At 34.8% G+C, this 115,343-nt stretch carries 93 protein-coding genes and 1 tRNA gene (1 of these 94 running past the window's edge); 56 read left to right on the top strand and 38 right to left on the bottom strand.

All coding sequences use genetic code 11. The features are described 5' to 3' along the window. Positions 1-816, top strand: partial view of a gliding motility protein GldN gene (gene gldN, locus K7G79_RS02240; protein WP_223548743.1) — the 3' portion only. The gene continues 75 nt to the left of window position 1, outside the view; only the last 816 of its 891 coding nucleotides appear in the window; the start codon falls outside the window, past its left edge; its stop codon occupies positions 814-816. 105 nt (positions 817-921) lie between these two features. Then, positions 922-1,965: an FAD-binding oxidoreductase gene (locus K7G79_RS02235; protein WP_223548741.1), complete on the top strand. Its 1,044-nt coding sequence runs from the start codon at positions 922-924 to the stop codon at positions 1,963-1,965. A gap of 98 nt (positions 1,966-2,063) precedes the next feature. On the opposite strand, the gene K7G79_RS02230 is transcribed toward K7G79_RS02235, so the two are convergent. Further along, entirely contained in the window at positions 2,064-2,447 is a 384-nt protein-coding gene (locus K7G79_RS02230; protein WP_223549029.1) for a DUF983 domain-containing protein, read from the bottom strand. Between the two features lie 120 nt (positions 2,448-2,567). Here K7G79_RS02230 and K7G79_RS02225 point away from each other — a divergent pair, with 120 nt between their 5' ends. From K7G79_RS02225 to K7G79_RS02210, 4 genes are all read left to right on the top strand, one after another. After that, the gene (locus K7G79_RS02225; RefSeq protein ID WP_223548739.1) at positions 2,568-4,478 is read left to right on the top strand and encodes an ABC-F family ATP-binding cassette domain-containing protein; all 1,911 of its coding nucleotides are present in this window, start codon (positions 2,568-2,570) and stop codon (positions 4,476-4,478) included. Between the two features lie 96 nt (positions 4,479-4,574). Beyond that, positions 4,575-5,414 (top strand): Two component regulator three Y domain protein, encoded by an 840-nt coding sequence (locus K7G79_RS02220; RefSeq protein ID WP_223548737.1) that lies wholly within the window; start codon positions 4,575-4,577, stop codon positions 5,412-5,414. Positions 5,415-5,500: 86 nt separating this feature from the next. Then, entirely contained in the window at positions 5,501-5,683 is a 183-nt protein-coding gene (locus K7G79_RS02215; protein ID WP_223548735.1) for a CPXCG motif-containing cysteine-rich protein, read from the top strand. A gap of 60 nt (positions 5,684-5,743) precedes the next feature. Further along, positions 5,744-5,816: transfer RNA gene (locus K7G79_RS02210), tRNA-Met, on the top strand. A gap of 164 nt (positions 5,817-5,980) precedes the next feature. On the opposite strand, the gene K7G79_RS02205 is transcribed toward K7G79_RS02210, so the two are convergent. After that, on the bottom strand, positions 5,981-6,823 hold the full coding sequence (locus K7G79_RS02205) for an AraC family transcriptional regulator (RefSeq protein ID WP_223548733.1): 843 nt from the start codon (positions 6,821-6,823) through the stop codon (positions 5,981-5,983). A gap of 138 nt (positions 6,824-6,961) precedes the next feature. Between K7G79_RS02205 and K7G79_RS02200 the strand changes: the two genes are divergently transcribed. The 5 genes from K7G79_RS02200 to K7G79_RS02180 all read left to right on the top strand — a co-directional run bounded on the left by K7G79_RS02200 (position 6,962) and on the right by K7G79_RS02180 (position 13,094). After that, complete coding sequence (locus K7G79_RS02200) at positions 6,962-7,885, top strand: dihydrodipicolinate synthase family protein (RefSeq protein ID WP_223548732.1); 924 nt, start codon at positions 6,962-6,964, stop codon at positions 7,883-7,885. 163 nt (positions 7,886-8,048) lie between these two features. Further along, on the top strand, positions 8,049-9,572 hold the full coding sequence (locus tag K7G79_RS02195) for an aldehyde dehydrogenase (NADP(+)) (protein ID WP_223548730.1): 1,524 nt from the start codon (positions 8,049-8,051) through the stop codon (positions 9,570-9,572). Positions 9,573-9,582: 10 nt separating this feature from the next. Next, positions 9,583-10,593 (top strand): 4-hydroxyproline epimerase, encoded by a 1,011-nt coding sequence (locus K7G79_RS02190; RefSeq protein ID WP_223548728.1) that lies wholly within the window; start codon positions 9,583-9,585, stop codon positions 10,591-10,593. Between the two features lie 11 nt (positions 10,594-10,604). Continuing rightward, positions 10,605-11,852, top strand: coding sequence for an FAD-binding oxidoreductase (locus tag K7G79_RS02185; protein WP_223548726.1), 1,248 nt, complete (start codon positions 10,605-10,607; stop codon positions 11,850-11,852). 27 nt (positions 11,853-11,879) lie between these two features. Beyond that, entirely contained in the window at positions 11,880-13,094 is a 1,215-nt protein-coding gene (locus tag K7G79_RS02180) for a Xaa-Pro peptidase family protein (protein WP_223548724.1), read from the top strand. 17 nt (positions 13,095-13,111) lie between these two features. Here K7G79_RS02180 and K7G79_RS02175 read toward each other — a convergent pair whose 3' ends face one another. Further along, entirely contained in the window at positions 13,112-17,206 is a 4,095-nt protein-coding gene (locus K7G79_RS02175) for an ATP-binding protein (protein ID WP_223548722.1), read from the bottom strand. 366 nt (positions 17,207-17,572) lie between these two features. Here K7G79_RS02175 and K7G79_RS02170 point away from each other — a divergent pair, with 366 nt between their 5' ends. The 11 genes from K7G79_RS02170 to K7G79_RS02120 all read left to right on the top strand — a co-directional run bounded on the left by K7G79_RS02170 (position 17,573) and on the right by K7G79_RS02120 (position 40,907). Beyond that, positions 17,573-18,925, top strand: a complete 1,353-nt coding sequence (locus K7G79_RS02170; protein WP_223548720.1) for a Gfo/Idh/MocA family protein — start codon at positions 17,573-17,575, stop codon at positions 18,923-18,925. A 50-nt stretch (positions 18,926-18,975) separates the two neighbouring features. After that, positions 18,976-22,209: a TonB-dependent receptor gene (locus tag K7G79_RS02165; RefSeq protein ID WP_223548718.1), complete on the top strand. Its 3,234-nt coding sequence runs from the start codon at positions 18,976-18,978 to the stop codon at positions 22,207-22,209. A gap of 11 nt (positions 22,210-22,220) precedes the next feature. Next, complete coding sequence (locus K7G79_RS02160; RefSeq protein WP_223548716.1) at positions 22,221-24,032, top strand: RagB/SusD family nutrient uptake outer membrane protein; 1,812 nt, start codon at positions 22,221-22,223, stop codon at positions 24,030-24,032. 64 nt (positions 24,033-24,096) lie between these two features. Next, positions 24,097-25,080: a LamG-like jellyroll fold domain-containing protein gene (locus tag K7G79_RS02155; RefSeq protein ID WP_223548714.1), complete on the top strand. Its 984-nt coding sequence runs from the start codon at positions 24,097-24,099 to the stop codon at positions 25,078-25,080. Between the two features lie 451 nt (positions 25,081-25,531). Continuing rightward, positions 25,532-27,133 carry an arylsulfatase gene (locus K7G79_RS02150; RefSeq protein ID WP_223548712.1) on the top strand — a complete coding sequence of 534 codons (1,602 nt, stop codon included), beginning with the start codon at positions 25,532-25,534 and terminating at the stop codon, positions 27,131-27,133. A gap of 390 nt (positions 27,134-27,523) precedes the next feature. Next, positions 27,524-29,383, top strand: coding sequence for a LamG-like jellyroll fold domain-containing protein (locus K7G79_RS02145; protein ID WP_223548710.1), 1,860 nt, complete (start codon positions 27,524-27,526; stop codon positions 29,381-29,383). A 375-nt stretch (positions 29,384-29,758) separates the two neighbouring features. After that, positions 29,759-34,456, top strand: a complete 4,698-nt coding sequence (locus tag K7G79_RS02140) for a PKD domain-containing protein (protein ID WP_223548708.1) — start codon at positions 29,759-29,761, stop codon at positions 34,454-34,456. Further along, positions 34,453-35,154, top strand: a complete 702-nt coding sequence (locus tag K7G79_RS02135; RefSeq protein WP_223548706.1) for a hypothetical protein — start codon at positions 34,453-34,455, stop codon at positions 35,152-35,154. The genes K7G79_RS02140 and K7G79_RS02135 overlap by 4 nt, the downstream gene beginning before the upstream one ends. A gap of 75 nt (positions 35,155-35,229) precedes the next feature. Then, positions 35,230-36,855, top strand: a complete 1,626-nt coding sequence (locus K7G79_RS02130; protein ID WP_223548704.1) for a DUF3472 domain-containing protein — start codon at positions 35,230-35,232, stop codon at positions 36,853-36,855. A gap of 41 nt (positions 36,856-36,896) precedes the next feature. Continuing rightward, on the top strand, positions 36,897-38,282 hold the full coding sequence (locus tag K7G79_RS02125; RefSeq protein WP_223548703.1) for a sulfatase: 1,386 nt from the start codon (positions 36,897-36,899) through the stop codon (positions 38,280-38,282). 21 nt (positions 38,283-38,303) lie between these two features. Continuing rightward, complete coding sequence (locus K7G79_RS02120; RefSeq protein ID WP_223548701.1) at positions 38,304-40,907, top strand: alkaline phosphatase D family protein; 2,604 nt, start codon at positions 38,304-38,306, stop codon at positions 40,905-40,907. A gap of 1 nt (position 40,908) precedes the next feature. On the opposite strand, the gene K7G79_RS02115 is transcribed toward K7G79_RS02120, so the two are convergent. Next, the gene (locus K7G79_RS02115) at positions 40,909-41,370 is read right to left on the bottom strand and encodes an Lrp/AsnC family transcriptional regulator (RefSeq protein WP_223548699.1); all 462 of its coding nucleotides are present in this window, start codon (positions 41,368-41,370) and stop codon (positions 40,909-40,911) included. A gap of 171 nt (positions 41,371-41,541) precedes the next feature. Between K7G79_RS02115 and K7G79_RS02110 the strand changes: the two genes are divergently transcribed. From K7G79_RS02110 to K7G79_RS02100, 3 genes are all read left to right on the top strand, one after another. After that, the gene (locus tag K7G79_RS02110; protein ID WP_223548697.1) at positions 41,542-42,495 is read left to right on the top strand and encodes an NAD-dependent epimerase/dehydratase family protein; all 954 of its coding nucleotides are present in this window, start codon (positions 41,542-41,544) and stop codon (positions 42,493-42,495) included. An 11-nt stretch (positions 42,496-42,506) separates the two neighbouring features. Further along, entirely contained in the window at positions 42,507-43,700 is a 1,194-nt protein-coding gene (gene kbl / locus K7G79_RS02105) for a glycine C-acetyltransferase (protein WP_223548696.1), read from the top strand. Between the two features lie 135 nt (positions 43,701-43,835). Further along, positions 43,836-44,471 carry a sugar-binding protein gene (locus tag K7G79_RS02100; RefSeq protein WP_223548695.1) on the top strand — a complete coding sequence of 212 codons (636 nt, stop codon included), beginning with the start codon at positions 43,836-43,838 and terminating at the stop codon, positions 44,469-44,471. A gap of 16 nt (positions 44,472-44,487) precedes the next feature. Here K7G79_RS02100 and K7G79_RS02095 read toward each other — a convergent pair whose 3' ends face one another. Further along, complete coding sequence (locus K7G79_RS02095; protein ID WP_223548693.1) at positions 44,488-45,534, bottom strand: LacI family DNA-binding transcriptional regulator; 1,047 nt, start codon at positions 45,532-45,534, stop codon at positions 44,488-44,490. Between the two features lie 258 nt (positions 45,535-45,792). Here K7G79_RS02095 and K7G79_RS02090 point away from each other — a divergent pair, with 258 nt between their 5' ends. Genes K7G79_RS02090 through nagB form a run of 4 tightly spaced genes read left to right on the top strand, consistent with a single transcriptional unit; the run spans position 45,793 to position 51,146 of the window. After that, positions 45,793-46,695: a sugar phosphate nucleotidyltransferase gene (locus tag K7G79_RS02090; RefSeq protein ID WP_223548692.1), complete on the top strand. Its 903-nt coding sequence runs from the start codon at positions 45,793-45,795 to the stop codon at positions 46,693-46,695. Position 46,696: 1 nt separating this feature from the next. Beyond that, entirely contained in the window at positions 46,697-47,761 is a 1,065-nt protein-coding gene (locus tag K7G79_RS02085) for a phosphotransferase enzyme family protein (RefSeq protein ID WP_223548690.1), read from the top strand. A 49-nt stretch (positions 47,762-47,810) separates the two neighbouring features. Continuing rightward, positions 47,811-49,178 (top strand): sugar MFS transporter, encoded by a 1,368-nt coding sequence (locus K7G79_RS02080; protein ID WP_223548689.1) that lies wholly within the window; start codon positions 47,811-47,813, stop codon positions 49,176-49,178. 39 nt (positions 49,179-49,217) lie between these two features. After that, positions 49,218-51,146: a glucosamine-6-phosphate deaminase gene (gene nagB, locus K7G79_RS02075; protein WP_223548687.1), complete on the top strand. Its 1,929-nt coding sequence runs from the start codon at positions 49,218-49,220 to the stop codon at positions 51,144-51,146. Between the two features lie 188 nt (positions 51,147-51,334). Here nagB and K7G79_RS02070 read toward each other — a convergent pair whose 3' ends face one another. Together K7G79_RS02070 and hutH are read right to left on the bottom strand one after the other, a co-directional pair. Then, complete coding sequence (locus K7G79_RS02070; protein WP_223548685.1) at positions 51,335-53,332, bottom strand: urocanate hydratase; 1,998 nt, start codon at positions 53,330-53,332, stop codon at positions 51,335-51,337. 3 nt (positions 53,333-53,335) lie between these two features. Then, a complete protein-coding gene (gene hutH, locus K7G79_RS02065) occupies positions 53,336-54,835 on the bottom strand; it encodes a histidine ammonia-lyase (RefSeq protein WP_223548683.1) in 1,500 nt (499 codons plus the stop codon). An 80-nt stretch (positions 54,836-54,915) separates the two neighbouring features. Here hutH and K7G79_RS02060 point away from each other — a divergent pair, with 80 nt between their 5' ends. The 3 genes from K7G79_RS02060 (at position 54,916) to era (ending at position 57,646) form a co-directional block, all read left to right on the top strand. Further along, positions 54,916-55,806 (top strand): LysR family transcriptional regulator, encoded by an 891-nt coding sequence (locus K7G79_RS02060; RefSeq protein WP_223548682.1) that lies wholly within the window; start codon positions 54,916-54,918, stop codon positions 55,804-55,806. A 60-nt stretch (positions 55,807-55,866) separates the two neighbouring features. Continuing rightward, a complete protein-coding gene (locus tag K7G79_RS02055) occupies positions 55,867-56,595 on the top strand; it encodes an FKBP-type peptidyl-prolyl cis-trans isomerase (RefSeq protein ID WP_223548680.1) in 729 nt (242 codons plus the stop codon). A gap of 169 nt (positions 56,596-56,764) precedes the next feature. Then, complete coding sequence (gene era, locus K7G79_RS02050) at positions 56,765-57,646, top strand: GTPase Era (RefSeq protein WP_223548678.1); 882 nt, start codon at positions 56,765-56,767, stop codon at positions 57,644-57,646. A gap of 9 nt (positions 57,647-57,655) precedes the next feature. Here the strand turns inward: era and K7G79_RS02045 are convergent, their stop codons facing one another. Continuing rightward, positions 57,656-58,159 (bottom strand): GTP-binding protein, encoded by a 504-nt coding sequence (locus tag K7G79_RS02045; RefSeq protein ID WP_223548676.1) that lies wholly within the window; start codon positions 58,157-58,159, stop codon positions 57,656-57,658. Positions 58,160-58,235: 76 nt separating this feature from the next. Between K7G79_RS02045 and der the strand changes: the two genes are divergently transcribed. From der to K7G79_RS02015, 6 genes are all read left to right on the top strand, one after another. Further along, positions 58,236-59,540 (top strand): ribosome biogenesis GTPase Der, encoded by a 1,305-nt coding sequence (gene der, locus K7G79_RS02040; protein ID WP_223548674.1) that lies wholly within the window; start codon positions 58,236-58,238, stop codon positions 59,538-59,540. Between the two features lie 127 nt (positions 59,541-59,667). Next, positions 59,668-60,150: a gluconokinase gene (locus tag K7G79_RS02035; protein ID WP_223548672.1), complete on the top strand. Its 483-nt coding sequence runs from the start codon at positions 59,668-59,670 to the stop codon at positions 60,148-60,150. Next, positions 60,143-61,546 carry an NADP-dependent phosphogluconate dehydrogenase gene (gene gndA / locus K7G79_RS02030; protein ID WP_223548670.1) on the top strand — a complete coding sequence of 468 codons (1,404 nt, stop codon included), beginning with the start codon at positions 60,143-60,145 and terminating at the stop codon, positions 61,544-61,546. Before K7G79_RS02035 ends, gndA begins: the two co-directional genes overlap by 8 nt. Continuing rightward, complete coding sequence (locus K7G79_RS02025; protein WP_223548668.1) at positions 61,543-62,886, top strand: GntP family permease; 1,344 nt, start codon at positions 61,543-61,545, stop codon at positions 62,884-62,886. The genes gndA and K7G79_RS02025 overlap by 4 nt, the downstream gene beginning before the upstream one ends. 371 nt (positions 62,887-63,257) lie before the next feature. Beyond that, positions 63,258-66,005, top strand: a complete 2,748-nt coding sequence (locus K7G79_RS02020; protein ID WP_223548666.1) for an outer membrane beta-barrel protein — start codon at positions 63,258-63,260, stop codon at positions 66,003-66,005. A 292-nt stretch (positions 66,006-66,297) separates the two neighbouring features. After that, a complete protein-coding gene (locus K7G79_RS02015; protein WP_370634178.1) occupies positions 66,298-69,000 on the top strand; it encodes an outer membrane beta-barrel protein in 2,703 nt (900 codons plus the stop codon). Positions 69,001-69,033: 33 nt separating this feature from the next. Here K7G79_RS02015 and K7G79_RS02010 read toward each other — a convergent pair whose 3' ends face one another. From K7G79_RS02010 to K7G79_RS01990, 5 genes are all read right to left on the bottom strand, one after another. Then, positions 69,034-69,885, bottom strand: a complete 852-nt coding sequence (locus K7G79_RS02010; protein ID WP_223548662.1) for a YgcG family protein — start codon at positions 69,883-69,885, stop codon at positions 69,034-69,036. A gap of 7 nt (positions 69,886-69,892) precedes the next feature. Next, entirely contained in the window at positions 69,893-70,330 is a 438-nt protein-coding gene (locus K7G79_RS02005) for a TPM domain-containing protein (RefSeq protein ID WP_223548660.1), read from the bottom strand. A 5-nt stretch (positions 70,331-70,335) separates the two neighbouring features. Next, positions 70,336-70,932 (bottom strand): LemA family protein, encoded by a 597-nt coding sequence (locus tag K7G79_RS02000; protein ID WP_223548658.1) that lies wholly within the window; start codon positions 70,930-70,932, stop codon positions 70,336-70,338. Between the two features lie 63 nt (positions 70,933-70,995). Continuing rightward, complete coding sequence (locus tag K7G79_RS01995) at positions 70,996-71,325, bottom strand: MerR family transcriptional regulator (RefSeq protein ID WP_223548657.1); 330 nt, start codon at positions 71,323-71,325, stop codon at positions 70,996-70,998. Continuing rightward, positions 71,325-72,296 carry a M23 family metallopeptidase gene (locus K7G79_RS01990; protein WP_223548655.1) on the bottom strand — a complete coding sequence of 324 codons (972 nt, stop codon included), beginning with the start codon at positions 72,294-72,296 and terminating at the stop codon, positions 71,325-71,327. The genes K7G79_RS01995 and K7G79_RS01990 overlap by 1 nt, the downstream gene beginning before the upstream one ends. 180 nt (positions 72,297-72,476) lie before the next feature. On the opposite strand from K7G79_RS01990, the gene alaS reads away from it, so the two are divergent. Then, the gene (gene alaS / locus K7G79_RS01985; protein WP_223548653.1) at positions 72,477-75,089 is read left to right on the top strand and encodes an alanine--tRNA ligase; all 2,613 of its coding nucleotides are present in this window, start codon (positions 72,477-72,479) and stop codon (positions 75,087-75,089) included. 126 nt (positions 75,090-75,215) lie between these two features. Next, positions 75,216-76,181, top strand: a complete 966-nt coding sequence (locus tag K7G79_RS01980; RefSeq protein WP_223548651.1) for a GSCFA domain-containing protein — start codon at positions 75,216-75,218, stop codon at positions 76,179-76,181. A 337-nt stretch (positions 76,182-76,518) separates the two neighbouring features. Here K7G79_RS01980 and K7G79_RS01975 read toward each other — a convergent pair whose 3' ends face one another. Further along, the gene (locus tag K7G79_RS01975) at positions 76,519-76,824 is read right to left on the bottom strand and encodes a rhodanese-like domain-containing protein (RefSeq protein WP_223548649.1); all 306 of its coding nucleotides are present in this window, start codon (positions 76,822-76,824) and stop codon (positions 76,519-76,521) included. A gap of 104 nt (positions 76,825-76,928) precedes the next feature. On the opposite strand from K7G79_RS01975, the gene K7G79_RS01970 reads away from it, so the two are divergent. After that, positions 76,929-77,678 carry an enoyl-CoA hydratase/isomerase family protein gene (locus K7G79_RS01970; RefSeq protein WP_223548648.1) on the top strand — a complete coding sequence of 250 codons (750 nt, stop codon included), beginning with the start codon at positions 76,929-76,931 and terminating at the stop codon, positions 77,676-77,678. Positions 77,679-77,778: 100 nt separating this feature from the next. Here K7G79_RS01970 and K7G79_RS01965 read toward each other — a convergent pair whose 3' ends face one another. The 4 genes from K7G79_RS01965 to K7G79_RS01950 all read right to left on the bottom strand — a co-directional run bounded on the left by K7G79_RS01965 (position 77,779) and on the right by K7G79_RS01950 (position 81,269). Continuing rightward, on the bottom strand, positions 77,779-78,366 hold the full coding sequence (locus tag K7G79_RS01965; RefSeq protein ID WP_223548646.1) for a hypothetical protein: 588 nt from the start codon (positions 78,364-78,366) through the stop codon (positions 77,779-77,781). A gap of 35 nt (positions 78,367-78,401) precedes the next feature. Beyond that, complete coding sequence (locus tag K7G79_RS01960) at positions 78,402-80,162, bottom strand: aromatic amino acid hydroxylase (protein WP_223548644.1); 1,761 nt, start codon at positions 80,160-80,162, stop codon at positions 78,402-78,404. Between the two features lie 206 nt (positions 80,163-80,368). Then, a complete protein-coding gene (locus K7G79_RS01955) occupies positions 80,369-80,935 on the bottom strand; it encodes a DUF4136 domain-containing protein (RefSeq protein ID WP_223548642.1) in 567 nt (188 codons plus the stop codon). A gap of 157 nt (positions 80,936-81,092) precedes the next feature. Beyond that, positions 81,093-81,269: a DUF5522 domain-containing protein gene (locus tag K7G79_RS01950; protein ID WP_223548640.1), complete on the bottom strand. Its 177-nt coding sequence runs from the start codon at positions 81,267-81,269 to the stop codon at positions 81,093-81,095. A 216-nt stretch (positions 81,270-81,485) separates the two neighbouring features. Between K7G79_RS01950 and K7G79_RS01945 the strand changes: the two genes are divergently transcribed. The 3 genes from K7G79_RS01945 to hemL are packed head-to-tail and all read left to right on the top strand — an operon-like array spanning position 81,486 to position 84,498. After that, positions 81,486-82,397 (top strand): 1-aminocyclopropane-1-carboxylate deaminase/D-cysteine desulfhydrase, encoded by a 912-nt coding sequence (locus tag K7G79_RS01945; protein WP_223548638.1) that lies wholly within the window; start codon positions 81,486-81,488, stop codon positions 82,395-82,397. Next, complete coding sequence (locus tag K7G79_RS01940) at positions 82,398-83,204, top strand: glucosaminidase domain-containing protein (RefSeq protein WP_223548636.1); 807 nt, start codon at positions 82,398-82,400, stop codon at positions 83,202-83,204. 7 nt (positions 83,205-83,211) lie between these two features. Next, on the top strand, positions 83,212-84,498 hold the full coding sequence (gene hemL / locus K7G79_RS01935; protein WP_223548634.1) for a glutamate-1-semialdehyde 2,1-aminomutase: 1,287 nt from the start codon (positions 83,212-83,214) through the stop codon (positions 84,496-84,498). Between the two features lie 73 nt (positions 84,499-84,571). On the opposite strand, the gene K7G79_RS01930 is transcribed toward hemL, so the two are convergent. From K7G79_RS01930 to K7G79_RS01920, 3 genes are all read right to left on the bottom strand, one after another. Then, a complete protein-coding gene (locus tag K7G79_RS01930; protein ID WP_223548632.1) occupies positions 84,572-85,036 on the bottom strand; it encodes a hypothetical protein in 465 nt (154 codons plus the stop codon). Positions 85,037-85,149: 113 nt separating this feature from the next. Beyond that, positions 85,150-86,367: a hypothetical protein gene (locus tag K7G79_RS01925; RefSeq protein ID WP_223548630.1), complete on the bottom strand. Its 1,218-nt coding sequence runs from the start codon at positions 86,365-86,367 to the stop codon at positions 85,150-85,152. Between the two features lie 11 nt (positions 86,368-86,378). Continuing rightward, on the bottom strand, positions 86,379-87,887 hold the full coding sequence (locus K7G79_RS01920; protein WP_223548628.1) for a hypothetical protein: 1,509 nt from the start codon (positions 87,885-87,887) through the stop codon (positions 86,379-86,381). 451 nt (positions 87,888-88,338) lie between these two features. On the opposite strand from K7G79_RS01920, the gene K7G79_RS01915 reads away from it, so the two are divergent. The 7 genes from K7G79_RS01915 (at position 88,339) to K7G79_RS01885 (ending at position 94,010) form a co-directional block, all read left to right on the top strand. Then, the gene (locus K7G79_RS01915) at positions 88,339-88,806 is read left to right on the top strand and encodes a hypothetical protein (protein ID WP_223548626.1); all 468 of its coding nucleotides are present in this window, start codon (positions 88,339-88,341) and stop codon (positions 88,804-88,806) included. Positions 88,807-88,837: 31 nt separating this feature from the next. After that, positions 88,838-89,317 carry a hypothetical protein gene (locus tag K7G79_RS01910; protein WP_223548624.1) on the top strand — a complete coding sequence of 160 codons (480 nt, stop codon included), beginning with the start codon at positions 88,838-88,840 and terminating at the stop codon, positions 89,315-89,317. A 37-nt stretch (positions 89,318-89,354) separates the two neighbouring features. Further along, a complete protein-coding gene (locus K7G79_RS01905; protein ID WP_223548622.1) occupies positions 89,355-90,101 on the top strand; it encodes a ceramidase domain-containing protein in 747 nt (248 codons plus the stop codon). Between the two features lie 126 nt (positions 90,102-90,227). Then, positions 90,228-91,523: a DUF2157 domain-containing protein gene (locus K7G79_RS01900; protein WP_223548620.1), complete on the top strand. Its 1,296-nt coding sequence runs from the start codon at positions 90,228-90,230 to the stop codon at positions 91,521-91,523. A gap of 4 nt (positions 91,524-91,527) precedes the next feature. Next, positions 91,528-92,097: a GDYXXLXY domain-containing protein gene (locus K7G79_RS01895; RefSeq protein ID WP_223548619.1), complete on the top strand. Its 570-nt coding sequence runs from the start codon at positions 91,528-91,530 to the stop codon at positions 92,095-92,097. A gap of 250 nt (positions 92,098-92,347) precedes the next feature. Further along, complete coding sequence (locus K7G79_RS01890) at positions 92,348-93,220, top strand: alpha/beta hydrolase (RefSeq protein ID WP_223548617.1); 873 nt, start codon at positions 92,348-92,350, stop codon at positions 93,218-93,220. A 40-nt stretch (positions 93,221-93,260) separates the two neighbouring features. Further along, positions 93,261-94,010 (top strand): alpha/beta hydrolase, encoded by a 750-nt coding sequence (locus tag K7G79_RS01885; protein WP_223548615.1) that lies wholly within the window; start codon positions 93,261-93,263, stop codon positions 94,008-94,010. A gap of 257 nt (positions 94,011-94,267) precedes the next feature. On the opposite strand, the gene K7G79_RS01880 is transcribed toward K7G79_RS01885, so the two are convergent. The 4 genes from K7G79_RS01880 to K7G79_RS01865 form a co-directional block, all read right to left on the bottom strand. Then, the gene (locus K7G79_RS01880) at positions 94,268-95,707 is read right to left on the bottom strand and encodes a glycoside hydrolase family 125 protein (protein ID WP_223548613.1); all 1,440 of its coding nucleotides are present in this window, start codon (positions 95,705-95,707) and stop codon (positions 94,268-94,270) included. Between the two features lie 277 nt (positions 95,708-95,984). After that, positions 95,985-96,245, bottom strand: coding sequence for a hypothetical protein (locus K7G79_RS01875; protein ID WP_223548611.1), 261 nt, complete (start codon positions 96,243-96,245; stop codon positions 95,985-95,987). Between the two features lie 134 nt (positions 96,246-96,379). After that, a complete protein-coding gene (locus tag K7G79_RS01870; RefSeq protein ID WP_223548609.1) occupies positions 96,380-97,672 on the bottom strand; it encodes a TlpA disulfide reductase family protein in 1,293 nt (430 codons plus the stop codon). Further along, positions 97,647-98,759, bottom strand: a complete 1,113-nt coding sequence (locus K7G79_RS01865) for an ATP-grasp domain-containing protein (protein WP_223548607.1) — start codon at positions 98,757-98,759, stop codon at positions 97,647-97,649. The genes K7G79_RS01870 and K7G79_RS01865 overlap by 26 nt, the downstream gene beginning before the upstream one ends. A gap of 761 nt (positions 98,760-99,520) precedes the next feature. Between K7G79_RS01865 and K7G79_RS01860 the strand changes: the two genes are divergently transcribed. Then, the gene (locus K7G79_RS01860) at positions 99,521-100,072 is read left to right on the top strand and encodes an ester cyclase (protein ID WP_223548605.1); all 552 of its coding nucleotides are present in this window, start codon (positions 99,521-99,523) and stop codon (positions 100,070-100,072) included. A gap of 76 nt (positions 100,073-100,148) precedes the next feature. Here the strand turns inward: K7G79_RS01860 and K7G79_RS01855 are convergent, their stop codons facing one another. The 5 genes from K7G79_RS01855 to K7G79_RS01835 all read right to left on the bottom strand — a co-directional run bounded on the left by K7G79_RS01855 (position 100,149) and on the right by K7G79_RS01835 (position 106,503). Next, complete coding sequence (locus K7G79_RS01855; protein ID WP_223548603.1) at positions 100,149-100,775, bottom strand: hypothetical protein; 627 nt, start codon at positions 100,773-100,775, stop codon at positions 100,149-100,151. A gap of 181 nt (positions 100,776-100,956) precedes the next feature. Beyond that, positions 100,957-102,822, bottom strand: coding sequence for a helix-turn-helix domain-containing protein (locus tag K7G79_RS01850; RefSeq protein WP_223548601.1), 1,866 nt, complete (start codon positions 102,820-102,822; stop codon positions 100,957-100,959). Between the two features lie 250 nt (positions 102,823-103,072). After that, entirely contained in the window at positions 103,073-104,764 is a 1,692-nt protein-coding gene (lysS, locus tag K7G79_RS01845) for a lysine--tRNA ligase (protein WP_223548599.1), read from the bottom strand. 130 nt (positions 104,765-104,894) lie between these two features. Next, positions 104,895-105,332, bottom strand: a complete 438-nt coding sequence (locus K7G79_RS01840; RefSeq protein ID WP_223548597.1) for a DUF1573 domain-containing protein — start codon at positions 105,330-105,332, stop codon at positions 104,895-104,897. 112 nt (positions 105,333-105,444) lie between these two features. Further along, positions 105,445-106,503 (bottom strand): helix-turn-helix transcriptional regulator, encoded by a 1,059-nt coding sequence (locus tag K7G79_RS01835; protein WP_223548595.1) that lies wholly within the window; start codon positions 106,501-106,503, stop codon positions 105,445-105,447. 131 nt (positions 106,504-106,634) lie between these two features. On the opposite strand from K7G79_RS01835, the gene K7G79_RS01830 reads away from it, so the two are divergent. Both K7G79_RS01830 and lipB read left to right on the top strand, forming a co-directional pair. Beyond that, positions 106,635-106,793: a YqaE/Pmp3 family membrane protein gene (locus tag K7G79_RS01830; protein WP_223548593.1), complete on the top strand. Its 159-nt coding sequence runs from the start codon at positions 106,635-106,637 to the stop codon at positions 106,791-106,793. 92 nt (positions 106,794-106,885) lie between these two features. After that, positions 106,886-107,593: a lipoyl(octanoyl) transferase LipB gene (gene lipB, locus K7G79_RS01825; RefSeq protein WP_223548590.1), complete on the top strand. Its 708-nt coding sequence runs from the start codon at positions 106,886-106,888 to the stop codon at positions 107,591-107,593. A 7-nt stretch (positions 107,594-107,600) separates the two neighbouring features. Here the strand turns inward: lipB and K7G79_RS01820 are convergent, their stop codons facing one another. From K7G79_RS01820 to rsfS, 6 genes are all read right to left on the bottom strand, one after another. Then, the gene (locus K7G79_RS01820; protein WP_223548588.1) at positions 107,601-107,867 is read right to left on the bottom strand and encodes an acyl-CoA-binding protein; all 267 of its coding nucleotides are present in this window, start codon (positions 107,865-107,867) and stop codon (positions 107,601-107,603) included. Next, positions 107,860-108,516: a phosphatidylserine decarboxylase family protein gene (locus K7G79_RS01815; protein ID WP_223548586.1), complete on the bottom strand. Its 657-nt coding sequence runs from the start codon at positions 108,514-108,516 to the stop codon at positions 107,860-107,862. The genes K7G79_RS01820 and K7G79_RS01815 overlap by 8 nt, the downstream gene beginning before the upstream one ends. Continuing rightward, on the bottom strand, positions 108,506-109,327 hold the full coding sequence (locus K7G79_RS01810; RefSeq protein WP_223548584.1) for a phosphatidate cytidylyltransferase: 822 nt from the start codon (positions 109,325-109,327) through the stop codon (positions 108,506-108,508). The genes K7G79_RS01815 and K7G79_RS01810 overlap by 11 nt, the downstream gene beginning before the upstream one ends. Position 109,328: 1 nt before the next feature. Beyond that, complete coding sequence (locus K7G79_RS01805) at positions 109,329-109,940, bottom strand: LUD domain-containing protein (protein WP_223548583.1); 612 nt, start codon at positions 109,938-109,940, stop codon at positions 109,329-109,331. A 117-nt stretch (positions 109,941-110,057) separates the two neighbouring features. Continuing rightward, a complete protein-coding gene (gene ftsH, locus K7G79_RS01800) occupies positions 110,058-112,007 on the bottom strand; it encodes an ATP-dependent zinc metalloprotease FtsH (RefSeq protein WP_223548581.1) in 1,950 nt (649 codons plus the stop codon). A 3-nt stretch (positions 112,008-112,010) separates the two neighbouring features. Beyond that, positions 112,011-112,382, bottom strand: a complete 372-nt coding sequence (gene rsfS, locus K7G79_RS01795; RefSeq protein WP_223548579.1) for a ribosome silencing factor — start codon at positions 112,380-112,382, stop codon at positions 112,011-112,013. Between the two features lie 94 nt (positions 112,383-112,476). Between rsfS and K7G79_RS01790 the strand changes: the two genes are divergently transcribed. Next, positions 112,477-113,205 carry a biotin--[acetyl-CoA-carboxylase] ligase gene (locus tag K7G79_RS01790; protein WP_223548577.1) on the top strand — a complete coding sequence of 243 codons (729 nt, stop codon included), beginning with the start codon at positions 112,477-112,479 and terminating at the stop codon, positions 113,203-113,205. A 53-nt stretch (positions 113,206-113,258) separates the two neighbouring features. Here the strand turns inward: K7G79_RS01790 and K7G79_RS01785 are convergent, their stop codons facing one another. Continuing rightward, positions 113,259-113,654, bottom strand: coding sequence for an SRPBCC family protein (locus K7G79_RS01785; RefSeq protein WP_223548575.1), 396 nt, complete (start codon positions 113,652-113,654; stop codon positions 113,259-113,261). A 70-nt stretch (positions 113,655-113,724) separates the two neighbouring features. Further along, the gene (gene pyrE, locus K7G79_RS01780) at positions 113,725-114,369 is read right to left on the bottom strand and encodes an orotate phosphoribosyltransferase (protein ID WP_223548573.1); all 645 of its coding nucleotides are present in this window, start codon (positions 114,367-114,369) and stop codon (positions 113,725-113,727) included. A gap of 129 nt (positions 114,370-114,498) precedes the next feature. On the opposite strand from pyrE, the gene K7G79_RS01775 reads away from it, so the two are divergent. Beyond that, entirely contained in the window at positions 114,499-115,080 is a 582-nt protein-coding gene (locus K7G79_RS01775; RefSeq protein WP_223548571.1) for an NUDIX hydrolase, read from the top strand. Positions 115,081-115,343: the final 263 nt, after the last annotated feature.

The following is a 115,343-nucleotide window of genomic DNA, read 5'->3' as shown; positions in this document are numbered from 1 at the left end:
TTAAATGCGAAATCTCCAGAAGAAATAGGTGTAAGAACAGAAGCACAAAAAGCCATTGATAATGACGAACCGTTAGCTTACGGCTATGTTGACGATAGGGACATCCTGTATTCATCATTGGTTTGGGAAAAAATCGTTCTAGATGAGCGTGTTAATTTCCCATTGTATTACCCTATTGATACCAATAATATTGGTAAAGATAGACGCTCATTGTACGATGTGCTTATGAAAAATATCAAAAATGGGAACATAAAAAACATTTATGATGATTCCTATTTTAACACAAAGCGAACGTTAAAAGATATTGAAGCGGCATTGAAAAAAGTGGATACTACAGAGTTAGGTATTGAGCAATTAAATGCAGGTGAAGAATTGTCAGCAGAATATATAGATACATACGAGATCTCAGCTGCCGATATTAAAGAGTACCGAATTAAAGGACTTTGGTATTTCGATAAACGTCAATCGGAAATGAAATACCGTTTGTTGGGTATCGCCCCTGTAGCTCCCGATGTGAATTTTATTCATGATGAAAACCCTGATTTAGTGGAGTTGTTTTGGGTGTTTTTCCCAGATGCCAGGGAAGTGTTGCATGAAGCGAAGTCCTTTAATAATGAAAACAGTTCCATGCCGTTCTCTTTTGACCATATATTAAACTCAAGACGTTTTAATGCCATCATTTATGCTGAGGAAAATGTTCAGGGTGATAGAAAGGTTAATGAATACATTGCACAAAATGCATTAATGCAATTATTGGAATCTGAAAGAATTAAAACCCAAATAAGGGATTTCGAACTCGATATGTGGACTTACTAAGTTGCACAAGGTTATACTAATAGAATTTACGCCCACTTTTAAGTGGGCGTTTTTTTATCTCAAACTTTAAGCCCGAAACTTGGAATTTAGAATTATCTTCGCCTAATGAAAGTTGATTATATTGTTGTAGGTATTGGCTTGGCAGGTATTGGCTTTTGTGAACAGTTAAGGGCCAATAACAAAACTTTTGTGGTTTTTGATGACCAGTCCCAAAGATCTTCTATTGTTGCTGGAGGATTGTATAATCCTGTAGTGCTAAAACGGTTTACTCCAGTTTGGAAAAGTGACGAACAGTTGCTTTTAGCTTCTAGTCTTTATAGCAATCTCGAAAAACGACTAAAAGTTAAATTGGACTATAAAATCCCTGTTTATAGAAAGTTTACTTCGTTTGAGGAACAGAACGATTGGTATACAGCTTCCGATAAACCACAGCTTACTAAATATCTGTCTACGTCCTTAATTAGAAATAATAATAATGCTGTTAATGCGCCTTATGGTTTTGGAGAAGTAAAATATACAGGTAGAATAGCTGTAAAAAAAATGGTGAAGGCCTATAAACATGAGCTCAATCAAGAAGGAAGGCTTATTGAAAGCGAGTTTAAGCATAGCATGCTTCATGTGATCAATAGCGATGTAACTTATAATCATATAAAAGCAAAGAACATTGTTTTTACGGAAGGCTATAATATGAGCAAAAATCCTTTTTTCACGGATTTACCCTTATTACCAACAAAGGGCGAGCTGTTAACCATTCACGCCCCTGATTTAGAGATAGATTATGTATTAAAAGGTCCTGTGTTTTTGATCCCATTGAAGCACCATAACTATTTGGTGGGAGCTACTTATGGTTGGGGAGATACATCTAATACCATAAGTGAATCGGCAAAAATTGAACTATCAGATAAATTAAAAACACTTATTAATTGCCCGTTTGAAGTGGTCGATCAAGTTGCAGGGGTTCGTCCTACAGTAAAGGATCGACGGCCGTTGGTAGGAAGACATGCAACTCATGGTAACCTATATGTGTTTAACGGATTAGGTACTAGAGGTGTAATGATTGCTCCTTATGTGGCCAAACAACTGTTTGAATATATTGAATTCAATACACCTTTGGATAAGGATATCGATATAAAGCGATTTGATGATTAAAGTTTGTAGCGATTAGAGCCATTCTTGCCAGTGACAGAGGGTTGGGTGTTGAGCTTATCGAAATGCTCGAAGTCACCGTAAACATATCACAAAGAAAATCATTTCTTGGCCAATGACTTATCGTAATGCATAAAAAAGTTTATCCATATGTTTCTGGAAATCCTAATAATGATGGGCAGAAATACCACCAAGGTAGCAACAATGCTAGTGAAAACGATATTGATACCTGCATTAAAAACGAAAAAGGAAATTACAAAGGCAGCAGTAGCAAAAGCAATACCAACGGCATAACTCACATACATAGAGCCATAAAAAAAGGAAGGTTCAATTTTATATTTTGTGCTACAGTTACAGCAAGTTTCATGCATGTCTAGAATCTCTGAAAGTATATAAGGATTTTTATTCTTAAACATTGATTCTTCGTGACACTTTGGGCATGTGCCTGTTAAGATGCTGTATAATTTATTCCCTTTTTTAAACATAATATTTATGTACTTTTGCAAACGCATTTTATAGATTAGAGACTAAGAAAAATCAAATCTAAAACTGATAGCAAAAATAAGTTTTTACAATAAGGGCTTAGTAATAAAAGTTACATTTCTATGATTAATATCCATAATTTATCAATTTCATTTCAAGGTGAATACCTATTCGAAGATATTACCTTTAAATTGGGTAATGGTGATCGTGTTGGACTTATTGGTAAAAATGGAGCAGGCAAATCAACCATGTTAAAGATTTTGTCTCGTGAAATGGAGCCAGATACAGGACAAATAGCTACCGATAAAGCACTTAAAATTGGGTTTTTAAAACAGGATATTGATTTTGATTATGGAAGAACTGTTTTAGAGGAATCCTATGAAGCGTTTATCGAAATAAAGCAAATAGAGTCTAAACTAGATCATATTAACACCCAGTTGGCTGAACGTACCGATTATGAGAGTGAAGGATACCATCAGCTAATGGTAGATATTAATGAACTACAACATCAATATGAAATTTTAGGAGGTTACGATTACCAAGGTAATACCGAGAAGATTCTACAAGGCCTGGGGTTTAAGCGTGATGATTTTAATAAGCTTACCGATACCTTTTCAGGTGGGTGGCGCATGCGTATTGAGTTGGCTAAATTGCTTTTACAGAATAATGATATTTTATTGTTGGATGAACCTACAAACCATCTGGATATTGAATCCATAATTTGGTTGGAAGGATTTTTAAAAAACTATTCAGGAGCTGTCGTTATTGTGTCACATGATAAAATGTTTTTGGATACTGTAACCAACAGAACAATCGAGATTTCATTAGGCCGTATTTACGATTATCCCAAACCCTATTCAAAGTATTTGGTTTTGCGTGAAGAACTTAGGACACAGCAGCTCGCTTCACAAAAGAATCAACAAAAACAGATTGAGCAGACAGAAAGGCTTATTGAAAAATTTAGGGCAAAAGCATCCAAAGCAACTATGGCACAATCACTTATAAAAAAATTGGATAAGATTGAGCGTATTGAAGTTGATGAAGATGATAATAGTGTGATGACTTTAAATTTTCCTGTTTCTGTAACACCTGGTAAAGTCGTCGTTGAAGCAGAGCATGTTTCAAAAAATTATGGTGAAAATCAAGTGCTTAAAAACGTTAGTTTACTTATTGATCGTGATAGTAAAACGGCTTTTGTGGGGCAAAATGGACAGGGAAAATCAACTTTGGCCAAAATTATAGTTGGCGAAATTAAGCACCAAGGATATTTAAAATTGGGGCATAATGTGCAGTTAGGCTATTTTGCCCAAAATCAAGCAGAGTATTTAGACGGAAACAAGACTGTTTTAGATACTATGATCGATGCGTCTAACGAAAGTAACCGGAGTAGGGTTAGGGATATTTTGGGCTCGTTTTTGTTTCGAGGCGATGAGGTTGAAAAATATGTAAGGGTACTTTCTGGAGGGGAACGTAACCGGTTGGCATTGGCCAAATTATTGTTGCAGCCGTTCAATGTGCTTATAATGGATGAGCCTACGAATCATTTAGATATAAAATCCAAGAACGTTCTTAAAGAAGCATTAAAACGTTTTCAAGGAACTTTGATTGTAGTGTCTCACGACCGTGATTTTCTTCAAGGATTGACCAATAAGGTTTATGAGTTCAAAGATCAAAGAATAAAAGAATATTTAGGTGATATAGACTATTATTTGGAGGCACGTAATGTTGAAAGTTTGCGGGAGGTAGAAAAACGAACGGTAGTTAAAGAAGTTCCGAAGGAAAAAAAGCAACAGTCGTATGAAGAACAAAAGCGCTTAAAGTCACTAAATAACAAATTGAGTGGGGTAGAATCTAAAATTAGTCAACTGGAAAAGGACATTAAAGCCATCGATTTGGAGCTTGAAATCAATTATGAAGCAATCACTTCACAACCAAATTTCTTCGATAATTATCAAACAATGAAAACCAATTTGCAGGAATTAATGCAGAAATGGGAGGACATTCAACTGGAAATCGAGCAGTTCGTCGATTAGTAAGTGTTAAAATTTAGCGCATTTTATCGAATAAAATAGAATTTAGTCTGTTTGCAGGTTATCTTCGTATGAGAATTAATCCCAAATTTATTCGACATGAAGACCTTAAAGCTAACCATTGCCTGCTTATTTGTTTCTTTTTACACATTTGCAAGCATTTTACAAACCGAAAAAGAAGCCCTTATAGCGCTCTACAATGCTACTAATGGTAGCAAATGGAATACCTCTTGGGATATGGAAGCCTCGATAGATACTTGGTATGGTGTTAAAGTAGAGGATGATAAAGTGGTAGAGTTAAACTTACATTTTAACAACCTTCAGGGAACCATACCTCAAGAAATAGGAAAATTAACTGCCTTGAAAAAAATAAATTTTGGTTTCAATAAATTAAGTGGAACTATTCCATCTACAATTAGTAACTTAAAAGAATTAACAACTTTAGAACTTTTTATGAATAATTTGGAAGGTAATATTCCAAATGAATTGGGCGAGTTGGAAAAATTAGAATCCTTACACTTGTATAGCAATAAGTTATCTGGTAATATTCCTGAATCCCTTATGGGATTGACAAACTTAAAGGAATTATTGTTAGGAAGCAATTTTTTAACCGGAACTATTCCAAATCAAATATATGCCTTATCTAGTTTAGAAAAATTGAGTCTTATAGATAATAAGTTGGAAGGAGAAATTCCTGTTGAAATCGCCCAATTAAGCAATTTACAAGAGCTAGTATTATCGAGTAATGGGTTTACAGGAAACTTTCCTATGGAATTGGTTAACTTAACGAATTTAAATACCATCATGGTAAGTGATAACAATTTAAACCAAGATATTACTACAATATCCAATAGAACAGGAAGTACACCACCTGATTTGTTATTCTTGGAATTGCAGAGTCAAAATGCTACAGCGACTATGGATATTGAAAAAGAATAATATAGTTTTTTAAGTAAATTAGTTTTAGTTAGTTAAAAAAAGGGAAAACAATCTAAGTTATTTTCCCTTTTTTTAATTTTATAACTATGATTGAACACTATTTTACTTGTCCTTATTGCTGGCAATCTATCTCTATGTTTTTAGATAGCTCAATTAAAAAACAATCTTATGTAGAAGATTGTGAAGTATGTTGTAACCCCATAAAAATTTCATTTGAATTTTTGAATTCGGAACTTCTAGAGTTTCAGGCAAATAGTATAGGGCAATAAATATTTTAGTAATTTCCTATTGTATAAACTAAAAAGGATTGTATATTTGCTCTCCAATATCGCGGGATAGAGCAGTAGGTAGCTCGTCGGGCTCATAACCCGAAGGTCACTGGTTCGAGTCCAGTTCCCGCTACTAAACAAGACTGGTCGGCAATTTTGCCGACCTTTTTTATTTTAGAATTCTCATAATCTATTGATATATTTGATATTAAAGAAAATATGCTGTTCACTTCTTTGGTTCGATATTGACGATTTTGCGGATCAATGACTATGCCTGATGGGTGTATTTATCTTTGTTTAATTAGTTTTTCTAAACATTGAAGGTGACTTGTGCTTAAGCGATTTAAATTGCCTATTAAAGTTAGAGAGATTATTATAGCCACTAAGTTCTGCAATTTCAATAACTGGCATTTCTTTATGCTTTAACAGAAGCTTGCTGGCATGCTCTATTCGTAATTCAGTTAAAAAAGCTACGTAGGTTTTGTTGGTGCGTTTTTTAAAATATTTACAAAATGCATTTTTGGTCATGTTGGCCACAGATGCTATTGTACTCAGAGAAATATCCGTTTCAAAATGGTTCATGGTATATTCAAAAACATCGCGGAGGCGTTTCCCTTCATTATCCGTAAATTTTTTGTTATACACATAGGATGATAAACTTATGTAATTGGCTTTAGTAGCTATTTTTAATAATTGTAATAAAGTAATCAGTTTGTCTAACTTAGAGGTTTTGTTAAGGTTCAAAAACAAATTGGTAATGATTTTTTTGTGGGATGTAATTTTAAATCCTTGTTTGGATCGTCTGAAAAAAGGTCGAACTTCTTTCAATTCTTCCAACTCAAAAAATTGATTGCCAAATGAATGCCTTGTAAAAAAAAGAGTAAACATATGCGAACTTGGGGATGAATCTGTGTCGCTTTTAAAAACATGTGGCAAATTACTGCCTATAACCAGAATATCTCCTTTGGAATAGTAGTTAACACTATCTCCAACAATTAAAGTGCCTTCACCTTCAAAAATTAAGCTTATTTGGATTTCTTCATGTTGATGCAGTTTATCATAAAACGCTATATCAAGGTCTTCCTGAAAAACAATAACGTTTTGTTCAGGTTTTGGAATTTTAAAAGGTAATACTTTCATAACGTAATATTGGTTAAATAATATTCAATATATAATATTGATTATAAATATAGGATAATATAATATTATATATGGATAATTATATATTAATTGTAACAACTATTTAACGGTAATTTTGATTGTCAAAAAAATATAACTATGAGTATTCAATGGAAAGGTGTTATGCCCGCAATTACAACACAGTTTACGGTAAATGATGTGTTGGATTTAGAACTATTTAAAGTAAATCTTAAAGCACAATTAGATGCTGGGGTTCATGGTATTGTATTGGGAGGTACACTTGGTGAAGCCAGTACGCTTACAGATCAAGAAAGACGTATTCTTACTAGGGAAACGGTAGCTTTTGTTGAAGGTAGAGTTCCTGTTTTAATGAATATTGCAGAGCAGACCACTAAAGCGGCTATTGCTTTAGCTAAAACGGCTGAAGAAGATGGGGCAGCTGGATTAATGATGTTGCCGCCCATGCGTTATAAAGCAAGTGATGAGGAGGTGGTGGAGTATTTTATGTCAGTTGCTAACAGTACATCATTACCAATCATGATTTACAACAATCCAATAGACTACAAAATTGAAGTGACTTTAGATATGTTTTCCCAGTTGTTAGAGGCATGTCCTAATATTCAGGCGGTTAAGGAATCCACAAGGGATACCACAAACATTACCAGAATAAAGAATAGGTTTGGAGACAGGTTGGCAATCATGACCGGTGTAGATACATTGGCATTGGAAAGTTTAGTACTTGGTGCCGATGGTTGGGTAGCAGGATTGGTTGATGCTTTTCCAGCCGAGACTGTAGCTATTTATGAATTGCAAAAAGTAGGAAGAATAAAAGAAGCATTAGAAATTTACAGGTGGTTTATGCCGCTGTTGGAATTAGATATAAGTCCTAAATTAGTACAGTACATAAAAATGGCATCGGTATATACGGGTATTGGGGCAGAATATGTGAGGGCGCCAAGATTAGTTTTGTCTGGTCAGGAACGCAAGGATATCATCAAAATTATTGAAGATGCTATTACGGTGAGACCAATTTTGCCCGATTATAAAAGTTTAAATAATTAGGGGTTAACACGTCACACAAGGCTGGCATAAGGAACTCGCTTTTTTTGTTCAAGATGGTTATTTTAAGTATATTTTAACCATTTAAAAGAACAAAAAGAACTCAAATATTAGACTGAGTTAAACCTTGTTAAAAGGTCACAATTCCTAACACAAAAATAAAAAGATGATAACAGGAAAAAATTATATAGGAAACAAGCTTTCGGCAGAGGGCAATATTACCCATCGCACTATAAATCCAAAGCTCAATATAGAAAATTCAACACCTTTTTTTGAAGCTACAGGTAAAGAACTTGACAAAGCAGTTGCATTAGCTTGGGATGCGTTTAAGGTATATAGAAAAATTCCTGGTGTTCGTAGGGCAGCATTTTTAAATGCCATAGCCGATGAAATTTTAGCGTTGGACCAAGGGTTGATTAATGTTTATACATCGGAATCTGGTTTGCCCGAAGGGCGTGCTATTGGAGAACGTGCAAGAACAGTATTTCAATTGCGTTCTTTTGCCAATTTAGTGTCTAATGAAGACTGGAGGGAAAATACTATAGATGAAGCCATTCCAGATAGGCAGCCACTGCCTAAAGAAGATTTGCGAAGAACTTTAATCCCTTTAGGTCCTGTAGTTGTGTTTGCGGCCAGTAATTTTCCTCTGGCCTATTCAACAGCAGGAGGTGATACGGCCAGTGCTTTGGCGGCTGGCTGTCCGGTAATAGTAAAGGCTCATGCGATGCACTCGGGTACAGCAGAGCTGGTAGCATCGGCTATTATTAAGGCTGCGGAAAAAACAGGTATGCCCAATGGCGTGTTTTCAAACATTATGGGGCGTGGTAGAACCGTTGGTACGGCTTTAGTAAAACATCCAAAAATTAAAGCTGTTGGCTTTACAGGAAGTATTTCAGGTGGTCGTGCTTTATTCGATCTAGCATCACAACGGGAAGAACCCATTCCTGTATTTGCAGAAATGGGAAGTATTAACCCAGTGGTTGTTACTTCAAAAGCAATCAATAAAAGATTAGCTGAAATAGCTAACAACTATGCGGCTTCCATTACTTTAGGAACGGGTCAATTTTGTACCAATCCAGGATTGATTCTAACTATTGAAAGCGAAAAAACACAAGAGTTTATTAAGGTTCTGGCAGAAAAAACTATTGCCATTGAAGCACAATGTATGTTGCATCCTAACATTAAAAAAGGCTTTATTGAAAATGGAAATAGTGTAACTTCCCAACCAGGAGTTGAAGTGGTTGGACAATTGAAAGGTGATTTAGAACCTAATTATGCTGCAACATTGGTAGCTACCGTTTCAGGCGCCAATTTTTTAGCAAACCCAAGGACGAGTCAGGAAGTTTTTGGACCTTTCTCCTTAGTGGTTCGATGTAAGAATGAAGCAGAGTTATTAGAGGTTATTGATGGTCTTGAAGGTCAATTAACAGCGACGATAATAGCAGAGGAAGAGGAATATGGGGATTTACACGATTTGGTAGATGCGCTTGAAAATAGGGTAGGAAGAATTATTTTTAATGGTGTGCCTACAGGTGTAGAAGTTTGTCCATCAATGCAGCACGGCGGACCATATCCAGCATCGACCGATTCCAGATTTACTGCAGTAGGAACGAATGCCATTAAACGATGGGTTAGGCCTGTTAGTTATCAATCTTTTCCAAAAGAGCTATTGCCATTGGCATTACAGTAATGATTTATAAATGAGTAAAAGTACGTTTGTTTGTATAGATGCCCATACCTGTGGTAACCCTGTTAGACTTATAAAGGAAGGAGGGCCATTGCTTATAGGTAAAACCATGAGCGAAAAGCGTCAACACTTTTTAAGGGAATACGATTGGATTCGCAAAGGATTAATGTTTGAGCCCCGAGGTCATGATATGATGAGTGGCAGTATTTTATATCCGCCACATAATCCAGAGAACGATTTTTCAATTTTATTTATTGAAACTTCAGGTTGCTTGCCTATGTGTGGTCATGGTACCATAGGATCAGTTACTATTGCTGTTGAAGAAGGTTTGATAAACCCAAAAACACCTGGTAAAATTAAAATGGAAGCCCCAGCTGGTTTGATAGAGGTTGAATATCAACAAACAGGAGGTAAAGTAGATTGGGTAAAACTGATAAATGTTAAGAGTTTTTTGGCTGCTGAAGGTTTAACCGTTGAATGCCCAAAGTTAGGTGAAATAGTTTTCGATGTGTCTTATGGTGGGAACTATTACGCTATAGTTGAACCACAAGAAAATTTTGAAGGTGTTCATGCGTTTTCGGCTTCAAAAATCATTCAGTATTCTCAAATTGTTAGACAGCGTATAAATGAAAAATATCCTAATTTGTTCATTCATCCTGAAAATGAAACGATTCGTGATGTAAGCCACATGCTATGGACTGGAAACCCAATAGACCCAATGTCCTCTGGTAGAAATGCAGTTTTTTATGGGGATAAGGCTATCGACAGAAGCCCGTGTGGTACGGGTACATCAGCAAGATTAGCACAATTGCACGCTAAAGGACTGTTAAAACAAGGTGAGCCATTTATCCATGAAAGTTTTATAGGTAGCAAGTTTATTGGTTGTATTGAAGAAGAAACTACCTTAGATGGCAAACCAGCCATTGTACCAAGTATTAAAGGTTGGGCTAAAATTTATGGACATAATACGATTACCATAGATAGCGAAGACGATCCTTACGCTTTCGGATTTCAAGTCATTTAATCTATGAATTTATGAGTAAAAAGGTTCTTGTTATAGGAGGAGGTATTATAGGGCTGTGTTCGGCCTATTACCTGAATCAAGAAGGGTGTGACGTAACGGTTGTCGACCAAACCAATATGGACTCGGGAGCATCACATGTTAATGCTGGGTATATAACCCCAAGTCATTTTATTTCGCTTGCTGCTCCTGGAATCATTACCAAAGGCATTAAATGGATGTTTAATTCTGCCAGTCCACTTTATGTAAAACCAAGACTGGATTTAGAATTCTTTAAATGGGCTTTAAATTTTAAAAGATCTGCTACTAAAGAAAAAGTAGAAGCTTCTATTCCCATTTTAAGGGATTTTAGTTTATTAAGTAGAGATTTATATAAAGATTTAAAGCAGTCGGATACATTTAAATTTCATTTCGAACGAAAAGGGTTATTAATGTGTTATAAAACCGATAAAGTTGGAGAAGAGGAATGGGAAGTTGGCAAACGTGGTATACAGGAAGGTTTTGGAGTTAAGCACTTATCTAAACAGGAAGTAGATGTTCTTGAGCCTCATGTCAATATGGATATAAAAGGAGCTGTGTATTACGACTGTGATGCACATATGACCCCAAACAATTTTATGCAAGAAATGATGTTGCATTTGAAAACTAAGGGTGTGACATTTTTTAAAAATGAAAAAGTAAAGGATATTGAAGTTTCTAATAGCGTTATTAAAAGTGTAATAACAGATAAACAGAACTTAAAAGCAGATGAGGTTGTTTTGGCAGCTGGTAGTTGGAGTTCCTTAATGACCAAAAAACTTGGGTTAAATATACCTTTACAGGCAGGAAAGGGGTATAGAATTGATGTTGAAAAGAAAACGGGAATATGCTATCCTGCAATTTTATGTGAAGCTAGGGCGGCAGTAACACCAATGGAGGGATTTACCCGTTTTGCGGGTACCATGGAGCTTAGTGGAATTAATCATGATATTAACCCAAAGCGCGTTGAAGCCATTGCTAAAGCAGTCCAAAGTTATTATAGGGGTTTAAATATTAGTAATGAAGATAAAAATGCAGCTCAATGTGGCTTGAGACCTTGTACACCAGATGGATTGCCTTATATTGGTAAATCATCAAGATGTAGTAATTTAACCATTGCTGCAGGTCATGCCATGATGGGATGGAGTCTAGGTCCTGCTACAGGAAAACTGGTTTCTGAAGTAATTTTAGATAAAAAGTTGACTCTAAAAATACAACCCTTTAGTCCAGATAGAAAATTTTAAGGAAACGACTAATTAACTTAATTAAACATGCAAACCTACGGTATTGGAGGTTCAACTATAGAGGAGGAATTAAATAAAATATCACCTAAATCCCAGTTTGTATCTCCAATTCAAAAAGAGGAGTATCTGTCTCGTATTAAAAAGGTGGTTGGATTAATGAGGACTAATCATGTGCCTGCATTATATGTGAATGCAGGAACCAATTTAACCTATTTTACAGGTACAACATGGAGTCCAAGTGAACGTATGGTTGGAGCTCTAATTTTTTTAGATGGCTCTGTACATTATATTGCTCCAAAGTTTGAAAAGGGAACTATTTTAGACTTTATGGTTGTAGAAGGCGAAGTTCACTGTTGGGAAGAACATGAGAATCCTTATCATTTATTTACAACTGTTTTAACATTAAAGAATATTAATAATGGAGAAATTTATGTAGATGAAACCACCCCTTTTTTTATAACCAATGGTATTTTAGAAATAACGACATCCTATAGATTAATTAATGCTAGAGCCATTGTAGAACCGTGCCGCATGCAAAAGTCTAAGGCTGAAATAGCCATTATGCAATTGGCAATGGATATTACCCTTGAAGTCCATAAAGCTGCAGCCAGAATTATGCGTGTTGGAATAACCCAAAAAGAGGTTGTAGATTTTATACATGAAGCCCATAAACGTTATGGTATAGTATCTGGTTCTTATTTTTGTATTGTTTTGTTTGGAGCAGATACGTCTTTTCCGCATGGTGTTAGGTCGCCTAAGCCCCTTGAAGCAAATGATATTATTTTAGTTGATACTGGGTGTGTGCTAGAGGGTTATATTTCAGATATTACCCGAACCTATACATTTGCTAATCCAACGAAAGAGCAGATAAAAATTTGGAATATTGAAAAAGAAGCACAATTGGCGGCGTTTAATAGTGCACAATTGGGTAATACTTGTGGTGCAGTCGATAAAGCTGCAAGAGAAATAATAAGCTCATACGGCTTAGGGCCTAATTATGAACTACCAGGATTACCACATAGAACAGGCCATGGTATTGGTTTGGATATTCATGAATACCCCTATATTGTTAAAGATAATAATGAGGTTTTAAAATCGGGCATGTGCTTTAGTAACGAACCCATGATTTGTGTTCCCAATGGCTTTGGTATTCGATTAGAGGATCATATCTACATGACAGAAGAGGGACCGCAGTGGTTTACAGGGCCAGCACATACAATTAATAACCCTTTTGGTATTTAGGTTTTAAAACAAACGAGTTAGTTGTGATATTGGATGTTATACTTTTCAGCTAACTTGTTCCAGTCGGTATTTTTGCTTTCGCGTTTAAAAGTGGCAGGGGGAATACCAAATTCTTCTTTAAAACTTTTGGTGAAATATTTAGCATCTTTATAACCTACCATATAGGCCGCTTCAGAAATATTGTATCCATTTTGACTTATTAACAGAGCGGCTTTTCTTAATCTTAAGGATTTTACCAAATCGATTAGCGTTTTGCCTGTAATCTCTTGATATTTTCTATAGATAACAGAATAACTCATGTTAAATATCTTGGTTAAATCTTCCAGTTTAAAGTCGGGGTTCTCTAATTGTTTATTGATTTCGTTTACCAGTTTCTCCAAGAATATATCACCTTTTGAGGGTTTTGCAATATGTTCTGGACTGCTAATTAAATCCATTTTGTATTTAGAGATTGCTTTTTCTTTTGCTTTAAGTATATTGGTTACTTTTAATTGGAGCTCATAAAAGTTGAACGGTTTTTTTATGTATTCTACTGCACCAGTTTGTAAGCCCTTTATCTTATTTGTAGCCGAATTTTTAGCAGTTAAAATAATGATTGGAATATGGGCGGTCACTTTTTTCTTTTGAAGTAGTTTGCACATTTCTAGACCATCAATAACAGGCATCATAATGTCACTAATGATTAAGTCTGGAATGTGTTTTTCTGCCAATTCGATGCCTTCTTTGCCATTTGCAGCAATAAGCAAGTGATAAGCATTAGATAAAACATCTCGCAAAAACATTTGCATTTCAATGTTGTCTTCTACGATTAGCAATGTATATTTTTTATCAGTTTCAACATTTGTTTTTATGTTGAAATTTGTCTCTAAGTCTTCAAATTCCTCCTCAATAGAATCGGAAATAATGTTCGAATTTTCAACAAATATCTTTTCATCTTCGGTAAAGATGTTCTCTTTGGTTGAAAGCTTAACAGAAAAACAAGTACCGTTTTCTGGTGATGATTTCACATCTATCTCACCTTTATGTAATGTGATAAGTTCTTTAGTAAGCGCAAGCCCAATACCAATACCCTTGCTGTGTTTTCCTAAGTCCGATTGATAAAAAAGTTTAAAAATATCCTGAAGTTCTTCCTTAGGAATGCCAGGACCAGAATCCCTAACCGAAATATTGACCGACTCCTTAGTTTTATCTAAACTCACTTTAAGGGAAATTGTTCCTTCTTTTGGGGTAAACTTAAAGGCATTGGATAGTAAATTGTAAATGACATGTTCAATTTTGTCACTATCGTACCAAATATTAATATCAGTTTCTGGGTATTGTTGGATAAAATGGATGTCTTTAAATCGGGCTTGTTCGTTAAAGGATAGGGCAATTCTTTTTAAATCTTTAATTAAATTGTTTTTTGAGGCATAGATACGTAGCTTGCCAAGCTCTTTATTCCTAACAGTCATTAACTCCATGGCTATTCGCGACAATCTATTGGCGTTATTGTCGATCATTAATAGCCTTTTGTATAAAAGTTTATTACCATTATCGCTAGCCCTTTTCAACATATCCGAAATGGGGCCTAAAATAAGGGTTAATGGTGTTTGTATTTCGTGCGACATCTTTGCGAAAAAATTCATTTTAAGCGCATATAGTTCCTTTTCTTTATTGTTTTGCCAGGTTTCTTTAATCAGCCTACTTTTTAAACGAAACCATACCCAAAAGCCGTAAATTAGTAATAGGCCAATTAAAAAATATAGAAGGTATGCCCATGAAGTGTACCACCAAGGTGGTTTTATTGAAATATTTAATGATATGGGCTCAATGTTCCATTCGTCCTTTTTAGTTCCTGCTTTCACCTGGAAGGTATAATTTCCATAGGGGATGTTTGTGTAGGTTGCTGTTCGTTCTTCTCTTGGAGTAATCCATTCGTTGTCAAACCCGTTTAGCCTATAGGCATAATGATAATCGGTATTTATTAAGTTCCCCAAGGCTGAAAATTGAAATGAAAAAGAAGATTGGTTATAATTTAATTTAAGATCTTTAACATATTCAACACCATAATGGACTTGCTCAGGTATAATATTGTTGGCAGGTTTATTAAGAATTTCAATATCGTTTAAATAAAGCTTGGCTTCCGTGTCATTTTTTTTAATTTCTGAGGGCAAGAAGGCATTAACGCCATGATCACCACCAAAATATAAAAAACCATCATTATCTTTAAAGTCACTCCTTCTTGAAAAAGTGGTATTGTGAAAGCCATCAATCTGATAAAAAGATTTAAGCTCATTTGATTTTAAGTTAAAATGGTGCACTCCATTTTTACTGCTTAACCATAAATTGTTTGAATCCTCTATTAAAACCGATGAAATAAAAATGCCATTCAAATAGCTGTTATTGGCGAAAGATTCAAAAGTATTACTGTTTATGTTATACTTGATAAGTATTCCAGATGCGGCTAAAATCCATAAATGACCATTAAAATCAGGTTTTAAGGAATGTATGTTGTAATTTCTTAAATCTTCTGGATTGGCTATGAAATAGTTGTGTTTAGTAAAATAGGACTCTTTTAAATCCTGTGCATCTTCATTAAGTTTATAAAGTTTATTAGGGTTTAAACCTAACCAAATATTACCATGTTCATCTTCGTTAATCCCCATACAGGTGGTTCCAAATAAACCTTTGTCATTATAATTAAAAGAAGCTAATAATTCATGCTTGTCATTGAACACATTGAAAGCCCCTCCAAAAGCTGCCCAAATTCTATTTTTTGAATCTTTAAAAACAGTCTGTACATCTGGAGAAGAGGTGTTATTTGGTTCTATTTTTTTGAAACTATTTAAGGAAGGGTTGTATACCCATAATCCATTTTGGTAGGTTCCAAGCCAAATGTTACCGTTTTGGTCTTCGGCCATGGATTGAATGTAACGCCCTTCAAAAAAATTATTATTCTTGTTGGAAGGCTTATATTGAATTTTATGACCGCTAGGAAGAACTTTATTGAGGCCTTTTCCATCCGTACCAATATAAATTATTCCATTAGAAGCTTTTAAAACCGATAAAACCTTTGTAGAACCTTCATTTTTTAATCCATTATAGTATTTTATTTTGTTTGTATTCTTTGGCAGGATATTAATAACACCTTGCTTTGCAATAGCCCAAATGTTATTTTTTGAATCTTCAGTAATGTTAGTAATGGTATTGTCACTTATTGAAAATCTATCATTCTCTTGATGTTTATAAACCGAAAGTTTATCATTATTTGTGTTAATACTGTAGAGGCCATCTCCATCAGTCCCTGCCCATATAACACCAGAACTATCACAAAAAATAGAAATAAACATGTGGTGTTTCGATGCTCCGTTATTTATTTCAACATCGTATTGTTTTAACATATCTATTTTAGGATCATAACAAAAAAGACCTTCCAGTTCAGTGGCAATCCATAAACGCCCCAACTTGTCATTAGTAATGTAAACATTCTGCTGGTTTCTGGTTTCAAGTCCTTCATATAGTTCAAGAGTATGGGTTATAGTTGAATAATTATAGATATTTCCTGTTTGTGTACTTACCCATAATTTGTCGGGGCTTGTTAAAGCAATAGTATTTATAGTTTGTTTGGTATCATTAATTTGAGGTAAAGTAAATATGGGTTCTATAGCATCATTTTTAAAAGTGTATTTAAAAAGGTCACCTTCAACCGAACCCAACCAAACGTTATCTTCTATTGGGTTTATAGATGTGATTTGAGTATAGTTGTCATTTTTTTTAATATGTTCCTTAAATGAGATTTTTTCACCAGAGGTAGTAACCATCATCAGTTCACCTCTAAATGAAGAGATCCAAAGATTTTTGTGGCGATCTTTAGCTAAAATAAAATTCTGATCTCTTGTAAAATCACTTCCAAAAATGGAGGATAAGGGCTTACGAATAAAGTCATAGCCATTATATTTGTATATTCCATTTCCTCCTATAAAAAGCATGTACCCCAAGTGGTCTTCAGCTAACTGAAGAGATCCTCCAAAGGCCTTATCCAGCTTAATAAAGTTCGACTCAACTTGTGCTAGGGCTATAGAAATAAAATTAAATAGGAATAAAAAGCAAAAAGGCTTTATGTACTTTCTCATTATTTAATTAATGGTTCTTAATACGATTTAATCTAAAGAATTCCTCGACGTTCTACGTCGGGGTAGTTTATTATCAAATTTAATGTTTTTCACAGTCAAAAAAAAGAAAAGCTATTGAATTAAAGGAATTATAAAAAGGGTTGTTTTTATAGAGGATGAAGTAATTGGGCATAAAAAACAAGAAGGGGGTAAATTAGTCAAAAATGGTGTGTGAATTAATCAATTTGTTGTTTTTGAGTGATTTACAGGTTGTTTTAGGTAAAAAAATCGACGTTTATTTCTCTAAAACATCAGCATATTTGTAACATGGCATAAGGTTATGTTAAAACAACAACAATGAATATCTTTAATTGGAAAATATTTTAAATGAACAATAGGAGAAACTTTATAAAGAAAACAGCCATTGCTGGAGTCGGTCTTGCAGCACTACCAAATCTCACCTTTGGTATAGGTCATGGTAAGGATACGCTTAAGTTGGCTTTTATAGGAGTTGGCTTAAGAGGCACCAACCACCTTAATAATGCATTAAACAGGAGTGATGTATTGATAACAGCCATATGTGATATAGATCCCAATAGAATATCTTTAGCCTTGGATAAAATATCAAAGGCGGGAAAATCTAAACCCCAGGTTTTTGGTGCCAACGAGTATGATTATAAAAACTTGTTGGCTTTAAAGGAAGTAGATGCCGTAATAATTTCTACACCTTGGTTATGGCACACGCGTATGGCTAAAGATGCTATGTTGGCAGGTAAATATACAGGACTGGAAGTATCGGCTGCCAATACCTTGGAGGAATGTTGGGATTTGGTAAACACACACGAGCAAACAGGAACACATTTAATGTTGTTGGAAAATGTAAACTATCGTAGAGATGTATTGGCGGTATTAAATATGGTAAAACAAAATGTGTTTGGCGAATTGCTTCATTTTAGATGTGGTTATCAACACGATTTACGTTTTGTAATGCTTAATGATGGTAAAACGGCCTACGGAAAAGGTGTTGAGTTTGGCGAGAAAGGAATTTCAGAATCCGTTTGGAGAACACAACATTCGGTGCTTAGAAATGCCGATGTGTACCCAACCCATGGCGTGGGACCTATAGCGGCAATGTGCGATATTAACCGTGGAAATCGCTTTGTGTCGTTAACGTCACATGCCACAAAAAGTAGGGGGATGCATAATTATATTGTTGAGCATGGCGGAGAAAATCATCCAAATGCAAAAGTAAACTTTAAAATGGGAGATGTTATTACGTCAACTATAGAAACAGCCAACGGAGAAACCATTATTGTTACCCATGATGTACACCTGCCAAGGCCTTATTCATTAGGTTTTAGGGTTCAGGGCACAAAGGGGCTATGGGAAAAGGATGGAGACAGAATACATGTAGAAGGCATTTCTAAACCTCACCGATGGGATGATTCTAAAGCTTGGTTGGAAAAATACGATCATCCACTTTGGCAAAAATATGGCGAACATGCCACAGGTGCAGGTCATGGCGGCATGGACTTTTTTGTATTGCAAGCTTTTGTAGAATCTGCAAAACAAAATATCGCCCCTCCAATGGATGCTTACGATGCTGCTGCATGGAGTGCTATTACTCCATTATCAGAACTATCCATAGAAAACAATGGCGAACCACAGGACTTCCCAGATTTTACAAGGGGCATGTGGGTAAAGAAGAAGCCTTATAACTGGATTAAAGACAGCTATTAAATAAACTAAATAACTAAATTCAATATGAAAACTAAATCAATCTTTTAATTATGAGAAAACTACTAACTTTAAAACTTTTAGGAATTTTGTTGGTACTTACCTGTTCTATGCAGGCCCAGCAAAAAACTGTTGAAGGTACGGTTACCGACGAAACTGGATTTCCTCTGGCAGGAGCTACAGTGGCTGTTAAAGGGACGACAACCGGTGCCTCGGCAGACTTCGACGGGAAATATTCAGTAAGTGTAAGCGAGAACGCTGTTCTTGTGGTGTCTTATGTAGGATATATAACCCAAGAGATCTCTGTGGCAGGGAGAACAAGCATTAACATTAACTTACAGGAAGATGTGTCCAAACTGGACGAGGTGGTCGTGGTAGGTTTTGGTACGCAGAAAAAAGATAACGTTACTGGTGCGAACTCGTTTGTGAAAATGGAAGAAATAATTGCAGACAGACCAATTACAAATGCTGCAGAAGCATTGCAAGGGGTGGCTGCTGGTTTACAGGTTACGGTAGGTTCTGGGCAACCAGGTTCTGAGGGCGTAGGGTTTAGGATACGTGGTGATAACCCACTTAGTTCCAATGCTAATCCTTTAGTTCTTATTAACAATGTTGAGGGAAGTCTTAACGATATAAACCCTCAGGATATTGAATCAATTTCTGTGTTGAAAGATGCGTCAGCATCTTCTATTTATGGTGCACGTGCTGCTTTTGGTGTAATTCTAGTTACCACCAAAACAGGAAAAAGAAATCAAAAAGTAAAGTTCGATTATAATGTAACAACCAGTATTTCTAAACCATCAGATTTACCCGAAAAAGCAACAACAAAGCAATTTGTTCAGTCATTAAACTTTTGGGGAGTAAATAGTTATTTTGCGGGTCAAAATGTGAGTGATTGGTTAGGTTATATCAATCAGTATGAAACAAATCCAAGTGCCCTTAATTTAGTGAAGGATCCTGTAACTGGTGAAACTTACCCAATCCACTATGATGGTGGACAGTATTATCCATTGGCAGATACAGACAACTTTGGGGATTTTATTGATGCTTTTGGGTATTCAACCATCCATAACTTTTCTGTAAGTGGGGGTAGCGAGAAAATAGCCTATCGTTTAAATACAGGGTATAGCTACCAAGATGGTGTTATGATAACTGATAAGGATTCCTTTAAAAAATATAATGTTAATGCTTACATATCAGCAGATATAGCAGATAATCTTGTATCAACAAGTAATATATTATTTAGGTCAAGTATTCAATCCCGGCCTAATGCGCGTTATGCCGATGCTGTGCAGGCACGTATGTTCGATGTTTCAACGGGATATTTTGATGATGGTTCTGGCGTTTTACCATTTGGCTCTCCTGCTAATAAGGTAAGATTTAGTACACCTGGTAGAACCGAGGACGATAACTTAAGATTGTTCCAAAAATTAGATTGGACACCTGTTAAAAATTTAACTTTTACAGGCGAATATACATTTGAAAAGAATTATATTACAAACCGTAATATTAACAATGGGCAGCGTTATTACAGTACCTTTAGGTTTAATCCCGAAACTTCGGTTGCCAATGCACAAAGTAATACCTCGATATCCAGAAACCAGACAAATAGAATATACAATGCACTTAACTTGTATGCTAATTATAATTGGTCTTTAGGTAGCAATCACAATTTCAAATTATTGGCTGGTTTAAATAGGGAATATGAAAGAAGGGATTTTTTCTCCGCTAGCGCTAGAGACTTAATAGATCCTTTGGTAACACCAACGTTGAATCTTCCTTTTGATGATACTAATGTGCAAGTGTCTGATAATTTTAATGATTGGGCTGTTGTAGGGTATTTTTCCAGATTTAATTACAACTATAAAGAAAAGTACTTTATTGAAGCTAATGTTCGTTACGATGGATCATCTCGTTTTGCCGATGGCGATCGTTATGTATGGCTGCCTTCAGGTTCTGTGGGATGGAATGTGTCTAAGGAGTCGTTTATGGACAATATAGATTTTATATCTTTATTAAAATTTAGAGCTTCTTATGGTGTTATTGGTAACCAAGCCCATCCAGATTTTTATCCTACTATTCCAGGATATGAAGATTATACAACGCGTTGGACAAATTTAGACACGGAACAGCGTTTTTTAAGTTTTCATCCAGCACAGTTAATTAGTGGTGGTTTTACTTGGGAAAATGTAGTATCAAAAAATATAGGTTTAGACTTTGGGTTGTTTAAAAACCGTTTAAATGGATCTTTCGATTATTATATTAGGGATACAGAGGATATCTTAGGGCCTGGCGCACAATTGCCATCGGTATTAGGAGCTTTGCCTCCTGAACAAAATGCAAGGGATTTAAGAACCGAAGGTTGGGAAGTAGAATTAGGTTGGAAAGATAAAATAGGAAACTTAACTTATGGACTAAACATCAATCTGTTTGACAACCAAACTGAAGTAACTCGCTTTGATAATGCTTCTAAAAACTTATCCGATTTTTATGAAGGATTAGTAATAGGGGATATTTGGGGCTATGTAACCGATGGGTATTATACTGCTGATGATTTTGTGGCAGGTACCTTAAATGCCGATTTGTCTGGAGACAACAGGCAGTTAAAAGATGGTGTAGTATTTATTGAAAATGCACCTACACCATACCCGGGTGATATTAAATATAAGGATTTGGATGGTGATGGTGTAATTACTTCGGGTAATAATACTGCAGACTATGAACTGGATGACAATGGCAATATTATTTCAGATACAGGGCCTGGTGATAGAAAAATTATAGGTAATAACCGTAAGCGCTACCAGTTTGGTGTTAATGGTTTTGCAAAGTACAAAGGTTTTGATTTTTCATTTGTACTTAGCGGAGTTGCTAAAGAAGATGGCTGGAGAAACTCAGATTTAATATGGCCATACCCATCGGTATTTGATAATATCTATAAGCATCAATTAGATTATTGGACGCCAGATAACCAAGATGCCTATTATCCAAGGGTACATGGAAATGCAGCGGCAGGCAATGGCGATAGCAATTATGGTCGTAGTAGACGGGTGCAAACTAAGTATTTGCAGGATGAAAGCTATTTGAAAATTCAAAATATTACATTCGGCTATAGTTTGCCTAGCGACTTCCTTAATCGACTGAAAATTAATAAATTTAGAGTGTTTGTTTCAGGAAATAACTTGTTTACATTCGATAATTTGCCAAAAGGTTTAGATCCAGACCAAGGTTCAAATGGGGTATATCCTATTATGCGTCAATTCTCAGCTGGTTTAAATCTATCATTCTAAAAAAAGAAATTATGAAAAATTTAAAACACATTTCACTTATACTAATAGCTTTTGTTACAGTATTCTCTTGTGACGATGACTTCTTAGATAGAGCACCAAAAGACGAACTATCTAAAGCTACAATTTTTAGTAGTTACAATAATATTAAATTGTATGCTTGGGGATTTTATGATTATATTGAGGATTTTCCACGATCTACTTCTTGGGCAGCAACGCGCGATTTACAGGGCGATTTAATGCAAAATGGAGGTTCGTCGGTGAATCCAAATTATTTAGACCAGAATTATGATGTGCCAACTACAGATGGTAGGTATACTACAAGTAATAGTAACGATAGGCCTGTAGGACCTTATGCGAAAATTAGGCGTGTTAATATTATGTTGGATGTGCTTTCCGAGTCTCCAATTTCAGAAAGTGAAAAGGCTCACTGGAGAGGTGTAGGTCTGTTTTTTAGGGCTTATGTGTATTTTGATATGTTACAAGCTTTTGGTGGAGTGCCATGGATTGAAAACGACATTAACGATCAAAGTGAAGACGAGTTATATAAGCCAAGAGATTCCAGAGATACTGTGGCTGCCAATATATTAAGAGATCTTAATGAGGCTATAACTAGTATTAACGAAAATGGAGATGGGCCAAATACCATTACTCCAGATGTGGCTAGAGCTTTATTGGCAAGGTTTGCTTTATTTGAAGGGACTTGGCGTAAATACCACCCTGGCTTTAGCGACGCTACAACTTATTTACAGGCCGCCAGCGATGCTTCTACTTATTTGGTAAATAAGTATCCTACCATTATGAGCAACTACGATGCCGTATATAACTCATTAGATTTAGGCGGCCAACCAGGTATTTTATTGTATAAGCATTATGCAATTGACGAATTAACGCATTGGGTAAGTACAGATACACGTTCAACAAACAATAAATACGATATTACCAGAAAGGGAATCGACAAATTTTTAACTAAAAATGGATTGCCAATTTATAATGCTGGCAATAGTCAATTTTTAGGAGATAAAGACCATTATGCCGAGTTTAGGAACCGTGATACGCGTATTTTAACCATGACACCACCCCCTTATAGAGTAGTTGGTAATGGTACACAAGATTGGACTCCCACTGGTAATCCGGCCGATGCCGAGTGGTTTGGTAAAGTGGCCGCAGTTACTGGAGGATACCCGCTTAAAGAATTACCGGATAGAAACTGGTCTGGTCGCGTAACAGACCAGGTGCCAAATTTTGACCGTCTAACGCCTACACAAACGGGTAATGGCTATCGTTTTTGGAAAATTTATAATGACCATAATGATAGGGTGTCTTCAGCAGATATCAATGACCAGCCAATGTTCAGGATGGGTGAGGTTTATTTGATTAATGCCGAAGCAAAATTTGAATTGGGACAGTTTAATCAAACGGTGGCCGATGCAACTATCAATAAGTTAAGAGCAAGAGGTGGTGTGGCCCCTATGAATGTAGGTGCCATAACTGCAGACTGGGACCCGATGCGTGACCAAAGTGTAGATCCAGTATTATGGGAAATCCGCAGAGAACGTGCTGTGGAGTTAATGGGAGATGGTTTTAGACGTGAAGATCTACGCCGTTGGAAAAAAATGGATTATGCTACAGAGGTAAAATTAGGACGATGGATTAACCAATCGGATTATGCGGTGAATATATCCATTCAAAATAATGCGTCCTCTGGCTATGTACAGTTAATTCCTTTAGCGCCACCAGCATTCCCAGACCATTATTACTTGTTCCCACTTCCAAGTGATGAGTTGCTTTTAAATCCAAATTTAGAACAAAACCCAGGCTGGTAATAGAATATCTCATCTGGGTTTTACCCAGGTGAGTTTCAAAATTTAACTAAAAAAAAATATCAAAATGAAGTTATTTAAAATATATTCCATATTAGCCATAGGAACATTTATGGCTTTAAATGTGACCTCGTGTGATAAGCTGGACGATAGTTTTGCTTTAGATAAAATGGGTAATCCAGACTTAGCGCCTTCAGCAGATTTTACAGCATCGGCAACATCAATTTTTCAGTTTGAAAGCATAAATTTTGCGCCAACAGAAATAAATGAAGGCGATTTATATTCTTGGACCTTTACTGGGGGTAGCCCTAGTAGTAGTTCTGATCCTAGCGTAACAGTTAAGTATTCGGTAAGGGGAACCTATCAAGTGTCGCTTAAAATTAGAAACGAATTTGGAGCTAATGAGGTTGTTAAAGAGGGCTTTATTACCGTTGAAGGTGAGCCTTTAGATCCTGCGGTTCGTGTACGTTTCAACTTTGAACAGAATTTGTTTGAGGAATATTCTGAAGCCCCTGGTATTTATGGAGGAACTCCGGCCTATGAAGCTGGTAAGGTAAACGATTTTGCTTTTGCTTTCGATGGTAGTAATAGTATCACCGTTCCTGGTTATACTGGGGTTAATGGTACGGCAGATAGAACTGTGGCCGTTTGGATAAAAAGTGCTGCATCTAAAAATTCTTGTGTAGTGCATTGGGGGGCAAGTGCTCTTGGAAGCCGTGCAACTTTTAGAATGACTCCAGCAAAAATACGTTTTGAGTATTCAGGTGGCGGTATTACAGGAGCTACTACTATAAATGATGAACAATGGCACCATGTAGCCTACACCATCAAGGATAATTTTGTAACGATTTATGTAGATGGGAATGTAGACGCTACACATGCTGCTAATTCTTGGTTTGTCAATACTGGAGGTACGGGTAATGCAGGTGAAACTGAGGTTGAAGTTGGTTCGCAACTTGGTGCAAACTTCTATTCAGGAGCCATGGATAACGTGCTAATTTATGACCGTGCCTTAACTGCAGAAGAAATTGCAACATTGGCAGGACTATAATAATTTTTATTTTAACGAAGAGCCATAGGTTTTCGTTGCTATTTAAAATATGTATTTGAGTTAGTAGCCTAAAAAGATGTTTGTCAAATTACCAAGGTAAGGCGATAAACATCTTTTTAATTATCTATTATACCTACCATATTTACTAAAAACACCCCCCTTATTTACTTAAAAAAATAGTAAGTTAGCATTTAGTACATGACAAAAAATAATTAAAAAATTAAAGCACTGTTTAATAGTTGCTTATGTTTTTAATACGTCTGTTTAAAAAGTAAACGCAATGTCATATTGAGCTTGTCGAAATATTTTTAACTTACTGATAATCAATATCGGTTTCGGCAGGCTCAACCTGACAAATCAAATTATAATGACTTTTTAAACAAATTCATTAGTGCATAAATTAATTTTTGTCATGTACTTAAAAGTTAGCAAGCATAAATCACTTAATTTAATGAATAATAAAAGACAACTTGTAATAGCAGCCTTAGCACTTAGCATTATATTGGTTTTTAGTGTGTCCTGTAAGCAAAAAGAAAATAAACCTGAAGTACAAACACCAGAAAAACCAAATATCATTTACATCTTGGCAGACGATTTGGGTTATGCCGAAATTGGGGCTTACGGTCAGGAAAAAATAGAAACACCCAATATTGATGCCTTGGCCAAATCTGGGATGCTATTTACTCAACATTACACAGGAGCGCCTGTGTGTGCTCCAGCGCGTACATCACTTATGACGGGTATGCACATGGGACATGCACCAGTTAGGGGGAATGACGAATGGGGAAGCCGAGGCGATGTTTGGAGCTATGTGAAAATGGCTCAAGATTCTACCCTTGAAGGCCAAGCGCCCTTAGGCGCAGATGTGGTTATCTTGCCTAGTTTGCTCAAAAAGGCAGGTTACACCAATGGCATGTTTGGTAAATGGGGTCTCGGGGCACCACATACCGAATCCATTCCCACTAAAATGGGCTTCGATTATTTCTTTGGCTATAACTGCCAGCGTCAAGCACATACCTATAACCCATTGCATTTATATGAAAATGAAATACGCTATCATTTGGCAAACGATACGGTACCACCGGGAGCTAAATTGAAGGAGGGCGAAGATCCTTACGATAAAGCGTCGTATGCGAGATATAATCAGCCTTTTTACTCCCCAAAAGTATCGTTTGAGAAAATGATAGCATTTGTAGATCGTGCAAAGGACGAGCCTTTCTTTTTATATTGGGCAACGCCTATACCTCATGCAGCATTACAGGCGCCTAAGCAATGGGTAGATTATTATGTGAAGAAATTCGGAGACGAAGAACCTTACGATGCAGTGTATAACAAGGAAACCCATAACGGCGGTTATTTCCCGGTGCGTTATCCACATGCTACCTATGCGGCCATGGTGTCCTATTTCGATGAAAATATAGGAAAGCTTATCGCGCACTTAAAAGAAATTGGAGAGTACGAAAACACCTTAATTATTTTCTCATCCGATAATGGGCCAACTTATAACGGTGGTAGCGATTCACCTTGGTTCGATAGTGCCAAACCATTTAAAAGCGAATATGGTAGAGGCAAAGGCTTTGTGTATGAAGGCGGTATTCGTGTGCCTATGATTGCTTCGTGGCCAGGCCGTATTGTGCCAGGAACTACAACCGATCATATCTCGGCATTTTGGGATGTGATGCCAACATTGTGTGAGGTGGCACAGGTAGAAACGCCTAGTAATACTGATGGTATTAGTTTTCTTAACACGCTTACACAAGAAGGAAAACAACGAGAGCATGATTACATGTATTGGGAATTTCCAGAGTATAATGGACAAGTTGCTGTTCGCATGGGTAAGTGGAAAATGGTCTGGAAGAATATTAAAAAGAACAATACACATATTGAACTCTATAATTTGGAAGAGGATATTGCCGAGCAAAACGATATTTCTGAAACATACCCAGAACTCATCGTGAAATTCAAGGAAATCATCAAAAAAGAACACCATACGCCAGTAAATAAAAGGTTTATAATGCCCACACTGGAGGAGTTGACTAAATCTGAATTATAAATTCAAAACAAAAACCAGAAGAACAAAAGCCCCGATAGGTTAAGCCCTATGGTGGCTTTTGTGTTTGTATAATAGTTTTTTTAGTATGTTATTCACAAAAAATGTTATTTTGACGAATCAATAATTATACTACTTTTTTATAAACCTTCATAAAAGTATTGCTCCAAAAACTCCTCATTTTATTACGTTTTTTTATCCCTTTCAAAGTAAAAGAAGTCCTGCTTTAAAGATTAAAGTAGATATAGCATCCTCTTATACATTGTTTTTGTTTTTTTATCTGTATAATAAGGTTTTCGAAAATATTTCCCCTGTTTTCAACGAAAAAATAACCCTATTTTTCCTGTTCTCTCAGTAATTTTAACAAACTAACTGATTTTAAAATTGAGAAATATGAAAACAAAATTACTTTTATTATTAGTCTTATTTACAGGTACAATGGTATTTGGGCAAACTCTAGAAGCAAAATATGAGTTTGCTACCAATGGAGATTTAACAGACGCCTCGGGTAATGGAAGAACACTAACAAAAGTAGGGAGTACTCTTAAAACTTTTGCAACAGACAACTTTGGTAATGTAGAAAGTGCTTTCGACGCCCAAGATGTTACAGGCGAATACTTGGTGGCTACAGGTTATAAAGGTGTTGGTGGTGATGGTGCTAGAACAGTGGCAGCTTGGATAAAACTAAGAGCTGGAGCAAATAGAAGAACTATTGCATCATGGGGCATTAATGAATCGGGGCAAATGTTTAATGTTATGGTAGAATTAGGAAAAATTCGTATTGAAGCTGGTAGCTCGAGTATTTTAAGCTCCCATGTTATACCTAATGGATCATGGCACCATGTAGCCGTAACCTTCGACCCAACTGATGATGGAGGTAAATTATCATCCTGTAAAATGTATATTGATGGAGTATTACAGGACATTGGAGGCTCTTTTAATGCGTCAACTACAATTATTAATACTAATGTAGCAACCCACGATGTTCGTATAGGTGAAGCTGTTTATGGTACAACCCATTTTTATAGAGGGGTATTAAATGATGTGGCTATATATTCTGGGGCATTGTCACAAGCCCAAGTTGCAGCTCTGGCTGAAGCAGATTTATCGGGTACACCTTCTGTAGATTTTATGGCCGATGTTACGTCTGCTAATATAGGAGAAGATATTACTTTCGATAGTAGTGCAACAACAAATAATCCTACTGTATGGGTGTGGGACTTTGGTGGAGGTGATGCGTCTGGAAATACTTATGACCAAAACCCGGTAGTGTCTTATGGAACACCAGGAACGTATACAATTACCTTAATAGCTAGAAATGCAAGTGGTGAAGGAGTGTTAACCAAAACGAATTACATTACCATCACAGGGAATGTTAATTATTTAAAAGCACAATATAATTTTGATGGTGATTTAACCGATAATTCGGGTGAAACGGGTACATTAGTAGAAACTGGATTTTCAGCCATGTACGAGAATGATAATGAGTCTAATCCAAATGCGGCTATAACATTACCTTCTGTAGATGGGCATTCTTTGGCAAGTTCAGGAAACTTTATTGTTACAGGAAATTCTCCCAGAACTGTAACCGCTTGGATTAAAACAAATTTTAATGAGTATCAGGGTATTGTATCTATGGGAGCATCAGGTACAAGAGAAAAGTATTCTGTGGTAATAGACGATTCTGGAAGGTTGCGCACTGAGGTATCAGGAGCAGGCCATAATGGAGCTGTTGACATAGCAGATGACACTTGGCATCATATAGCTTCGGTTTATGATGGTTCTGGAAAAAATGAATTATATGTTGATGGTTCCATAATAGCAACATCTACAGGGTTTGGCACTTTAATTACAGCAGAAGCACCTCTGTATGTGGGTACTGAAAATTTTGATGTTGCTGCTAGAAGTTTTAAAGGTGCTCTAGACGATGTGCGTGTTTATTCACGGGCATTGACTTCTAGTGAAATTACAAGTGTATATAATAGACAAAGTCTTTCTGTAGCTTCAAATTTAGAAATTCAAGATATTAGTTTGTTTCCAACAAAAGTATCAGAATATTTAACTGTCAGAACTAAAACACACATGACTCTAAAGGTTTCGGTTTATAATATGTTAGGAGGTTTGGTTAGTAAGATTCCCCATACTGCTTCAAATGAAGTAAAAGTCGATATGTCTACCCTAGCTACAGGTTTATATATAGTAAAAGTAAGATCTGGGTTGCAATTTTCAACGTTCAAAGTAATTAAGCAATAGGTTTATTGTAAAGTGTTTTATGGTTAATAGCAATGTTCCTAAAAATCCAGTATCATGGTTTGTCCATTAATACTGGGTTTTTTTGAATATTTTGAAAGCACTTTAATAAATGATAAATTCTGTTTACCGTTTCTTCTAAAGTTAAAGAAAACATATCAGGTCAGTCTATAATATCTGCGTTGTTTAAGGTTATGTTTAAAAGGAAATGCTCGTAAAAGATAAAAAAATAGACTTTAGTTGAAGATGATTAAAATCGGATAAATAATTTTATCTACCCTAAAAGCCGATTTAGTCTCCCAAAACATACAAGGTCATTTGGTAAATTGCCAAGTAATTAGGCGTTCAAATGACATGCAAAACAATAAAAATAAACACATGAGAAAGTCAATTCAGGCAATTGTAACAATGCTTTTGCTTTTAGGTTCATTTCAATTACAAGCACAGAAATACAAGGAAATGATGAATGATCCCAATTATAATGTTTATGATGTTATTAAAGAAGGGAACAAATATTTTGAAAGTAAAGACAAAGGAAAAGGCTCTGGTTATAAACAATTCCAACGATGGATTATTGCTAATGAGGATGTTTTTTATCCATCGGGAGACAGGACCCAGGTCGACCCTAGGTTAACCTATTACTTGGGAAAGTCAAAGCATGATTTAGAGGCGAGTTTGAAAAGTTCGGCAGGAAAAATAGTTATAGACCCTATAACCGAAAGCCAATGGAATGAAATAGGGCCTTTTGTAGAACTAAAAGAGCCCTTTAGTGATAAGCGAAATGGTAACGGCAGGGTAGATGCGATTTGGGTCGATCCGGATAATGAAGATAGAATTTACATTGGTTGCCGTGGTGGAGGGCTTTGGATAACGACCGATGGAGGAAATAATTGGACGCCTAAAACAGACGACTTAGGAATAACCGGTATTTGGAGTATCGCGGTAAATCCGAACGACCATAACGAAATTTATATATCAACCAATGTAGGCGGCAGTGGAAATTATAGTATTGGTATTTTTAAATCTACCGATGGAGGAAATACATGGAGCCCTACAGGTTACGCTTTAGATGTGGTATCTACTTTTACTAGGGTTCATAAGTTGTTGATGAGCCCTGAAAACACCAATATTATTTTTGCAGGAACATCTTCGGGGCTTTTAAGGTCTTCAGATGGTTTTCAAACTTATACGACAGTATTGTCTGGTAATATTACAGACTTAGAATTTAAACCAGGAGATGCTAGCATAGTTTATGCAACTGATAGTTCAAGTAAATTCCTATATAGGTCGACAAATTCTGGGCAGGCCTTTTCCGCAACTACAGCTTCGGGGTCAGACCCTCAAGTAGCAGTTTCTCCTGCTGCTCCAAATAATGTATACTTTGCAGGTGACAATGTTAGTCTTAAGTCGGTCGATAACGGTATCACGTTTGTTTCAGGAGGCTCACCAGATGGAGCAATGGGACAATATGGAGGTTTTGCGGTTTCTGATACCGATCCGAATTTAATTATAAATGGAAGTTTGGATACCTACAGATCTATTAATGGAGGAATAAGTTTTTCCAAAGTTACTAATTGGATCTATACTCAGTCTACTGGGGTTGGTGGTAATTTTGTACATGCCGATAATAGGGAAATAGAAGTGGTTAACGGTACTATTTATATGGGTACCGATGGCTGGCTGGTTAAAAGTACCGATGGTGGGCTGAACTATGATGTTTTGACCTATACCGTAGGAAACCATGAAATCTACCAACATGGTATGGGGGTATCGCAATCTGATGATAATACCCTCGTGGTAGGCGTCCAGGATAATGGAACGAGTATATGGTATGATGGTGTTTGGCACCATTGGAAAGGCGGTGATGGTGGAACGAGTATGATTGATGCCCAAGACCATAACATTATTTATGGATCACTCTATAATGGCGATTTTAAACGTACCGATAATGGAGGTTTTACCTCTGGTCGTGTCGATTTAGGCGATACCAAACCAGGAAGTTTACCACCATTAATTCAACATCCAACTGATTCAGCTATTCTTTTTTTAGGCGAAGGTAGCGGACAAATATGGAAGTCCAACAATCGTGGTAACAGTTGGGAGACACTTGCCAATTTAGGTGTAAACGATGTGATTGATGAAATGGCTATTTCACCTTCTAATCCGGATTATATTTACGCTTCAATTAAGGCAAGGATTTGGAAAACCACTGATGGTGGTGCCAATTGGGTTGAAATTAGTTCGGGTTTGCCAAACCGAGTAATCAAGGGCATTGCTGTCGATTACGATGACCCTAACCAAGTGGCACTTTGTTTTACGGGTTATGGTGCATTTGAGAAGGCCTACAAAACAGATAATGGAGGAACAACTTGGTCAAACATATCTAATGGATTGCCTAATTTAACCACTTCAGACATTGTTTACGACAATACAAGTCATAATGCACTTTATATTGCCACAGACATTGGAGTATATTATATTGATGACACTTTGACCCAATGGCAATCATTTGGATTGGGATTACCCAATGTAGTAGTTAATGATCTTGAAATACAACATAATACCCAAAGATTATATGCCGCTACTTGGGGACGTGGGGTGTGGAGTGCTGAGTTGGTAGGTATAGAGGAACCGCCCACGAGTAATTTTGGATCAGATGCCCAAACTATTTTTGAAGGCGAAACCATTAACTTTCAAAATCAATCCATAGGATTTCCAAATTCATGGAGTTGGACTTTTGAAGGCGGGACACCAGCAACAAGCACCGACGAAAACCCAAGTGTAACTTATATGAATCCAGGGGTTTATAAGGTTATACTTATGGTGACAAACGATTTTGGAACGGATACCAAAACAGTTGAAGGTTATATTACGGTCAATCAAGCCATAGCACCTGTAGCGAATTTCATAGCAGACACCCAAACTGTTTTTCAAGGTAATTTTGTAAATTTTGAAGATACATCAACCAATTTGCCTTCCTCTTGGAGTTGGATTTTTGAAGGTGGTACTCCAACTACAAGTACCGAACAAAACCCAATGGTTACTTATAATGCCATTGGAACATACAAAGTAACATTAACAGCAACAAATCAGTTTGGATCCAATACTAAAGAAGTAACCAATTATATCACAGTCACAGAAAATCAAGGAACTGGACCTTTGCAAGCACAATTTAATTTTCAAAATAACTTAATTGATGATTCAACATATAAAAGAGACCTCGTTGTACAAGGTACAGGTGATGCAATTTACGTTGACGACCATTTTGGTAACCCTAATAGTGCCTATCAGAAACAATCAGGGCATTATTTAGAGAATACCTATACGGGTGTTGGTGGAACGGGAGAACGAACGGTTACAGCATGGATAAAAACAACTACGGCGGGATCCAGAAAAACAGTTGTGTCCTGGGGAGAAAACATATCTGGAAACATGTGGAATGTTATGGTAGAGAATGGTAATATACGGGTGGAAGGAGGTTCTTGTAATGTGCAGAATGACGATAGTTCAGTAACAAGGTTGGATAATGATATATGGAGGCATATTGCGGTTACTTATGACGCAACGGATGGTGTAACAATGAATTCTATAAAATTGTATATAGATGGGCAATATTATGCTAATCAACCTGATAGTGGCGATTCATTTAATTCTGAAGCAACCATTATAAACACCAGTACGGCAACTAATCTAAGGATTGGAAGTGCAGCTTACAATGGTAGTTACGATTGGATAGGGGAATTGGACGATATAAGGGTGTATTCAAAAGCGTTGACCTTAGAGGAGATTGTAGAAGTTATGAATGAAGCTCCCAATATGTCACCTATTGCAAATTTTGTTGCAGATAATACCAGTATATATGTTGGTGAATCTGTTTCTTTTACCGACACCTCATTGGGTTCTCCAACAGCATGGTCATGGACTTTTACAGGAGGATCTCCCTCATCAAGTAATGAACAGTCACCACAAGTTACTTATAATGTAGAAGGAACTTATGAAGTGTCTTTGGCCGTTACCAATGAATTTGGAACTGATACAAAAACAATTACCGATTATATTGCTGTAACTGTACAACCACCTCCTGTGGCAGATTTTACAGCTAACCTTACTGAAGTTTACGAAGGGGGTCAGGTTAGCTTTTCTGATGTGTCAACAGAAGGACCAACACAATGGGAATGGACTTTTGAAGGTGGTACACCATCAACCAGTACAGAGGAAGATCCATTGGTCACTTATAATACCGAGGGATTGTACAAGGTGATTTTAACAGTAACGAATCCAAAGGGATCCGATACAAAAGAAGTTGCAGATTATATCTTAGTTAAAAAAGCTGTTGACGTCATTTTAGACCAAAACAATTATTCGGTCTCTGTTACCAGCGAGACCTGTAGAAATAGTAATAATGGCAAAGTCAATATTACGGCCTTGGTAGATTACCCTTACACAGCTGTAATAACGAGTACGGGTTTTGATAATACGGTTACATTTGATGTGAGCAATCCCTTAGTTCTAGAAAACTTGTCTGCGGGAACCTATACCATATGTATAACCATAGCAGATGCACCGGATTATGAACAGTGTTTTACGGTACAGGTCGATGAGCCGGAAAATTTGAATGTCTTTTCAAAAGTATCAGATAATAAGGATGCCGTAACATTAGACCTTTCTGGATCACAAACGTATAATATTTATTTAAATGGTGAAATTACGTCTACCACAAGTAGTCGTGTGACCTTGAATTTGGAAGCTGGGAAATTCAATGTTTTAAAGGTGTTTACCGATAAAACATGTCAGGGTATTTATGAAGAGGTATTTGACTTTAGAGGAGAAACTTATTTTTATCCCAACCCTGCCAAAAATATATTAAATGTTGCTTTAAGTGAAACCTTTCAAAAAAGTAAGAATGTAACAATATCCATTTTTAACATAACAGGGGGGGTGGTTTACAACAAAGAAGTTGAAGCAAAACAAGATAGATTGTTAAAAATAGTGTTGGAAGGATTCCCAAAAGGGGCCTATCTCGTTCATGTTGTAAGTGAAGATGAATCTAAAATTCATAAAATGATTAAACTATGAGAAAAAATTTAATATACATGTTTTTAGGCTTGATTTTGTTTAATTGTAGTGGGGGAAGTAATGAAGAAGTAAGGGAAGTAGTAAAGCCTAAGAAGCCTACGGCAGCAAGTTTGGTCTTTCCTGAACAGAATTCAGAATGCACCGAAGGTACAAATGTCACCTCATCCGAAAGTACGATAACCTTTGAATGGAATGCCGGGAATGATACGGATTCGTATGTCTTGACTTTAAAGAATTTGCTGTCCGGGGTAACTACAACACATAATACCAATAACACGGAGATTAGTTTAACCTTATTGCGAGCAACCCCATATTCATGGTTCGTTACCTCAAAATCCAATTCCGTAACAGATACGGCAACTAGTGCTACTTGGAAGTTTTATAATGCAGGTGAGGGGGTGGTGTCCTATGCACCATTTCCAGCAGTTGCAGTTAGTCCAACTAATGGAGAAAGTATTGCGGCAACAACAAAGGTGACTTTAGAATGGTCTGGAAGTGATGTAGATAATGATATTGCACATTACGATGTGTATTTTGGTGAAGGGGAAACATTAAGTTTATTAGCAGACGATGAAACGGGTACAAATGTTTCAAATGTGTCTGTAGAATCTGGTAAAAAATATAAATGGTATGTGGTGACGACAGATAATTTATACAATACTTCAAATTCAGAACAATTTACCTTTAATGTCGAGTAAGAGGGGTTTTATTTTAAAATATTGATAACTAAAAAATATATATTGTTCTTTTGTGGCATCTTATTATTAAATTTTTTGCTCTCATGTTCTAATAGTAAAGAAACATTCTATACGTTAAATGAACAACATGAAACGGAGTCTAAATCACTTGTTTTTACACCTAATGAGAGTTTTTTTTCACCCGTGGGGACATTAACTGCCAACCTTAAAGATAAAACATCCGGAAACGAATATAATAAGTATGAGAATTATGACTACATCTATAATTGGCACGTTTTAACTGACACTATTGTTTTTGGAGTGGATATAAAAACCCAAGGGGATTTAACCATTCAGCCTGAAATGGGTATAGCTTCAAATCAAGTAGGGTCTAAGATGCTCATATATTTAGATGATGTTAGTAAAGAAATAACCCTTACGGCTACAGGTTCGGAAAGTACTTATGTTATTCAAAAAGGTGTTACGTTCGAAAATGTTTCGGTAGGATTTCATTTAATTAAATTGAAATTAAAGACATTATTAACACCAAATGAGGGAGTAGGTCACTTTAGTAATTTGCATTTAAGTGGCACTGCGGTAAAAAACTCAACAAACGTAATGCGTCGGTATCGAGCTAAAGCTGTACATTGTAAATGGGGTATAGAAGCATCTGATGCCCCAATTGAAATTAGCGTCCACGAACTTACAATTGCTACCAAAAATGTGAGTTTCTATCAACCCATTACCACGCCATTCGGCTATACAGGATCTACTTGGAATAAGGATTCACAGACCTTTGGCGGTTATAATTTTTCACTTTGGTCCTATGGGGCTAATGATCCAGCGCCACCTTTCTATCAAGAAAGCCATTTAATTGCAGTGGGGCCAGATTTGGAATTTGGGTCTTATGGGCATGAGGGTACTGGTGTTAAGCCTAGAGGGCCACATCCGTATATAGATGTTAATCGAAACATACAAATAATAGCTGTACGTATGTTACCAGGTGAGATTTATGACACCTATTGGAGTTATTATTTAGACCCTATAAGTGAGCATTGGAAGTTGTATGGTTGTGGTAAAAAATACAATAAAACAGGTGAAATAAAATACTTGACTACAGGCGCTTTTGTTGAGGTGCCTGGCGGAGCCCATAAAGTTAGAAGCGGCCATGAAATTTGTGAATCACATTATCGAGGCTGGCAAATGGACACAGTTGGTAATTGGCATACCATTACTAAAATGATAGGAACAACAGCTGAAAACAATTTAAGTGCTAGGGATTGGAAAATAGTAGATAGTAGGTTTGCTATGGAAATGGGCGGCTGGGGCGAAGTAGGTAAACCAAAAGAAACACTAGTTTTAAATGATATAGGAGAATTGCCCTATTATCTTCAAGGGGATTATGTGCAAGAATTATATAAAATGCCGGCTAGCTTTGAGAATCAAGGGGTTTGTGAAATTTCGAAAAATACGGCAAAAATAAAAATAAGTGTTTCTAATTTAGGAACCAATGCTCGGGCCTATTTGTTTTATGGTGTTACCGAAGGACTTACAAAAGAAGCCTTTTGGGAAAAAAATAAAGCCTTCCCCATCGATTTAGGGGAGACTACTGTTATGTTAGAAAATTTAACACCTGAAACCAAGTATTTTTATAGAATTAAAATCATAAACGATGAAGGAATCACATGGTCATTTAATACCAATGAGTTTACAACAAATTAAATTTTAAGATGTATCAAACACCTAATTATAAAATAAAGTACATGGTACTATTGGTTGTTGCCTCTACTTTGTTTTCATGTTTTTCAAAGCAGATAAAACATGAAAGAAAACCTAATATATTATTTATTTTGGTAGACGATTTGGGGTGGAGTGATACGGGCTTTATGGGAAGTCCCGTATACGAAACACCTAATCTGGATAAATTAGCGATACAGAGTGTTGTGTTTTCAAATGGTTATGCGCCCGCTGCAAACTGTGCGCCAAGTAGGGCTTGTATTCTAACGGGAAAGAATACGCCGAGGCACGGTATTTATACGGTGGGATCTTCAGAAAGAGGTAAAACTAAAGATAGGAAACTCGTTCCTACAATAAATACAGAAACACTTAATGAAAGTTTTGTAACGCTAGCCGAAGTACTTAAAAATAATGGCTACACAACAGGGACAATTGGAAAATGGCATTTAAGTGATAATCCGTTAACGCAAGGTTTTGATGTTAATATTGCTGGATCCCATGCCGGGCATCCCAAGTCCTATTTCAGTCCCTATAAAAACTCAGTTTTGGAAGATGGAGAAGATGGCGAATATCTTACAGATAGACTTACTGAAGAAGCCGTACGATTTATTAGTCATAATAAGGAAACTCCATTTTTCCTTTATTTGCCTTATTTTACGGTTCACACACCATTGCAAGGAAAGGAAGCTTTGGTTAAAAAATATAAAGCGAAGTTAAAAGGGGATGACAGGTTCAATGCAAAATATGGAGCCATGGTTGAATCTATGGATGAGAACGTTGGGAAGCTTTTAAATAAACTCGATGAATTGGGTATTTCTGATAATACACTGGTGATATTCTCGTCTGATAATGGTGGTTTGGCAAGCGTTTCTTCTCAATTTCCCATAAGAGCTGGGAAAGGCTCTTATTACGAAGGAGGCATTCGGGTGCCATTTGTGGTGAGATGGCCTAACGAAATTCAAAATGCAAGGATTGATAGTACTGCTGTAAGCGGATTGGATATTTTTCCAACAGTTTTAGATATTATTAATGAAGATAATAATTATAATTTGGACGGTGCTTCAATATTATCTTTACTAACTGAAAATAAACCTTTGAAGGAACGATCTTTGTTTTGGCATTTCCCAATTTATTTGCAAAGCGTAAATCCAGAAAAGGAACAGGCTCGAGATTCTTTATTTAGAACTAGGCCGGGTAGCGCTATGAGAAAGGGAAAATGGAAACTTCATGAGTATTTTGAAGATGGTGATATTGAATTGTATAATCTTGAAACAGATATTAGGGAGCATAACAATTTGTTTGATGAATACCCAGAAAAAGTGAAGGAACTATATGATGAACTTCAGGCGTGGAGAGCCAAGACCAATGCGCCTGTGCCTACAACATTAAATCCAAATTATAACTTAAATTAGTTTTATTTTTTATTATATTCTATGCATCGTAGAGATTATATAAAAACAGTTTTATTAGGTTCTATTTTACCAATGACGTCCTGTTATGGTTTTGAAAATGATCGCTTTTCGAATGAAAACCCAGTGGCTTTTAAAAGTGAGTGGCACTTATGGCAAGATATGAAATGGGTGGGCCCTCAATATTGGGGCAATAGATTGCAGGATTGGATATTAAAAAAAGGTCAAGCAATATGCACTTATAAAGGAAATAATAGAAACCTACATTTGCTGACGGTTCAAAACCCAAATGGAAATGCAGAGTATGTGATAAAGGTCACAATAACTATTTTGAACAAACATTTTGAGGGAGCAAAACAGGGATGTTTCGGGTTAAGGTTAGGCGCTGAAGGGCGTGTTGACGATTACCGTTCTGCAGCAGTCTTTGGTAAAGGTTTGGATGTTGGGTTAAATCTGAAAGGAGATTTGGTTATTGGAGAACAGGTGTTCGAAACTAGATTGGTAACCTTGCCCCAACAGTTTACCGTACAGGTTAATGTTTCTAATAAGACTGAAGAAAGCCAATTGCTCACTGCCCATATTATAGACACTGAATCTAAAACGGTTATCCATACAACACGTGATATTGATATTTCAAATGAAACCCTTGCCGGAAATTTTGCATTATTGTCCAGTGTTGATGTTAAGGGAGGCAATAGCCACCAACCACTGGTTGGCTTTAAAGATTGGTCTATAGATTCGAAAACCCTTTACTCTAACGAAGAAAATATTTTTGGGCCGATTTGTTTTGCGCAATATACATTACACCGAGGAAAATTAAAATTAACAGCGCAATTATCGCCTATAGAAGATATTGAAGGCCATAAAGTGGTATTGCAATTTAAAAAAGGCGATAAGTGGGGTACCCAAGAAGAACAAGTTGTAAAGCATCAAGGACGTGCTGTTAATTTTTCAGTGGCTAATTGGCAGGTTACAGAAGATGTTTCTTATAGAATTCGTTTGCTGATGCCATTAAGGAAAGGTAAGCACCAATACGATTATGTGGGGACCATTAAAGCGGAGCCGTTAGATAAGGACCAATTAAAGGCAGCTGTATTTAGCTGTAACTTCGATTATGGATTTCCAGATACCGATATTTATGAAAGTGTCTCTAAATTAAATCCGGATATTTGTTTGTTTTTAGGAGACCAGTTCTATGAAGGTACTGGTGGTTACGGTGTACAATTTACTGGTGATTATGATAAAACGTGCCTCGATTATTTAAGAAAATGGATGATGTTTGGATGGTCGTATCGTGAATTGTTTAGAAATAGGCCATGTGCTATAATACCAGATGACCATGATGTGTATCATGGAAATATTTGGGGAGAAGGCGGTAAGTTAGCCGATAACAGTAATGGGTATGGAGCACCCTCACAAGATAGTGGAGGGTATAAAATGACTCCGGATTGGGTTAATATGGTCCAGTTTACGCAAACTAGCCATTTGCCAGATCCTTATGATGCTACGCCAGTTAAAAATAATATAAGTGTATACTATACACATTGGAATTATGGCGGCATAAGTTTTGCTATTTTAGAAGATAGAAAGTTTAAATCGGCGCCAGCACATGTGTTGCCCAAAGAGGCAAAAGTTAACAATGGTTGGATAATGGCAGACGATTTTGATATAAAAGAATACAGGCATTTGGAAGCTGAGTTATTGGGTGCAAGACAGGAGGCCTTTTTGGAATATTGGGTAGAAGATTGGTCCCATGGCGCCCAAATGAAAGCCGTGTTGTCTCAAACCAATTTTGCAACTGTGGCGACATTACCCGCTGAAGCCAAAACAGGAGCAGTTATACCTAAACTATATATTCCAGAAATGGGCGAATATATACAAGGAGATAAACCAACTGTTGACATGGATTCTAATGGTTGGCCAGCTAAAAAGAGGGATAGGGCGGTAGAAATTATTCGTAAGGGATTTGCCTTCCATATTGCTGGCGATCAACATTTAGGGTCGTTTATTCAATACGGCTTGGATGATTTTGGAGATAGTGGTTATGCTTTTGCTGGGCCAGCATTAAACAATATTTGGCCCCGTAGATTTTGGCCGTCAGTTGATAGTTCTGAACATACTTACGAAAATCCTGCTTATACAGGTAATTATATTGATGGGTTTGGAAATAAAATGACAGTTAAAGCAATTGCTAACCCCCATAATATGCATAAGGAACCTGCTATATTACATAATAGGGCTGTAGGTTATGGTATTGTAACATTTAACAAAAAGGATAGAACTATAAAAACGGAATGTTTTAGGCGTTTTGATAATCCGTTAGAAGAAGGTTCCCAGTACCCAGGCTGGCCGCAAACTGTTGCTCAAGAGGAAAACTTTGGCAAAAAGGCCGAAGGCTATTTACCTGAGATTATGGTTGAAGGTGTTGAAAATCCAGTTATTCAAATCATTAATGAACAAACCAAAGACTTGGAATATGCCATTAGGATTAAAGGCCAAGTATTTGCGGCAAAAATTTTTGATGATAAAGCTAGTTATATTATAAAAGTTGGTGACCCAGACGAAAACTTATGGCAAGAGCAAAAGGGAATAACCATTAAAAGCGATAGTTTAAGCTTTGTGTTTTAAATTATATATAATATTCCGTAGTATGCAAAATCTCTTTCAGAACGAAGTAGCTTTCCAAAACACCAATATTTTCAATTTTTGAAAGTTTTGCACGTACAAACTCATGGTAAGCATCAAGGCTTTCAATATTAATTTTAAGGAAGAAATCAACTTTTCCTGCCATATGGTAGCATTCCTGTACTTCACTTAGAGCTCGTATTTGTTTGTCGAACTTATCTATAAAACCTTCATCATGGTAACGCAGTGATACCATACATACAGCGGTTATGGGTTTTTTAATAAGCTTTTTATTTAGAAGGGCCACATACTTTTTAATATATCCTTTTTTTTCTAATCTCCTAATGCGCTCGTAAACCGGTGATGAGGTGAGGTTTAGTGTTTCGGCAATTTCTTTGGTCGTTTTTTTGGAGTCCTTTTGAAGGATTCTTAAAATGTCTAAGTCGGTAGTATCAAGTTTGTCCATATAAAGATATTTTTTCTTAAAACGATTATTTTTGAAACATGGTAAAGATTAAAACACTTAAAATATGTTTATTTAAGGGCAAAAATACTTATTTTAAGCAAAAAAAAAGGTAAAAAAGTTATAATAATGCTTTTATTCTTAATTTTGTACTAATAATTATCTTAATAAATAATGACTGAAAATATTTTAATAACAGGAGCTAGTGGACAACTTGGAGCAGTAATGACCAAAGCTCTTCAAGAAAAGTTTGGGGTTAATCATGTAATAGCTTCCGATTTACGCCCAAATGAATCTTTTGAAGGTCTTTTTGAAATATTGGATGTGACAGATAATGAGGCTTTGAAAGCCATTGTTGCTAAATACAAGATTACCCAAATATATCATTTGGCAGCCATTTTATCGGCTAAAGGAGAGCTGTTTCCGCTAAAAACTTGGGATATTAATATGAGTACTTTTTTTAATGTTTTGGAAGTATCTCGACAGTTAAGCGTAAAGAAGGTGTTTTATCCTAGCTCAATAGCTGTTTTTGGTAGCAATATATCTCGTGTCAACACACCACAAGACTCCAATTTAATGCCCTCAACGGTTTATGGTATTAGTAAAGTAGCGGGAGAGAATTGGGCAAATTATTATTTTGAAAAGTATGATTTAGATGTGCGATCCATCCGTTATCCAGGTGTTATTGGATACCAATCCCTTCCAGGCGGGGGAACTACAGATTATGCGGTCGATATTTATCATAAAGCTGTGAAGCAAGAGCATTTTGAGTGTTTTTTAAAGGAAACAACAACCTTGCCAATGATATATATTGAAGATGCTGTTAGAGCTACTATAGAACTTATGGATGCGCCTGCTGAAAATATTTCGATTAGAACATCCTATAATCTTGCGGGCATGAGCTTTAGTCCCAAAGAAGTAGCAGACTCCATTAAAAAAACATATCCTAACTTTGAAGTGAGTTATAATCCTGACTTCAGACAGAATATTGCAGATTCTTGGCCTATGAGTATAGACGATACTAAGGCAAAAGAAGACTGGGGTTGGAAACCAAAATACGATTTGGATGCCATGTCTAAGGTGATGATAGATAATTTAAAAGCCTATTATAATTCAGTAATAGCATAAAATAATATATAATGTACGGAAAGATTAAAGACCATTTATTAGAGGAGTTACAAACCATTAAAAATGATGGTTTATTTAAGGAAGAGCGTATTATAACAACATCTCAAGATGCCGTTATAAGAGTGTCAACCGGCGAAGAAGTTATTAATTTTTGTGCGAATAATTATTTAGGGCTATCCAATAACAAAGAGGTCATTAAGGCAGCAAAGGACACTATGGATACCCATGGTTTTGGCATGTCGTCTGTGCGGTTTATTTGCGGTACACAAGATATCCATAAACAATTGGAAGCTAAAATAGCTGAATTTTTCCATGGAGAGGATACCATTCTTTATGCAGCAGCTTTTGATGCCAATGGAGGTGTTTTCGAACCATTATTAACTGGTGAAGACGCAATTATTTCAGACGCTCTAAATCATGCCTCTATAATCGATGGTGTGCGTTTGTGTAAAGCCGCCAGATATAGATATGCCAATAATGATATGGCGGATTTGGAAGCAAAATTAATAGAAGCCAATACCCAAAACCATAGATTCAAGATTATTGTGACCGATGGTGTGTTCTCCATGGACGGCGTTGTGGCGTCTTTGGATAAAATTTGTGACTTGGCCGATAAATATGATGCCCTAGTGATGGTTGACGAATGTCACGCCTCAGGTTTTATAGGCAAAACAGGTCGAGGTACCATCGAATTAAAAAACGTTTTGGGGCGTGTCGATATTGTTACGGGAACATTGGGCAAGGCCCTAGGAGGTGCTATGGGCGGTTTTACAACAGGTAAAAAAGAAATTATCGAAATGCTGAGGCAGCGTTCCAGACCATATCTGTTTTCAAATTCCTTGGCACCTGCCATAGTAGGGGCTTCGCTTAAAGTATTTGAAATATTAGAAAAAGACACTTCTCTTAGAGATAAATTGGAAGAGAACACCAACTATTTTAGGACAAAAATGGAGGCAGCCGGATTTGATTTAGTTGGGGCTGATGCCGCTATAGTTCCTGTGATGTTGTACGATGCCAAGTTGTCGCAAATTATGGCAAATAGGTTGTTGGAAGAAGGTATTTATGTTATAGGGTTCTTTTATCCGGTGGTGCCTAAAGATAAGGCAAGAATTAGGGTACAGTTATCTGCTGCACATACCAAGGCACATATTGATAAAGCTGTGGACGCTTTTATTAAAGTAGGTAAAGAGTTAAATGTGATATGAATTGATTAATAGTATAATCACGTTTTTAAGATGGGCTTGTATTTCAAGCTCATTTTTTTTTTTTTTGCTTAAAATGAAAGGTTTACTAATTATTGTATTTTAGTTGTCACTAAATACATTTATTTCAGAATAAATATGAAAACATATAAGGTTAACCAAATTACAAAAAACTTAAACATTACGGGAAAAGGTGATTCGTCATTATGGGATAAAGCCAATGTATTAACCGATTTTAAATCGCCATGGGATTCAAAAGCAATAGATAGAATACAGTTTAAAGCGCTATGGGATAATGAATGTTTCTTTTTTTGTTTTAGGGTTGAAGATACTAATGTTTACATTGATAAAACAGATAATACAAAAGCAAGTATTAATAATTCGGATAGGGTAGAGTTGTTTTTTAGGCAGGACAAAAATCTTAATCCATACTATTGTTTTGAAATAGATCCTTTGCCAAGGGTTATGGATTTTATAGCACACCCCAACAAAAACTTCAACTTCAATTGGAATTGGCCCAAAGCAGAAATTGATGTAAAATCCTCTTTCGATGATTATGGTTTCACGGTTGAAGGTGTTATAAGTATAAAGTCTTTAAAGGCATTTAACCTTATAAAAGACAATGTTATCGAAACTGGAATTTATAGGGCTAAATACTACCTTCAAAAGGATGGCAGTTATGAGCCTTCTTGGATAACATGGATTGATCCAAAAACTGAAACTCCAAATTTCCATATAGCATCGTCTTTTGGCCTGCTAAAGTTGGAAGAATGATCTAAAAAAAACAGGCCTATTTTAAATAGCCCATGTAATTTTCAGAATTTACAATGTCAATAGGGATAAGATTTTTATTAGGAATGACCTTATTAAATAAAATATAATCAGCTAAAAAAACAGTGCCTAAATAAGCTTGTCGTTTAGGGTTCTGATGTATTAAATAATCAATGATTCCGGACTTTAAATACTTTATGTTTTCCTGTAATAAATCGTAGCCAACAACACAGGTGCTTTTTTTACTGTTGTTTAATAAAGCGGCTAGTAAATTGATTTTAGAATTTGTCACAAAAAAACCATTGATTTCAGGATGGGTGTCTATAAAGTACTTTATAGTTTTCTTAAGATTGTTGGCATTTCTGTGTTTTAGCTTATAGGTGTTTATAGAAAAGCTATTGTCTTTAAGTTCATTAAAATAGCTACGAAACCCTTTTTCCTTTTCCTGCATGTGAGTTGCGTTTTTAAATACTTCATCAATGTGAATAATGGCAACCTCGGCATTACCCTTTAATGTAGAATGAATCAATTTGGCACCAATTCTTCCGCTTTGAAAAAGATCCTGCCCAACAAATTTTTGGGAATCAACACTTTTTAAATCATTATTGAATAAAAAATAGGTTTTTTTAATCTTATCACATGCATTGATAAAGGCTATAGATTCTTTTTGAAAAAGAGGTGCCAATAAAATACCGTCAAATTCCGATTTTAAGGCTAGAAGACTTTGTTTTTCAAAGCTGTCTTTATTGAATGGGTTAAAATAAACATATTCTAAGGTTGTTCCAAAAGGTGAAAATTCATTGAGAGCCTCTTCAATACCATCAATACAGGGAGCCCAATAAGGATCAATTTCGGGATCTGGCATAAGGATGCATAAATGGCAATTTTTATTGTTTTTTAAACTTTGAGCAATTAAATTGGGTTGATAATCAATTTCCTTAAGTATATTATTTACTTTTTTCAAAGCCGTTTCAGATACCTTTCCCCTGTTGTGTATAACCCGGTCTACGGTACCTTTGGAAACACCTGCCAATTTTGCAATATCCTTTATGGTATATTTTTTCATGTCTTGCAAATGTAAAAATTTTTAATGTAATGATTGTGTTGTATTTATAAATTAACTCTAAAATATGTGCTCGAGCACATATTTTAGGATTTTTCTTTTTTTATTCGAGTTTATTATGTAGATTCGTATCCTGCATTAAGAGGGGTTGATGTTGTTGTTTTGGGTAAAATATTGTTTTTCAATATTTTGAATACGTAAAAAGAATATTGTTGGATGAGGGATGTAAGATTTTTATAATAGATTTTTAGATATATAACAATGGATAAGCCAACACTAGTGATTTTGGCGGCTGGAATGGGAAGTCGTTATGGAGGGTTAAAACAAATGGATTCGTTTACTCCCGAAGGAGATACAATTATAGATTTTTCTCTTTATGATGCCCTGCAAGCTGGATTTGGAAAGTTTGTGTTTGTCATCAGGAAGAGTTTTGAGGAAGAGTTTAAGTCAATCTTTAATAAAAAACTCAAAGGTAAGGCAGAGGTGGCATATGTATTTCAAGAACTTGACAATATTCCGGAAAAGTATATTAACCCAAACCGTATTAAGCCCTGGGGAACTGGTCATGCGCTTTTAATGGCAAAAGACGCTGTTCAGGAAAATTTTGCCATCATTAATGCAGACGATTTTTATAGCAGGGAAGCTTTTGTTTCCATGGCCCAAGCATTGATAGCTACAGATAAAACTTCTTATAACTTTAAGACCATGGCTTATTTGTTGAAGAACACAGTGTCAGACTATGGTTATGTTTCAAGGGGGGAATGCAAAGTTGATAAAAATGGCTATTTAATAGATGTGACCGAAAGAACCCATATTGAAAAAATTAATGGTCAATTAATGCGAAAGGATGATAATGGAGACTTGGTTCCAATTGACGAGAATACCGTAGTGTCTATGAATTTTTGGGGTTTTACGCCCAAATGTTTTGGGTTTGGTGAACAATTGCTGATAGATTTCTTGGAAAAAAACCAGTCAAATTTAAAAGCAGAGTTTTATCTACCAACTATAGTTAACGAAATCCTCAAGTCGGGAGGCGCTAATGTTGAGGTTTTAAAATCTAATGCCAAATGGTTTGGAGTAACCTATAAGGAAGATAAGGCTATTGTTCAAAAAGCAATAGAAGACCTTAAAGCAGCTAATGTTTATCCTAAAAATTTGTGGTAAGATGACACAGGAAAAGCTTATATATATATTCAATCATTTTGATCATGCTTCAAAATATTCATCCCACAAAGAGTTGGCCTCTGGACATATAAACGATACATTTTTAATAGAAACAAAGGAGGAGCCTTTTTATATTCTTCAACGTATTAATCATAATGTTTTTAAAGATGTTCCGGGGTTAATTTTAAATAAGGTACTTGTAAGCAAACACATTAAAAATAAACTGTCACATTTACCTGAAGAAGCGCTTAAAAGACGTGTGCTAACCTTTATTCCAGCAAAGCATGGAGAATACTACTATAGGGATGAGGATGGTAATTTTTGGAATGTTATGGTGTACATTAAGGAGAGTGTTACTCATGAAATTGTAACCAACAAAGAAGTGGCGTATGAAGGCGGTAAGTTATCAGGAGATTTCCTTAACCTTACAAGTGATTTTGATGCTTCTGTTTTGACAGAGGTCATTCCAAAATTTCATGATATGTCTTTTCGTTTTTGGCAATTTGATGAAGCTCTAAAAAATGCTTCTGAAGAAAGAAAAGAAAAAGCCAAACTGTATTTAGATAAGGTTATTGAGCTTAAGGAAGAAATGCATATCCTACAAAACCTAAAGGAATTTGGTGAAATTAAAATAAGGGTCACACATAACGATACTAAAATTTCCAACGCTTTGTTCGATAAGGATAATAAAGGGCTTTGTATTATTGATACCGATACGGTAATGCCCGGGATTGTGCATTATGATTTTGGAGACGCCATAAGAACCATTTGTAATACCGCTGCCGAAGATGAAACCAATTTGGATTTGGTTACATTTAATGTGGAATTTTATGAAGCTTACAAAAAAGGGTTTTTAGAAAAAGTAGAATCGGCCTTAACTTCTTTAGAAATTAAGACGCTACCATTAGCGGCTAAGACCATGATTTTTATTATGGCCTTACGTTTTTTAACCGATTTTTTAAATAATGATGTATATTATAAAACCAAATATCCTGAACATAATTTAGATCGTGCCAAAAATCAATTTAAGTTAATTGATAGTATGGTGTCGCAAATGGATACATAATAGATTTAACTTTAAAAGCAATAATATCAACTAATTAAACCTTAAGATTATGACTCAAACGAAAAGTACCAACACTTTAATTCCAATGGTTATTTTAACCACTCTGTTTTTTATTTTTGGATTTGTAACTTGGTTAAATGGCCCTTTGATCCCATTTTTTAAGTTGGCTTGTGAATTAACTGAGTCACAATCATACTTTGTAACTTTTGCCTTTTACATTGCTTATTTTGTTATGGCTATACCATCTTCTTGGGTTATAGAAAAGGTAGGCTATAAAAATGGCTTATCATTAGGTTTAGTGGTCATATCCGTAGGAGCGTTTATGTTTTATCCAGCAGCGTCTGTAAGAACGTATGGCTTGTTTTTAGCAGCTTTGTTTATAATGGGTACGGGTTTGGCTTTATTACAAACAGCATCTAACCCTTATGTAGTGGTTATTGGACCTAGGGAAAGTGCAGCGGCTCGTATTAGTGTCTTAGGTATTGCTAATAAACTAGCGGGTTTTATTGCTCCGCTAGCATTAACGGCATTAGTATTGTCCAATATGTCGGACTATACTGCAGATAAAATAGAGGCTATGGACGCCGCAACCAAAACAGATGCATTAAATGCTTTAGCTTTACAATTGCAGACACCATACGTGTATATGGGATTAATTATTTTGGTTTTGGCTGTATTGCTTAAGTTTTCACCACTTCCAGAAATTAATCTTGATGAAGATGGCCATGTTCAAAACCAAAACTTCTTCAAACAATTAAAACAGGCATTAAAATTCCCTCAATTGGTTTTAGGTGTAATCACTCTAATGTTATATGTGGCAGCTGAAGTATTGGCAGGGGATTCTATTGGTAATTTTGGAAAACAGCTTGGAGTGTATGGTGAAAATGGTGATTTTTATTTGAAATTAACATCGTTTACTATGACCGCAATGGTGATAGGTTATGTTTTAGGGATTTTATTAATTCCTAAAAAAGTATCGCAAGTTACAGCACTAAAATTTTCGGGGATATCAGGTTTTATTATTGTTGCCCTTATTGTAATGATATCGCCAGAAATTATGGTTCAATTGCCAGGAATACCATCATTACCATTAGTGATTGTTTTAGTAGCTCTATTAGGATTGTCTAATGCTCTATGTTGGCCAGCAATTTGGCCTATGGCTTTAGAAGATTTAGGAGGGTATACAAAAGTAGGTAGTGCCTTGCTGATTATGGCTATTATTGGTGGAGCAGTATTTCCTTTAATTTATGGAGCATGGACAGATGCAATAAATATTGCTAATGAATCTGCAGGGAATTTAACGGAAACAACGAAAAGTGGAAATCAAATAGCTTATTTAATGTTAATGCCTATCTATTTAATGATAGCTTTTTATGCTTTTAAAGGGCATAAATATAGAAGTTGGTCAAAAAAATAAATACAACAAATACAATTAGAACCACAAATTACATTTAAAATGATTAAGAGTAGTACAGACAAAGCTACAGGTTTTGAAAAGCGATTTGAAAATATCAATACGGTAATTTTCGAAGATTCAAAAGCCGCAGCTGTAGAGGTTGCAAATGAAATTGCTACGTTAATAAAGGCAAAGCAAAAAAGCAATCAATCATGTGTTTTGGGCTTGGCAACAGGATCGACACCAAAAGGATTGTATTCAGAATTGGTGCGTTTACATAAAGAAGAAGGCTTGAGTTTTAAAAATGTAATTTCATTCAATTTGGATGAGTATTATCCGATGGAGCCAGATTCCGTAAATAGTTATGTTCGCTTTATGGAGGAGTTGTTGTTTAACCATGTGGATATTTTACCTGAAAATTATCATATCCCAGATGGTCAGCTTTCTAAGGAAGATATTGCAAACTATTGTGCTGAGTACGAGGCTAAAATTGAAGCGTTAGGAGGTATCGATCTGCAAATTCTTGGAATAGGGGGTAATGGTCATATCGGTTTTAACGAATCTGGATCTTTGCAAAATTCCAAAACACGACTGGTAGCCCTAGACCATATAACTAGAGTAGCTGCGAGTAAAGATTTTGGAGGCTTGACCCAAACACCAAGAACGGCAATTACACTTGGTGTTAAAAAAATAATGGAAGCAAAAAGGGTTATTTTGATGGCTTGGGGTGAACCTAAATCGGATATTATTAAAGCTTCTGCGGAAGGTCCAGTATCCAGCCAAGTACCGGCCTCATACTTGCAAGAACATAGTAATGCAGTATTTGTAATAGACAAGGCAGCCTCGTCAAAATTAACACGTATTAATACACCGTGGTTAGTTGAGAAAATTGAATGGACCGATAAAATGGTGAGAAAAGCGGTATTGGGTTTAGCGCTTAAATTGAAAAAACCTATTTTAATGCTTACCGATGCCGATTATATTGAAAATGGAATGAGTGATCTTTTGGCTGATTCAGGCCCAGCTTACGATATCAATATTAAGATTTTCAATCAAGTTCAGCATACCATAACAGGTTGGCCAGGAGGGAAGCCAAACTCAGATGATAGCAAGCGACCAGAACGGTCAGAGCCTGCTAAAAAACGTGTATTGCTTTTTAGTCCACATCCAGACGACGATATTATAAGTATGGGAGGAACCTTTATTAGGTTACATGAGCAAGGGCATGAGGTGCATGTGGCTTATCAAACCTCTGGGAATATAGCAGTTGCAGATGATGAAGCTTTGAGGTTTGCCAATTTTGTTATAGATTATAACGAGAAGTTTGGTATAAAAAGTGAGGAAGCAGAGAACATTTATGAAAAAGCTTTAGAGTTTCTTAAGAATAAGAAAAGTAGCGATATAGATATTCCTGAAGTGCGTTACATTAAAGGACTTATAAGAAAAGGCGAAGCTAGAGCTACAGCACATTTTGTGGGTTTACCTGACGAACGTATCCACTTTATGGAATTGCCGTTCTATGAGACCGGTACCATTGAGAAAAATCCAATAGGTGAGGAGGATATTAAAATTACCATGAACTTAATTGAAAAAGTAAAACCACATCAAATTTATGCCGCTGGAGATTTAGCAGACCCTCATGGAACACATAAGGTTTGTTTGGATTCTGTTTTTGAAGCTGTTAAACGATTAAAGCCTAAAAAGTTTATGGATGATTGCTGGTTGTGGCTTTACAGAGGTGCGTGGCAAGAATGGGGTATTGATGAAATAGAAATGGCAGTGCCAATGAGCCCAGACCAAGTATTGCAAAAACGTCACGGAATTTTTAAACACCAATCCCAAAAAGATGGTGTTGTGTTCCAAGGAACCGATAGCAGGGAGTTTTGGCAACGTGCCGAAGATAGAAACCGTGAAACAGCAGAATTATATAATCAATTAGGATTGGCACATTATGCAGCCATAGAGGCTTTTGTTAGGTGGCATTACTAGTGTGGTTAAAGTTTTGCTATGCCATACCTTTTCAATAAACAATATTGGGGTTCATTTTAAGTTATTAATTCCTTAAGACAGAACATTTAACTAAACTTGGGCTTGACGGTATGGTATAGCTTTTATGACTGATTAATTAAGCAACAAAGCCTACAAAATTTTGTAGGCTTTGTTTTTTTAATTCTATTTTAGAACAATTTTTCTAAAAGGTCGTCATCTACTATGTTGGGTAATGTTACCTTTAAATCGGGAGTGCGTTGCATCTCCCGTTTAATAGCAAAAAGCGCTTCTTTATTTCTCGCCCAGCTGCGTCTTGCTATGCCATTGTTTACATCATAAAAGAGCATGCTTTTTAAACGATTTTCAGCTGCCTTTGTGCCATCTAAAAGCATTCCAAAACCACCATTGATAACTTCACCCCAACCAACACCACCGCCATTGTGAATGGATACCCATGTTGCACCCCTAAAGCTGTCGCCTATCACATTTTGTATGGCCATATCGGCTGTAAATTGACTACCGTCATAAATGTTTGAAGTTTCTCTGTACGGGGAGTCTGTGCCACTCACATCATGATGGTCCCTGCCCAATACTACAGGTCCTATTTCACCATTTGCAATAGCATTGTTAAAGGCTTCAGCAATTTTTGAACGCCCTTCAGCATCAGCATATAGAATTCTGGCTTGGGAACCCACAACCATCTTGTTTTGCTTTGCATTCTTTATCCAAGTGATGTTGTCCTGCATTTGCAGTTGGATTTCTTCAGGAGCCTGTTCCATAATCTCTTGAAGTACGTTCATTGCAATTTCATCGGTTTTATCTAAATCTTCCGACTTTCCTGAAGTACAAACCCAGCGGAATGGTCCAAAGCCATAATCGAAGCACATAGGTCCCAAGATGTCCTGAACATAAGAAGGGTATTTAAAATCAATATTGTTTTCAGCCATGACATCTGCGCCTGCACGTGAGGCCTCTAATAAAAATGCGTTGCCATAATCGAAAAAATATGTGCCTCTTGCAGCGTGTTTGTTAATGGCGGCAGCATGTCTTCTTAATGACGCCTGTACATTTTCCTTAAATTCTTGTGGTGCTTCACGTATTAATCGATTAGCCTCTTCAAAAGACACATCAACGGGGTAGTAACCCCCTGTCCAAGGAATATGTAATGAAGTCTGGTCGGACCCTACATGAATAAAAATGCCTTCTTCATAAAACCGTTCCCAAACATCAACCACATTCCCTATATATGCTATAGATACCACTTCATTGTTCGATTGTGCTTCTTTGGTTCTGCTAATCAAATCCTCCATAGAGTTTACTAAAACATCAACCCATCCCTGTTCAAATCGTTTAGTGGCTGCTTTTTCATTCACTTCAGCACAAATGGTTATACACCCTGCTATGTTACCGGCTTTGGGTTGTGCGCCACTCATACCTCCCAATCCAGCGGTTAAGAATATTTTTCCAGCAGGGTTTTCATCCTTTTGTAATATTTTCCTAAAGGCATTCATAACCGTAATGGTTGTTCCATGAACAATTCCTTGTGGGCCAATATACATAAATGATCCAGCAGTCATCTGTCCATATTGTGTAACTCCTAGGGCATTGAATTTTTCCCAATCATCAGGCTGGGAGTAGTTTGGAATCATCATGCCATTGGTTACCACGACTCTTGGCGCATTTTCAGAAGAGGGAAACAATCCCATGGGATGACCAGAATACATGTGTAAAGTCTGTTCGTTGGTCATTGTTGCCAAATACTGCATGGCTAACAAGTACTGCGCCCAATTTTGAAATACAGCACCATTACCGCCATAGGTGATTAACTCTTCGGGATGTTGGGCTACGGCTGGATCCAAATTATTTTGGATCATAAGCATAATGGACGCTGCTTGTTTAGATTTAGCTGGGTAAGCTTCGATATCTCGAGCATACATGTCGTAATCAGGTTTGAATCGGTACATGTATATGCGTCCAAAATCGTTGAGTTCTTGGGCAAACTCTTCGGCTAAAATAGAATGCCATGCTTCTGGAAAATAGCGCAGCGCATTACGTATAGCCAATTGTTTTTCGGCTTTACTAAGGATGTCTTTTCTTTTTGGAGCCCTGTTAGAGTTTTTTGGATAAGGCTTTTTCTCGGGCAAGGTGTTGGGGATACCCTGTAAAATAATTTCTTTAAAAGTCATTGTTTAAGTTTTTGAAACGATAAGGGATTTGTTCTTAACAAGTGCTATCATAGCATCGATATCATGTTTTAATAGCCTATCTTCTTCTAGTTTATCCACTTTTTCACGAATAATGTCAAAGTTTGCTTCTAGTATGGCTGAAAATTTCAGAGGCCTTCTAAATTCCATAGCTTGTGTAGCGTACATAAGTTCTATGGCCAATATTTTTTCTAGGTTTTCCAATATCTGATTAAATTTTCGCCCCGAAATACTACCCATAGATACATGGTCTTCTTGGCCTAAAGAGGTTGGAATGCTATCGGCTGAAGGTGGAAAGCATAACGATTTGTTCTCGGTTACCAATGCGGCTGTGGTGTATTGGGGGATCATAAAGCCTGAATTTAAACCACCGCCAGTTGTTAATAACCTAGGCAGGCCAAACTTGCCCTCTATAAGCAGGTAGCTGCGCCTATCTGAAATATTTCCCAGTTCAGAAGCAGCGATTGAGGTGTAATCCAATGCCATGGCTAAGGGTTGTCCGTGGAAATTTCCACCAGAAATAGCAACGGTATCACTTAAAACAATCGGGTTGTCTGTTACCGAGTTCATTTCTATTTCAGCCAGCTCCTTTAAGTGGTAATACGCATTTCTAGAGGCTCCATGTACTTGGGGGATACACCGCATCGAATATGGATCTTGTACTCGTTCGCAATTTTCGTGCGACATGATGTTTTCTGAATTTTCGAAAAGCATGCGCATGCGTTCGGCAACTTTTAAACTGCCTTTAAATGGACGAATATTATGCAAAGCTTCCTTAAAGGGTGATGCACTACCCTTATATCCTTCAATACTCATGGCTCCGGCCAAATCGGCTAAATCCAATAGATAATTCATTTTATTAAGCCCCATAATGGCGTGCGCTAAAATAAATTGGGTACCATTAATAAGTGCTAAGCCTTCTTTGGCTTTAAGTTGTATAGGGTTTAAACGGTGTTCTTTAAGTATTTGTTTAGCAGATACAATACTGTTCTCTATCCAAAATTCGCCTTCACCAATAAGAGGTAAAAATAGATGCGATAGTGGAGCTAAGTCACCAGATGCCCCTACCGAACCTTGTTCAGGAACTACTGGAATTAAATCGTGCTCTATAAAATAAACAATGCGTTCTATGACCTCCAAACGAATACCAGAATAACCTTGACATAAAGCATGTACTTTACATATCATCATAAGTTTTGAAAGCTCCTTTTTTATAGGAGAACCAACACCTACTGCATGGGTAATTAATAGATTTTCTTGTAATTTACTGGTTTCCTCTGGGGTTATTTGAACGTCACATAGAGGTCCAAAGCCAGTATTGATTCCATAGACCGCTTTGTTAGAGCTTGCCATGGTTTCAACCATCTTTCTACAACCGTTAACTTTCTCAATGGCATGAGGTGTTATTGATGCCATCATATTACCACTACAAATGGCAATAGCTTTGTTTGTTGTAAGTGTGTCTATTCCGTATTTAAAGGCCATATGATAAAATAATTTGATTGTTACAAAGTTATTAGTATTTTTAATTCAAAATAATACTATTTTATTATTAATTAATAACTATGGGTAATCAATTAGAAATTCGACATTTAAAATATTTTTTGGCTGTAGCAGAAGAATTGCATTATAGAAAAGCGGCCGAACGACTATATATTTCGCAACCTGGATTGAGTAGGCAGATCAAGCAAATGGAAGAGGATTTGCAACTACAGTTGTTTTCTAGAAACAACAGAAAGGTGGAATTAACGAAGGCTGGAGCCTATCTCAAAACAGAAATAGTGAGGAACCTTAAAAACTTAGACAATATAATTGAACACGCTAAGCTTTTACATGATGGTGTTGAAGGAAATTTAAAGATGGGGTACGTAGGATCTGCAATGCAGAAAATTATACCAAACTTGCTATTAAAGCTCAAGGAAGTGTACCCTAATACTGTATTTTCACTTAACGAAATGAACAATCAAAAGCAAATAGATGCCCTGTTAGCAGAAGATATAGATGTTGGTTTCGTGCGATTGGATAGGGTACCTGAGCGTATAGCTATAAAACCTGTATTAATAGAAAATTTTTGTTTGGTTTTGCCCAAAGCACATCCTATTGAGGAGAATAACTTTAGCTCTATTAAACAATTAGAAAATGATTCGTTTATTTTATTCGATCCCAATTATAGCATAAGTTATTATGAAAAGGTCATGCGCATTTTTGATGATGCCGGATTTTCACCAACAGTTACGCATAATACAATACATGCAGGCTCAATCTATAAACTGGTAGAAAATAACTTTGGGGTGTCTATTGTGCCCCGTTCTTTACAGGTAGAACATATAAAAGGGGTAAAATTTATTGAATTAAAACAAGTGCCACATAAAACAACATTGTCTTTTGTGTGGAATAAGGATAATAGAAATCCTATTTTAAAACAGTTTCTTAAGAATATTATAAATAAGATGTAATCCCCTTGATTATTAATAAATTTTGCTACTTTTGGCTACCAATTAAAAAATATTGATAAAATGAAAGTTATAAAATTATTAAGTGTACTATTAATTGCATCTACAATAGTTTCTTGTGGTAAAAAAGCTTATACTAAAGCGGACTTGAAAACAGAATTAGATTCAGTAAGTTATGCCATTGGTATGGATGTGGGAAAAAATGTTCAAATGAGTTTTGATGAAATAAATAATGATTTGTTTATTGAAGGTTATTTAAACACATTAGACTCTGCAGATGTATTGATAGATGAGATAATGGCTAAAGGGATAGTTGAAAGTTTTTTTCAGAAGAATAGAGAGAAAATAATGAAGAAACGCCAAGAGGAAGCTGCAAAAAAAGCAGAAGAAAAATATGCTGAAGTAAAAAAGGCCAGTGAAAAGTTTTTGGAAGATAATGTGGCCAATAACCCAGATGTTTTAACTACTGATAGTGGTTTACAATATATTGTTATGAAAGAGGGAACAGGTAAGCAACCTACCGAGACTTCTAAAGTAAAGGTTCACTATCATGGAACTTTAATTGATGGAACAGTATTCGATAGCTCGGTTGAGAGAGATCAGCCAACTACCTTTGGTGTCAACCAAGTTATTAAAGGTTGGACTGAGGGACTTCAATTAATGAAAGAAGGTGCTAAATTTAAATTCTTTATTCCCCAAGAATTGGCTTATGGAGCTACACCAAGGGGTGGAAAAATCAAGCCATTTGATGCTTTGATTTTTGAAGTGGAACTATTGCAAGTATTAGATTAATTATTGATCTTATAAATAAGTGCAAAAGGCAGGAAGTTTAATTTCCTGCCTTTTGCATTTAAAAAGGTTGTAGTTTTGCATTTAGTAATAATTAAGTTAAAGGTTACTTTTAATAATGTAAGCTATACATCTCCAATAACCATTAACTTTTAACGGAATAATTTAAAGCATGTCTCATAAAGCAGGTTTTGTAAATATTATTGGGAATCCAAATGTGGGTAAGTCAACCCTAATGAATGCTATCGTAGGAGAGAAATTGTCAATCATTACTTCTAAAGCCCAGACTACCAGGCATCGCATTCTTGGAATTGTTAATGGAGATAATTTTCAAGTGGTATTTAGTGATACTCCAGGGATTATTAAGCCCGCTTATGAGTTGCAGGAATCTATGATGGACTTTGTGAAATCGGCTTTTGAAGATGCCGATATTCTAATCTATATGGTTGAAATAGGAGAGCAGCAGCTTAAAGATGAAGCGTTTTTTAATAAAATTAAGCATTCAAAGATTCCTGTTTTATTATTGCTAAATAAGATTGATAAATCCAATCAAGAGGAATTGGAGAGCCAAGTCCAGCTTTGGGCTGGAAAAGTACCTAATGCAGAAGTTATTCCAATATCTGCTTTAGAAGGGTTTCATATAAAAGAAGTGTTTGATAGGATTATTGAATTATTACCTGAATCACCTCCGTTTTATCCAAAGGATCAGTTGACAGATAAGCCTGAGCGTTTTTTTATAAATGAAACTATTCGTGAAAAAATTCTTTTACATTACAAAAAGGAAATACCTTATGCTGTAGAAGTTGAAACTGAGGAGTTTTTAGAAGAGGACAAGATTATTAGGGTGCGCTCTGTAATTATGGTAGAACGCGACACACAAAAAGGGATCATTATTGGACATAAAGGAAGTGCCCTAAAGCGTGTTGGAGTGGAGGCTAGAAAAGACTTAGAACAATTTTTTGGTAAGCAAATCCATTTAGAGATCTACGTTAAAGTCAATAAAAATTGGAGAAGTAATCAAAACCAACTAAAGCGATTTGGGTACAATCAATAACTTTTTAGATTAGTGATTTTTTGGTTTTAAAATGCTATTCATGAAGTTATGGAGTTCATGCATTTCATTCTTACTGGAATCCTTACCTATTCTACCTCCAAAATACAATACAAACCAAATAACCACCATTAGGAGCATTAGGCTTAATTGTATGGCATAACTAGTATTTAAAGCCCAATTGGTATATGCCCAAATGCCAAAAGCAATAAAAAAACCAGCTACCATAAAATGTAGAAACATAAATAGGGTCCAAACGGTTGGATTAGGGCCAAATAAGCCATAAAGCAAACAGGAATTTGTATCCACTTCATTAATTTCCAAATGCAATTGGGGAGACCAAAAATGTTGTTTGTGTTTTGGGAATTTTATAAAAACATGGTCGTCAATTCTATTAATTATAAAATAGGATTGCGTGGTTTTGGCTTGTTCAAAATCATTTAAAACGGATTCATTGTTGCGTGGAATTTCGAATTTAAACCGAGGTCTTAAAACAATGTCGTTAGGTATTTCCATGTTGTAAAATTTTCAAAGGTAAATTAGTGTTTTTTCTTTGATTTTAAACCTTACCTTTGCAAACAATTAAAAGGATATGAGTCGTATAGTTGCTATTGTAGGTAGGCCTAATGTAGGTAAGTCAACATTTTTTAATCGGTTAATCCAAAAACGAGAGGCTATAGTTGATGCAGTAAGTGGTGTTACTAGAGACCGTCATTATGGAAAAAGTGATTGGAACGGTAAGGAGTTTTCTTTAATCGATACCGGTGGCTATGTGGTAGGTAGTGACGATATTTTTGAAGCAGAAATCGATAAGCAGGTAGAATTGGCGATCGATGAAGCCGATGCCATTATTTTTATGGTAGATGTTGAAAGTGGTGTTACGGGAATGGATGAGGATGTTGCTAATTTACTTCGTAAAGTGGATAAACCCGTTTTTTTAGTAGTAAATAAGGTCGATAATGCCAAACGCGCTGAAGATGCTGTGGAGTTTTATGCCCTTGGCTTAGGAGAATATTATACCATTGCAAGTATTAATGGCAGTGGTACTGGAGAATTGTTGGATGCTTTGGTTGAAGTGTTGCCCGAAAAAGAGGATGTCGAGGAAGAAGAACTGCCGCGTTTTGCTGTGGTGGGACGTCCCAATGCAGGAAAGTCATCTTTTATCAACGCCTTGATAGGAGAGGATCGCTATATTGTAACAGATATAGCAGGAACCACAAGAGATGCCATAGATACAAAGTATAACCGTTTTGGATTTGAGTTTAATTTGGTAGATACTGCTGGAATTAGAAGAAAATCCAAAGTAAAGGAAGATCTGGAATTTTACTCGGTAATGCGCAGTATTCGTGCCATTGAGCATTGTGATGTGTGCTTGTTGGTTTTAGACGCTACTCGTGGTTTCGATGGCCAGGTACAAAACATTTTTTGGTTAGCTGAGCGCAACCGAAAGGGTATTGTTATTTTAGTAAATAAATGGGATTTGGTCGAAAAAGACCATAAGTCGGTTAAGGATTATGAAAAAGTAATCCGAAAACAAATAGAACCATTTACCGATGTGCCTATCCTGTTTATTTCTGCATTGACCAAACAACGTATTTATAAAGCCATAGAAACAGCTGTTGAGATTTATAAAAATCGTTCTAAAAAAATTAAAACAAGTAAACTTAATGAGGTGTTATTGCCCATAATTGAACATTATCCACCACCAGCATATAAAGGCAAGTTTGTAAAAATAAAATATATAATGCAATTGCCTACCCCGCAACCACAATTTGCTTTTTTTTGTAACCTTCCCCAGTATATTAAAGAACCCTATAAACGCTTTTTAGAGAATAAACTACGTGAACATTTTGGGTTTAATGGAGTGCCTGTTAGTGTTTATATGAGAAAAAAATAATAGATTTTTTTATACTTTTATATTTTATACATAAGTCAATTTGAAAATTGACTATGATGTTTATAAAACGATTTTTTGAATCAAAAGTTCAAGAATCAGCTTTTTTTAAAACTGAATAAATTTTCCAATGATAATAATAATGGGCGTTAGCGGTTGTGGAAAAACGACCATTGGTCTGGCTTTGTCCAAGCAATTGGATTTACCCTATTATGATGCCGATGATTTTCACTCCCAAGTGAATATTGAAAAAATGAAAAATGCCATACCACTTAATGACCAAGACCGGAAACCTTGGTTGGAAACTTTGGCAAAAAACATTAAAATATGGAACGAACAAGGTGGTGGGGTATTGTCCTGTTCGGCATTAAAGGAATCTTATCGACAGATATTGTCTTTGGATAACAATATTACTTGGGTGTATTTAAAAGGGACATTTAAATTGATACAGTCCCGATTGGAACAGCGGGAAGGCCACTATATGACTTCAGCTTTGTTACACTCGCAATTTGAAGTGCTTGAGGAACCCAATTATGGGCTGCATATTAATATTGATGCAACACCAGAACTGCTTGTTTCAAAAATTATATCTAAATTGAAAGCCTATGGATAAAACTGAATTTGGGATTGTTGGACTAGGGGTTATGGGTAAAAGCCTAAGCTTGAATATGGCCGAAAAGGGATTTAAGATTTCAGTGTATAATCGCAGTGGCGGTGATGAGGTTCAAGTAGTCTCAGATTTTATAAAAGAAAACCAAAAGGGTTATACTATTTTAGGTTTTACAGATCTTCAAGAATTTGTAATGTCCCTTAAACAACCTAGAAAAATCCTACTTATGGTTAAAGCTGGAGATGTTGTGGATAGGGTTATTGAACAATTAATCCCTTTATTGTCTAAAGAAGATATTATTATCGATGGTGGCAACTCATACTTTAAGGATACCCAAAAGCGTTTCGAAGCACTAAAAGACTCACTCATTCATTTTATAGGTTGTGGTATTTCAGGAGGTAAGGAAGGTGCTAGAAAAGGTCCATCTATTATGCCTGGTGGTAGTATGGGAAGCTACAAGAAAGTGGCCAATATTCTAGAATCCATTGCCGCAAAAGATAATGATGGTAAGCCGTGTTGTGTATATGTAGGTGATGATGGAGCAGGACACTTTATCAAGATGGTACATAACGGAATAGAATATGCCGAAATGCAACTTTTGGCCGAACTGTATGCTCTAATGTCAAAGACTATGGACAATGAAGCTATAGCTAAAGTCTTTTTTAATTGGAGCCAAGGTGATCTATCGGGATATTTAATTGAAATTACTATAGATATTCTTAAGAAAAAGGAAGGTAAGTCCTACCTTTTAGATGTTATACTTGATAGTGCTGGTAATAAAGGTACTGGCAATTGGTCCAGTAAAGAGGCATTAGATTTAGGTATTCCAGCAAGTCTAATGGTGTCTGCCGTTTTTGCACGTTACTTGTCTTCTTTTAAACAGGAAAGAGTACAGTTGTCAGCTCAGCTTGGTTTGAAAAGAGATATAACACAAAAATTAGATATTGGAATTTTGGAAAGGGCCTATCGATTTGCCCGAATTATAAATCACCATCAAGGGTTTCAACTCATTGCAGAAGCGTCAAAAAATTATGGGTGGCAGATAAACTTTCCGGAAATTGCTAGGATTTGGACTAATGGTTGCATAATTAAATCACAATTTATGGAAGATATTGCCACATATTTCAAAACTACTCCCAGTCTTTTGTCGAACAAGCATATTTTTGAAATATTAAAATCATCTGAAGCCTCTTGCTTAGATGCTCTGCAATATGCTCTTGCAAACCGTATACCGTCAGATGGGTTTTGGACAGCTTATAATTATTGGATAGGTATGACCACGGCGCAATTGCCGGCCAACTTAATCCAGGCCCAACGCGATTATTTTGGTGCACATACCTATAAGCGTAAAGATAAACCGTTAGGTTTGTCGTTTCATTCAAATTGGAAAACATCATGATGGATTTTACCATTCTTTCAGCTGTATTAGTAGGTATAGCTGTTTTGCTTTTATTAATTTTACGGTTTAAGCTACAGGCTTTCATAGCTTTACTTATTGCCAGTATTGTTGTGGGGGTTATCGCCGGTATGCAACCCTATGCTATTATTAATACTATGCAGGAAGGCATGGCCAATACACTTGGGTTTGTAGCTGTGGTAGTAGGTTTGGGGGCTATGTTTGGAGCTGTTTTGGAACATAGCGGAGGTGCAGAAGCTCTTGCAAACTACTTGCTAAAAAAATTTGGAGAAAAAAGAGCGTCTTCGGCTTTAATGCTGACAGGTTTTTTTGTGGCCATTCCTGTTTTTTTTGATGTGGCCTTTATTATTTTGGTGCCGTTAATCTACTCATTACAGCGTAAAACCAAGAAATCATTACTGCTCTATGGTATCCCGCTTTTAGCAGGGTTAGCGGTTACCCATGCTTTTATACCACCCACGCCTGGACCTGTAGCAGTAGCTGATATTTTAAAAGCCGATTTAGGTTGGGTTATTACTTTTGGAGCATTGGTAGGGTTTCCCGCTGCTATAGTTAGCGGGCCTGTTTTTGGAAAATATATTGCTAAAAAAATCCATGTAGAGGCACCTGCTTTGGATAGTGTTTTTTTGCCAAAAGAGAAATATCCAGCTGTAGGATTGATTTTATCCATTATAGGGATTCCTATAGTATTGATAGTCTTAAATACATTGTTGAATAGTCCATTAACTAATAATATCAATATTTCCCAAACCTTAAGGTCATGGATGAAAATGATTGGACATCCGTTTTCAGCATTAATTATTGCTAATTTGATAGCTTGGTATGTATTGGGTGTAGCTAGGGGCGTTAGCAATTCGGAGTTGTTAAAAATTACAACAAAATCAATGGCGCCGGCCGGAATTATTATTTTGCTTACAGGTGCTGGTGGGGTGTTTAAACAAATGCTGATTAACACTAAAGCAGGTGAAATGATAGCCAATTACTTTGCAGAGCAAGGTGTAAGTATCTTTCTATTTGCTTTTTTGGCGGCAGTTTTTGTTCGGATTTTGCAAGGTTCGTCCACAGTGGCCATGATTACTGCCGCAGGACTAACGGCACCATTGCTAACTTTGGGTATAAGTGAGTTAGATAAGGCATTGTTGGTAATTGCCATTGCTTCCGGGGCTTCTATATTATCCCATGTAAACGACAGTGGCTTCTGGTTGGTAAGTAAATATTTGGGGATTAATGAGCGGCAAACCTTTAGAAGCTGGACCCTAATGACCACAATTTTGTCCTTGGTTGGTTTTGGAGTTGTTTGTGTATTATCGGTTGTGATATAATGCATTTTTATTGAACCCAAATAGTGTTAGATATTAAAAAATAATTTGGGTACAGGTTTTTACCTGAAAAATTATAAGAGTATTAAGCTAGCGTTACTTTTCCATTTTAAAATCTCTAAGCAACGTTATTTTTGACTAGAAAATTAACTCCGTGATAATTTTGGATTTATAGGGCCTATAAGCGTGTATAGGCGAAAGAAATAACATTTCTTTGCAATAGTTTATATATTCTTTAAGAAAAATCATACCAATTGAGCTTAATCTTAGTTCTAATTTGTTTTTGTTGTAGTAATTTACGGCATGAATTTTGTTGCAATTACAACAAATTAAAATAGCTCATCATTAATCAATTAACTAACCAACAACAAAAAATGAAGAAGCTCTACTTATTTGTAGGGCTTTTTAGCACACTATTTTCTTTTGCGCAATCAAAACCATTTAAAATCTCAGGAACTTTAATTGATAAAGAAATCAAAACCCCAGTAGAGTCTGCCACTGTTTATTTAGAACAGGTTAAGGACAGTAGCTTAATAACCTATACCATTAGCAACAAAATTGGGAAGTTTACTTTAGAAGGAAGCACACACTACAAACAAGCTGTATTAAATATTTCTTATTTAGGCTATAAAACAATTTCGAAACAACTCAACTTTACAGGAAAGCCCATACTGTTAGACTCTATTTTTTTAGAAGAAAATCATAATCTTTTAAATGAGGTACTTGTTAAGTCCAGAGCACCAATAACCATAAAAAAAGACACGATAGAGTTTAATGTAAAATCGTTTAGAACAAAAATGGATGCCAATGTTGAAGATTTATTAAAGGTGCTTCCAGGAGTTGAAGTGGATGTTAATGGCGGTATAAAAGTAAATGGAAAAGTGGTAAATAAAATACTGGTAAATGGTAAGCCTTTTTTTAATAACGACCTCACAATTGCTACCCGAAATTTAAATAAAGATATGATTGAAAAGGTGCAGATTTCTGATACAAAAACAGATATTGAAGCTTTTACAGGAGAAAAAGCAAAGTCTGATGCTAAAACAATTAACTTAACCGTTAAAAAGGAAAATAGTAGAAGTGTTTTTGGAAGATTAGCAGTTGGCGGTGGTACAGATGAGCGTTATGAACTTGCTGGAATGTTTAATAGTTTTAATGATAAACAACGTATTAGTGTTTTAGGAGGAGGTAATAATATTAACTCGCCTGGATTTAGCTTTGGAAGTGTAGGTAGAATGGCAAGGGGTGGCTCTCAAGGGATTCTTACATCTAAAAATGCGGGGATTAATTATGTGGATAAATATGGAAAAGCTACCGATGTTTCAAGCGATTATTTTTATTCTAGGAGTGATTCAGAAAATAAAGCAACCGCTAATACAGAATATATATTACCAGATACACGCTTTTTTACCAAGTCGGGTTCAAGTTCAATAAATTATAATGACAATCATCGGGTTAACTCAGAATTTAAATTAGAAACAGATAACAATATATTGGTAACGGTAAAGCCATCATACAATGTTAGTAATTCTAACGCCATCTATAATAGCAAAGAAAAATCGAGAGACGACAATAATGTACTGACAAATGAAGCGAATGCATCATCCTTTGGAGATACCAAAACAACTAATTTCAGTAATAATTTTACTTTTATAAAACGCTTAAAAAAAGAAGGGCGTTTTATTATGATTCGTTTAAACAACGATATTGGAACCTCATCATCTAATACTTTATTTAATTCTAACACACTATTTTATGATGAAAATACTTCAGATCCAACCAATCCTGTTATATCTGATGAAATTGTTAGAGACCAATTAAGAGTTGGAGATTCAAAAACAAATAATACACTTATGAGTATTGGTTACAGTCGTATTCCTATTAGTAAACATTTAGGTTTTAATTTATCTTACAGATATTTAAATAATAAAAGTGAGAATAAATTGAGTTCTTTTAATAAAGACACCAATAACAGCTATACAGTTCTTGATGCCGATTTAAGCACAAATTTTAAATATAAAGATGAGAGTAATCAAGTTGGTTTAAATTTTGAGTATGAAAAGGATAAGTTATACTTTTCTTTTCAACCCATTTATACTTTAAGAACTTTAAGTAGCGCTGATGCACTACGACCAGTATTAAATAATAAATTTAATTTTAATAATTTTGAATATTACAACCATTTCATGTATACCTTTAGTAAACAATCTAAATTGGATTTAAGGTATACTATGCTTAATAGTGCTCCAGAACCATCACAGTTGCAAGCTTTTGAAAATATTTTAAACCCATTAAATAGGGTGATAGGAAACCCCTATTTAAAATTAACCAATAACCATGAAGTAAAGCTTTCTTATAATAATTTTGTAGTACAAAAAAATGCAGGTATCAATGCAGGTGTTACAGCAAATTTTTACAACAATCAAGTAATCTCTAAATCTACCATAGATGAAGATTTGATAAGAACAACAACTTTTGAAAATATAAAAGGCAATTATAATATAAGCGCCAATGTCGGTTATCATAAGCGTGTTAAGTTAGATAGCTTAAAATTACTTAGTTTACAATTAGATATTGGGTCGAGTATTAAAAGAAATGTAAATTTTAACAATGAGGTTAAATATTCAAGCACTGTAAAAACTATCTCACCAATTCTGGGCTTAATTTTTTATTGGACAGATGTCATGATGTTTTATCCTTTTTATAGATTATCATTTACCAATAATTCATACGATTTACAAGGGTTTAATGATGAGGCGTTTGCCTTTCATTCATTTAACTTACATACGCAAACTACTTTTTATAAAAAACTTCAATTTAGCAACAATGTGTCTTACAGTTATAACCCAAATATTGCTGATGGTTTTCAAAAAAGTGCTTGGTTTTGGAATGCTACTTTAGGATATTCTGTTTTTAAAGATAAGGGTGTTATATCTATTAAAGCTAACGATATACTTAAGCAAAATACCAATGCACGTCGTATAGCAACAGCTAATTATATTCAAGATTCGCAAAGCACTGTGTTACAACAATATTTTATGTTAAGCTTTAGTTGGAAGTTTAATTCGGCTAAAGTCAAAAGTGGTCACAGTGTACCACCACTACCACCTACTGCGTATTGATTTTTATAAGTTATTTTTTTTATGTTATTTCTTAAAAATAACATTTTCTTACAAAATTTTAAGTTTTATTTAAGATAAGCATTTGAGTATTCAGGTACTTTTGCAGACTCAAATAAGGAAGGTGTTAAAGTTTTCCTAATGCGCGTAAAGGCTTTAAGCTTTTTTTAAAAATAGTGGTCTTATAAAAAGATTAATCAAATTTAATTTAATGAAATACTTTTTTTTCTTTTTAATGTTATCGAGCACATTATTTTCTTTCAGTCAATCAAAACCATTTAAAATCTCAGGAACTTTGATTACGCAAGACGAGAATATACCTCTTGAAGCGGCTACCGTTTATTTGGAGCGAGTTAAAGATAGTTCGGTAGTTAGCTATACTATCACCGATAAGAATGGCAAATTTACATTAGAAGACAAAACTTATGACGCTAACTTAAACTTGTATATCTCTTATATAGGCTTTAAAACCTATAAAAAGAATATTCTCATAGACTCTAAACCTATTGATTTAAAAGTAATAAATCTTGAAAGTGAAACAAATGTATTGGATGAGATTGTTATTCGATCTAGAGCCCCAATTACTATAAAAAAAGACACTTTAGAGTTTAATGTAAAATCCTTTAAAACAAAAAAAGATGCAAATGTAGAAGATTTGTTAAAACAATTACCAGGTGTAGAGGTAGACCAAGACGGTAAAATAACAGTTAATGGAAAAGACGTTAATAAGATATTGGTAAACGGAAAGCCATTTTTTGGTAACGATCCTACAATTACAACTAGAAATTTAAGTAAAGAGATTGTTGAAAAAATACAGGTAATCGACACAAAAACAAGAGCGCAAGCTTTTACAGGAGAAGAGGTAAATTCAGAAAATAAAACCATTAATCTTACCATTAAAAAAGAAAATAATAAAGGTGTTTTTGCTAGAATTGTCACGGGTGCTGGTACAGATAAACGCTATGAGCTAGCAGGTATGTTTAATCGTTTTAATAATAACCAGCGTATTAGTGTATTGGCTGGAGGTAATAATACAAATTCTCCTGGTTTTAGTTTTGGAGAAATAAGACAAATGTTTGGTGGTGGTAATTCTGGAGGGTCATATCGAGTAAGAGGGCGCTCATTTGCGGGAGGAGAGGGTATAACAACATCCAAAACATCTGGTATTAATTATGCCGATAAATATGGTGACAAGGTCGATGTTTCAGGTGATTATTTTTATTCCGGTAGTGATTCAAATAATGAGTCGTCAACATATAGAGAGAATATTTTGGCCGATACGCGATTTTTTACGGAATCTAATTCTAAATCATCTAGTACGAGCGATAATCACAAAGTTAACTCTCAGTTTGAAATTAGGTTAGATTCTACTTTATTTATAAGTATTGAGCCGTCATTTAATTTTGTTAAAACTAAAACTACATCTGAAAGAAGTGAGGAATCTATTAATGTTGATAGGTTTTTAACCAACGAGTCTAGTTCATCATCTTTCGTTGAGAATGATGCTAAAAGTTTTAATAATGAGTTTAGTATTACAAAACGTTATGGAAATAAAGGTGGATTTATTCGTGTAAATTTAAATAATGAGATAAGCAATTCTGATTCGAATGATTTTTTAGAATCAACAACAATAATTTATAATAAAAACCCTTCAGATCCTAATAATCCTAACATTTCACAAGAAATTGTTAGAGACCAATTTAGAGATGGGACTAACAAAACAAAAAACCTGTCAACAGAGTTAACCTATAGACTCCCTATTAAGAGTAAAGAGTTGTTTTTAGACTTCAGTTATAGCTACGTTAATAATAATAGAGAAAATGAGCTAAGTTCTTTCAATCGTGATATAGGAGGAGATTATACGGTTTTTGATACAGATTTAAGTACCGATTTTAAATATAAAGATAGAAGAAGTACACCTGGTGTAAAATTATCGTTTAAAAATAAGAAACTTTCAACGGGTTTTAATGTGAGTTATATTATTAGAACTTTAGAGAATGAAGATTTATTAAGGCCAGCCTTTAATATAAAGCGTAGATTTGAGGACTTACAATATGATAGTTCTTTTAGGTATAATTTTAGTGCTAAAACATCTTTAAGCGCCAATTATTCATTAAATAACACACCGCCTCAATTAATGCAGTTACAGGCATTTGAAAATATAACTAATCCGCTTAATACGGTAATTGGAAACCCTAATTTAGAGCCTTCAAATAGACATCGCGTGTCGGTGCGTTACAGAAGTTTCGATTTTCAAAAAAGATCAGGTTTTTTTGGTAGAATATCTTCTAATTTTAATAATAATCAAGTCATAGCTAAATCAACGATAGATGAAGATTTAGTTAGAAGAACAACCTTTGAAAATGTTGATGGCAATTATGATGTTAGTGCAATGGCATTTTACCGTAAAAGAGTTAAGTTAGATAGTTTAAGAAACCTTAGCATTGGAGGAGGTATGAGGTCTAGCATAAATAAAAATGTTAATTTTAATAATGCTGTAAAGTATTCAAGCAAAGTTAAAACCCTTGGTCCAAGTCTTAATTTAGAGTTTGAATGGCTAAATGTAATGATGATAAGACCAGAATATCAATTGTCATTTACAAATAATTCTTATGACTTAGAGGCGTTTGAAGACGAAGAGTTTGTTTTTCATTCATTTAATTTAAGTACAGCGACATTTTTACCTAAAAATTTTGAATGGCGAAATGACATATCCTACAGTTATAACCCAAATATAGCAGATGGATTTCAAAAAAGTGCCTGGTTTTGGAATGCTACTTTAGCCTATTCCGTTTTAAAAGATAAAGCAATTGTAACTTTAAAGGCTTACGATTTATTGGACCAAAATACTAATGCGCGCCGTATTGCTACAGCTAATTATATTGAAGATTCTCAAAGCATGGTATTACAACAATATTTTATGTTAAGTTTTAGCTGGAAGTTTAATAGTTTGGGCAGTAAAGGCGAAGTGCGTGAAAGAGGTTTTCATAGGTTTTAAATGTAAGAGTTTAAGATACATTTTTTGAGTGTTTTACCAACTTCCTCCAGCACCACCACCCGAGAAGCCGCCACCACCAAAACCGCCACCAAAGCCACCACCACCCGAGAAGCCGCCACCTGAATTTCCCCAGCCACTATTTCCTCTACCCGAAGAGCGGCCCATGTTACTGAGTATTATCATATCCCAGATATCTAAACCGTTAGACTTTCCTCCACGGTTCCCACCTTTTCCACCACTGTGTCTGTTTTTTGAAATGGATATAAGGATGATGATAAAAATAATAATTAACATCATGATAAAGCCAATAGGCAATCCATCGTTATTCCCACTTTGTTTTCTGCTTCCTTGGTATTCGCCATTGAGTAATTGAAAAATGGTATCAGCACCTTTGCTAAGGCCATTATAATAATCTCCTTTTTTAAATTCGGGAATAATCACCTTTCTAATTACTTCTCCCGTTATACCTGCCGTAAGTTTATGCTCTACACCATAACCTGGAGCGATCCAAATTTTGCGATCGTCTTTTGCCAATAATATGAATATACCGTTATCTTCTTTGGCCTGTCCCACACCCCATGTATGTCCCCAACGAGGTGCTAACAAACCAATATTCTCGCCTTTTGTTGTAGAAATAATAGCAACAACAATTTGTGTAGAAGTAGTATCAGAATATTTAATTAATTTGTTTTCCAGGTTATTTCTTTCTGAGGCTGATAATAAGTCAACATAGTCATAAACACTGGTTTGAAAATCTGGTTTTTCTGGAATCTCAAATTGAGCAAAAGCACTTTTAAATGAAGATAGGCTAAAAATAAAAGCAACGACTAAAACTTTAGTGCTTGTCTTAAAATATTTAATAGTGTTTATCTTTAAATGCCCCATTTAAGTATTAGCCTTTTGAAATGTCGTTAGGTAATTCATTGGAGTCATCATGGTGCCAAGGAAAGTGTTTCTCTAGCTCTTGTCCAGCTTTTAAAATGCCCTCAACCAAGCCTTGTTTAAAATGCCCTTGTTTAAAATGGGCTTGTATTATGTCTTTGGTGCTATCCCAAAAATTATTGGGTACCACTTCGTTTATGCCTTTGTCACCGCAGATTACAAAGGTTTTGTCTTCTATGGCAACGTATATAAGTACACCGTTTTGATATTTGGTATTGTCCATTTTTAAATAATGAAATACTTCTAGGGCACGATTATAGGTGTTGCCTTTGGCTGTTTTTTCAATATGTACACGTATTTCACCCGAGGTGTTTTTTTCGGCTATTCTAATGGATTCTATGATTTCCTGTTCTTCTTTTTCAGAAAGAAAATCTTCTATTTTGGACATGATTTTTATTTAAAGTCGAATTCTACATCTACAGGTTTATCAGCTCCAGCTTCAGAATCGAAATATGGTTTTTCATCAAAGTTTAAAATTCCTGCCAATATTGTGTTTGGAAATGTATTAACATGAACATTATAGGGTTTTATAGCTTCATTGTAACGTGTTCTGGCTGTTTGGATTGTGTTTTCGGTGCTGGTGAGTTCGTCTTGCAGTTTTAAAAAATTCTGATTGGTTTTTAAATCAGGATAACGTTCAACAGTGACTAAAAGACTTTTTAAAGCGCCGCTCAAACCACCTTGAACTTGGTTGTATTGTGCCAATTGCTCTGGGGTTATATTGTTGGGGTCAATACTAATGGAAGTCGCTTTGGCACGGGCTTCAATAACTTCGGTTAACGTCTTGCGTTCAAAATCGGCGGCACCTTGCACGGTTTTTACTAAATTACCTATAAGGTCATTTCTGCGCTGGTAGGCCGTTTGGACATTGCCCCATGCTTCCTTAACGTTTTCATTTAATGTAACGGCAGTATTATTGAATCCTTTTCCCCAGGTATAAAGACCTAAAGCAATGATGCCTATAATGATCCAAGGTAGAAACTTTTTCATAAATAATTATTTTTTTAATGTTTTTAAATATTCCAACAATAAGTTGTCAATAAACCTAAAACGTTACAAATGCTCCTTAATTTTTATCAGTTGGTTTTTAATGCCTTCAAGTTTACTAATAATTTCAAAGTTATTAAGCGTTTCCTTTTTTTCTTCCTTTAAATGTATTTTGGCGCCTTCCAAAGTAAACCCTCGCTCTTTTACCAAATAAAAAATAAACTTTAGATTTTCTATGTCCTCGGGAGTAAATTTTCGGTTGCCTTTAGCATTCTTTTTTGGTTTTAGTACATCAAACTCCTTCTCCCAAAAACGAATCAATGAAGTGTTCACATTAAATGCCTTGGCTACTTCACCAATACTATAATAACGTTTTTCAGGAAGTTCTATGTACATTAGTCTAAAGATTGGTTTTCTAATGAGGCGTTTTCTAATAATTCTGCATATTCCTCGGCGGTTAGACTGCCGTAGTAAAAGTTTATTGGGTTAATGCGTTTACCATCCTTAAATATTTCATAATGCAAATGAGGTGCTTGCGAACGTCCCGTACTGCCAACAAAACCAATAAGGTCACCACGTTTCACTTTTTGATTTTGTTTAACATTATACTTATACAAATGTGCATACAAGCTCATGTAACCATAACCATGGTCTATGCGAATGTGTTTTCCATATCCAGTAGCTCTAGCATCCGCTCTAACCACTATACCATCGCCGGTAGCATAAATAGGCGTTCCACGTGGCGCAGTAAAGTCCATGCCCCAATGCATTTTCCTGGCTTTTGTGAAAGGGTCAGAACGCATACCGTACCCTGAAGCCATTCGAGTTAGATTTTTATTGTTTACAGGTTGTATGGCAGGAATAGCTGCCAATAATTTTTCTTTTTCTTCAGCCAATTTTGCAATCTCATCCAATGATTTGGATTGGACAACAATTTGTTTTTGAAGGATATCCAGTCGCTTACTGCTTTCTGTAATCAGTTTGGAATTATCGTAGCCTTCCAATTGTTTGTATCGGTTAATACCACCAAAACCAGCTTTTCTTTGTTCTTCTGGAATAGGGTTAGCTTCAAAATATACCCGGTAAATATTATTATCCCGGTCTTCAATATTGGCTAAAACGGCTTCGGCATGTTCCATTTTTTTGTTCAGAATACCGTATTGTAGCTGCATATTCTGTAACTCTCTTTTTAAGGCTCGTTCTTTAGGCGATTCTACATATTGACTGGCAATGAAGACAAAGATAAATCCAAAAATAGCCGAAGCCAAAATAAACATGGCGGCGTATTTAAAAGTGGTTCTTTTTTTACGTTCAATTTTTCTATATGAAAGCGATTCTGGATCGTAGTAATATTTTACCTTACTCATTACCTAAATTATAGTACTTTTGCATTCAATTAAAACAATTTTTATCTTAGTTTTTTAAGCAAACGATAAACCTAATAAAAAATTATTATCATTAATAATAAATTTAAAAAAAGGAAGAGTAAAGATAAAAATTGTTTTGGAATTAATAAGAAAAACAAAACCAGCATTACCAAAAAGTAAATGAAGTCACAGGATATTCGCTCTAAATTTTTAAGTTTTTTTGAGAATAAAAAGCATACCATAGTACCATCGGCACCAATGGTTGTTAAGGATGATCCAACACTTATGTTTGTGAATTCGGGGATGGCACCGTTTAAGGAATTTTTTTTAGGAAATGCAAAACCTAAAAGTAACCGTATTGCTGACACTCAAAAATGTTTGCGTGTTTCTGGTAAACATAATGATTTAGAGGAAGTAGGTTATGATACTTATCACCACACGCTATTTGAAATGCTTGGTAACTGGAGTTTTGGGGACTATTTTAAAAAAGAAGCCATTGCGTGGGCCTGGGAGCTATTGACTGAAGTTTACGGTATCGATAAGAATATGTTATACATTACCGTTTTTGAAGGTGATGCAATGGACAATATCCCTATGGATATGGAAGCTTACAACTTTTGGAAGCAACATATTCCTGAAGACCGCATTTTAAAAGGAAACAAGAAAGACAATTTTTGGGAAATGGGCGACCAAGGGCCTTGTGGGCCTTGTAGCGAGATTCATGTCGACATTCGTTCGGCAGAAGATAAAGCCAGGGTACCAGGTAAGGATTTAGTGAATAAAGACCACCCTCAGGTTGTAGAGATCTGGAACTTGGTGTTTATGCAATACAATAGAAAGGCAAACGGTAGCCTTGAAAGTTTGCCGGCAAAGCATATCGATACAGGCATGGGCTTTGAACGTTTGTGTATGGTTTTACAGAGTGTACAAAGTAATTATGATACAGATGTATTTACGCCGCTTATTAAGGAGATTGAAACCATTTCGCAGAAAGATTATGGTAAAGAGGAAGAAGTAGATGTAGCGGTTCGGGTAATTGCCGATCATGTTAGGGCAGTGGCTTTTTCAATTGCTGATGGACAACTGCCTAGCAATACTGGAGCCGGGTATGTGATTAGGCGAATTTTGAGACGCGCTGTACGTTACGGATTTACGTTTTTAAACCAAAAGGACCCCTTTATTTTTAGGTTGGTTGAGGTGTTAAGTAGAACTATGGGAGTGGCTTTTCCAGAACTCAAATCTCAAAAACAACTCATTGAAAATGTCATTAAAGAAGAAGAACAATCGTTTTTAAGGACTCTGGATCAAGGTTTAATATTGCTAAACCGAATTGTTGAAGAGGAAAAGGGAGATACGGTTTCGGGAGAGAAAATATTTGAATTGTACGACACCTATGGGTTTCCTGTGGATTTAACGGCTTTGATCCTTTCTGAAAAAGGCTTGACTTTGGATGAAGAGGGGTTTAAAGTAGAACTACAAAAACAAAAAGACCGTTCTAGGGCAGCAAGTGAAATGTCTACAGACGATTGGACCATTTTAGTGGATGATGCTGAAGAGGAGTTTGTAGGCTATGATGCTCTGAAGGCAAATGTTAAGATAACAAGATACCGTAAGGTGACTTCCAAAAAGGATGGGGATATGTACCAATTGGTATTCAATCTAACACCTTTTTATGCTGAAGGTGGAGGGCAAGTAGGGGATAAGGGCTATTTGGAAGATGCTCATGGAGATGTGGTCTATATTTTAGACACAAAGAAGGAAAATAATGTTATTATTCACTTTGCTAAAAACTTACCGAAACATATCAACGAAACCTTTAAGGCTGTAGTGGATGACAAACAACGCTATCGAACAGAATGTAACCATACAGCAACCCATTTATTACATCAAGCCCTTCGGGAGATTTTGGGAACACATGTGGAGCAAAAAGGTAGTGCAGTGCATTCCAAATACTTACGTTTTGACTTTTCCCATTTTTCAAAATTGACCGTTGAAGAATTACGTGAAGTTGAAGATTTTGTGAATCGACGTATAGATTGTAAATTACCATTAGAAGAGCAACGTAATATACCAAAAGAAGAAGCTTTTGCTGAAGGTGCTATGAGTCTGTTTGGTGAAAAGTATGGTGATACAGTCCGTACCATTCGTTTTGGAAAATCCATTGAATTATGTGGTGGTACCCATGTGAAAAATACGGCAGATATTTGGCATTTTAAAATTGTTTCAGAAGGTGCCGTGGCAGCAGGCATACGTCGTATAGAAGCCATAACAAATGATGCCGTTAAGGAATTTTTCTATGAGAACAATCGTGCTTATTTTGAAATGAAGGATTTGCTTAATAATACCAAAGAGCCAGTAAGGGCATTACAAAATTTGCAGGTGGAAAATACCAATTTAAAAAAGCAGATTGAAGCTTTGTTGAAGGATAAAGTCAAAAATATAAAGAGCGAATTAAAAAGTGAAGTGTCTGAAATTAATGGCGTTAAGTTTTTGGCTAAGCAGTTGGATATGGATGCTGCTGGATTAAAAGATATTGCTTTCGATTTGGGTAGCCAAATTGATAATTTGTTTGTGTTATTAGCCGCTGAAAAGGAAGGAAAAGCCTTGTTGTCTTGTTATATATCTAAAGAACTGGTTGCAAGTAGAGGGCTAAATGCCGGTCAAGTAGTTCGTGAATTGGGGAAACACATCCAAGGTGGTGGCGGTGGTCAACCATTTTTTGCTACGGCAGGAGGTAAAAAGCCTCAAGGAATTAGTGAGGCTTTAGATGCAGCAAAGAACTACATTGAATAGATTATCAAGTTGATTTTAGTTAGTCAATTATGTGATTTCTCTATCGAGTTTTTTTGGTTTAAATAATTTTTTATGTAGAAGTTAGTAACAATTAATTCATTCTTTAATTTTAGAGTTGAATTTTAAATGAATCTTCAAACCAACATAATATTAAGAAAGCAACCTAATAATTTAATAGATTACAATTCTAATGTGCTGTTGTTGGGATCTTGCTTTGTGGAGCATATTGGTGGGAAACTGTCGTATTTTAAGTTTAAAACCCTTCAAAATCCATTTGGGATATTATTTCACCCCAAGGCCATTGAAACGTTGGTGGCTAAATCAGTAGTTAAGAGTCAATACACAGAAAAGGATATATTTTATCACAATGAACGGTGGCATTGTTTTGATGCGCATTCCAGATTAAGCCATACTTCAAAAGAGGTGCTGTTGGGGGATTTGAACAATAGCATAAGTGCAACTACCAAACAACTTAGGAGTACTTCGCACATTATTATTACTTTAGGCACAGCATGGGTGTATCGCTTTTTGCAAACCAGCACCATAGTAGCCAATTGCCATAAAATACCTCAAAAACAATTCAAAAAGGAATTGTTGTCTATAGAAACCATAACAAGTTCATTGCATTATCTAACCGATTTGATAAAGGCCATTAATCCTGAAGTTACATTCATATTCACGGCATCTCCGGTAAGGCACTTAAAAGATGGTTTTATAGAAAACACCCAAAGTAAAGCCCATTTAATCGCGGCAATCCACCAATTCTTAAATCAAAAATCATCAATCGCCAATCGTCAATTGTTTTATTTTCCTTCCTACGAGATCATGATGGACGAACTGCGCGATTACCGTTTTTATGCAGAAGATATGATCCATCCCAACACAACAGCAGTGAACTATATTTGGAAAAAATTTCAAAGTGTTTGGTTTGCGCCCCAAGCTTCAAAAACCATGGAACAGGTTGATGCTGTTCAAAAAGGATTGCTTCATAAACCATTTAATCCAGACTCAAAAGCATATAAAGAATTTATGCAACATATTGATAAGCAAATAGCTAAGCTTAAATTACAGTTCCCGCATATCATGTTTTAAAAATCATATACGTAATCCCTACGCTTAATCTTTTATAAATGTCATTTTATCGAAAAAAAGTTATATCATTAACTTTTAATTGTAAATTTAATATGCTATTAATCAGTTCATATAGAAAACACCAATTTCATAACTTACATAGATAAATTTGGTTGGTGTTTTTTTTGCTTTCAAATTATGCTTAATAATATAATGGTTAATTAACACAGTGTTAATGTCATTAGTAGGAAACCAGCTTACATTTGTAAAGCTATTAATCAAAGGAAATACATTGGTTAGACTTCTTATGTCGAAGGAAACTAATGTTTTCTAGTTTAATAAGGCGTCCTTTACTAAATTACAGCTTAGTTTTCAAGGCAATCCAACCGCCACCATTTATAGACTCAATACTGTGTTTTTTTAATATTGAAGCTGCACTGGCCGATCGCATACCGGAAGCACAGCATGTAATAACGGGTTTATTGAGTTTTTTTATTTCCTCTATTTTAGATTCAATGACCTGTAAGGGGATATTTCTTGAGCCTTTTATAGCACCTTGCTTATATTCTGAAGGTGTACGGACATCGATAATCATTGCGCCTCTGGCTTTAAAATCTTTTATGTTATTCTCTTTATTGCCTAATAATAAATTTAGTAAACCCATAGTTTTATTTTGTTTAGGCAAAGTTCATTTTAATTTTAATAATGGTGTGTAACAAGAGTTACTGATATTTTTGTGTATATTCAACCCAAAGAATCGATTTTAACATGCAGCCATACGTAACGCTAAACATAAAAGATGAGGTAGGTTATATTGAGTTTTTTCACCCCGAGCAAAATGCTATGCCCACTGAAAATCTTAAGAAGTTGGAAGAAACCATTGTTGGGGCAGGAGCAAATGAGGCTATAAAAATTATTGTTTTAAAAAGTGGTGGCGATCGCACCTTTTGTGCAGGCGCCAGTTTTAAGGAGTTGGTGGCTATTGAAAATAAGGAAGTAGGAACCCAATTTTTTTCGGGTTTTGCTAATGTTATAAACGCTATGCGTCTCTGTCCAAAACTCATCATAGGTAGAGTTCAGGGTAAAGTTGTAGGTGGAGGTGTTGGTTTGGCTGCCGCAACAGATTATTGCTTAGCGACCCAATTCGCTTCCATTAAGCTAAGTGAACTAAGCATAGGTATAGGGCCTTTTGTAATAGAGCCTGCAGTTTCCAGAAAAATAGGAAAGGCAGCCATGTCGCAAATGACTATCAATGCTGAAACTTTTTATATTGCACAATGGGCAAAAGAAAAAGGATTATATGCCGAGGTTTATGACTCTGTTGACGCCTTAGATGAAGCCGTTGAAGCTTTTGTTACAAAATTAAGTGCCTACAACCCCAAAGCTTTACAACAAATGAAACAAGTGTTTTGGGAAGGCACGGCACATTGGGATACGTTGCTTTTACAACGTGCCGAAATTAGTGGCACATTGGTTTTAAGTGAGTTTGCAAAGGAAAGGTTGGAACGGTTTAAATAATGATTTTATATTGGTGTAAGTTGTTTTTTTATAACTTAATAGTTCATAAGTTTAAAACATGTGCCTTTTTCCACTTTCTTTATTGCCGATATAGATAAATTCAATTTTTTGTTTCGTAATATATTTTTCCGTTCAGTGGAATCATTGTTGTAGTTGTGTGTGAATCCGTAAAAGATATTTTTTGTAATTCATATATTTTGTTTGCGTCCACTTTCCCCCAATAGTCTAGAGGAATGGTTTCTATAATTCCAAAAATCATTTTATCTCCATCTTGGCATCTGGTATCGATGTGGTGCATTTTTGGAACAAAATCGAGCACAAAGTCCAATTCTCCGTTTTTCTTAAAATATTTCCATTCTCCAATTCTGTAGTAATAGTAAGCACTAATAGCTCCTCCAACACTACAATCGATAAATGAACTAATTTTATAATTGCCTTCTGCCTTTAAAATTCCGTCAGAGTTATATTCTTTCCAAAATCCGCATTTCAGGTCACTAACATTATTTTTTGAAACTGCCATTTTTCCAATTCCACTAACCGTTCCAGTTTTATTTTTAAGTTCAATTAGGGTGTCCTTGGCAGGAAGGCCATTAGCAAGTTCTCCATAAAGTTTTTCATCTTGAATATAAACCCTATTCTGTTGAAGATTTTTTGTTCCACAACCAAAGGTCAAAATGATTAATATCAATGTTATCGATTTATTCATTTTCACATTACAGGAAACTAGCGTACAAGAGTATTTTTTTCAACAATACCTAGTCCATCATCAATCAGTTTACCAAGCTCAGGTCTATCTTGTTTTATGGTTTCCAGATGGCTTGAAATACTATTGCACAAGGTTTTTTCATTGCCCTTGGCGGCCAATTCATAGAGTTCTAGGGGCAATAGCCAATCGTTGGAGTGTTTTTCAATGAGTTGTTCCAATACCTTGGTTCTGGAAATTGTTCTGTTTTGACCCTCCCTATAGTCCCTAACCTGTTGGTAAAGACGTTCAAGCTCCAATAGTTTAGCTGATTTTTTTACATGTATGGTCTGTGTTGAAGGTACATGGGTTATTAAATCGAAACTGTTTAAATCGGCCGGTCCAGCAAATGCCGAAACCACTGCCTTACCAATAGCCATGTCGTAAATCCCCCATTCAGGTTGAAACAAAATAGTATCGCCATGGGTGACGGTACAATTTTTAAAACTAACAAGAATGATTTTACCTTGTAAGTTCCTTTTGCCGGTAATAATTTCCCCCGACACTTTAATGCCACCTTCAAATTCCAAAGTAACAGTTCGTTCTTCATAAATATTATAGGCTGCTAGATCACGTGGGCTCATATCCTCGATAGCCAAATTAATACCTTTGAGTTTTCCGATAGGTGAACCAAAACCAGTTTTATGGGTTTTTGTACCATGACCTACTAATTCCTTTTCCCTGTAGGCCAAAGCCGTTTCACTACTTGTTTGAATATAAATAGGTTTACCGTTATGTTCAATTACATCTGTGAACACACCTGAAATTTGAAGCCCTGTACTTAATTCTATAGAGCCTAAAGCTTTCGAGCTAATGAGTTTTCTAATTCCTGAAAGTCCGCCGCATCTCAAGGCCATGGTGTTGGCGTATTCCTCTAAAACCAAACTTAAATGGGCAAAATCTGGAGTTACATAAAGTTGTGGTTGTGGTTTGGTGATGTCAAAATCCTTATAGGTAGCCTCGATGGTATAAGGCAATTTCTTCACAGCATCAGTCATGCACCAAGCACTTTCACCAATAGACGATAACAATCCAGCGCCGTAGATTTTAGGATTTTCAATGGTACCGATTAATCCATATTCAACCGTCCACCAGTGTAAATTTCGTATGAGGGCCATTTCGCTGGGTTCGCCCATATTTTGCTGAAGTTCCTCTACTGTTTTTTCTGCAGAAGTGATGTCTGCTTCTGGAGTGTTTGGTGCTTCTTTTATGATGGACAAATGCCTAACGGCTTCATACAATTCATAATCCTTTGCCGAAGAGATGGCCTTACAACCAATTTCTCCAAAACGTCTTAAATACTCTGCGTATTCGGGATTGGCTATTATGGGGGCATGCCCGGCGCCTTCATGGATAATGTCGGGAGCAGGTGTGTATTCAATATGTTCCAATTGCCTAATATCACTGGCTATCACCAATACGTTATAGGCTTGGAATTCCATAAAGGCATTGGGAGGTATAAATCCATCAACGGCAACAGCAGCCCAACCAATTTCTTTTAAGATGCGATTCATACCATACATATTGGGAATGTGGTCTATGGAAATTCCAGTTTGTCTTAAACCTTCTAAATAAGATTTATGCGCAACTGTGGTTAAAAAGTCCACATTTTTACGCATGACATAACGCCATACGGCTTGGTCTATCGCAGAATAGTTGGCGTAATTTTGAGGCTTAATAAATTGTTTTAAATGCTTGGGAAGCCTATTAAGAATAGCATTCGATTCAAAAGTGTCGGGCATAAACTTTCTTAAATTTTGATAGTGATGACGGATACTAAAAATACGAATAATCTATTAAAAACAGAATATTTTAAATATTATTCAAAAATCGATTGGTTTTAGGGAGGGTATTTAAATTTTATTAAAATTTATGTTTGGTAAAAAAATTAAACAATAAAAAAGCGACTGCACTTCGAGAGCCTCGGTAACTAGTCGCTTTTTATATATTATTGTTGTGATCCAGGTGGATATTTAGACATAATTTCAGCAACGAATTCTTTAATGCGTTCTTCTTTTTTATCAACATTTCTACTTAAATATCCAGTACCCATTCCTTGCCAAACCAACTCTTTTTTATTGGCATCAATAAGGTCTATGTATAAAGTGCCTTGGGTACTTGTTGAAACAGAAGGTTGGTTCCAACCCCAGCCCCAACCAGGGCCATAACCACCCCATGGACCCCATCCGCCCCAACCCCAGGAACCATAGCCCCAGGTATTGTTATAGACGTCTACTCGTTGTTGGGATTTTGTAAACAAACTAATTAAAAGATCTGGATTTTCAGACTTTGTGAAGCCCTTTGCCATGAGCTCAGATTCAATGGCTCTTAAAATTCTACGTTTGTCCAAATCACTAATTTCTGCCTTGTCAATGCCAGTTTTAAAGAATGCAAAGGTCTTGTATTCGTTAAAATTTGCTCCTTTGTCATAGTCTGCCGCAACGCGTACAGAGCTACAAGAAGATAGCATTACTAATAATGCTAAAAGCGGGAATGTTTTTAATAGTCTATTCATAATACAATTTTTACGGTTATTTATGGTTGTATAAAATTAGTGATTAGAACGCTGTCCAATAACTATCAAAAAAATATTTTTATAGCAACTTTTTAATAAAATAACATCAATAATCATACCAAGAGTTTATCCTTGAATCGTGCTAAGTGCTTGTGTTTTAGGTTTTGTTATTGCTATTTTTTAAGGTTGCCTTAGCATTGAATCCATAGGGGCAATGCCTGCAACCACTTTCACAGCAATAGCCTCTCTTTAGGTGGTATTGTTCAGTAAAACATCTATAGCCTTCAGGTGTCCAGTAAAAATCACCTGCTTCAATGTGGATTATCTTCTTCATGAGAGTCTAAATTCATCTATAACAAAAGTACGTGATTTTTTCAATTCAAAATTCATTAGGACAAATGAAAAAATACATTGGCTAACTAAGTGATTACTAGAGTCAAGCTATTTTTGTTTTTTTACATAAGAAGATATATAATTTCAATATTAGTAACTTAAAATCTGCCTATTACTAGATGAGATGTTTAGAGGTTTTTAAAGTATCTTCGCAAATATGATATTTAAGGTAAAAGATAGTGTCAATCAATTTGTCAATATTAGCAATAATGATGTTCGATTGTATGTCAAGAGAGAGGATTTATCACATGAGTTTGTCTCTGGCAATAAATTTCGAAAACTTAAATATAATCTAAAAGAAGCCCGTAAGCAAGGATTTGAGGTCTTGTTGACTTTTGGAGGAGCTTATTCAAACCATATAGCAGCAGTTGCTTCAGCAGGAAAGCTAATGGGTTTTGAGACTATAGGGGTTATTAGAGGGGAAGAATTGTATGGTGAAATAGAACGTAACCCTACCTTGATGTTTGCCAAGGAATGTGGGATGAAATTTAAGTTTGTTTCTCGACAAACTTACAGGCTTAAAACAGCCGAAACTTTTTTGAAGGAATTAATTAAGGAATTTGGAACATTCTACGTGATTCCAGAGGGAGGTACTAATGCGCTAGGGGTTAAGGGCTGTGAAGAAATTTTAAGAGGGACAGATTTTGATTTTGATTACATTTGTTGTTCTGTAGGTACTGGGGGAACAATATCAGGGATAATTAATTGTTCAAAACCCAGTCAACAAGTTTTGGGTTTTCCGGCGTTAAAAGGTTCTTTTTTGGATAAAGATATTAGTAAATTTGTAACGCAATCGAATTGGGACCTAATCACAGATTACCACTTTGGAGGATATGCCAAAATAAATTTGGACTTGGTGGAATTTATTAATGGTTTCAAAAAGGATTATGACATCCCTTTAGATCCTGTTTATACGGGAAAGATGCTTTTTGGCGTTATGGATTTAATTAGCAAAGGATTTTTTCCTGAAGGATCAAAAATTTTAGCTATCCATACAGGAGGATTGCAGGGAGTTAAAGGAATGAATGATTATTTAAAGAAAAAGAATATACCACAAATCGAAATTTAAATGCAGCGTATTTTAGTCCTACTTTTAGTAAGTATTTTTATGTTTAGTTGTGGCTCTAAAAAAAGAGTCGTAGCTAAAAAGCCCACAATAGAACGTAAAACAAAAATATCTTCGATACCTGAGTCTAATGGGGTTAAGGAAGAAGTTGAAACACCGGTGATTACTAAAACTTATACTAATACTACAGAAGAGTACATCGATACTTATAAGGATATAGCTAAAACAGAAATGGAGCTCTATGGTATACCTGCAAGTATAACCTTGGCCCAGGGTATTTTGGAATCGGGTTCAGGTAGAGGGCGGCTTTCTGTAGAGGCGAATAACCACTTTGGAATTAAATGTCATGATTGGACGGGCAAAAAAATATATCACGATGATGATAGATTGCAAGAATGTTTCAGAAAGTATAACGATGCCAAGTATTCCTTTAGAGACCATTCACTTTTCTTGACCCAGCGTAAGCGTTATGCGAGCTTATTTTATTTAAAAACACACGATTATAAAGGTTGGGCAAAAGGACTAAAGTCTGCAGGATATGCAACCGATAGAAAGTACCCACAAAAGCTTATTAGTTTGATTGAACGTTATAATCTCCATCAATATGATAAAGAAGTGCTTAATAAAAGTAGTGTTGTAGAGAATTATTTGTTAGCTGATACAACAGCAAAAATTAAGCATATTGTTGTTAAGGGAGATACCTTATATTCTATTTCAAAAAAATACAATACTTCGGTAGAGGCTATTCAACAAATAAATGGTTTGGAAGATAATATCATTAGTATTGGTCAAACCTTAGTAGTAAAATAATATTATTATGATTTATAAACGAAGTAGTGCATTGTTTGCTCAAGCTGAAAAAGTAATTCCTGGCGGAGTGAATTCGCCAGTTAGGGCATTTAAAGGGGTTGGGGGAACTCCAATTTATATCAAAGAAGCCAAAGGGGCTTATCTTTATGATGAAGATGGAAACCGTTTAATAGATTATATCAATTCTTGGGGGCCCATGATTTTGGGGCATGCTTACAAACCTGTGGTAGATGCGGTTATTGCAAAGGCAAAAAAAGGAACATCGTTTGGCACTCCAACCGAGATCGAAACACAAATAGCCGAGTTGGCCGTATCTATGGTTCCTAATATTGATAAGATTCGATTTGTGAATTCAGGCACCGAGGCTTGCATGAGTGCTGTTAGGCTGGCTAGAGGTTTTACGGGAAAGGAAAAAATTATAAAGTTTGCAGGTTGTTATCATGGACATAGCGATTCGTTTTTGATTCAAGCGGGTAGCGGTGCAAGTACTTTTGGAGTTCCAAATAGTCCTGGAGTAACACAAGGTACAGCAAAAGATACGCTTTTGGCTAGGTATAATGATATAGACCATGTATCCGAATTAATTGAAAACAATAAAAGTGAAATAGCCTGTATCATCATCGAACCCGTTGCAGGAAATATGGGCTGTGTGCCTCCTAAAGAAGGTTTTTTGCAAGCGTTGAGAGATTTGTGTGATACTAATGGTATTCTTTTGATTTTTGATGAGGTCATGACAGGATTTCGATTGGCTAAAGGAGGTGCTCAAGAGCGATTTGGTATTAAGGCAGATATTGTTTGTTTTGGAAAAGTAATTGGTGGAGGTTTGCCTGTTGGTGCTTTTGCTGCCAGAAACGAAATAATGAATTATCTAGCGCCGGTTGGCCCTGTGTATCAGGCAGGGACTTTAAGTGGAAATCCATTAGCTATGGCGGCTGGTTTAGCCATGCTTAGTGAAATAAATAGCGACAACGATATGTTTGCCCGTTTGGAAGATAAAACAGCCTATTTACATAAAGGCATTGAAACCGTTTTGCAGGCTAATAAGGTTACGCATACCATAAATAGAGTTGGATCTATGATATCCGTACATTTTGATGCTGCTAAAGTTATTGATTTTAGTTCTGCGGCGAAGGGAAATAATGATACCTTTAAAACATTCTTTCATGGCTTGCTAAATGAAGGGGTGTATATCGCTCCAAGTGCCTTTGAAACTTGGTTTATTAGTGATGCTTTAACCTATGAAGATTTAGATTTTACCATTAATGCAGTTGATAAAGTGTCTAAGGCCATATAAAAAGTAAAAGCGCATTTCTATATAATTGAAATGCGCTTTTCATCAACAAACTATAATCAACTAAACTAAAATATTATTGTTTTTGCATTTTTTTTACTCTTCTATCACCTTTACTTTTCATACCAGCATTTCTTTTATGTGCCATTTTAGCTTGAGCTTCTTCCCATTTGGCAAATTGGTCTTCGTTTAAAATGGTTTTCATTTTTTTCTTTATCTCAATTTTACGATCAAGTTGTGCATTCATAATGGAAACACGCTCTTCCTGAGATGGTTTTTCACCAGCTTGCCGCTTGGCTTTTCGGGCTTCCATATGTGCTTTTCTAAGTTTTGCGTTCTCTAAGTTTATGACGTAGATTTCTTTTTGTTGTTTGTCATTTAAATCTAAATGCAAGGTCATTTTTTTGGTCTGCAAGGTTGCCATCTCTTCTGCCGATAGTTTCATCATTTCATCATGATACTTTGGCCCCTCCTTTTTTTGCTCTTGAGCTACAACCTGAAGTGAGGCTATTGCTAAGGCGATTAATAAAAATTTTTTCATCTTTTAAATTTTAAGTTGTTTATGTGTATGACATTTAAAAGGTGAAATAGTTTAAAGCAATCTGATTTTTAACGCTTTTTTAACGATCGTTTGAAGTTGAATTGCTGAAATAACTATTTGTAAAATGGTATTTGCAAACCAACACCAGTTTGAAAATCAGGAGCGTTGTTAACTAGAAAGTCCTCCTTAAAGAATAAGGACAGTTTTAACTTTGGCCTACCATAAGTATAAATAAAGGTCCAATTGGATAAAGCCTTGTAAAGTGTTTCTACACCATGTTGCCAGCCACCGTTTATCTCTTTCCATTGGCCAAGTAATTTGTAATAATCGGCCTCCTTTAGTTTGTTATTTCTTGATTGAATGTGATAGTTCACACTAAAAGCATGAAAATTATGTTTTTGGGTGTATTTTGTGAATTCTATATTTGCTTCAATAGCTGCTAAGAATCTATTGTTTCCTAAATCGACAACTTCGCCAAAATCAATAACATTTTTATATAACACATTGGAACCTAGCCCGACATTGAATTCGTTTTTGTTTTTAAGTAAAAAGCGTTTAACACCACCTAAGGAAAGTCCGTAATCTATCGACGGATTAAACTTTGAGGTATTGATGCCTAAATGATTGCCAATATTGAAGTACAATTGTTTTGATGGGTTTTTAAGGAATGAGGGATAGTAGTAATGGCTGAGTTCGACACCTCCAATAAAAAAATCGTTATTTCTAAGTTTAAGGGTGTTCCCTTTTCTGTCGTTGTATTCAAAATTCACTTGGTTTAAGCCATAATACCGTCGGCCATAGGGGTCTTCGCCCCCCCAAAGACGACTGTGGAACCACTCTATGCTTTCATCGCTAGTAAAGAATGAAAAAGGATACTTGCCCTTTGTGATAAGGTAAGAGCGTAATGAAATGCCAAATTCGTGATGCTCTGAAATAGGAATGTTAAGGTTGGCCCTAAACTCTTTAATCACGGCATCAATAACAATATTCATATAATCAGCAGGGGTGGTTTCTTGGTCTATAAAATTAAAACTTCTATTGTACCAAGTCACTTGGCTCAATTGTTTTCTAATTTCAGGGTGTTTAGGGAAATAGGCTTCAACAAAAGGGTGAAAGGTGTTACCGCTAGAATAATTAAAGGAAACTTGTGTTTTTTGAGGTGGAGCTATTTTAAAATTTTGATCAACCCTGGAGCTAAAAAGGCCAAAATGGTGTATTGCTAAAATATTAGGCTTTATAATGCCATTCTTTAAGTATAGGCTATCGGATTTTTGTGCCAGTAATACGGTATGGCAACAACAAAAAAGAAACCAAATTAAATTTTTTAGCATACGTAAAACACTTAAATTTTTGATGGAATGGTTTCGTTATTATTAACAAGTTTTAGAGTAACCTTGTACAAGTTCTGTTTTTCCATTTTACTTTTTAGCCAGGCGTAAAAACTCATTACAAAAATATCTTCTTTTTGTGTGCTAATCCATTCGAATGAAGATTCTACCTTATCCTTAAACGTTTCTGTGGTTATAAGCTCTGGATGTTTATAATAATACTCCACCAATTTTACATAGGTTATGGCACGCTCTTGATTAATGCTTCTAAGGTATTTAAAATGGCTTCTTTTAAAGCTCAACAGTCTTGATTCTACCAAATTTATATGGTTTAATTCAATATGTAATAAAATTTCAATCAAACTTTTCTTTATAACCCATTCCTTGCCTGCTTTTTCTGTATACCAAGCATCAGAATGATAGAACTTTGAAAATAGATAATGTGCTTTTTTATGTTCTCCTTTTTGGAAATAATACATTACAAGACTTAAATAGATGTCCAAGACAGATTCTGTGTCTTGAAATTTTTGATTAATAAAAGGCTCTAAGATTGTAATGGCTTTATTTTGATGATTGGTAAAGTTGTAGTTTAAACTTAATAATAAATTATATTTTAGCTTAAAGGTATTATAATATTTACTTCTATACTGAAGCATAAGTTCATGCATTTGATACAAATAAGCTTCGGAATCAATAAATTTTTTATTTCTAAATAAAGTATTGGCAATATGATATACTATTTGAATGTGGTAATAAGGTTGCTTTTCTTTGTCTTTATAGGATAATATTTTGTTGTAAGTTTCAATCAAAAAAGATTCTATTTTTAAATAATCATTGGTGGCAAATGCAGAAACAGACACAATGCTGATCAATTGGTATAAAGTCTTAAATGATAAGTGGCCAATAATGTCAATATTGTATTCGCTCAAAGTATTGTCTAAGATGGTTTGCAAATCACTAGTGTCTTCCTGTGCTAACTTTAGCTTTATTTTTGAATAAACGATATTCAATTGGTCTTCTAGTAAATGGTTTTCCCTATTTGAATTAAATTTTTTGATGACTTCATCAAATTTAATCTTTGGAAATGCATAAGCGTATTGGATTTGGGTATGGTAAATTTCGTTAAGGAGAGGGTACAAATGATGTTCTTTTGAAATGGTTTCTGCCTTATGCAAAATTTTAAATGCGACTTTATATTGCTTTTGTTGTAAGTAGTTTCGTGAGGCCAAAATGTATTTTATGACCTCCATTTGTATGGAGTTTTCATCCTCTAAACTTGAATTGGCTGAAAAGTTAATAATAGACTGGAACAAGCGCTTTCTAAGGGCATGGTAAGCGTCTTTTTTTTGATCGCCATATAGCTTTAAACAAATTTCTTCTGAGTTCAAACTGTTTTCATTTAGCAGTTTGAATAATTGTATGTTTTTGGCATCCCGTCGTTTGTTCTTTTTTTCTAAGTATGATGTAAAACGTTGTGCGTCATCTTTAGAAAAAGTGGAAATTATAGTTTTTAAATCATACATTTTAATCGTCAGTTATTGCAGTAATAATATAATAAATATATTAAGAATAGTTATAATATTGTAAATTAAGTCGTCAGTTTTTTTTAAAATCTGTATTTAAAAACTTTAGAATACTTAACAAATTTGTATTAAAGTTAATAAGTAAAAGAGAAGAACTTAAACAATTATATCATGGATTTTAGAGCAACAAACATTTCTACTTTCACTCAGGTAGTTTTGGATAAATACATTTACTATGTATTAATCAATAGGTATTATAAAAAATCATTAAATAATAAAAAAATATTGTCCTTTAAGAGTTTTAATACTTATTATGATAATACAAGGGATTTATAAAGCTAAACCTGATTCTATTTAAATAGAACTTCTTAAAACCATGAAACCTATAATAATAGGTTACTAAACAATATGATAAAATGCTTTTAAATGTTCCTAACATAGAATAGCCATAATGATACTAAGAAAATTAAATATAGCTTTTTTGGTAACTACAGGTGTTTCAGTTGTGGTGTTTGTGTACCTGGTATTTTTGGGCTATGATGAAATAAAGACACTCAAGGATGTCATTAAAATCATTGCATCTATTGTATTCCCAATACCCATGTTGTTTTTTGTTCGGTTTATCTTAATTCAACACTTTTTGCCTCAAAATACAGATGATTATAAACTTAAAAACCAAAAACCTGCTACCATATTATTGCTATTAACTATTATAACTGGAATAGGAATAATGCAACTAATAGAGTTTTTAACACATCAAAACCTTGAAAACAATTTGATTTTTGCACATCTCATCAACTCTACTGCTGTGAGCTCTTATGTGTTAAATTTTATCTTATATAATAATTTGAAGGCCAATGGTATATTGAGCGGCGTGCTATTATCACTTGCGATTCATGTATTCTTTTTGTCTTCATAATACAAAAGCGGAATTATCAAAATTTTAAATTATGCAACAAGTACTTCAAAACACAGAAAAAAACAACGCTTCAAAACGGGAACTGTTGTTTACCTTTCAAGCCATTATTGTAACAGGCCTACTATTGTTTACAACTATTGCTTTCTTTTTTTACAATGATCTCTCCATTATTAAAGGCATTAAGGTGGTATTTGCCCCATTTCTGTCTGTAGTGCCATTATTGTTTATTCTTTCTATTTTGAGAGATTTACAGAAAGGATTTACCGAAGGTAATTATAGCAAAAATGAGATAGTAAGATTCTGTATCATTGCCTTAGCAGTTACCGTAGGATTTACTGGCATAACCTATCTAATGTCCAAAATAGGAGCATTGGAAATTTTGCTTGCAGCCATAATGGCTATTTTAAGTACCGTATTCTTTTTAAGAAGTAAGGTTAAGGATATTCTGGGTATGAGTATAATTACTGGTATTGCTGAAGGCATTATTATTTATATGATTTTTTTGTTTTAAAGTACCAATGACTCACTCAAACCTGTAAGCTATAAATATGAGAACACAAGAAAGAATAGGGGTGGGCTTATTAATTACCCTGGCTGTTTTTTCGGCTATAGGTGTTTTTTTAATTGATCCAATAGCGCAAGACCCATTATATCATAACTTTAGTGATGCTGTTGAAATGTTTAATGTTGCTAATTTTTGGAATGTTGTTTCAAATATTCCATTTGCTATAGTTGGTATTTTGGGTCTAATTAATGTTAATAAAATTTTGGGATACAAAATCCAATATTGTTTTCTTTTCATTGGAATTATTCTTGTTTCAATTGGTTCGGGTTATTACCATTTAAGCCCAACTAATTCATCTTTGGTATGGGATAGATTACCTATGACAATAGTTTTCATGTCGTTGGTATCTATTATCTTGAGTGAATTCATTAACCCTAAACTCGGTAATAGGCTTTTAATGCCTTTAGTTTTTGTTGGAATGCTATCTGTTGTTTATTGGGTGGTTTTTAATGATTTAAGACCGTATGTTTTAGTGCAGTTTTATCCAATGTTTGCATTGCCTATTATTCTGTTAAGTTTTAAATCTAGTTTTACTATGAACTATGGCTATTGGACGCTAATAGTGGCATATATAATTGCTAAACTAAGTGAGAATTATGATGAAGAAATTTTTGCCACATTATCTTTCATAAGTGGGCATTCCATTAAGCACATTATATCTGCAATTGGTTTGGCAGTATTGGTTTTTACCTATATAGAGCGTCGTGAAATAATTTTAAACACCGTTTAATCTTAAGAGGCAATGATGAAGGAGTTGCCCTTTTTCTAGTAATAGTATTATTGGCATTTTACATGGAATCCAAAACAGATAATTAAAGGGTGAAAGTTAAGTAATAGAATTAAAACCGTATTATAAATGAATTCAAAAATTCAAAATGATATTAAGGAACTTGTTGAACAACAGGTCATATCAAAAGAAAGTGCTTCAAAAATGGAAGCTTATTATCAATCCAAAAAAGTAGATGTCCCCAATAGGATGTTTACCGTTTTTGGAGTTCTAGGTGGTTTACTAATAGGATTGGGAATTATATTGATTTTAGCACATAATTGGGATGATTTTTCAAAATCAATCAAAACCTCTTTGGCTTTTTTGCCCTTAGTATTAGGACAGGTATTTGTTGGTATTTCAATTTTTAAGAATAAAAACAATGTTTGGAAAGAGTCTACCGGTACGCTTTTGTTTTTTGTGGTCGGCTCATGTATATCTCTTATAAGTCAAATTTATAATATACCGGGAAACTTTAGCGATTTCATTTTGACATGGATATTACTGTGTTTTCCATTAATTTATTTTTTAAGGTCACATAGTTTAGCAATATTACACATCATTTTTATGACATTTTATGCGGCAGATTTTGGATATTCTTATCTAAGCAACGGAAAGACTCCATGGTATTATTTATTGCTTTTGGGTTTGGTGTTCCCTCATTATTGGCAACTTTTAAAATATAAATCGGCTGCAAACATTACTTCTATTTTTAATTGGTTATTTCCTTTAAGTCTTAATATAGTTCTAGGAACCTTTGTACATAAGACAAGTGAATTAGGTGTGTTAATGTATGTGGTGCTATATGGCATTTTTTATAGCATTGGAAAAATGCCATTATTTAGTAATTTAAAATTAAGAGGTAATGCCTATTTGGTTTTAGGCTCATTGGGAACCATTTATATGCTATTGTTAACCAGTTTTGACTTGATGTGGGAAACCTTAAAAAAAATAGAATTAGTTTATTCTTCACAGGAATTTTATATCACACTATTTTTATTGCTGATTGCCATAGGGGTATTGATATATGGCATAGCTAAACAATGGATTTCTAAAATTGATTTGACCCATTACACTTTTCTAATATTTACTATCGTATTTTTTGCTGGTTTTAATAACAAATATATTCCCTTAATAATAATAAACCTGTTGATTTTGGCCATTGGTATTTTGACTATAAAAAAAGGAGCAGACACATTTCATTTTGGGATATCAAACTATGGTTTATTGATCATAGCTGTTTTAATAGTTTGCAGGTTTTTTGATACAGACATGTCCTTTGTAATTCGCGGAATATTGTTTTTAGGATTTGGTCTGGGCTTCTTTTTAACCAACTATTTTATGCTTAAAAGACAAAAGGAAGGAAAAATGAATTTAAAAAAATAGAAAAATGAAAACAATACATATTTTTATACTGTTTATAGTTGTTGCCATAGCACAAATTTTCGTGCCTATTAATATGATTTTTGGTAAAGAAGATATTCTTGCTAAGGGTCAATTATATAAGTTTAAAACAAGGCCTATAGATCCAGCAGACCCATTTAGAGGTAGATATATTGCCTTAGATTTTGAAGTTGGGTTGTATGTAACTAAAGATTCAACCTGGCAGAGAGGTGAGGATCTTTACATTTACCTTGAAACAGACAGTTTAGGATATGCTAAAGTGTCAAAGATTAGTCGAGTACTATTACCAAATGAAAAGAAGAATTTTGTGAATGCTAAGGCAAGATGGTACAATAAACAAAGTAAGGAATTAAATATTCAATATCCGTTTAATAGATATTATATGGAGGAAACCAAAGCTTATGATGCTGAGGTAGCGGTGAGAAATGCTCATCAAGATTCCTTAATTGATACCTATGCATTAGTTTATGTAAAAGTAGGTGAGGCGGTTTTGGATGATGTTATTGTTAATAATATTTCTATTAAAGATTATGTAAAAAAGATGGGTGTTAAGTGAGGTGAAAAACTATTTTCTTAAAGAAATTATAAAATTATATGGTGTGGTTTCTGTGTGGGAGGTTAACATTGAGAATTTTGTTCTAGCAATATTTAATACAATAATGTGTTTTAGAGTTAAGAATATTAAAGCGATGGGCTTATTTCATGGAGTATTTATTATCCTCTAGCCTATAGGGATCCATTTGTAGAAATGTTTTTAAAAATGTTATGAGTACTAATTTGTATATTAGTATGATTATAATCTGCCAATGGCGTACTGGGTTTCAACCATATTACTAATTATATCTATTTATATAACTGTTAGTATAGCATTGTATTATTTGCAGGATTATATGCTGTTTAAACCTGAAAAGCTATCCAAAGATTTTGAGTTTTATTATGATAATCAGAACACTAAAGAATATAACCTTGAAACCAGGGATGGTGCAGTTATCAATGGTCTTCTGTTTATGCCCAAAGGAGATTCTAGGGGAGTGGTTTTATATCTTAAAGGGAACTCAAAAAGTATAAAGGGCTGGGGGAAGTTTGCTGTAGATTTTACCAGACATAATTATAATGTTTTAATGGTAGATTATCGGGGTTTTGGTAAGAGTACCGGAAAGCGTTCGCAAAAAGCTATTAAAAGGGATTTACAGGAAGTGTATAATAAAATTAAGGAACGAATCTCAGAAGACAGGATTATCCTTTACGGCAGGTCTTTAGGGTCTGGATTTGCTGCAAAATTGGCCTCGTTGAACAATCCTAAAATGCTTATTTTGGATGCTCCCTATTATAGCTTGACCAAAGTTACTGCTCGATACGCCCCATTTATGCCCTTATCGGTATTACTTAAATATCCATTACCAACATATAAGTGGTTAAAATATGTAAGATGTCCAATTCACATAATACATGGAACAAACGATAAACTTATTCCGTATAAAACCAGTATAAAACTATCTAAGGTAAACCCAAAACGAACAAAACTTCACACTATAATAGGGGGTGGACATAAAAATTTAAATAATTTTGAATCTTATCATAAAATGATTCATGATATCTTAAATTCAAAGCCTCAAAATATTGATTTATCAACAACTAGTATTCATGTTAAACACAGCTCCAAACCTAATAAAACATAAGCTTAAGAAGATATTTTTTATTTTTATAAGTCTTTATGTTATGATTTTAACATTACTATACGTTTTCCAAGAAAGGCTATTGTTTCTGCCTACAGCACTAGAACAGGACTTTGAGTACCAATTCACATATAATTTCGAAGAATTATTTTTAAAGACTAATGATGGAGCTATACTAAATGCTATTCATTTTAAAGTTGAAAACCCAAAGGGCGTTATCCTGTATTTTCATGGAAATGCTGATAATCTGTCCAGATGGGGCGCCATTGTAGAGCCTTTTGTTGAAAGGAGGTATGATGTGCTAATTATGGATTACAGAGCTTATGGTAAAAGTATCGGAAAACTAAGTGAAGCATCTTTTTACAATGATGCCAAATTATTTTATAATTACCTAAAACAAGGTTATAATGAACAAGTTATTACACTTTATGGACGCTCCTTAGGGACAGCAATGGCAACATATTTAGCTTCAAAAAACAAACCGAAACAACTTATTTTAGAAACACCTTATTATAGTATGACAGATGTTGCGCAACTCAAATTTCCTATTTTTCCAGTAAAGCAGCTATTAAACTATAAATTTCCAAGCTTTGAGTTTATTCCAAATGTGAATTGTCCAATAACTATTTTTCACGGCACTCAAGATGAGGTTGTTCCGTTTTCCTCTGCAAAAAAATTAGTTACGATTAGCCCAAAACTGCAAACAACTTTTATTGTGATAGAGGAAGGAAATCATAATAATCTAATGGAATATAGGGCTTACCAATCAGAGATAGATAACCTATTTCCTTAATCAATTTCTTTTTACAAGACCTTTAATTCTTAAAGAAATTATAAAATTAGAAAGTAAGCTGTTAAACATTTCTAAATTAGTTTTACATATTAAAAAAATTGCGTCTCTTTGTACCGTAGTTAGATTTATAAATCATATAGCACATAATTTCTTTTCATAAGATTAGTTATTAGTGAATAAATTTAGTTTAGTTGGTTAGTTAGTTTAAAAGCCCAGTAATTTTATTACTGGGCTTTTGTATTTTATAAGAAAATATCTTAAAAACTATGGGATAGTATAGATTTACGCTCCCTGTAAATTTTAATGATCAATTCCCCAAACAGTGTGTTGGCCCAGGCAAACCAAGACCTGTTAAAATCTTCGGGGTTGTCCTTATTAAAGGCTTCGTGCATAAATCCAGTACCAGCATGGGTGTTTTTAAGCATTGTTAAACACTTGATGATTTCTTGATCATTGTCGCTGGTCATGGCCCTTAAAATAATACCCATGGGCCATATTTTGTTTTTCCCGGTATGCGGACTCGCCTGGCCTTCGGCAGCTTTACCCTTTAAATAATAGGGGTTGTGGTCGCTTAGCAGAAAGCGTCTGGTGTTTTGGTATATGGAATCTGTAGTCTTATGAGCTCCCAAATAGGCTAATGACATTAACGAGGGTACGTTGGCATCGTCCATAAAAACTTTGTTGCCAAAGCCATCCACTTCATAAGCGTAAATGTTACCAAAATCCAAATGATTGGAAATGGCATATTGCTTAATGGCTTCGTCTACTTCATTGGCAAAACGTGAACATTCATCAGCAAAAGCAGAATTGTTCAAGACGTTTTTATTAATAGCAGCCAATTGCTTTAATGAAATAACAGCAAATATATTGGAAGGGATTAAAAACGGAAACAAGGTAGCATCATCCGAAGGCCGGAACATAGAAGCTATTAGCCCCACGGGTTTTAAAGGTCTTCCTGTACCTGCAAATGTTGGGGCATCAATCATGGACGTCGTTTGCCTAATAAAGGTATATGGCGATTCACCATGTTTTCTTTGTTCTGTACGTAATGTTTTTACAACAAGTTGCATGGCTTGATTCCAATCTTCATCAAAAATTGAGGGGTCTTGGGTACGTTGGTAATACTCATTGGCTAACCTAATGGTATAACAAAGGGAATCTATTTCCCATTTTCTTTCGTGTACTCCGGGTATGGGTGTTGGTTTGTCACTTTCCCATTCCGATTTTTTACTTAAGTCCTTATAAAAGGCATTAGCATAAGGATCCTTAAGAATGCATTTGGTTTGTCGGTTAACCAACCCTTTAATAAGGTTTTTTAATTTATCATCCTTTTTGATCAAAGGCATGTAGGGCCACACTTGGGCGGTAGAATCCCTTAACCACATGGCATCAATATCACCTGTGATGATAAAAGTGTCTGGCTTACCATTTATAATTTCATAATCAACTGTAGTGTCCAGTGTATTGGGATAACAGTTTTCGAATAGCCAAGCCAGTTCCTCATCTTTTATACTGGCTTTTACTTCAGCGATTAAATCTTCAACGGCCCGACTTGTAAAGGTGCGTTGGTTTGGATTTGGCCTATTCGATGTGTATGTTTTTTGATCTATTAGTGTCTTTGCCGCTAAGGAAGCAGGTAATACAGTTAAGCCTCCAACCGCAATACTGTTTTGTATTAAAAATTTTCGTCTGTTCATGAGTTTAGTTTCTATAAAAATAGGATTTTATTATCAAGCTTAAGGTTAAAACCAAAAAACTTCACAGCAAATATTTAGTTTATTCTAGTTTTTATAAAAGTCAAAAGTATTGTGTCTTTTTCACCTCTTAACAAATACATTGAAGAGTGATAATGACGGACAACAGGTTTAAAAAACCGAATAAAAATCCATGAGGATTTACATAAGTAAGCGAAAACAAGCAATTACTTATAGCCAATATTGTGCGCGGACATTTTTATTTTAACATTGAACATTATTAATCGCAGTCAAAAAACCAATCTCTTCCAAACCCTTCAATTGCTTCTCCACCATTAACAGGGTTAACCGAAATTGCAATGCATGCATTTGTATTGCTCTGCCTAATGGTTAATAGTCTTTCATATTCATTACAAGATATTTCAATCCTAGTACTTGAAGTGTCTTCACAAGAAGATAATAAATTAACAAATCTGCAGTCTTCACAGCAATACCCAAATAATGTTGCACAACCGTCATCATCTTTTTTACAGCTTGTCAAAAAAGGAAATATTAAAAACAGATATATTATTTTACACATATTTATTAAAATTATGCAGCCTTATTTTAGGACGGGTCAATTTAGTTTTGTACTAAATTACGCATTATTTTTTATGTGATATTACCACACTTTTTTTAAATATTTTCTTCAATTAAATTAATAATATCATCCTTATTAAATGATGATTTGGCGTATATAATAGTTCCACTTTTGTCGATAATCAAAAATGCTGGTGCATAATTTATTCCATATTCAGTAGCAATTGATTTTCCGTTGTATAGAGAGGGATATTTCATCTTTTTTTCAGTTACATAATTTATAAGATTTTCTCTATCATTTTCTTTTATAATTTCAATACCATACATCTTGAATGACTTATCAGAAAATTTGCTATATATATCATTAAGATCAGGAATAGCCCTAACACACCATCCACAATTTTCAAACCAAAATTCTAGAAGAATTACATTCCCTTTCAGTTTAGAAGGATTAATTAGGTTTGTGTCTTTTAAATTAGGTAATTCCCAATCATCAATTTTTTTACCAACAAAAGTGATTAATTTATTACTCATTAAACTGTCATAATATTCAACTTTATCATGTCTTGCATAATCTAATGGAAGGTTTAAGCCTTTCCAAATACCTTTTTCTGGTTTGTATTCAAAGTCTATATTTTCAAGAGTATTGCTAACGGTTCCATCGGGTTGGTTTTGAGTGGTTATTATTTTTGGAATAAAGTTAGATTTATCTATTATAAGAGAGAATTGCGTGTCATAAAGTGAGAATTTTTCATCGACATCTATTTGTTTTTTTACACTCAAATCCATCCAGTCTATATATCCTTTTTTTATTATAAAATTGAATACATAATGCTTTTGATTTAAAATTAATGAATCTGGATTTCTTATAATAAGTATGTCATCATCATTGATTAGTTTAGGCAGGATTTCTTTTAAAGAGTATAAGGTTGCGGTTAAATGATTATGAACATTGGTATTTTTGTCAATCAATATAATCTTCTTTTCGTTATCTGATTTTATAGTTTCGTTTCCATTAAAAATTACATCAAAATGTTTATTTTGAATATGGTATTTCAATCCGTTAGTGTTATCATTATTAGTAAAATCAAAAAACAAATTTTCGGTACTTGAAAATAACAGTTTTCCTTTGACTCTTACTTCAGATTTAGAATTATACCTAACAGTCTTAATATTTTCAATAGCAGAAATGGTTTCATTTAAAATTTCCTTGTCAGGTTTTTGACAAGAGATAATTAATAAAAGATTGATTAATACTAGTGAAATAATTCCGTTCATTTTTTTGTCATTTCTCATATATGTGGTATCAGCTCGTGAATATGATGTGTGATGCGTATCGAGCATATGCGCTGTTAAAGCAATTTTATTTAATATCTTCAAAATATTCATTAAAATCAATTTGAAGTAACCTTTGTATGCTTTCAAAATTTTCATCTAGTGTGTAAACTCCAAATGCTAATTGACTTTGGTAATCAAAAATAGTTTTATTTAAAATTTTAGTAAACTCACTTTCCATTTTACTCAAATTTGGCTGCTGTTTACTTTTGTTTACTTGACTTCCATTATATGCTATAAAATACACAAAATTATTGTTGGGGTATTTTTTCCATAATCTATTCCAGTCAGGACTTTTTTCATTAATAAAACATAAGTAGGGGTTAACATTTAAGCTATGGTAAATCATATTTCCAAGCCCCATGCCTCCAAAACGCATTGCATTGATTTCTATCGGAATTAGATTTTGATTATGTTTAAATTCAGAATGAAGAGCAATGTTTTTCAATTCTAATTTGTCACTTAATTTATTAAAGAATGCTATAGCGTCAGAATATATTTTCTCAAAAATTGATTTATTAGTATAATATATCATGTGTAAATATTCAATATGCTTAGGTAGGGGGTGGTAATAGATATTTACTATATGTGGGTTACCTTTTGAATCATAGAACATGTCCACTGCATATTCTTCACCTTCAATAAAATCTTCTATAATAAATTCACTTTGAGATAAGACAGTTTTTGAAAGAATTGATGAGTTTTTGCTAATTTCCTTTTTTATTTCATTACACGTTTGTTTTAAGTCACTATTTTTATCAATGATTTTTACTGCTGTACCAAAACATCCTTTTACTGGTTTTAAAACTTTTTTTTCTGATATTTTTAATTGAACTATTTCGTCAAAATTTATATGTCTATACTTTAATGAGGGGTAATCCTCTTGTAATAATTTGCGAAATAAATGCTTGTGTTTCATAGACTGTATTGCACTTTTTTTGATCTCGTCACTAAGGTTTTTCAAAATGCTTTCTAGAGTAGCTTCTGAGGTTACACAGACTTTGATTGATTTGGAAATATCTCTAAATCTATCAATAAAACTGTTTTCTTGAACTAATTCCATAGCTTCTGTATTAGGAAGCGTTTCAAGAGTTCCAGATTCTGCACTTTCGGGATAAACTAAAAATAATTTATTTTTCATTTTTTTCACATAATGATTAAAATTATGTAGCCTTTATTCAGGACGGGTCAAAATGACGCACAACAATTGGTTAAACGCTATTGTGTTTATCTACATTATGTTTATTCCTTCAAATGTAAATAAAATCTTGCTTTAAATACTCTAATTTAATAAGGAGAAAAAAATTGGTTTAACAAATTTGTGGTTATAGTTTGTTCTTTAATTGTATCAACCTGAAAATAAAAAGGATTCTCCGTGAAGTGAATCCTTTCAATTTGTTTAAGATGCCGAAACTTACTTAGGCTGTATTAAGTATGATTGGCGTTATTATAAAACCTCAACAAAAAAGCCATTGTCGTTTTAACAACCTTCGCTACCTTCTTGCCGGTCAGTCCTTAATGGTCTTATCCCATTTTTTATTGCTCAATCCAGACTGCACTTTTAGCATATTCAATGCTATGGGCGAGTTCACCTAAAGTGTATTAAAATTTTTGTCTGTTCATGAGTTTAGTTTCTATAAAAATAGGATTTTATTATCAAGCTTAAGGTTAAAGCCAAAAAACTTCATGGCAAATACTTTAGAATCTATAAAATTTAAAAGTAGTACAATATTCTTGGAGATTTGGATAGATTAGGCTTGTTAAGTTGGGTTTTTTGGGCAGTACCACTTTTATTTACTGAAGCTATTTTAAAGTATAGGAAAACATTTAAATAATTGATAGTAAGTTTTTTAAATTGAATTTTCTTATCTTGATGAAATATTAACCAAAAACCAATTTTAAATGAAAACTCTATTTAATTTTAATATAATGTTATTGCTAACAGGTTTAGTTTTTATAAATAGTGCTTGTAAGGAAACGCCTAAAGAAGAAATAGAACAAGTTAAAACTGTTGAAGTTGTAAATGAAATTTCTGACACCGATTTTAAGGCTCTATGGGAGAAGATTGATCTTATGTGGGAAAAAAGAGCGCCAGAGCTCATAAATAATGTTTATGCCGATAATTTTACTAGAATAAGTCCAGGAGGCAAAAGTACGAGTGGAGCTGAGCTTGTTAGTGAATTCAATGCTATAAATGGAGCTTATCCAGATATGATATTAAATTTGGATGATTATTATATAAGCGGCAATATAGTTGTTGTAAATTGGTCTGCTGATGGAACATTTTCAGGTGAATTAATTGGTGTGAAAGGAAACGAAAAACCATTTAAAGCTATATCGGGTATTACAGTACTCACGATTGAAGATGGTAAAGTTGTTAAAGATGATTCTTCCTGGAATGCTTTGGAAATATTTTTACAAACAGGATATAAAATAACTTCTCAGGAAGAATAAATAATGAATAAAAAAAAAGGAAGGAATCTTAAGATTCCTTCCTTTTTTTTGAATTGGATTTTTCTTTCTTAAATTACTATTCCGATGCGCTACCAGGTACAATAATTAATTCTCCTTCCTCTATAAAGAAATCAGTATAAAATGGATCTTCCCCTTCATTACCTGTAGTTCCTGAATGAACATAGGCATTGGTTTTAGCCCATCCGGATGCGCCTTTAAAACGACCGGTACCTCCAATAAATGTTATTTCGTCATTAAAATGTACTTGATAATCAGGGTTATCTCCTGTATATAGCCATATCTGGCCTGACTCAATTATACAATGTAATTCGTCTCCGTTAGCTGCTACAAATTTACCCGTTTCTATAAACCAATAGTTCACTGGAAAAATAACTTCTGGAGTAGGAGCAGAACAAAATCTCATAAAGATTTCCTGTAACTGGCCAAGATGTGTCGCTTCTCCATTTCCCTTCATTATCATGGTTTCACTAGAAGAACCAGGGTCACATGCTTGGGAACCTGGAGCCTCTGCACGCCACACAGTAAAGGTAGCTTTAAAAGGTAAACTTTTTTGAATGCTGGATTTTGAGGTTAGGTTGTCTTTTTCAAGTGAGTTTTGTTCTGAATGGAAATCTTCAATGTTACAGGCTGTGAAAAGAAAAAAACTTAATAGAGTTAAACAAAATAGTTTTATAGTTTTCATAATTACATAGTTTTACTTGTTATACAATACACTTTATACCTATAAAGATGGTTAAATAATGTACATGACATTAAGTAACTATGTTGCAAAAACATTAATTTTTTTTGAAAATTATGTTGTCTTGTTAAGCCATGTTGTTAATAGGAAGGTTGTTTAGGGTTAGGGCAGTTTCAATTGAGGATTATTTGTTAGAAACAGTGCTGTAAGGTAAGTTCATTTTTTTCATTAATGCCATAAACCGTTGATTGGAATGTAAAATATGAGAGGGGTACATATAGGGAATATCTCCCAGGGGTCTTCCTTTGTTGAAAGCATCCTCCAGTATATTTATGCCTTCATTAATGTCTCCTAAAAGAAATAAGCTTTTAGCTTTAAAATTAGGTTCTGAAATCTTGGAGATACACCATCTCATTAAACCATCTGTGCCAGATACTTCATATATGCTGTCTAAAGCTTGATTGGTTATATCACTTTTTATAATTGTTCTCAACTTCTTTATATTTTCTATAGCTAATGAATCATTTTTGAGCATATAATGTGACCAAAACTGATATAGTGAAGGTCTTATACTTTCCTTATTTAAATCTTCTGCAATTTTTGACTCAGCTATAGCCTTATGAAAACTTCCATTATTTAAATAAAGCTTTGCGCTTACTTCTCTAACTATGAATGACAAAGGGTCAAGCTCAATAGCTTTGTTTATGTGGGATCTTGCTTCTTCATGTTTCCCTAAATAACTAAGATATTCAGAGAAGCGATGGTGTAGTGTAGAATATTTTGTTCCAATTTCAAAAGCCTTTTTAAATGCTATATTTGCTTTTTCATAATTCCAATCAATATAAAAGTATAGTGTAGCTAGTACTGTATGGGCCTCTACTAAATTGGGGTCTATTTCCAAGGCTTTTAGTGCAAAATATTCGGCTTTTTCTCTATTTTCTTTAATCTCTTCACGACTTGATGATTTCCATATTTTTAGGAAATAGGTGTCGCCTAAGCCAGCATAAGCAAGCGCATAATTAGGGTCTTCTTTTACGGCTTTATTAAAATAATCAATGGCTGTTAAATAGTCTTTGCCCAATCGTTTTCCCCAATAAAATCTACCCAGTTGGTATAATTTATAGGCTTCAATGTTTTCAGTTAGATTTCTTTTAATCTTTAAAGTTTGTTGTTCTGAAAGAGTTGTATTTAGGTCTGAAGCTATTTGTAGGGCAATTTCACTTTGAATTTTAAAAATATCAGATAATTCTCTGTCAAAACTTTTAATCCAGACATGGTCATCACTAGTGGCATCAATAAGCTGAACTGTAATTCTGGCTTTATTCTCATGCTTTTGGATACTGCCTTCCAGAATATAGGAAACACCTAATTCTGAGGCAATTTTGGGAATTGTTTTTGTTGTGTTGTGTTTATAAATCTCGGATGATGTACGAGAAATAACTTTTAATTCTTCTAAGGTAGCTAACCTGTTTAAAAGACCTTCTACCAGTCCATCAGCAAAAAATTGATTGTCCTCATCACCACTAATATTCTTGAAAGGTAAGACCGCAATAGATTTTTCAGTTGAAGCTAAAACTTCAGTACTGGAATAGTAGTTAAACAATATATAGCCTACAAAAATTAGAACAAATAATAAACCAAAAGTTTTAAAAACCCTCCTGCTTTCACTTTTATAACTAAAACGGTTTTTCTTCTTTATTTCTTGTTTAAAGGCTTCCTCGTTTTTATGTTTTTTAGTTTCACTTGCAGGATACCCATAATGCTCGTGAAAACATTTATGAAAATAGGAGGGGCTTCCAAAACCAACTTTGTAGGCAACCTCAGAGATGGTAAAAGATTCCTCTTGGAGCAGTTTATGAGCCTCATTAAGCCTAATCTCTCTAATATATTGACTTATGGATTGTGATTTTAGTGTCTTTAATTTTCGGTGTAGATGCGACCGACTTAGACCTGCTGATTTTGATAAATCTTCAACGCCAAATTGTTCATTTTGAAGATTATCTAGAACGATCGATTTTAGTTTGGATATTAATTTATCATCCTGAATCATTCTTTGTTAACGGTATTAAGCCTAATAATTGAAATAAGGTAAACTGTCTTAAAATTAAGACATTAAGAGAAGAATTCCAATACTATTCGATACAACTTGATATATTGATGATTAACTGTTTCTTAAAAAGCTTTAGTTTATATCATAGTTAAAAGAAAACTATATCGTCTAATATTTTTAATAGAATAAATGATAATAAAAAAAGGGAATCTCATTTGATTCCCTTTTTAAGATTTCTTTAAAGGAGCTCTTAAACAACTCCAACAAACAAGCCTTCATCTGTTTTTTCAAGTTTGACAAGACTATTTTTAGTAAGTTCTTTAATACATTTATCCCATTTTTTATTTGATAAACCCGATTGTAGTTTTAAATCTGACAGAGGTAATCTTTCAGTTTTTCTCAAGGTTTCAAAAATGGTTTTGGCATCATCACTTAAAGCCACAGTTTTCTTTTCTGGCCGCATTTGCGGAAAGAACAGCACCTCCTGTATGGATTGGTTGTTGGTCAAGAACATAATCAATCGGTCCATACCAATACCCATCCCCGAAGTAGGGGGCATACCGTATTCTAGGGCACGTAAAAAATCGTAATCGATAGTCGCTGTAGCTTCCTCATCACCTTTTTTGGCCAATTCCAATTGGTGCTCAAAACGTTCGCGTTGGTCTATAGGGTCGTTAAGCTCAGAGTAAGCATTGGCTATTTCCTTACCACAAACCATCAACTCAAAACGCTCGGTCAGTTCAGGATTGTCTCGGTGCTCCTTACACAATGGGCTCATTTCTTTCGGGTAGTCGGTAATAAAGGTGGGCTGAATGTAGTTGCCCTCACATTTTTCACCAAAAATTTCGTCTATCAGCTTACCCTTACCCATAGTCTCGTCTACTTCAACACCCATAGCTTTGGCAGCTTCTCGTATTTCGGATTCACTTTTACCTGTAATATCAAACCCAGTAAATTCTTTAATCGAGTCGGCCATGGTTACCCTGGCATAAGGGGCCTTAAAATCGATATCATGCTTACCAAACGTTGCTTTGGTGGTACCGTTAACTGCTATGGCACAATGCTCCAGCAAACGTTCACAGAAATCCATCATCCAGTTATAATCCTTGTAGGCCACGTAAATTTCCATGGCTGTAAACTCTGGATTGTGGGTGCGGTCCATACCCTCGTTACGGAAGTTTTTAGAGAATTCGTAAACACCATCAAAACCACCAACGATTAAGCGCTTTAAGTATAGCTCGTTTGCAATTCGCATATAAAGTGGCACATCTAAAGCATTATGGTGGGTTACAAACGGACGCGCCGCAGCACCACCGGCAATGGGCTGTAATACCGGGGTTTCTACTTCAAAATAACCAGCATCGTTAAAAAATTGACGCATGGCATTGAACAATTTGGTGCGTTTTACGAAAACATCCTTAACGTGTGGGTTAACTACCAAATCGGCATAACGCTGACGGTAACGTAACTCGGGATCGTCAAATTTATCGTGAATATTGCCTTCGGCATCCAATTTTGGTAAAGGCAACGGTTTTAAGGCTTTACTTAATAAGGTAAAGTCTTTTACCATAACCGTTTTTTCGCCAACTTTAGTAGTGAAAAGTTCGCCTTCAATACCTATAAAATCACCTATGTCCAGTAATTTTTTATAAACAGTATTGTATTTTGTCTTATCGTCTCCAGAACATATTTCGTCCCTGTTAAAATACAGTTGGATACGGCCTTCGGCATCTTGTAACTCTGCAAAACTAGCATTGCCCTGGATGCGCCTAGACATTAAGCGACCAGCGATAACCACCTGTTCGCCCTGCTTAAAATTGGTCTTTATTGATTTTGAAGTATTCTTAACTGGGTATAAATTGGCAGGATAAGGGTTAATGCCCAATTCGCGTAATTTTGCTAATTTCTCTCGTCTTACAAGTTCTTGCTCTGATAATTGCATGCTATTGTGATTTTAAAAACCGGTCCTTAATGACCAGGTGCAAAATTACATTATTTACACACAATAGCACACAACATTTTTAATAAGCTTGTACATAAAAAACTTATATACAAGCTATGGTAGATAACAATTAGCTTTTGGGAGCTTCTTTTGTTTCAGGTTTCAGTACTTCTCCCTTAATCCTTAATACTTTGTTAGGTTGAGAAGCATTTGTGGTTAACATAACTGTTTTGGTGAATTTACCAATCCTGTTTGTGGCATATTTTACCTGAATTTCACCTTTTTCACCTGGTAGAATGACATTTTTGCTATAGGTAGGTACGGTACAACCACATGATCCTTTTGCTTTAGAGATTACTATTGGCGCGTCTCCTGTATTGGTAAATTTAAATACACGCAAGCCATCAGAATTATAGGCAATGGTGCCATAGTCTATTTCTTCGTTTTCAAAAGTAAAAACACCAACTTTTTTAGATTTGTCTTCTTCTTGGGCAAAGCTAAACGCTGAAACAAATAAGAATAAAACAAGTAATAAATTTGTTGATTTTTGATTTAATGAGTAAGTCATGATTATTTAAATTTTAAAAATTCTTGATGTAACAAACTTGCACATATCTTTTATTAAAAACTAAAAAATCAGGATTGAAAAAGGTACTAGTACCTAATTATACGCTTATTAACTAGTTGTTAAATAATGATTTAGCTTCATTTCTATTTTGAATATTTAACTTTCTATAAATGTTGTTTATATGGGTTTTTACGGTGCTAAGGCTAACAAAAAGGATGTCGGCTATTTCTTTATTGGATTTATCTTCAAGTAATAAATTGAGAATATTCTGTTCTTGCCGCGTTAATTGTTCTTTACCATTGGAAGACATCCGTTTCTTGAATTTTTTGAAGGACAGGAATAATATAATGTTAACCGATATAGATGCAATGAACAAGAAGAATAAAATATAGGTCCAATTAACAGCATTATTTTCAGACTCCCTATTAAGTATAAATTCATCAGAATTAAGTTCGTTTCGGTATTGTTGGGTATAAGTTGCATCAGGATAGGTAGCCGTTAATCTTTTAAGCAAACCTTCGTAATAGGGATTAGTCTTTAAATCTTCCAAATAATATTGGTGCATACTATTCCTTCTGTCTGATAAATAGGTGTAAATGTATAGCTCCGCCAAGGGTTCGTTTAAGCTTTGGCCAAAATCCTGTAATTTTTTAAACCATTTTTTGTTGTTCAATGCTCTGTTAGCTTCACTTCTAAATGTACTGTAAGCATATTTCATTTCATCTTTAAGGGAGTCGATTTTGATGAGTGATAGGGCCTTATTATTTTTTGATTTTACATCGCAAAACATTTGATAGTCAAAAGAAAAAGGGAACTGTAAGGTGTCTGTATTTTTTGCTATAAATAGTATTTCGTTACTTTCGTCGCAATGGCCATTAAAATGTGGCAGTTCTAGATTGTACTTTTCACAATTGTGAACATGTATTCTGTAAATTCTATAATTATCTTCTAATACGCTTCCTGTAAATTCGAAATGACCGATAGAGTCTGCCTTCACCATGTCAATAATCTGCTCTTCATAAATACCAGACAAGTGCCTATAATCATCTATGATGGAGAGGTACACATTGTCGTGCCACTTCGTTTTATCTATTTCACCCGAAAATTTATATTGTGCTTGAGCAAAAACCGATATTAGGAATAATAAAATAAAACAGTTGCGTATGTTCATATTACGAAACTACCTATTTTCTTTGAATGAAACACCAATGACTAAAAATTTAATACCTAGTGTAATAATTGAGTGTAACAAACCTAAAACTATTACGTCCAATAGGTGTCATCAATTAAAAATCGGAATACATGAGTTTTTGGAGAGTTTTATTGTCTATAATTTGTCCGCCCTTAGCTGTTTTAGATAAGGGCTGTGGTTCTATTTTTATAGTATTCTTGTTATGGTTATGTGGATGGGTTCCTGGGGTAATAGCGGCGCTTGTTATTCTTAATAACCCTAACCGTTAGATATGATTTAGCCAGTATCCATTTGTAATGCAATGCTTTTCGTTTGTCTTATATGAATTTTAAAATGAAAAATTCCCGTACTTTTGCAGCCTATGAACAAGCTAATAGAACTACAGGATTTAGGGCATAAGGACTACAAGGAAACTTGGGATTACCAAGAACTATTGTTTAAGGGTATTGTTGACATCAAGGCTAAAAACAGGAGGGAGGAAACACATTTGCAAACCAATAATTATTTCTTGTTTGTAGAGCACCCACATGTGTATACATTGGGAAAAAGTGGTGATTTGTCTAACTTGCTTTTAAACGAAAAGCAAATTGCCGATAAAGGTGCTACATTTTATAAAATTAACCGTGGTGGCGATATTACTTATCATGGTCCTGGACAAATTGTTGGTTATCCTATTTTAGATCTTGAAAATTTCTTTACCGATATTCATAAGTATCTTCGCTTTCTGGAAGAAATGATTATTCTAACTCTTGCAGAATATGGTATTGAAGCCACACGAAGTAAAGGTGAAACGGGGGTTTGGTTGGACGTAGGAACACCCTTTGCCCGAAAAATTTGTGCTATGGGTGTGCGCGCCAGTAGGTGGGTTTCTATGCATGGCTTTGCGTTTAATGTCAATGCCGATTTAGGGTATTTCGATAATATTATTCCTTGTGGGATTAGGGGTAAGGCAGTGACATCATTGAATGTTGAGCTAGGAGTCAAAGAAGTTGCCATGGATGAGGTTAAGAAAAAAATGTTAAACCATTTCGCTATGCTTTTTCAGGCTGAATTTGTAGAAAAAGTGTAAACGGATGTTATTCCCTGTATAAAAAGTAATTATTAACCAATTCTATATACTTCTCTTTGGCGGCCTTAGGACTTACATTTTGAACCTGAAACAAGGCGTTTGTCTTAAAGGCATTGATAATAGGTTTTTTGCTACTGGGTTTGCCATAATCGTTTGTGGCTCTTTTGTAATAGGCATAGAGTTTTAATAGCGTATCAGCAGGAAACGGATCGGTATGATTGTTAACCCGGTTAACGGCTTCTTGGAAGGCTGTATCTAAATCAGTTTTACCCATTGGTTTCTGCAATAATGCTTTCGCCACCTTTTACTTTTTGGTTGAGTTGAACCTTAATTTTTGCGTCTAAAGGCAAAAAAACATCTACCCTTGAACCAAATTTTATAAATCCAGAATCTTCTCCTTGAACTACTTTATCGTTTTGTTTGGCATAATTAACAATACGCTTGGCCAGTGCCCCTGCAATTTGACGATACAGTACCTTACCATAATTTTCATTTTCAACAACAATGGTTGTGCGTTCATTTTCCTCGCTAGCTTTAGGGTGCCATGCCACTAAGTATTTTCCTGGATGGTATTTACTAAAAATAACATTGCCACTTATAGGATAACGAGTCACATGGACGTTGATAGGAGACATAAATACACTTACCTGTAAGCGTTGGTCCATAAAATATTCTTTCTCGAAAACCTCTTCAATAACTACTACCTTTCCGTCAACAGGTGATACTACAGTATCATTGTTAACCAAAGTATTGCGTTTGGGGTTTCTAAAAAACTGAAGGATAATAATTAAAAACACAAACAATAAAAGCATGATAGTTGTTCGCAACCAAGCTATGCCTATGAAAAAATCGGTAAGCAAGAACAGTGCTAAAACTAGAATAAACGTTACCGTTATAATTTTATGTCCTTCTTTATGAAACATATTTAAGCATTCTTAAGAATAAATATATAATTGGAGCAGCAAAAATAATGCTATCCAATCGATCTAACAATCCACCATGCCCCGGCATAATTACACCACTATCCTTAACTTGGGCTTGCCTTTTAAATTTAGATTCTATTAAATCCCCTAGCGTTCCAAATACACTAATAATAATAGCCATTATTAGCCAGTTAGTGAAATTTAAAGTTTCGGTAAAGGTAGCGATAAAATAGCTTGCTATACATGAAAAAAATAACCCCCCTAAAAACCCTTCTACAGTTTTCTTGGGCGATATTTTTTCAAAAAGTTTTTGCCTTCCAAAGTTTTTGCCAACTAAATAAGCAAACGAGTCGTTTACCCAAACCAATATAAACGCTCCTAATAAAATGTTTGGGTTATATGTAGGGTAATAATTGGTAATTAAAACCAAAAAAACAAATCCGCTAGAGAGATAAAAGGTTGTTAAAATAAAACGTTTGGAATGAAACAAGGGGATGACCTTTTCTGAAAACAAATCCTTAATTAAAAACAACTGCACAAAAATGGTTATAACCATTAAAATTTGGGTAGCTTCGTCGAGTCCGCCATTAGATTGTAGGACCTCTTGCCAATAACCAAAAATACCATAAAGTATAATAAAAATGATATATGGAATGTTGCTTTTAAGCTGAATAAGCTTTTTAAACTCCACAAGACAAATCAGACCAAAAACTAAAAAGAGAATAAGAAGTGCATGTTCAGAATATAAACATAATATAAGTAGAGTCGCATAGAGTAAGCCAGATAAGCCTCGAATAAAAAATTCCTTCATGCTACAGGTCTTCTAGAAGTAATAAGTATAAATTTTTTGCACTACTGCCATAGCTTAAGAAATCTTTTTCATCGACAGATTTAAAATGTTTAATAGTTGTAATATTGGTGGGTATTTTTTGTCTGCTTTTTGATTTTATAACTCGAAGTCCTTCTCCTATGCTTTCAACAATTTGACTGGTTGTAGCAAAGACAATAAAATTAAAAGGTAACTCACGTAATTTTTTTTCAAAAATCTGTTTGGAAGAAATAAGCAAAGAACCGTCATTGGCAATGAGGTTTTCACATGTCGTTAAGAAAAATGTAGCATCACTTATTTTTCGGGTAGATTGTAAGCTGGAGCCTTTAAACTTACTTTCAAGTTGGTCATCTAAAACTAACACATTTTTATTTTCCCATTGATTTTCAACTAATATGTTTTGTAAGTTTTGAAAGATTTCATCTAAGTTTTCACAGTAAAGGAATTTACCGCCATTAGCTTTAAAGTTTATGGTAAACCTTTCGTCTATTGGCAGCTTGATTTCAGGCATGTACTTGCCTCTTTCGTTTGATTTTATTAGTTCTTCATCCTTATTTTCAGATTTAAAACCAAAAATTTTTCTAAAAAGACTCATTAAGATTATGCTATTAACTCAATTACATCTGGGTTTATCAAATATAAAAAATCTTAAACTAACCATGAGGGTAATTTAAGATTTTTACTATTTACTTAACAAAATAATAGGAATAATCTATTTTTCTGTTGTTTCTTGTTCTTCTTTTGTTATTTGTTCTTCTTCTTTTTCAAAAGTACGTTTGCCAAATATTTTTTCCAAATTGTCTTTAAATATTACTTCTTTTTCTAAAAGTACTTCAGCCAATTCGGTAAGTTTGTCTTTGTTTTCCTCCAAGATTTTGATGGCACGTTGGTACTGTTCTTCAATAATACTGGAAATTTCTTTATCTATGAGTTCAGCTGTTTCTTCACTATAAGGTTTGGTAAATCCATATTCGCTTTGTCCTGAAGAATCGTAATAAGTTAAATTACCAATCTTATCGCTTAGTCCATAAATGGTAACCATGGCTCTTGCTTGCTTGGTTACTTTTTCCAAATCACTTAATGCGCCAGTAGAGATTTTATCAAAAATAACCTTTTCGGCAGCACGACCACCCAATGCAGCACACATTTCATCCAGCATTTGCTCTGGTCTAACAATTAAGCGCTCCTCTGGTAAATACCATGCTGCTCCTAATGAACGTCCTCTAGGAACAATTGTTACTTTAACCAATGGTGCGGCATGTTCCAACATCCAACTCACGGTAGCGTGACCTGCTTCATGGTAGGCAACAGCTTTTTTCTCGCTAGGAGTAATAATTTTATTTTTCTTTTCAAGACCACCTATTATTCGGTCTACCGCATCTAAAAAGTCTTGTTTGTCTACCACTTTTTTGCCATTTCTAGCAGCAATCAAAGCAGCTTCATTGCATACGTTGGCTATATCGGCACCTGAGAATCCTGGAGTTTGTTTAGCCAAAAAATCGGTATCTAAATCCTTGGATTTTTTTAGTGGTCTAAGATGCACTTCAAAAATTTCTTTACGTTCACGCAAATCGGGAAGATCTACAAAAATTTGTCGGTCAAAACGTCCGGCACGCATTAAGGCCTTGTCTAAAATATCAGCCCTGTTAGTAGCTGCTAATACGATAACATTGGCATTGGTACCAAAGCCATCCATTTCTGTAAGTAACTGGTTTAATGTGTTTTCACGTTCATCGTTGCTTCCAGACATAGCATTTTTCCCTCTTGCCCGACCAATGGCATCAATTTCATCTATAAAAATTATAGAAGGCGATTTTTCTTTGGCCTGCTTGAATAGGTCACGAACCCGTGATGCGCCAACACCAACAAACATTTCTACAAAATCGGATCCCGAAAGTGAAAAGAAAGGTACTTTAGCTTCTCCGGCAACAGCTCTTGCCAATAGGGTCTTTCCTGTTCCTGGAGGGCCAACCAATAAAGCGCCTTTTGGGATTTTCCCACCTAAAGTGGTATATTTTTCAGGATATTTGAGGAAATCCACTATTTCTTGTACTTCTTCCTTTGCACCCTCTAAGCCAGCAACATCCTTAAAGGTAGTTTTTACATCGGTATTTTGGTCGAATAGTTTGGCTTTAGATTTACCTATATTGAAAATCTGTCCGCCAGCACCACCACCAGCACCACCAGACATGCGGCGCATAATGAATATCCATACGCCTATTAACAATATGAATGGAAGTAAGCTAATTAAAAAGTCACCCAAATGATTTTCGTCTGTTTCTAAGGAATAGATATCGTATTTTCCTATTGTCTTTAAATCGTTTTCGAAGTTTTGTAAATCTCCAATTTCAAATTTATAGTTTGGTAATTTAGTGGACGAAGGAATAAACGTTTGTGGCTTTGATCTTTTGTGAATTTCTTTATCCTGTGCCTCATCTGTAAGATAGACATTGGCAATACGCCTGTTTATTACAACAACTCTTTCAACGTCATTATCTTCGGCATATTTAAAAAATTCAGAAGTTGTTATGTTTTTGGAACTTTCAAAACTGTTTCCACCCAATAGTTGAAATCCTAGGAAAACCATTATAATAACAGCATAAATCCAATATGGACTGAATTTTGGTTTTTTCTCTTTTATGTTTTTTTTGTCGTTTGCCATGTTTTAGTAACTCGTTTCTATAACTGTTGTTTTTGCATCTCCCCAAAGGCTTTCTATATCGTAATATTCTCTAATATGCTTTTGGAAAACATGTACAACAACATTAACATAATCTATGAGCACCCATTCGGCATTGTCCAAACCTTCTGTATGCCAAGGATTATCCTTTAGTTCTTTACTAACCTTTTTTTGTATTGAATTTACAATAGCGGTAACCTGCGTGTTTGAAGTTCCTTCACAAATTATAAAATAATCACAAACCGTGTTTTCAATATCCCTTAAATCTAAAATACTTATTTCTTTACCCTTAACATCTTCAATCCCACTAATTATAACCGATATTAACTGGTCTGTACTTATTTTTTCTTTCGCCATTAATTTTATTTACTTTGTGCAAAGTTATTATTTTTTTAGTTCTTTATACTTTAAAATAATCATAAGATTTTAAAGTCAAAATACAACTCTATTAATGCGTATAATCAAACTTAATGCCATCGATTCCACAAATTCATTTTTAAAGGAAATGATCTATAATGAAGTAGTAGAAGATTATACAGTTGTTATTGCACAACACCAAACAAGAGGTCGTGGACAAATGGGTACGACATGGCAATCAGAAACTGGTAAAAACCTTATGTTTAGCTTATTTAAGGACTTGAGTGTGCATGTGGTTGAGTTTCCTTTTTACATAAGCATGGCAGTTTCCTTGGCTATTTTGAAAGCGTTACAGCAATTCAACATTCCAGATGTACGCATTAAATGGCCAAACGACATTTTGTCAGCAAACAAGAAAATATGCGGCATATTAATAGAAAATGTCATAAAAGACAGGTTGAATTCTACCATTATTGGGATAGGGGTAAACGTAAACCAAACAGAGTTTGAGAACTTACCACAGGCATCTTCTTTAAAAAGTATAACAGGAGTACATTATGATTTGGATGAAGTTTTGCATTACATAATGAAACAGACCAAATACTATTCCCAACTTTTACAAGATGGTGAATACAATACTGTTAAAAATGAATATGAAGCATATTTATTTAGAAAGGATAAGCCTTCAACATTTAAAGATGCTAATGGCAATTTGTTCTCCGGGTTTATAAAAGGGGTTACCAAATATGGAAAGCTTATGGTGACCCAAGAAGACCAGATTGTTAAAAAATATGACCTAAAAGAAATTACCTTGATGCATTAGGCTTAATGAAATGGTAAATTAAGTTTAGTGAAGTGTTCTTTTAAGACACAAAATTAAATTGCATTGGGAATATTGGTTGCCAGTGTTTCAATAAATTTGGTGATGGGACCTTTAATCATCATAGCCATCATAGGGTTGAAATCCCCACTAAACTTTAATTGAACCTCACTATTTGATCCATCTATTGCGTTTATTTCACCTACTAAAGAAAAGTCTATTTTCCCTCCAGCGGCACCTAAAACAATTTTATTTGGAGGGATTGCCTCTTTCTTTTTTAAGACAATTTCTGGCATGCCCTTTAAAGCAAACACAAACTTATCTTCTTCAAGAATCTCAAATTTGCTAATATTTTCAGGCATTAAAGCTTCGAAGTTTTTTACATCAGTTAAAAAGTTAAAGATGTCTTGTGCCGATTTAGCAACGCTTATATTTGGGGATTCTAAATTCATGATGTATTTTATTATAGGTTCTTTAGCTGTCAAATTAAAGGGGTTTCATACCCCTTAACTAAAATGTAGTTTAATTTGGGTGCCATTCACTAGGATTGGAATTCCAATCTAATAAAGTTTTAAGTTCTTTTTCAGAAATATAATTGGTGTAAACAGCTTGTTCCAGCAAACTTTCATAATTACCCAAAGTTTGGAGTTTTACGTTGGCTTTTTCAAAATTTTTGGTAGCGACATCAAAACCATAAGTAAAAATAGCAATCATGCCTTTTACGCTTATCCCAGCATCTCTTAATGCATTTACCGCATTTAAACTACTTTTTCCTGTACTAATTAAATCTTCTACCACTACTACATTTTGCCCTTTTTCTATAAATCCTTCAATTTGGTTTTTACGTCCATGGCCCTTAGCATCGGGTCTAACATATATAAATGGAAGTCCCAGGTATTCTGCTACCAACATACCAATGCCAATGGCACCCGTGGCTACACCAGCAATAGCGTCGGGTTTGCCATATTGCTTTTCAATTTGTTTTCCCATAGCTTCCCTTATATAGTTTCTTATAGGAGGAAACGATAAAATAATACGATTGTCACAATAAATTGGAGATTTCCATCCTGAAGCCCAAGTAAAAGGGGCTTTTGGGCTTAGTTTTATAGCATTTACCTGCAATAAAACCTCAGCAGTTTTTCTGGCGGTATGTTTATTAAAAATCATAGTCGCAAAATTAAACATAAATTTAATTTAATGCTGTTATAGACATTCGATTTAAAATATTTTTTTAACAATTTAAAAATTGTGCTTAAAAATGATATTTTTACCAAAACCTAACCGAAGACATTTATAATGTATCAAGTTTTTGTTGGAGATAAACCTATTGTTTTAACAGATAAAGTTGAATTGGAAAACGGATTTAGAAACTATTTGTTAAACACGGTAAACATAGGTAAAGTAATAAAAGAGCTTAATAAAACCGATTTAAAGGAAGTTCGTCTAATCCATAATAACAAGGAAAAACTACTTAAAAAGTTTTTGAAAAAATTACCTAATGTAATTGCTGGGGGTGGTAAGGTCTATAATGATAATGGCGAAATTTTATTCATTTACCGGAACGAAAAATGGGATTTGCCTAAAGGTAAAATTGAGGGGAGTGAATCCATTGAAAGAACTGCATTAAGAGAAGTTGCTGAAGAAACAGGTGTAGCTGGTCTTGAGATTGTTAAGCCGTTAGATACGACTTACCATATTTTTAAAAGAAATGGTAGGCATAAAATTAAAGTTACTTATTGGTTTCAAATGAAGACCAGTTTCGCTGGCGATTTGGTAGCTCAGGAAAATGAGGGTATAACTAAAGTCGAATGGTTGAACAACGGGCAAATTAATAAAGCACTAGAAAACTCTTATGCTAATATTAAATTATTGGTTTAGGGAATTGTTGCATAACATAGAAAACTGTAAACAAACTATTTATAATATTCACTTTATTTGTGTGTCCAATCGAGTTAACCTTATCATTTATCTAATTAATCATACTCGCTATTTTTTAACTAAAAAAACAGAAAAATTAGTTTTTTACACAGAAGAAATTTATAAAAAAATGTTGAGTTATTAAGTTACGTTCTGTTTTATTTGATTCCAATATATAGGTTTTTTATTAATCATTCTCATAATGGAATTGTGCCAAATATTTT

Origin of the sequence: Aestuariivivens sp. NBU2969, assembly GCF_019931125.1 — a bacterium.
Lineage (GTDB): Bacteria > Bacteroidota > Bacteroidia > Flavobacteriales > Flavobacteriaceae > Aestuariivivens > Aestuariivivens marinum.
Note: the sequence above shows the minus strand (reverse complement) of the source record. Positions and strands in the feature narration are given on the sequence as shown.

Excerpts from the sequence above, each read along its gene's own strand:
- K7G79_RS01775 (WP_223548571.1), top strand. The coding sequence starts at position 114,499 with ATGTATCAAGTTTTTGTTGGAGATAAACCTATTGTTTTAACAGATAAA.
- K7G79_RS02085 (WP_223548690.1), top strand. The coding sequence starts at position 46,697 with ATGACACAGGAAAAGCTTATATATATATTCAATCATTTTGATCATGCT.
- K7G79_RS02230 (WP_223549029.1), bottom strand. The coding sequence starts at position 2,447 with ATGTTTAAAAAAGGGAATAAATTATACAGCATCTTAACAGGCACATGC.
- K7G79_RS01840 (WP_223548597.1), bottom strand. The coding sequence starts at position 105,332 with ATGACTTACTCATTAAATCAAAAATCAACAAATTTATTACTTGTTTTA.
- K7G79_RS01950 (WP_223548640.1), bottom strand. The coding sequence starts at position 81,269 with ATGAAGAAGATAATCCACATTGAAGCAGGTGATTTTTACTGGACACCT.
- K7G79_RS01945 (WP_223548638.1), top strand. The coding sequence starts at position 81,486 with ATGATATTTAAGGTAAAAGATAGTGTCAATCAATTTGTCAATATTAGC.
- K7G79_RS02135 (WP_223548706.1), top strand. The coding sequence starts at position 34,453 with ATGAGAAAAAATTTAATATACATGTTTTTAGGCTTGATTTTGTTTAAT.
- K7G79_RS01940 (WP_223548636.1), top strand. The coding sequence starts at position 82,398 with ATGCAGCGTATTTTAGTCCTACTTTTAGTAAGTATTTTTATGTTTAGT.
- K7G79_RS01865 (WP_223548607.1), bottom strand. The coding sequence starts at position 98,759 with ATGAAAAATAAATTATTTTTAGTTTATCCCGAAAGTGCAGAATCTGGA.
- K7G79_RS02155 (WP_223548714.1), top strand. The coding sequence starts at position 24,097 with ATGAAGTTATTTAAAATATATTCCATATTAGCCATAGGAACATTTATG.
- K7G79_RS02110 (WP_223548697.1), top strand. The coding sequence starts at position 41,542 with ATGACTGAAAATATTTTAATAACAGGAGCTAGTGGACAACTTGGAGCA.
- K7G79_RS02080 (WP_223548689.1), top strand. The coding sequence starts at position 47,811 with ATGACTCAAACGAAAAGTACCAACACTTTAATTCCAATGGTTATTTTA.
- rsfS (WP_223548579.1), bottom strand. The coding sequence starts at position 112,382 with ATGGCGAAAGAAAAAATAAGTACAGACCAGTTAATATCGGTTATAATT.
- K7G79_RS02190 (WP_223548728.1), top strand. The coding sequence starts at position 9,583 with ATGAGTAAAAGTACGTTTGTTTGTATAGATGCCCATACCTGTGGTAAC.
- kbl (WP_223548696.1), top strand. The coding sequence starts at position 42,507 with ATGTACGGAAAGATTAAAGACCATTTATTAGAGGAGTTACAAACCATT.
- K7G79_RS01850 (WP_223548601.1), bottom strand. The coding sequence starts at position 102,822 with ATGATTCAGGATGATAAATTAATATCCAAACTAAAATCGATCGTTCTA.
- K7G79_RS01920 (WP_223548628.1), bottom strand. The coding sequence starts at position 87,887 with ATGTATGATTTAAAAACTATAATTTCCACTTTTTCTAAAGATGACGCA.
- era (WP_223548678.1), top strand. The coding sequence starts at position 56,765 with ATGTCTCATAAAGCAGGTTTTGTAAATATTATTGGGAATCCAAATGTG.
- K7G79_RS02175 (WP_223548722.1), bottom strand. The coding sequence starts at position 17,206 with ATGAGAAAGTACATAAAGCCTTTTTGCTTTTTATTCCTATTTAATTTT.
- K7G79_RS02145 (WP_223548710.1), top strand. The coding sequence starts at position 27,524 with ATGAAAACAAAATTACTTTTATTATTAGTCTTATTTACAGGTACAATG.
- K7G79_RS01815 (WP_223548586.1), bottom strand. The coding sequence starts at position 108,516 with ATGTTTCATAAAGAAGGACATAAAATTATAACGGTAACGTTTATTCTA.
- K7G79_RS01990 (WP_223548655.1), bottom strand. The coding sequence starts at position 72,296 with ATGAGTAAGGTAAAATATTACTACGATCCAGAATCGCTTTCATATAGA.
- K7G79_RS01895 (WP_223548619.1), top strand. The coding sequence starts at position 91,528 with ATGAAAACAATACATATTTTTATACTGTTTATAGTTGTTGCCATAGCA.
- K7G79_RS02035 (WP_223548672.1), top strand. The coding sequence starts at position 59,668 with ATGATAATAATAATGGGCGTTAGCGGTTGTGGAAAAACGACCATTGGT.
- K7G79_RS01925 (WP_223548630.1), bottom strand. The coding sequence starts at position 86,367 with ATGCTAAAAAATTTAATTTGGTTTCTTTTTTGTTGTTGCCATACCGTA.
- K7G79_RS02115 (WP_223548699.1), bottom strand. The coding sequence starts at position 41,370 with ATGGACAAACTTGATACTACCGACTTAGACATTTTAAGAATCCTTCAA.
- K7G79_RS01855 (WP_223548603.1), bottom strand. The coding sequence starts at position 100,775 with ATGAAAACTATAAAACTATTTTGTTTAACTCTATTAAGTTTTTTTCTT.
- K7G79_RS02215 (WP_223548735.1), top strand. The coding sequence starts at position 5,501 with ATGATTGAACACTATTTTACTTGTCCTTATTGCTGGCAATCTATCTCT.
- K7G79_RS02070 (WP_223548685.1), bottom strand. The coding sequence starts at position 53,332 with ATGACTTTTAAAGAAATTATTTTACAGGGTATCCCCAACACCTTGCCC.
- K7G79_RS02095 (WP_223548693.1), bottom strand. The coding sequence starts at position 45,534 with ATGAAAAAATATACCATAAAGGATATTGCAAAATTGGCAGGTGTTTCC.
- K7G79_RS01880 (WP_223548613.1), bottom strand. The coding sequence starts at position 95,707 with ATGAACAGACGAAAATTTTTAATACAAAACAGTATTGCGGTTGGAGGC.
- K7G79_RS01900 (WP_223548620.1), top strand. The coding sequence starts at position 90,228 with ATGAATTCAAAAATTCAAAATGATATTAAGGAACTTGTTGAACAACAG.
- K7G79_RS01835 (WP_223548595.1), bottom strand. The coding sequence starts at position 106,503 with ATGAACATACGCAACTGTTTTATTTTATTATTCCTAATATCGGTTTTT.
- K7G79_RS01955 (WP_223548642.1), bottom strand. The coding sequence starts at position 80,935 with ATGAATAGACTATTAAAAACATTCCCGCTTTTAGCATTATTAGTAATG.
- K7G79_RS01790 (WP_223548577.1), top strand. The coding sequence starts at position 112,477 with ATGCGTATAATCAAACTTAATGCCATCGATTCCACAAATTCATTTTTA.
- lysS (WP_223548599.1), bottom strand. The coding sequence starts at position 104,764 with ATGCAATTATCAGAGCAAGAACTTGTAAGACGAGAGAAATTAGCAAAA.
- K7G79_RS02060 (WP_223548682.1), top strand. The coding sequence starts at position 54,916 with ATGGGTAATCAATTAGAAATTCGACATTTAAAATATTTTTTGGCTGTA.
- K7G79_RS02200 (WP_223548732.1), top strand. The coding sequence starts at position 6,962 with ATGAGTATTCAATGGAAAGGTGTTATGCCCGCAATTACAACACAGTTT.
- K7G79_RS02000 (WP_223548658.1), bottom strand. The coding sequence starts at position 70,932 with ATGAAAAAGTTTCTACCTTGGATCATTATAGGCATCATTGCTTTAGGT.
- lipB (WP_223548590.1), top strand. The coding sequence starts at position 106,886 with ATGAACAAGCTAATAGAACTACAGGATTTAGGGCATAAGGACTACAAG.
- gndA (WP_223548670.1), top strand. The coding sequence starts at position 60,143 with ATGGATAAAACTGAATTTGGGATTGTTGGACTAGGGGTTATGGGTAAA.
- K7G79_RS01860 (WP_223548605.1), top strand. The coding sequence starts at position 99,521 with ATGAAAACTCTATTTAATTTTAATATAATGTTATTGCTAACAGGTTTA.
- K7G79_RS02160 (WP_223548716.1), top strand. The coding sequence starts at position 22,221 with ATGAAAAATTTAAAACACATTTCACTTATACTAATAGCTTTTGTTACA.
- K7G79_RS01885 (WP_223548615.1), top strand. The coding sequence starts at position 93,261 with ATGATTTTAACATTACTATACGTTTTCCAAGAAAGGCTATTGTTTCTG.
- K7G79_RS02020 (WP_223548666.1), top strand. The coding sequence starts at position 63,258 with ATGAAGAAGCTCTACTTATTTGTAGGGCTTTTTAGCACACTATTTTCT.
- alaS (WP_223548653.1), top strand. The coding sequence starts at position 72,477 with ATGAAGTCACAGGATATTCGCTCTAAATTTTTAAGTTTTTTTGAGAAT.
- K7G79_RS01820 (WP_223548588.1), bottom strand. The coding sequence starts at position 107,867 with ATGGGTAAAACTGATTTAGATACAGCCTTCCAAGAAGCCGTTAACCGG.
- K7G79_RS01980 (WP_223548651.1), top strand. The coding sequence starts at position 75,216 with ATGAATCTTCAAACCAACATAATATTAAGAAAGCAACCTAATAATTTA.
- K7G79_RS01975 (WP_223548649.1), bottom strand. The coding sequence starts at position 76,824 with ATGGGTTTACTAAATTTATTATTAGGCAATAAAGAGAATAACATAAAA.
- K7G79_RS02180 (WP_223548724.1), top strand. The coding sequence starts at position 11,880 with ATGCAAACCTACGGTATTGGAGGTTCAACTATAGAGGAGGAATTAAAT.
- K7G79_RS02225 (WP_223548739.1), top strand. The coding sequence starts at position 2,568 with ATGATTAATATCCATAATTTATCAATTTCATTTCAAGGTGAATACCTA.
- K7G79_RS02195 (WP_223548730.1), top strand. The coding sequence starts at position 8,049 with ATGATAACAGGAAAAAATTATATAGGAAACAAGCTTTCGGCAGAGGGC.
- K7G79_RS02100 (WP_223548695.1), top strand. The coding sequence starts at position 43,836 with ATGAAAACATATAAGGTTAACCAAATTACAAAAAACTTAAACATTACG.
- K7G79_RS02010 (WP_223548662.1), bottom strand. The coding sequence starts at position 69,885 with ATGGGGCATTTAAAGATAAACACTATTAAATATTTTAAGACAAGCACT.
- K7G79_RS02025 (WP_223548668.1), top strand. The coding sequence starts at position 61,543 with ATGATGGATTTTACCATTCTTTCAGCTGTATTAGTAGGTATAGCTGTT.
- K7G79_RS02170 (WP_223548720.1), top strand. The coding sequence starts at position 17,573 with ATGAACAATAGGAGAAACTTTATAAAGAAAACAGCCATTGCTGGAGTC.
- K7G79_RS01995 (WP_223548657.1), bottom strand. The coding sequence starts at position 71,325 with ATGTACATAGAACTTCCTGAAAAACGTTATTATAGTATTGGTGAAGTA.
- K7G79_RS02005 (WP_223548660.1), bottom strand. The coding sequence starts at position 70,330 with ATGTCCAAAATAGAAGATTTTCTTTCTGAAAAAGAAGAACAGGAAATC.
- K7G79_RS02235 (WP_223548741.1), top strand. The coding sequence starts at position 922 with ATGAAAGTTGATTATATTGTTGTAGGTATTGGCTTGGCAGGTATTGGC.
- K7G79_RS02185 (WP_223548726.1), top strand. The coding sequence starts at position 10,605 with ATGAGTAAAAAGGTTCTTGTTATAGGAGGAGGTATTATAGGGCTGTGT.
- K7G79_RS02150 (WP_223548712.1), top strand. The coding sequence starts at position 25,532 with ATGAATAATAAAAGACAACTTGTAATAGCAGCCTTAGCACTTAGCATT.
- der (WP_223548674.1), top strand. The coding sequence starts at position 58,236 with ATGAGTCGTATAGTTGCTATTGTAGGTAGGCCTAATGTAGGTAAGTCA.
- K7G79_RS02090 (WP_223548692.1), top strand. The coding sequence starts at position 45,793 with ATGGATAAGCCAACACTAGTGATTTTGGCGGCTGGAATGGGAAGTCGT.
- K7G79_RS01910 (WP_223548624.1), top strand. The coding sequence starts at position 88,838 with ATGCAACAAGTACTTCAAAACACAGAAAAAAACAACGCTTCAAAACGG.
- K7G79_RS01805 (WP_223548583.1), bottom strand. The coding sequence starts at position 109,940 with ATGAGTCTTTTTAGAAAAATTTTTGGTTTTAAATCTGAAAATAAGGAT.
- K7G79_RS01905 (WP_223548622.1), top strand. The coding sequence starts at position 89,355 with ATGAGAACACAAGAAAGAATAGGGGTGGGCTTATTAATTACCCTGGCT.
- K7G79_RS01810 (WP_223548584.1), bottom strand. The coding sequence starts at position 109,327 with ATGAAGGAATTTTTTATTCGAGGCTTATCTGGCTTACTCTATGCGACT.
- K7G79_RS01915 (WP_223548626.1), top strand. The coding sequence starts at position 88,339 with ATGATACTAAGAAAATTAAATATAGCTTTTTTGGTAACTACAGGTGTT.
- K7G79_RS01830 (WP_223548593.1), top strand. The coding sequence starts at position 106,635 with ATGAGTTTTTGGAGAGTTTTATTGTCTATAATTTGTCCGCCCTTAGCT.
- hutH (WP_223548683.1), bottom strand. The coding sequence starts at position 54,835 with ATGGCCTTTAAATACGGAATAGACACACTTACAACAAACAAAGCTATT.
- K7G79_RS01960 (WP_223548644.1), bottom strand. The coding sequence starts at position 80,162 with ATGCCCGACACTTTTGAATCGAATGCTATTCTTAATAGGCTTCCCAAG.
- K7G79_RS02120 (WP_223548701.1), top strand. The coding sequence starts at position 38,304 with ATGCATCGTAGAGATTATATAAAAACAGTTTTATTAGGTTCTATTTTA.
- K7G79_RS02220 (WP_223548737.1), top strand. The coding sequence starts at position 4,575 with ATGAAGACCTTAAAGCTAACCATTGCCTGCTTATTTGTTTCTTTTTAC.
- K7G79_RS02125 (WP_223548703.1), top strand. The coding sequence starts at position 36,897 with ATGGTACTATTGGTTGTTGCCTCTACTTTGTTTTCATGTTTTTCAAAG.
- nagB (WP_223548687.1), top strand. The coding sequence starts at position 49,218 with ATGATTAAGAGTAGTACAGACAAAGCTACAGGTTTTGAAAAGCGATTT.
- K7G79_RS02165 (WP_223548718.1), top strand. The coding sequence starts at position 18,976 with ATGAGAAAACTACTAACTTTAAAACTTTTAGGAATTTTGTTGGTACTT.
- K7G79_RS02140 (WP_223548708.1), top strand. The coding sequence starts at position 29,759 with ATGAGAAAGTCAATTCAGGCAATTGTAACAATGCTTTTGCTTTTAGGT.
- hemL (WP_223548634.1), top strand. The coding sequence starts at position 83,212 with ATGATTTATAAACGAAGTAGTGCATTGTTTGCTCAAGCTGAAAAAGTA.
- K7G79_RS02055 (WP_223548680.1), top strand. The coding sequence starts at position 55,867 with ATGAAAGTTATAAAATTATTAAGTGTACTATTAATTGCATCTACAATA.
- K7G79_RS01890 (WP_223548617.1), top strand. The coding sequence starts at position 92,348 with ATGGCGTACTGGGTTTCAACCATATTACTAATTATATCTATTTATATA.
- K7G79_RS02045 (WP_223548676.1), bottom strand. The coding sequence starts at position 58,159 with ATGGAAATACCTAACGACATTGTTTTAAGACCTCGGTTTAAATTCGAA.
- ftsH (WP_223548581.1), bottom strand. The coding sequence starts at position 112,007 with ATGGCAAACGACAAAAAAAACATAAAAGAGAAAAAACCAAAATTCAGT.
- K7G79_RS01870 (WP_223548609.1), bottom strand. The coding sequence starts at position 97,672 with ATGAATATTTTGAAGATATTAAATAAAATTGCTTTAACAGCGCATATG.
- pyrE (WP_223548573.1), bottom strand. The coding sequence starts at position 114,369 with ATGATTTTTAATAAACATACCGCCAGAAAAACTGCTGAGGTTTTATTG.
- K7G79_RS02205 (WP_223548733.1), bottom strand. The coding sequence starts at position 6,823 with ATGAAAGTATTACCTTTTAAAATTCCAAAACCTGAACAAAACGTTATT.
- K7G79_RS01785 (WP_223548575.1), bottom strand. The coding sequence starts at position 113,654 with ATGAATTTAGAATCCCCAAATATAAGCGTTGCTAAATCGGCACAAGAC.
- K7G79_RS01970 (WP_223548648.1), top strand. The coding sequence starts at position 76,929 with ATGCAGCCATACGTAACGCTAAACATAAAAGATGAGGTAGGTTATATT.
- K7G79_RS01930 (WP_223548632.1), bottom strand. The coding sequence starts at position 85,036 with ATGAAAAAATTTTTATTAATCGCCTTAGCAATAGCCTCACTTCAGGTT.